Origin of the sequence: Streptomyces sp. ID05-26A, from assembly GCF_033794685.1 — a bacterium.
GTDB lineage: Bacteria > Actinomycetota > Actinomycetes > Mycobacteriales > Pseudonocardiaceae > Lentzea.
Genome location: NZ_JARAYZ010000007.1, coordinates 57,672 through 171,491, shown reverse-complemented (window position 1 = coordinate 171,491; position 113,820 = coordinate 57,672). Strand labels below are relative to the sequence as shown.

The 113,820-nt window shown below is 68.9% G+C and carries 110 protein-coding genes (2 of these 110 running past the window's edge); 67 read left to right on the top strand and 43 right to left on the bottom strand.

The window, feature by feature from the left end; all coding sequences use genetic code 11:
- The 5 genes from PV646_RS40495 to PV646_RS40475 form a co-directional block, all read left to right on the top strand.
- Positions 1–753, top strand: partial view of an SMP-30/gluconolactonase/LRE family protein gene (locus tag PV646_RS40495; protein WP_500347986.1) — the 3' portion only. The gene continues 147 nt to the left of window position 1, outside the view; only the last 753 of its 900 coding nucleotides appear in the window; its start codon lies off the left edge, out of view; the stop codon is at positions 751–753.
- Between the two features lie 224 nt (positions 754–977).
- A complete protein-coding gene (locus PV646_RS40490; protein ID WP_500347984.1) occupies positions 978–3,329 on the top strand; it encodes a sensor histidine kinase in 2,352 nt (783 codons plus the stop codon).
- Positions 3,326–3,760: a roadblock/LC7 domain-containing protein gene (locus PV646_RS40485; RefSeq protein ID WP_189155882.1), complete on the top strand. Its 435-nt coding sequence runs from the start codon at positions 3,326–3,328 to the stop codon at positions 3,758–3,760. The genes PV646_RS40490 and PV646_RS40485 overlap by 4 nt, the downstream gene beginning before the upstream one ends.
- A complete protein-coding gene (locus tag PV646_RS40480) occupies positions 3,760–4,125 on the top strand; it encodes a DUF742 domain-containing protein (RefSeq protein WP_500347982.1) in 366 nt (121 codons plus the stop codon). The genes PV646_RS40485 and PV646_RS40480 overlap by 1 nt, the downstream gene beginning before the upstream one ends.
- Positions 4,106–4,687 carry a GTP-binding protein gene (locus tag PV646_RS40475; protein ID WP_500347980.1) on the top strand — a complete coding sequence of 194 codons (582 nt, stop codon included), beginning with the start codon at positions 4,106–4,108 and terminating at the stop codon, positions 4,685–4,687. Before PV646_RS40480 ends, PV646_RS40475 begins: the two co-directional genes overlap by 20 nt.
- Before the next feature lie 48 nt (positions 4,688–4,735).
- Here PV646_RS40475 and PV646_RS40470 read toward each other — a convergent pair whose 3' ends face one another.
- The 4 genes from PV646_RS40470 to eat all read right to left on the bottom strand — a co-directional run bounded on the left by PV646_RS40470 (position 4,736) and on the right by eat (position 8,979).
- The gene (locus tag PV646_RS40470) at positions 4,736–5,599 is read right to left on the bottom strand and encodes a 3-hydroxybutyryl-CoA dehydrogenase (RefSeq protein ID WP_500347979.1); all 864 of its coding nucleotides are present in this window, start codon (positions 5,597–5,599) and stop codon (positions 4,736–4,738) included.
- On the bottom strand, positions 5,592–6,485 hold the full coding sequence (locus PV646_RS40465) for an NAD-dependent epimerase/dehydratase family protein (protein WP_500347978.1): 894 nt from the start codon (positions 6,483–6,485) through the stop codon (positions 5,592–5,594). The genes PV646_RS40470 and PV646_RS40465 overlap by 8 nt, the downstream gene beginning before the upstream one ends.
- A gap of 12 nt (positions 6,486–6,497) precedes the next feature.
- Positions 6,498–7,337, bottom strand: coding sequence for an IniB N-terminal domain-containing protein (locus PV646_RS40460; RefSeq protein ID WP_500347976.1), 840 nt, complete (start codon positions 7,335–7,337; stop codon positions 6,498–6,500).
- A 217-nt stretch (positions 7,338–7,554) separates the two neighbouring features.
- Positions 7,555–8,979 (bottom strand): ethanolamine permease, encoded by a 1,425-nt coding sequence (eat, locus tag PV646_RS40455; RefSeq protein ID WP_500347974.1) that lies wholly within the window; start codon positions 8,977–8,979, stop codon positions 7,555–7,557.
- A gap of 111 nt (positions 8,980–9,090) precedes the next feature.
- On the opposite strand from eat, the gene PV646_RS40450 reads away from it, so the two are divergent.
- The 6 genes from PV646_RS40450 (at position 9,091) to PV646_RS40425 (ending at position 15,792) form a co-directional block, all read left to right on the top strand.
- Positions 9,091–10,431 carry a glutamine synthetase family protein gene (locus PV646_RS40450; protein ID WP_500347973.1) on the top strand — a complete coding sequence of 447 codons (1,341 nt, stop codon included), beginning with the start codon at positions 9,091–9,093 and terminating at the stop codon, positions 10,429–10,431.
- On the top strand, positions 10,418–11,110 hold the full coding sequence (locus PV646_RS40445) for a gamma-glutamyl-gamma-aminobutyrate hydrolase family protein (protein WP_500347971.1): 693 nt from the start codon (positions 10,418–10,420) through the stop codon (positions 11,108–11,110). The genes PV646_RS40450 and PV646_RS40445 overlap by 14 nt, the downstream gene beginning before the upstream one ends.
- Positions 11,107–12,459, top strand: a complete 1,353-nt coding sequence (locus tag PV646_RS40440) for an aldehyde dehydrogenase family protein (RefSeq protein ID WP_500347970.1) — start codon at positions 11,107–11,109, stop codon at positions 12,457–12,459. The genes PV646_RS40445 and PV646_RS40440 overlap by 4 nt, the downstream gene beginning before the upstream one ends.
- Positions 12,460–12,494: 35 nt before the next feature.
- Positions 12,495–13,262, top strand: coding sequence for a 3-oxoacyl-ACP reductase (locus PV646_RS40435; RefSeq protein ID WP_500347968.1), 768 nt, complete (start codon positions 12,495–12,497; stop codon positions 13,260–13,262).
- A gap of 2 nt (positions 13,263–13,264) precedes the next feature.
- Positions 13,265–13,963, top strand: a complete 699-nt coding sequence (locus tag PV646_RS40430) for a FadR/GntR family transcriptional regulator (RefSeq protein WP_500347967.1) — start codon at positions 13,265–13,267, stop codon at positions 13,961–13,963.
- Positions 13,964–14,148: 185 nt separating this feature from the next.
- Positions 14,149–15,792, top strand: a complete 1,644-nt coding sequence (locus PV646_RS40425; RefSeq protein ID WP_500347966.1) for an AMP-binding protein — start codon at positions 14,149–14,151, stop codon at positions 15,790–15,792.
- A 138-nt stretch (positions 15,793–15,930) separates the two neighbouring features.
- Here the strand turns inward: PV646_RS40425 and PV646_RS40420 are convergent, their stop codons facing one another.
- Complete coding sequence (locus PV646_RS40420; RefSeq protein ID WP_500347964.1) at positions 15,931–16,482, bottom strand: hypothetical protein; 552 nt, start codon at positions 16,480–16,482, stop codon at positions 15,931–15,933.
- Positions 16,479–16,793 (bottom strand): hypothetical protein, encoded by a 315-nt coding sequence (locus PV646_RS40415; RefSeq protein WP_500347962.1) that lies wholly within the window; start codon positions 16,791–16,793, stop codon positions 16,479–16,481. Before PV646_RS40415 ends, PV646_RS40420 begins: the two co-directional genes overlap by 4 nt.
- A gap of 140 nt (positions 16,794–16,933) precedes the next feature.
- On the opposite strand from PV646_RS40415, the gene PV646_RS40410 reads away from it, so the two are divergent.
- From PV646_RS40410 to PV646_RS40370, 9 genes are all read left to right on the top strand, one after another.
- Positions 16,934–17,425 carry a GNAT family N-acetyltransferase gene (locus tag PV646_RS40410; protein ID WP_500347961.1) on the top strand — a complete coding sequence of 164 codons (492 nt, stop codon included), beginning with the start codon at positions 16,934–16,936 and terminating at the stop codon, positions 17,423–17,425.
- Positions 17,426–17,460: 35 nt separating this feature from the next.
- A complete protein-coding gene (thrS, locus tag PV646_RS40405) occupies positions 17,461–19,509 on the top strand; it encodes a threonine--tRNA ligase (protein WP_500347959.1) in 2,049 nt (682 codons plus the stop codon).
- Positions 19,506–20,054, top strand: a complete 549-nt coding sequence (locus PV646_RS40400) for an HIT family protein (protein ID WP_500347957.1) — start codon at positions 19,506–19,508, stop codon at positions 20,052–20,054. Before thrS ends, PV646_RS40400 begins: the two co-directional genes overlap by 4 nt.
- Before the next feature lie 56 nt (positions 20,055–20,110).
- Positions 20,111–20,290: a hypothetical protein gene (locus tag PV646_RS40395; RefSeq protein WP_500347955.1), complete on the top strand. Its 180-nt coding sequence runs from the start codon at positions 20,111–20,113 to the stop codon at positions 20,288–20,290.
- A 278-nt stretch (positions 20,291–20,568) separates the two neighbouring features.
- Positions 20,569–21,408, top strand: coding sequence for a helix-turn-helix domain-containing protein (locus tag PV646_RS40390; RefSeq protein WP_500347953.1), 840 nt, complete (start codon positions 20,569–20,571; stop codon positions 21,406–21,408).
- 454 nt (positions 21,409–21,862) lie between these two features.
- Positions 21,863–22,468: a phosphatidylinositol phosphate synthase gene (gene pgsA / locus PV646_RS40385; RefSeq protein WP_500347952.1), complete on the top strand. Its 606-nt coding sequence runs from the start codon at positions 21,863–21,865 to the stop codon at positions 22,466–22,468.
- Complete coding sequence (locus tag PV646_RS40380; protein ID WP_500347950.1) at positions 22,465–23,367, top strand: phosphatidylinositol mannoside acyltransferase; 903 nt, start codon at positions 22,465–22,467, stop codon at positions 23,365–23,367. The genes pgsA and PV646_RS40380 overlap by 4 nt, the downstream gene beginning before the upstream one ends.
- Positions 23,364–24,476 carry a glycosyltransferase family 4 protein gene (locus tag PV646_RS40375; protein ID WP_500347948.1) on the top strand — a complete coding sequence of 371 codons (1,113 nt, stop codon included), beginning with the start codon at positions 23,364–23,366 and terminating at the stop codon, positions 24,474–24,476. The genes PV646_RS40380 and PV646_RS40375 overlap by 4 nt, the downstream gene beginning before the upstream one ends.
- Positions 24,473–25,423, top strand: a complete 951-nt coding sequence (locus PV646_RS40370) for an NUDIX hydrolase (RefSeq protein WP_500347947.1) — start codon at positions 24,473–24,475, stop codon at positions 25,421–25,423. Before PV646_RS40375 ends, PV646_RS40370 begins: the two co-directional genes overlap by 4 nt.
- On the opposite strand, the gene PV646_RS40365 is transcribed toward PV646_RS40370, so the two are convergent.
- The 8 genes from PV646_RS40365 to PV646_RS40330 all read right to left on the bottom strand — a co-directional run bounded on the left by PV646_RS40365 (position 25,383) and on the right by PV646_RS40330 (position 34,351).
- Positions 25,383–27,428 (bottom strand): tetratricopeptide repeat protein, encoded by a 2,046-nt coding sequence (locus tag PV646_RS40365; RefSeq protein ID WP_500347945.1) that lies wholly within the window; start codon positions 27,426–27,428, stop codon positions 25,383–25,385. The genes PV646_RS40370 and PV646_RS40365 overlap by 41 nt on opposite strands.
- A gap of 18 nt (positions 27,429–27,446) precedes the next feature.
- Positions 27,447–28,439 (bottom strand): TIGR03842 family LLM class F420-dependent oxidoreductase, encoded by a 993-nt coding sequence (locus PV646_RS40360; RefSeq protein ID WP_500347943.1) that lies wholly within the window; start codon positions 28,437–28,439, stop codon positions 27,447–27,449.
- A gap of 15 nt (positions 28,440–28,454) precedes the next feature.
- Positions 28,455–29,840 carry a dihydropyrimidinase gene (gene hydA, locus PV646_RS40355; protein ID WP_500347942.1) on the bottom strand — a complete coding sequence of 462 codons (1,386 nt, stop codon included), beginning with the start codon at positions 29,838–29,840 and terminating at the stop codon, positions 28,455–28,457.
- On the bottom strand, positions 29,837–30,679 hold the full coding sequence (locus PV646_RS40350) for a nitrilase-related carbon-nitrogen hydrolase (protein WP_500347940.1): 843 nt from the start codon (positions 30,677–30,679) through the stop codon (positions 29,837–29,839). Before PV646_RS40350 ends, hydA begins: the two co-directional genes overlap by 4 nt.
- Positions 30,676–32,184: an NCS1 family nucleobase:cation symporter-1 gene (locus PV646_RS40345; RefSeq protein WP_500347939.1), complete on the bottom strand. Its 1,509-nt coding sequence runs from the start codon at positions 32,182–32,184 to the stop codon at positions 30,676–30,678. The genes PV646_RS40350 and PV646_RS40345 overlap by 4 nt, the downstream gene beginning before the upstream one ends.
- A gap of 287 nt (positions 32,185–32,471) precedes the next feature.
- Positions 32,472–32,966 (bottom strand): hypothetical protein, encoded by a 495-nt coding sequence (locus tag PV646_RS40340; protein ID WP_500347937.1) that lies wholly within the window; start codon positions 32,964–32,966, stop codon positions 32,472–32,474.
- A 36-nt stretch (positions 32,967–33,002) separates the two neighbouring features.
- The gene (locus PV646_RS40335; protein WP_500347935.1) at positions 33,003–33,626 is read right to left on the bottom strand and encodes a class I SAM-dependent methyltransferase; all 624 of its coding nucleotides are present in this window, start codon (positions 33,624–33,626) and stop codon (positions 33,003–33,005) included.
- Between the two features lie 17 nt (positions 33,627–33,643).
- Positions 33,644–34,351: a MerR family transcriptional regulator gene (locus PV646_RS40330; RefSeq protein ID WP_500347934.1), complete on the bottom strand. Its 708-nt coding sequence runs from the start codon at positions 34,349–34,351 to the stop codon at positions 33,644–33,646.
- Positions 34,352–34,478: 127 nt separating this feature from the next.
- Here PV646_RS40330 and PV646_RS40325 point away from each other — a divergent pair, with 127 nt between their 5' ends.
- Positions 34,479–34,928, top strand: a complete 450-nt coding sequence (locus PV646_RS40325; RefSeq protein WP_500347932.1) for a hypothetical protein — start codon at positions 34,479–34,481, stop codon at positions 34,926–34,928.
- A gap of 31 nt (positions 34,929–34,959) precedes the next feature.
- Here the strand turns inward: PV646_RS40325 and PV646_RS40320 are convergent, their stop codons facing one another.
- Positions 34,960–36,552 carry a PucR family transcriptional regulator gene (locus tag PV646_RS40320; protein WP_500347930.1) on the bottom strand — a complete coding sequence of 531 codons (1,593 nt, stop codon included), beginning with the start codon at positions 36,550–36,552 and terminating at the stop codon, positions 34,960–34,962.
- 107 nt (positions 36,553–36,659) lie between these two features.
- On the opposite strand from PV646_RS40320, the gene PV646_RS40315 reads away from it, so the two are divergent.
- Genes PV646_RS40315 through PV646_RS40305 form a run of 3 tightly spaced genes read left to right on the top strand, consistent with a single transcriptional unit; the run spans position 36,660 to position 39,989 of the window.
- A complete protein-coding gene (locus PV646_RS40315; RefSeq protein WP_500347928.1) occupies positions 36,660–37,943 on the top strand; it encodes an aspartate aminotransferase family protein in 1,284 nt (427 codons plus the stop codon).
- Complete coding sequence (locus PV646_RS40310; RefSeq protein WP_500347927.1) at positions 37,940–39,439, top strand: CoA-acylating methylmalonate-semialdehyde dehydrogenase; 1,500 nt, start codon at positions 37,940–37,942, stop codon at positions 39,437–39,439. The genes PV646_RS40315 and PV646_RS40310 overlap by 4 nt, the downstream gene beginning before the upstream one ends.
- Before the next feature lie 46 nt (positions 39,440–39,485).
- Entirely contained in the window at positions 39,486–39,989 is a 504-nt protein-coding gene (locus tag PV646_RS40305) for a DapH/DapD/GlmU-related protein (RefSeq protein WP_500347925.1), read from the top strand.
- Between the two features lies 1 nt (position 39,990).
- Here the strand turns inward: PV646_RS40305 and PV646_RS40300 are convergent, their stop codons facing one another.
- Positions 39,991–42,048 carry an elongation factor G-like protein EF-G2 gene (locus PV646_RS40300; RefSeq protein ID WP_500347923.1) on the bottom strand — a complete coding sequence of 686 codons (2,058 nt, stop codon included), beginning with the start codon at positions 42,046–42,048 and terminating at the stop codon, positions 39,991–39,993.
- 238 nt (positions 42,049–42,286) lie between these two features.
- On the opposite strand from PV646_RS40300, the gene pdxS reads away from it, so the two are divergent.
- A complete protein-coding gene (gene pdxS, locus PV646_RS40295; RefSeq protein WP_189155917.1) occupies positions 42,287–43,180 on the top strand; it encodes a pyridoxal 5'-phosphate synthase lyase subunit PdxS in 894 nt (297 codons plus the stop codon).
- Positions 43,181–43,247: 67 nt separating this feature from the next.
- Here the strand turns inward: pdxS and PV646_RS40290 are convergent, their stop codons facing one another.
- The 3 genes from PV646_RS40290 to helR all read right to left on the bottom strand — a co-directional run bounded on the left by PV646_RS40290 (position 43,248) and on the right by helR (position 47,229).
- Complete coding sequence (locus tag PV646_RS40290; RefSeq protein WP_500347921.1) at positions 43,248–44,018, bottom strand: LppU/SCO3897 family protein; 771 nt, start codon at positions 44,016–44,018, stop codon at positions 43,248–43,250.
- A 4-nt stretch (positions 44,019–44,022) separates the two neighbouring features.
- Entirely contained in the window at positions 44,023–44,940 is a 918-nt protein-coding gene (locus PV646_RS40285; protein WP_500347919.1) for an LppU/SCO3897 family protein, read from the bottom strand.
- Positions 44,941–45,057: 117 nt separating this feature from the next.
- On the bottom strand, positions 45,058–47,229 hold the full coding sequence (gene helR, locus PV646_RS40280) for an RNA polymerase recycling motor ATPase HelR (RefSeq protein WP_500347917.1): 2,172 nt from the start codon (positions 47,227–47,229) through the stop codon (positions 45,058–45,060).
- Between the two features lie 176 nt (positions 47,230–47,405).
- On the opposite strand from helR, the gene PV646_RS40275 reads away from it, so the two are divergent.
- Positions 47,406–48,224 carry a hypothetical protein gene (locus tag PV646_RS40275; protein WP_500347916.1) on the top strand — a complete coding sequence of 273 codons (819 nt, stop codon included), beginning with the start codon at positions 47,406–47,408 and terminating at the stop codon, positions 48,222–48,224.
- Here PV646_RS40275 and PV646_RS40270 read toward each other — a convergent pair.
- On the bottom strand, positions 48,221–48,775 hold the full coding sequence (locus PV646_RS40270) for a helix-turn-helix domain-containing protein (protein ID WP_500347914.1): 555 nt from the start codon (positions 48,773–48,775) through the stop codon (positions 48,221–48,223). The two genes, PV646_RS40275 and PV646_RS40270, sit on opposite strands and share 4 nt — an antisense overlap.
- A gap of 127 nt (positions 48,776–48,902) precedes the next feature.
- Here PV646_RS40270 and PV646_RS40265 point away from each other — a divergent pair, with 127 nt between their 5' ends.
- Together PV646_RS40265 and PV646_RS40260 are read left to right on the top strand one after the other, a co-directional pair.
- Positions 48,903–49,544, top strand: a complete 642-nt coding sequence (locus tag PV646_RS40265; RefSeq protein ID WP_500347912.1) for an AzlC family ABC transporter permease — start codon at positions 48,903–48,905, stop codon at positions 49,542–49,544.
- Entirely contained in the window at positions 49,523–49,831 is a 309-nt protein-coding gene (locus PV646_RS40260) for an AzlD domain-containing protein (protein ID WP_500347910.1), read from the top strand. The genes PV646_RS40265 and PV646_RS40260 overlap by 22 nt, the downstream gene beginning before the upstream one ends.
- Here PV646_RS40260 and PV646_RS40255 read toward each other — a convergent pair.
- Complete coding sequence (locus tag PV646_RS40255) at positions 49,828–50,268, bottom strand: Lrp/AsnC family transcriptional regulator (RefSeq protein ID WP_500347908.1); 441 nt, start codon at positions 50,266–50,268, stop codon at positions 49,828–49,830. The genes PV646_RS40260 and PV646_RS40255 overlap by 4 nt on opposite strands.
- Positions 50,269–50,342: 74 nt before the next feature.
- Here PV646_RS40255 and PV646_RS40250 point away from each other — a divergent pair, with 74 nt between their 5' ends.
- The 5 genes from PV646_RS40250 (at position 50,343) to PV646_RS40230 (ending at position 55,341) form a co-directional block, all read left to right on the top strand.
- Positions 50,343–51,530, top strand: a complete 1,188-nt coding sequence (locus tag PV646_RS40250) for a trans-sulfuration enzyme family protein (protein ID WP_500347906.1) — start codon at positions 50,343–50,345, stop codon at positions 51,528–51,530.
- A 77-nt stretch (positions 51,531–51,607) separates the two neighbouring features.
- Entirely contained in the window at positions 51,608–53,005 is a 1,398-nt protein-coding gene (locus tag PV646_RS40245; protein WP_500347904.1) for an amino acid permease, read from the top strand.
- Positions 53,006–53,074: 69 nt separating this feature from the next.
- Entirely contained in the window at positions 53,075–53,938 is an 864-nt protein-coding gene (locus tag PV646_RS40240; RefSeq protein ID WP_500347903.1) for a DUF1963 domain-containing protein, read from the top strand.
- Between the two features lie 24 nt (positions 53,939–53,962).
- Positions 53,963–54,595: a pyridoxal 5'-phosphate synthase glutaminase subunit PdxT gene (pdxT, locus tag PV646_RS40235; RefSeq protein ID WP_500347901.1), complete on the top strand. Its 633-nt coding sequence runs from the start codon at positions 53,963–53,965 to the stop codon at positions 54,593–54,595.
- Entirely contained in the window at positions 54,592–55,341 is a 750-nt protein-coding gene (locus PV646_RS40230; RefSeq protein WP_382435238.1) for a YebC/PmpR family DNA-binding transcriptional regulator, read from the top strand. The genes pdxT and PV646_RS40230 overlap by 4 nt, the downstream gene beginning before the upstream one ends.
- Before the next feature lie 53 nt (positions 55,342–55,394).
- Here PV646_RS40230 and PV646_RS40225 read toward each other — a convergent pair whose 3' ends face one another.
- Positions 55,395–56,276, bottom strand: coding sequence for an alpha/beta hydrolase family protein (locus PV646_RS40225; RefSeq protein WP_500347898.1), 882 nt, complete (start codon positions 56,274–56,276; stop codon positions 55,395–55,397).
- A 117-nt stretch (positions 56,277–56,393) separates the two neighbouring features.
- Between PV646_RS40225 and PV646_RS40220 the strand changes: the two genes are divergently transcribed.
- Complete coding sequence (locus PV646_RS40220; protein ID WP_500347896.1) at positions 56,394–56,972, top strand: TetR/AcrR family transcriptional regulator; 579 nt, start codon at positions 56,394–56,396, stop codon at positions 56,970–56,972.
- Here PV646_RS40220 and PV646_RS40215 read toward each other — a convergent pair.
- On the bottom strand, positions 56,940–57,119 hold the full coding sequence (locus PV646_RS40215) for a DUF397 domain-containing protein (protein WP_500347894.1): 180 nt from the start codon (positions 57,117–57,119) through the stop codon (positions 56,940–56,942). The genes PV646_RS40220 and PV646_RS40215 overlap by 33 nt on opposite strands.
- The gene (locus tag PV646_RS40210; RefSeq protein ID WP_500347892.1) at positions 57,116–57,952 is read right to left on the bottom strand and encodes a helix-turn-helix domain-containing protein; all 837 of its coding nucleotides are present in this window, start codon (positions 57,950–57,952) and stop codon (positions 57,116–57,118) included. The genes PV646_RS40215 and PV646_RS40210 overlap by 4 nt, the downstream gene beginning before the upstream one ends.
- A 127-nt stretch (positions 57,953–58,079) precedes the next feature.
- Here PV646_RS40210 and PV646_RS40205 point away from each other — a divergent pair, with 127 nt between their 5' ends.
- Together PV646_RS40205 and PV646_RS40200 are read left to right on the top strand one after the other, a co-directional pair.
- Positions 58,080–58,580, top strand: coding sequence for a DUF4262 domain-containing protein (locus tag PV646_RS40205; protein ID WP_500347890.1), 501 nt, complete (start codon positions 58,080–58,082; stop codon positions 58,578–58,580).
- Positions 58,577–59,071, top strand: coding sequence for a GNAT family N-acetyltransferase (locus PV646_RS40200; RefSeq protein WP_500347889.1), 495 nt, complete (start codon positions 58,577–58,579; stop codon positions 59,069–59,071). Before PV646_RS40205 ends, PV646_RS40200 begins: the two co-directional genes overlap by 4 nt.
- 160 nt (positions 59,072–59,231) lie before the next feature.
- Here the strand turns inward: PV646_RS40200 and PV646_RS40195 are convergent, their stop codons facing one another.
- Complete coding sequence (locus PV646_RS40195) at positions 59,232–59,795, bottom strand: TIGR03086 family metal-binding protein (protein WP_500347887.1); 564 nt, start codon at positions 59,793–59,795, stop codon at positions 59,232–59,234.
- Positions 59,796–59,944: 149 nt separating this feature from the next.
- Here PV646_RS40195 and PV646_RS40190 point away from each other — a divergent pair, with 149 nt between their 5' ends.
- Complete coding sequence (locus PV646_RS40190; protein ID WP_500347886.1) at positions 59,945–61,414, top strand: peptide MFS transporter; 1,470 nt, start codon at positions 59,945–59,947, stop codon at positions 61,412–61,414.
- A gap of 163 nt (positions 61,415–61,577) precedes the next feature.
- Here PV646_RS40190 and PV646_RS40185 read toward each other — a convergent pair whose 3' ends face one another.
- Positions 61,578–62,858, bottom strand: a complete 1,281-nt coding sequence (locus PV646_RS40185; RefSeq protein ID WP_500347884.1) for a cytochrome P450 — start codon at positions 62,856–62,858, stop codon at positions 61,578–61,580.
- A gap of 31 nt (positions 62,859–62,889) precedes the next feature.
- Positions 62,890–63,483, bottom strand: coding sequence for a TetR/AcrR family transcriptional regulator (locus tag PV646_RS40180; RefSeq protein WP_189155934.1), 594 nt, complete (start codon positions 63,481–63,483; stop codon positions 62,890–62,892).
- A gap of 154 nt (positions 63,484–63,637) precedes the next feature.
- On the opposite strand from PV646_RS40180, the gene PV646_RS40175 reads away from it, so the two are divergent.
- The 8 genes from PV646_RS40175 (at position 63,638) to PV646_RS40140 (ending at position 74,602) form a co-directional block, all read left to right on the top strand.
- The gene (locus PV646_RS40175; protein ID WP_500347883.1) at positions 63,638–63,790 is read left to right on the top strand and encodes a hypothetical protein; all 153 of its coding nucleotides are present in this window, start codon (positions 63,638–63,640) and stop codon (positions 63,788–63,790) included.
- A 198-nt stretch (positions 63,791–63,988) separates the two neighbouring features.
- Positions 63,989–66,934 (top strand): PQQ-dependent sugar dehydrogenase, encoded by a 2,946-nt coding sequence (locus tag PV646_RS40170; RefSeq protein ID WP_500347881.1) that lies wholly within the window; start codon positions 63,989–63,991, stop codon positions 66,932–66,934.
- Between the two features lie 139 nt (positions 66,935–67,073).
- A complete protein-coding gene (locus tag PV646_RS40165; protein ID WP_500347880.1) occupies positions 67,074–68,273 on the top strand; it encodes a glutamate-cysteine ligase family protein in 1,200 nt (399 codons plus the stop codon).
- Entirely contained in the window at positions 68,270–69,559 is a 1,290-nt protein-coding gene (egtB, locus tag PV646_RS40160) for an ergothioneine biosynthesis protein EgtB (protein WP_500347878.1), read from the top strand. Before PV646_RS40165 ends, egtB begins: the two co-directional genes overlap by 4 nt.
- 37 nt (positions 69,560–69,596) lie before the next feature.
- Positions 69,597–70,289 carry an ergothioneine biosynthesis protein EgtC gene (gene egtC / locus PV646_RS40155; protein WP_500347876.1) on the top strand — a complete coding sequence of 231 codons (693 nt, stop codon included), beginning with the start codon at positions 69,597–69,599 and terminating at the stop codon, positions 70,287–70,289.
- Positions 70,286–71,257: an L-histidine N(alpha)-methyltransferase gene (gene egtD / locus PV646_RS40150; protein ID WP_500347874.1), complete on the top strand. Its 972-nt coding sequence runs from the start codon at positions 70,286–70,288 to the stop codon at positions 71,255–71,257. Before egtC ends, egtD begins: the two co-directional genes overlap by 4 nt.
- 63 nt (positions 71,258–71,320) lie before the next feature.
- Positions 71,321–72,916 (top strand): alpha/beta fold hydrolase, encoded by a 1,596-nt coding sequence (locus tag PV646_RS40145; RefSeq protein ID WP_500347872.1) that lies wholly within the window; start codon positions 71,321–71,323, stop codon positions 72,914–72,916.
- Between the two features lie 84 nt (positions 72,917–73,000).
- Complete coding sequence (locus PV646_RS40140) at positions 73,001–74,602, top strand: alpha/beta fold hydrolase (RefSeq protein ID WP_500347870.1); 1,602 nt, start codon at positions 73,001–73,003, stop codon at positions 74,600–74,602.
- A gap of 58 nt (positions 74,603–74,660) precedes the next feature.
- Here the strand turns inward: PV646_RS40140 and PV646_RS40135 are convergent, their stop codons facing one another.
- Complete coding sequence (locus PV646_RS40135) at positions 74,661–75,380, bottom strand: sulfite exporter TauE/SafE family protein (protein ID WP_500347868.1); 720 nt, start codon at positions 75,378–75,380, stop codon at positions 74,661–74,663.
- A 63-nt stretch (positions 75,381–75,443) separates the two neighbouring features.
- Between PV646_RS40135 and PV646_RS40130 the strand changes: the two genes are divergently transcribed.
- Complete coding sequence (locus PV646_RS40130; RefSeq protein ID WP_500347866.1) at positions 75,444–77,207, top strand: LamG-like jellyroll fold domain-containing protein; 1,764 nt, start codon at positions 75,444–75,446, stop codon at positions 77,205–77,207.
- Here PV646_RS40130 and PV646_RS40125 read toward each other — a convergent pair.
- Positions 77,167–78,084 carry a sigma-70 family RNA polymerase sigma factor gene (locus PV646_RS40125; RefSeq protein WP_500347864.1) on the bottom strand — a complete coding sequence of 306 codons (918 nt, stop codon included), beginning with the start codon at positions 78,082–78,084 and terminating at the stop codon, positions 77,167–77,169. The genes PV646_RS40130 and PV646_RS40125 overlap by 41 nt on opposite strands.
- Positions 78,081–79,043: a helix-turn-helix transcriptional regulator gene (locus PV646_RS40120; protein ID WP_500347863.1), complete on the bottom strand. Its 963-nt coding sequence runs from the start codon at positions 79,041–79,043 to the stop codon at positions 78,081–78,083. Before PV646_RS40120 ends, PV646_RS40125 begins: the two co-directional genes overlap by 4 nt.
- Before the next feature lie 184 nt (positions 79,044–79,227).
- On the opposite strand from PV646_RS40120, the gene PV646_RS40115 reads away from it, so the two are divergent.
- Positions 79,228–79,419, top strand: coding sequence for a S1 RNA-binding domain-containing protein (locus PV646_RS40115; RefSeq protein ID WP_500347861.1), 192 nt, complete (start codon positions 79,228–79,230; stop codon positions 79,417–79,419).
- A gap of 39 nt (positions 79,420–79,458) precedes the next feature.
- Here PV646_RS40115 and PV646_RS40110 read toward each other — a convergent pair whose 3' ends face one another.
- The 4 genes from PV646_RS40110 to PV646_RS40095 all read right to left on the bottom strand — a co-directional run bounded on the left by PV646_RS40110 (position 79,459) and on the right by PV646_RS40095 (position 83,208).
- A complete protein-coding gene (locus PV646_RS40110) occupies positions 79,459–80,316 on the bottom strand; it encodes a hypothetical protein (protein WP_500347859.1) in 858 nt (285 codons plus the stop codon).
- Positions 80,313–80,774, bottom strand: coding sequence for a hypothetical protein (locus PV646_RS40105; protein ID WP_500347857.1), 462 nt, complete (start codon positions 80,772–80,774; stop codon positions 80,313–80,315). The genes PV646_RS40110 and PV646_RS40105 overlap by 4 nt, the downstream gene beginning before the upstream one ends.
- Before the next feature lie 542 nt (positions 80,775–81,316).
- The gene (locus PV646_RS40100) at positions 81,317–81,793 is read right to left on the bottom strand and encodes a hypothetical protein (RefSeq protein WP_500347856.1); all 477 of its coding nucleotides are present in this window, start codon (positions 81,791–81,793) and stop codon (positions 81,317–81,319) included.
- Positions 81,793–83,208, bottom strand: coding sequence for a helix-turn-helix domain-containing protein (locus PV646_RS40095; protein WP_500347855.1), 1,416 nt, complete (start codon positions 83,206–83,208; stop codon positions 81,793–81,795). Before PV646_RS40095 ends, PV646_RS40100 begins: the two co-directional genes overlap by 1 nt.
- Before the next feature lie 400 nt (positions 83,209–83,608).
- Here PV646_RS40095 and PV646_RS40090 point away from each other — a divergent pair, with 400 nt between their 5' ends.
- The 8 genes from PV646_RS40090 (at position 83,609) to whiA (ending at position 90,933) form a co-directional block, all read left to right on the top strand.
- On the top strand, positions 83,609–84,097 hold the full coding sequence (locus PV646_RS40090; RefSeq protein ID WP_500347854.1) for a hypothetical protein: 489 nt from the start codon (positions 83,609–83,611) through the stop codon (positions 84,095–84,097).
- Positions 84,098–84,106: 9 nt separating this feature from the next.
- Entirely contained in the window at positions 84,107–84,505 is a 399-nt protein-coding gene (locus PV646_RS40085; RefSeq protein WP_500347852.1) for a QcrA and Rieske domain-containing protein, read from the top strand.
- A gap of 111 nt (positions 84,506–84,616) precedes the next feature.
- Positions 84,617–85,084, top strand: a complete 468-nt coding sequence (locus PV646_RS40080; RefSeq protein WP_500347850.1) for a Rieske (2Fe-2S) protein — start codon at positions 84,617–84,619, stop codon at positions 85,082–85,084.
- 42 nt (positions 85,085–85,126) lie between these two features.
- Positions 85,127–87,025 carry an excinuclease ABC subunit UvrC gene (gene uvrC, locus PV646_RS40075; protein ID WP_500347849.1) on the top strand — a complete coding sequence of 633 codons (1,899 nt, stop codon included), beginning with the start codon at positions 85,127–85,129 and terminating at the stop codon, positions 87,023–87,025.
- Positions 87,025–87,585 carry an HD domain-containing protein gene (locus PV646_RS40070; RefSeq protein WP_500347848.1) on the top strand — a complete coding sequence of 187 codons (561 nt, stop codon included), beginning with the start codon at positions 87,025–87,027 and terminating at the stop codon, positions 87,583–87,585. Before uvrC ends, PV646_RS40070 begins: the two co-directional genes overlap by 1 nt.
- Before the next feature lie 518 nt (positions 87,586–88,103).
- Positions 88,104–88,982 carry an RNase adapter RapZ gene (gene rapZ / locus PV646_RS40065; RefSeq protein ID WP_500347846.1) on the top strand — a complete coding sequence of 293 codons (879 nt, stop codon included), beginning with the start codon at positions 88,104–88,106 and terminating at the stop codon, positions 88,980–88,982.
- On the top strand, positions 88,979–89,956 hold the full coding sequence (locus PV646_RS40060; protein ID WP_500347844.1) for a gluconeogenesis factor YvcK family protein: 978 nt from the start codon (positions 88,979–88,981) through the stop codon (positions 89,954–89,956). The genes rapZ and PV646_RS40060 overlap by 4 nt, the downstream gene beginning before the upstream one ends.
- Positions 89,947–90,933, top strand: a complete 987-nt coding sequence (gene whiA, locus PV646_RS40055; RefSeq protein WP_452251582.1) for a DNA-binding protein WhiA — start codon at positions 89,947–89,949, stop codon at positions 90,931–90,933. The genes PV646_RS40060 and whiA overlap by 10 nt, the downstream gene beginning before the upstream one ends.
- Before the next feature lie 73 nt (positions 90,934–91,006).
- Here whiA and PV646_RS40050 read toward each other — a convergent pair whose 3' ends face one another.
- Positions 91,007–93,073 (bottom strand): acyltransferase family protein, encoded by a 2,067-nt coding sequence (locus PV646_RS40050; RefSeq protein WP_500348286.1) that lies wholly within the window; start codon positions 93,071–93,073, stop codon positions 91,007–91,009.
- Positions 93,074–93,213: 140 nt separating this feature from the next.
- A complete protein-coding gene (locus PV646_RS40045; protein WP_500347842.1) occupies positions 93,214–95,568 on the bottom strand; it encodes an ATP-binding protein in 2,355 nt (784 codons plus the stop codon).
- Positions 95,569–95,659: 91 nt separating this feature from the next.
- On the opposite strand from PV646_RS40045, the gene PV646_RS40040 reads away from it, so the two are divergent.
- The 6 genes from PV646_RS40040 (at position 95,660) to PV646_RS40015 (ending at position 99,732) form a co-directional block, all read left to right on the top strand.
- A complete protein-coding gene (locus PV646_RS40040; RefSeq protein ID WP_500347841.1) occupies positions 95,660–95,866 on the top strand; it encodes a hypothetical protein in 207 nt (68 codons plus the stop codon).
- A gap of 115 nt (positions 95,867–95,981) precedes the next feature.
- Positions 95,982–96,986 (top strand): type I glyceraldehyde-3-phosphate dehydrogenase, encoded by a 1,005-nt coding sequence (gap, locus tag PV646_RS40035; protein WP_189155963.1) that lies wholly within the window; start codon positions 95,982–95,984, stop codon positions 96,984–96,986.
- Positions 96,987–97,002: 16 nt separating this feature from the next.
- Positions 97,003–98,196 (top strand): phosphoglycerate kinase, encoded by a 1,194-nt coding sequence (locus PV646_RS40030; protein ID WP_500347839.1) that lies wholly within the window; start codon positions 97,003–97,005, stop codon positions 98,194–98,196.
- Entirely contained in the window at positions 98,196–98,984 is a 789-nt protein-coding gene (gene tpiA, locus PV646_RS40025) for a triose-phosphate isomerase (RefSeq protein WP_500347837.1), read from the top strand. Before PV646_RS40030 ends, tpiA begins: the two co-directional genes overlap by 1 nt.
- 94 nt (positions 98,985–99,078) lie before the next feature.
- Entirely contained in the window at positions 99,079–99,321 is a 243-nt protein-coding gene (secG, locus tag PV646_RS40020; protein WP_166054607.1) for a preprotein translocase subunit SecG, read from the top strand.
- A 66-nt stretch (positions 99,322–99,387) separates the two neighbouring features.
- A complete protein-coding gene (locus PV646_RS40015; RefSeq protein WP_090067021.1) occupies positions 99,388–99,732 on the top strand; it encodes an RNA polymerase-binding protein RbpA in 345 nt (114 codons plus the stop codon).
- Positions 99,733–99,803: 71 nt separating this feature from the next.
- Here the strand turns inward: PV646_RS40015 and PV646_RS40010 are convergent, their stop codons facing one another.
- On the bottom strand, positions 99,804–100,538 hold the full coding sequence (locus PV646_RS40010; RefSeq protein WP_500347835.1) for a hypothetical protein: 735 nt from the start codon (positions 100,536–100,538) through the stop codon (positions 99,804–99,806).
- Positions 100,539–100,737: 199 nt separating this feature from the next.
- Here PV646_RS40010 and PV646_RS40005 point away from each other — a divergent pair, with 199 nt between their 5' ends.
- Positions 100,738–101,505, top strand: a complete 768-nt coding sequence (locus tag PV646_RS40005; protein WP_500347833.1) for a hypothetical protein — start codon at positions 100,738–100,740, stop codon at positions 101,503–101,505.
- On the top strand, positions 101,502–103,109 hold the full coding sequence (locus tag PV646_RS40000; RefSeq protein WP_500347830.1) for a serine/threonine-protein kinase: 1,608 nt from the start codon (positions 101,502–101,504) through the stop codon (positions 103,107–103,109). Before PV646_RS40005 ends, PV646_RS40000 begins: the two co-directional genes overlap by 4 nt.
- Here PV646_RS40000 and PV646_RS39995 read toward each other — a convergent pair.
- Entirely contained in the window at positions 103,096–103,716 is a 621-nt protein-coding gene (locus PV646_RS39995) for a TetR/AcrR family transcriptional regulator (protein WP_500347828.1), read from the bottom strand. The genes PV646_RS40000 and PV646_RS39995 overlap by 14 nt on opposite strands.
- Before the next feature lie 39 nt (positions 103,717–103,755).
- Between PV646_RS39995 and PV646_RS39990 the strand changes: the two genes are divergently transcribed.
- Positions 103,756–104,850 (top strand): glycoside hydrolase family 113 protein, encoded by a 1,095-nt coding sequence (locus PV646_RS39990; RefSeq protein WP_500347826.1) that lies wholly within the window; start codon positions 103,756–103,758, stop codon positions 104,848–104,850.
- Here PV646_RS39990 and PV646_RS39985 read toward each other — a convergent pair.
- The 3 genes from PV646_RS39985 to PV646_RS39975 form a co-directional block, all read right to left on the bottom strand.
- Positions 104,840–106,096: a sensor histidine kinase gene (locus PV646_RS39985; RefSeq protein WP_500347825.1), complete on the bottom strand. Its 1,257-nt coding sequence runs from the start codon at positions 106,094–106,096 to the stop codon at positions 104,840–104,842. The genes PV646_RS39990 and PV646_RS39985 overlap by 11 nt on opposite strands.
- Positions 106,097–106,228: 132 nt before the next feature.
- Positions 106,229–106,858, bottom strand: a complete 630-nt coding sequence (locus PV646_RS39980) for a DUF4360 domain-containing protein (RefSeq protein ID WP_500347824.1) — start codon at positions 106,856–106,858, stop codon at positions 106,229–106,231.
- A gap of 78 nt (positions 106,859–106,936) precedes the next feature.
- The gene (locus PV646_RS39975; RefSeq protein WP_500347822.1) at positions 106,937–107,473 is read right to left on the bottom strand and encodes a DUF4360 domain-containing protein; all 537 of its coding nucleotides are present in this window, start codon (positions 107,471–107,473) and stop codon (positions 106,937–106,939) included.
- A 284-nt stretch (positions 107,474–107,757) separates the two neighbouring features.
- Between PV646_RS39975 and PV646_RS39970 the strand changes: the two genes are divergently transcribed.
- The gene (locus PV646_RS39970) at positions 107,758–108,147 is read left to right on the top strand and encodes a response regulator (protein WP_500347820.1); all 390 of its coding nucleotides are present in this window, start codon (positions 107,758–107,760) and stop codon (positions 108,145–108,147) included.
- Here the strand turns inward: PV646_RS39970 and PV646_RS39965 are convergent.
- The gene (locus PV646_RS39965; protein ID WP_500347819.1) at positions 108,135–111,020 is read right to left on the bottom strand and encodes a substrate-binding domain-containing protein; all 2,886 of its coding nucleotides are present in this window, start codon (positions 111,018–111,020) and stop codon (positions 108,135–108,137) included. The two genes, PV646_RS39970 and PV646_RS39965, sit on opposite strands and share 13 nt — an antisense overlap.
- A gap of 117 nt (positions 111,021–111,137) precedes the next feature.
- Here PV646_RS39965 and PV646_RS39960 point away from each other — a divergent pair, with 117 nt between their 5' ends.
- Positions 111,138–112,496: a hypothetical protein gene (locus PV646_RS39960; protein WP_500347817.1), complete on the top strand. Its 1,359-nt coding sequence runs from the start codon at positions 111,138–111,140 to the stop codon at positions 112,494–112,496.
- On the opposite strand, the gene PV646_RS39955 is transcribed toward PV646_RS39960, so the two are convergent.
- Positions 112,480–112,938, bottom strand: a complete 459-nt coding sequence (locus tag PV646_RS39955; protein ID WP_500347816.1) for a GNAT family N-acetyltransferase — start codon at positions 112,936–112,938, stop codon at positions 112,480–112,482. The two genes, PV646_RS39960 and PV646_RS39955, sit on opposite strands and share 17 nt — an antisense overlap.
- A gap of 82 nt (positions 112,939–113,020) precedes the next feature.
- Here PV646_RS39955 and PV646_RS39950 point away from each other — a divergent pair, with 82 nt between their 5' ends.
- On the top strand, positions 113,021–113,820 hold the 5' portion of the coding sequence (locus tag PV646_RS39950; protein ID WP_500347814.1) for a M48 family metalloprotease. It continues 70 nt past the right edge of the window; 800 of the gene's 870 nt are visible here — the first part of the coding sequence; it begins with the start codon at positions 113,021–113,023; its stop codon lies beyond the right edge, outside the window.

Below are 113,820 nucleotides of genomic sequence, written 5' to 3'. Positions count from 1 at the left end.
GGCACGAAGGCCTACTTCGGGTCCCGGGCCGACGGGTCGATCTACGCGGCGGACCTGCGCACCGGCAAGGGCAAGGTGCTCGCCAAGGGGCCCGGCACGCCGTCGCTCGGTCTGAAGGTCGACGACCGCAAGCGGCTGTGGGTCGCCGGTGGTGTCGGTGGCGACGCACGGGTCTACGACACGCGGTCGGGCAAGTTGCTGGCGACGTTCCAGTTCGCGACCGCGGACACGTTCGTCAACGACGTCGTGCTGACCGAGAAGTCGGCGTGGTTCACCGACTCGCGCAAGGCGGTGCTCTACGAAGTGCCGCTGAACCTCAAACCGCACCGCACGCTCGCGCTCACCGGCGACCTCGTCGTCACCCCCGGCGCGACGAACCTCAACGGCATCGTCACCGGGCTCGACGGCGGCCTGATCGTCGTGCAGAGCAACACCGGAAAGCTGTTCCGGGCCGATCCCCGGAGCGGGAAAACAGCCGAGATCAATTTGAGCGGTCAAACACTCACCAATGGCGACGGTCTGTTGCGTGAGGGGCGGCAGTTGTACGTGGTGCAAAACCGCCTGAACAAAGTCGCGCGCTACACACTCAGCCGTGACGGCGCGACGCTCGCGGCGGAACGCACGGACGCGCGGTTCGACGTTCCCACGACGGTGGCCGCGTTCGGCAAGCGCCTCTACCTGCCGAATGCCCGGTTCAGCACGCCTCCGACACCCGAGACGACTTACAACGTTGTCGCGGTGGAGCGGCCGTAGAACGGAACGACGGAACTAGCCCGTACGGGGGTTCTCACTAGGCAAGAACCCCCGTACCGGGTGTTGCTGGACTCACTCGACTGGGTAGCCTGCGCAACGCGTAGTGCGTGTGATCGCTGTCATTGAGTAACGATGATCTCCGGCCGTAACCTGATTACAGCCGAAGGAGTTACTCAGGTAACCCGCAGCGCTAGCCGTGGGACACAGGAGACCGTGAGAGCGCTGTGAACGAGAAGAGCGGGTACACACCGACCAACTACCGGACCATTAGGTCGCGGCTGGCCGGTGTCGTGGTCGTTCCCAGCGTGGTGCTGCTGGTCATGTGGGCCGTTTTCTCCTCTTACACCCTTTTCGACGGTTTTTACATGCGGTCGGTCGCGACCGGGGTGAAGGGCGCGACGATCCCGTCCGTCGAGGCGCTCGCGGGCCTGCAGAAGGAACGCCAGCTGACCTTGGAGGTCCTCAGCAAGGCCGAGGGCGTCGACAAGGCCGGTCTGAAGCGCCAGCAGGGCGTCACGGACGAAGCGGTGCGCAAGATGAAGGACGCGCTCGCCGACCTCTCCGAGCCGCAGGACACCGTCGACCGGATCAACGCGCTGAACTCCGTGCTGGGCGAACTGCCGCAGCAGCGCGCGGGCGTCGACTCGGGGTCGGCGAACCCGCAGGCGGTCTACGACTACTACAACAGCCTCCTCGACTCGGGCGTCGCGCTGCTGTCCCGGCAGGCGCGGCTCGTGCCCGACGCGGAGGCGAGCCAGGCTGGCGTCCAGGCCATCACGATCTTCCAGACCGCGGACTGGCTCTCGCGCGCCGCCACGATCGGGTCGCGCGGGCTGCTCAACGGCACGTTCACCGCGCCCGAACGCGTCGAGTTCGCCCGGCTGACCGGCGCCTACCACTCGGGCCTCGACACCACGATCCCGTTCGCGCTGGAGCAGCCGCGCTCGCAGTACGACGCGTTGCGCGGCAGCACCGAGTACCGGACGCTGCTCGACCTCGAGGGCAAGATCGTCAACGGGGACACGGCGGTCACCGACGCGCAGTGGCGCGGGGTGGCGAGCCCCGTGCACGACAACCTCGTCGGACTCGCCGTCACGCAGGCCCGCGACGCCGCCGACCTCGGTCTCGACAAGGCCGACAGCCGCGTCGCCGCGGTGCTGATCGGCAGCCTCATCGCGCTGCTCGCGGTCGTCGTCGGCATCGTGCTGGCGTTGCGCATCTCGAACCGGCTCGTGTCGAAGGCCCTCGTCATGCGGCTGGCGTCGCTGCGGGAGGACACGCTGCGGCTCGCGCAGGAACGGCTGCCGCACATCGTGGCGCGCCTGCGCGGCGGTGAGCAGGTGGACGTGCACCGCGACATGCCGCCGCTCGACTACGGCAACGACGAGATCGGCCAGGTCGCCGACGCGTTCAACGCGGCCCAGTACACGGCCGTCGCGGCGGCGGTGAAGGAGACGCAGGCGCGCGAGGGCGTGAACCGGGTCTTCCTCGACATCGCGCACCGCAACCAGGGGCTCGTGCACCGGCAGCTCAAGATCCTCGACAAGCTGGAACGGGAAGAGGAGCACCCCGAGCAGCTCGACTCGCTCTTCCAGCTCGACCACCTGGCGACCCGCGCCCGCCGCAACGCGGAGAACCTGATCATCCTCGCCGGCGAGCAGCCCGGCAGGCAGTGGCGCAAGCCCGTGCGGCTGAGCGACGTCATCCGCTCCGCCGTCGCCGAGACCGAGCAGTACGTCCGGGTCAGGGTCAACCCGGTGCCCGACCGCGCACTGGTGGGCGTGGCCGTCGCCGACACCATCCACCTGCTCGCCGAGCTCGTCGACAACGCGACGGCGTTCTCGTCGCCCCGCTCGGAAGTGACCATCCACTCGAGCGCAGCCCAGCACGGCCTCGTCGTGGAGATCGAGGACCACGGCCTCGGCATGACGCAGGAAGAACGTCTCCAGGCCAACGCGAAGCTCTCCAACCCACCCGACTTCGAGACGATGGCGTTCCGCGGCGAGTCCCGCCTCGGGCTGTTCGTCGTCGCCCGGCTGGCCGCACGGCGGGGCATCAAGGTGGAGCTGCGCGACTCGCCCTACGGCGGCACGGTCGCGTTGTGCGTGCTTCCTCCGAACATCGTCGCCCCGCACAACACCGCGGGCGACATCACCGAGACCACGCAGATGCCGGTGCGGTCGTTCCACGACACGTACCACGGGCACACCGAGGACCACCCGAGCTTTCCCGTGAAGGTGAATCCCGAAGTGCAAGCGGCACTGAACGCGGGGCTGAACGCGCTCGTAGAACCTGGTATGAGCGCACTCGCACCCGCAGCAGACGCGTCGGTGGAGGAATCGACCCCCGCGGCACCTCCGGCCCAGGACGGGAAGGCACCCCTTCCCCGCAGGAAGAAGCGGCAGAACCTCGCGCCGCAGCTCATGCAGTCCTCGGAGGAACCGCCCCACGCCGAGCCGGTGATCGGCGACAGGTCGGCCGAGCGCACCCGTGACGGGTTCGCCGCGTTCCAGCGGGGTACCCGTGACGCCCGGCTGACCGACGACTGGAGATCAGAAGGAGCCCCCTCGTCATGAAGGACACTGCAAGCCAGCACGGCGAACTGAACTGGTTGCTGGAGGACCTGATCCAGCGAGTGGTCGGCGCCCGCCACGCGGTCGTGCTGTCGGCGGACGGACTCCTGCTCGGCCGCTCGGCCGGGCTGTCCCGCGACGACTCGGAGCACCTGTCCGCGATGGCGTCGGCGTTCCAGTCGCTCGCCCGCGGTACCGGCCGCCATTTCGGTGGTGGCGCCGTTCGGCAGACCATCGTGGAGATGGAGCACGCATACTTGTTCGTGACCGCTGCCGGTCACGGCGCCTGCCTGGCCGTGCTGGGTGAGGAGGACGCGGACATGGGCATGATCGCGTACGAGATGAACATGCTGGTCAAGCGCGTGGGAACGTACCTCTCGTCGGCTCCTCGCGCGGAGACCGCGACCGTGCCCTCGGCGCGTGAGTCTCGCTGATGACCTCGCGCGAGGACTGGTGGTACGACGAGGCCGCGGGGCCGCTGGTGCGGCCCTACGCGATGGTGCGTGGCCGCACCCGGCCGAACGCGCCTGACCTCCACCTCGTGACGCAGGTTCGCGCCTCCTCGTTTGCGTCCGACCAGACGTCGCTGACGGTCGAACATCGCGAGATCATGGCCCTGTGCGCACGCCCCCTCTCGGTCGCCGAGGTCGCTGCCTACCTCGACGTGCCGCTCGTCGTGGTGAAGGTCCTGCTGTCGGACCTCATCGAGCGGGGTGACGTGCTCGTGCAGACTTCCACCCCCAATGTTCCCGACAGGGATCTCCTGCAGGCCGTACTGGATGGTGTTCGTGGGATCTGATGGCCAGCTGATCGTGCCGACCGCGGTCAAGATCGTCATCGCGGGCGGGTTCGGCACCGGCAAGACCACGATGGTCGCGTCGGTGTCCGAGATCCCGCCGCTGCGGACCGAGGAACTGCTCACCGAGGCCGGCGTGCACGTCGACGACCTCGCGGGCATCGAGGGCAAGGACACCACCACCGTCGCCCTCGACTTCGGTCGCATCACCATCAACACCAAGGTGGTGCTGTACCTGTTCGGCACGCCCGGCCAGAACAGGTTCTGGTTCATGTGGGACGAACTGGCGACCGGCGCGATCGGCGCCGTGGTCCTGGTGGACACGCGCCGGCTCGACTCGTCGTTCCCCTCGATCGACTTCTTCGAGCACCGGCAGATCCCGTTCATCGTCGCCGTGAACTGCTTCGACGGGTCGCAGCTGTACACGGTGGACGAGGTCCGGCACGCCCTGGACCTCGACGAGCAGATCCCGGTGATCCTGTGCGACGCACGGAACCGTGAGTCGTCGAAGGCGGTGCTGGTCGAGTTGATCCAGCACTCGATGAACCGGCTGGCAGCCGTTTAGCTCAGAAACGCGGAAGGCCCGCTCCAGGGAGCGGGCCTTGTTGTCGTACTACTTCGCGTAGTTGTGGAACCCGCGCCCGGACTTCTTGCCCAGCAGGCCCGCGTCCACCATGCGCAGCAGCAACGGCGGCGGCGAGAAGAGCGGCTCCTTGAACTCGTCGTACATCGACTCGGCGATGGCCTTCGTGGTGTCGAGGCCGATCAGGTCGGTGAGGCGCAGCGGGCCCATCGGGTGCGCGCAGCCGAGCACCATGCCGTTGTCGATGTCGTCGGCCGAGGCGAAGCCGGACTCGAGCATGCGGATCGAGGAGAGCAGGTAGGGGATCAGCAGCGCGTTGACCACGAAGCCGGCGCGGTCCTGCGAGCGGATGACCTCCTTGTGCAGGGTCTGGGTCACGAACGCCTCGGCGCGGTCCTGCGTGGTGGCGCCGGTCAGCAGGGACGGCACGATCTCCACGAGCTTGAGGACGGGCACCGGGTTGAAGAAGTGCACGCCGATGACCTGCTCTGGCCGGTTCGTGGCCATGCCGAGCTTCATGATCGGGATGGACGACGTGTTGGACGCGAAGATGGCGTCCTCGTCCTTCACGACCTTGTCGAGCGTGGTGAAGACGTCGGTCTTGACCTGTTCGTTCTCGGCGACCGCCTCGACCACGAACTGCCGGTCGGCGAACTCGCCCATGTCGGTGGTGAACCGGATGCGCTTCAGCGCGCCGTCGCGGTCCTCCTCGCTGAGCTTGCCGGACTTGACGCCCCTGGCGAGCGAGGTGGCGATCCGCCCCTGCGCTGCCTCGGCCGCGCCCGCGTTGACCTCGACGACGATGACGTCGAGGCCGGCGCGTGCGCTCACTTCGGCGATTCCGGAGCCCATGAGGCCGGAACCGACGACTCCCACACGTTGAATGTCACTCACTCGACCGATCCTGCCACGAGTGGCTCGAAACGAGGTCGCGGAGCGTCTCCTGCACGGTGAACGCGTAGTCACCGACCGGCCGGTAGCCGAGACGCACGGCGGCGGACGTGTCCAGGACGAAGCCGCGGTGCCACGGGTGGAGGCCCGCTTCGGCGTGGTCCAGCAGGATCTCGTGCCACGTCCACCCGAGCGAGCGCGCGATGATCCGCGAGATCTCCAGGCCGTTCGGGGCGTCCGGGTCGGCGGCGTTCAGCACCCGTGCGCCGGGGTTCGACGCAGCCGTCTCGATCAACGCGGCCAGGTTCGCGGTGGCGGTCGGGTGGTCGACGCCCTCGCCGCGCGACGCCAGCACGACGACGCGGTTCCCGGCGAGGATCCGTTCCACGAAGTACCGCTCCAGCGGGCGTTTGTTGCCCGGACCGTGCACTTTGGACGGTCGCAGCACGGTGACCGGCAGGCCGCTGTCGAGCAGCGTCCGTTCCGCCGCGACCTTGTTCGGCCCGTATCCCTCGCGGGTGAACGGGTCCGAGTCGAGGGGCGCGAGCGTCGGCTGGTCCTCGGTGACCGGGCCGTCGAAGCGCGGCGGCTCGGAGGAGTTCGCGTGGCGGCCGTGAGAATCCGCGTACACGGCCTTGGCGGAGATCATCACGGTCGAGACGGCCTTGCGCGCCAACGGAATCAGTGTGCGCGCGTCGGCGGCCGAGTAGCAGAGGGTGTCGACGAGGAGGTCCGCGCCGTCGCCCATCGCGGCGGCCAGGGCCTCGGGATCGCCGCGGTCGACCTCACGGCCGGGGGCGTCCACGGTCCAGCCCGCCTGCCTCAGACGCCGAGCGGCGGCACGGCCGATGAGGCCCGTGCCGCCGAGGATCAACGCTCGTCTGGTCATCCGACCATCAGATCAGAGACCGAGGCCGAGGCCTTCGGTCAGGCCGCCGACGCCGTCGAGCACGTCGAGGTCGGTGACGTTGCCCAGAACGTTGCCACCCAGAACGTTGCCACCCAGAACGTCGCCGCCGAGCACGTTGCCGACGGTGCCGTCGACGACGCCGTGGACGGTGTCGTGCACGCCGCTGATCGGCGCGACGTCCGGGACGACCTCGTGGACGACGTCGGTGACGGTCGTGACGTCGGTGGTGACGGCGCCGAGCACGCCGGGCACGCCGTCGACAGAGACGACGTCGGTCACGCCGGTGACGGTGCCGAGGACGCCGTCGACGTCCGCCAGGCCGGTCGCGGTGCCGAGCACGTCGCCGGTGCCGGCGAGGCCCGTGACGCCGCCCAGGTCGGTGACGTTGCCGAGGTCGGTGACGCCACCCAGGTCGCCGAGGCCGGGGACGAGGCCGGTGATGCCGTCGAGGGTGCCCGACACGTCGCCGTGGCCGGACAGGTCGCCGACGAGGCCGTTGACGGCGCCGAGGTTCGCCAGGCCGGTGAGGGCGCTGTAGGAGGAGAGACCGTTGACGTCCGCGACCGAGACGGCGTCGAGCACCAGCGGCAGGATCTCCTGGACGTCACCGGGAGTGATGTCGCTCAGGCCGCAGGAGCCCAGGACGCCCTCGGGGTCGAGGTCGAACGCGGAGAGGGCCGCCGGGTCGTTCAGGAGGTTCAGGGCGAACTCCTGCAGCGTGGCCGGCTGGGCCTCCAGCGGCACGGCGGCCGGGGTGACCGGGGCGGTGACCTCGGGCGTGACGGGCGCGGCGGGCTGAACGGGCTGCTGCGGGGTGGCCTGCTGGATCATGGGAGTGAAGCTCCTACGGCGGGTCGGGGGATGTCTCCCGGAACGGTATTGAGATCAACATCCCCCGGCATCGGGTGCGATCCCTAGACTTCGGGCGGCCGAGGTCCTTAGGGGCCGAAGGTCACCCGTTAGGGGGAGGGGTCACTCGTTAGGGGAACCCCGCAGGCACAGAACGGCGGCACGGCCGACGAGGCCCGTGCCGCCGTTCCGAGTCCGCTCAGTCGAGCTCGGCCTCCGCCTTCGCGATCGCCGCGAACTCCTCCTCCGGAGCGTTCGCGACCAGGTGGTGCCGACTGTAGAACCAGTAGTACGCCACCGCGACGAGCACGATGCCCGCTGTCACGGCAGCGGCGACCTCGTCCACGAAGAACGTCGCGATCACGGCCGCGACGGCGAGAACGAGAGCCACGCTCGTGGTCACCACACCGCCCGGAGTCCGGTACGGCCGCGGCAGGTCCGGCGCGGTTTTGCGCAACACGATGTGCGACACCATCATCAGCACGTAGGACAGGGCGGCGCCGAACACGGCGATGTTGATGAGCCGGGCGCCACCGGTCACCGGGTCGATCGTCTTCATCGTCGTCGCGAGGACGAACCCGATCGTGCCGGGCACGATCAACGCCAGGTACGGCGTCTTGCGCTTGCCGGTCTTCGACAGCCAGCGCGGCAGGTATCCCGCGCGAGACAACGCGAACAGCTGCCGCGAGTACGCGTAGATGATCGAGAAGAACGACGCCACCAGACCCGCGAGACCGACGTAGTTCACGAGCTGCGCCAGGAACGTGTCGCCGCCGTAGGCCGCGCGAACCGCCTCGGGCAACGGGTTTCCGGACGCCTCCAGCACCTTCGAGCCCGCACCGCCGGGCGCCACGAGCAGGATCGCCGCGGCGAACACCAGCAGCACCACCATCGCGCCGATGATGCCGCGAGGCATGTCCCGCTTGGGGTCCCGCGCTTCCTCGGCGGCCAGCGGCACGCCCTCCACCGCGAGGAAGAACCAGATCGCGAACACGATCGCGCCCCACGCCCCGGTCACACCCATCGGCAGGAACGAGCCGTCGCCGATGTCGAACAGCTTGGCGGAGTCGAACTTCGGGATCATGCCCGCCACGAACGCGACCAGCGCGACGACCGCGACACCGGTGATCACGAACATCACCCGCAGCGCCTCGCCGACGCCGTAGAGGTGGATGCCGACGAACACGATGTAACAAGCGAGGTACACCGGCCAAGTGGCGTCCAGCAGACCGAGAGCCTTGACGTAGTCGCCGATGAACACCGAGATCGCCGCGGGAGCGATGGCGTACTCGATCAAGATGGCGATACCTGTCGCGTACCCGCCCAACGGGCCGAGCGCGCGCCTCGCGAAACCGTAGCCAGCACCCGCGACGGGCAGTGCTGAGGCCAGTTCGGCGAGACCGAACACCATGCACGTGTACATCGTCGCCATCAGGATCGTGGCGACCAGCATCCCGCCCCAGCCGCCCTGGGCGAGGCCGAAGTTCCACCCGGCGAAGTCGCCGGAGATCACGTACGAGACTCCCAGCCCGGCCAGCAGGACCCACCCCGCCGCGCCACGTTTGAGCTGTCGGTGCTCCAGGTAGTCGCTGCTCACCTTCTCGTACTCGACGTGCTTGGCCATATGGACTCCTAATAGTCCTTTAAGCAGTGGTTGAGGGTGGCGCTCGGCACCAGGCGGTGTCAAGATGGTGCGGCCAATGGCTCGCTGACATACCTTTGGAGGAACGCGGAGATGCTGACCGTCGAGGAGTTGCGCGAGGCCGTGGACGCCGGTGAGATCGACACCGTCCTGGTCGCGATCGTGGACATGCAGGGCCGCCTGCAGGGCAAGCGGTGCGCTGCGCAGTACTTCCTCGACGACGTTCTCGGGCACTCCGCGGAGGGCTGCAACTACCTGCTCGCCGTCGACGTCGAGATGAACCCGGTCAGCGGCTTCGAGATGTCGAGCTGGGACCGCGGGTACGGCGACTTCGTGATGAAGCCGGACATGGAGACGCTGCGTCGCGTGCCGTGGCAGGAGGGCACCGCGCTCGTCATGTGCGACGTCGTCTGGGAGAACGGCGACCCGGTCGTCGCCTCGCCGCGCCAGGTCCTGCGCAAGCAGCTCGACCGGCTCGCCGCGCTCGGACTGGACTGCTACGTCGGCACCGAGCTGGAGTTCATCCTCTTCGACGACAGCTACGAGCAGGCGTGGAACGCCGGCTACCGCAACCTCACGCCGTCCAACCAGTACAACGTCGACTACTCGTTGCTCGGTACCGCGCGCGTGGAACCGTTGCTGCGCGCCATTCGCAACGGCATGACGGGTGCCGGCCTGACCGTGGAGTCGGCCAAGGGCGAGTGCAACCCCGGCCAGCACGAGATCGCGTTCAAGTACACGACGGCGTTGCGCACGTGCGACCAGCACGCGATCTACAAGAACGGTTCCAAGGAGATCGCGTCACAGCAGGGCAAGGCGCTCACGTTCATGGCGAAGTACAACGAACGCGAGGGCAACTCCTGCCACATCCACCTCTCCTTGCGCGCCAAGGACGGTGAGCCGGTTTTCGCCGAGGGCCACGGCATGTCGAAGCTGATGAAGCACTTCCTCGCGGGCCAGCTGGCCGCGCTGCGGGAGTTCACCTACTTCCTCGCCCCGAACATCAACTCCTACAAGCGCTTCGTGCAGGGCTCGTTCGCGCCGACCGCCGTCGCGTGGGGCCGGGACAACCGCACGTGCGCGCTGCGCGTCGTCGGCCACGGGCACTCCCTGAGGTTCGAGAACCGGGTACCCGGCGGGGACGTCAACCCGTACCTCGCGGTGGCGGCGCTGATCGCGGCCGGTCTGCACGGCGTCGAGCAGGAGCTGGAACTGGAGGACGAGTTCGTCGGCAACGCCTACGCCTCGGACCGTCCGACGGTGCCGACGACGCTGCGCGAGGCCGCGGACCTGTTCGCGGCCAGCGAGATCGCGCGGTCGGCGTTCGGCAAGGACGTCGTCGACCACTACCTGAACGCGGCCAGGGTCGAGCTCGCCGCGTTCGAGGCGGCGGTCACGGACTGGGAGAAGGTACGTGGTTTTGAGCGCCTCTAGGCCACTCATCGGCATCAGCACCTACCTGGAGCGCACGCGCTTCGGGCATTGGGACGTGGAGGCCGCGGTGCTCTACCGCGGCTACCTCGACTGCGTGGTCCAGGCGGGCGGCAACCCCGTCATGCTGCCGCCGGTCGGCATCTGGAACGCCGAGACCATCGCGTTCCTGGACGGCCTGGTGATCGCCGGAGGCGCGGACATCGACCCCTCGACCTACGGCGCCGACAGGCACGAGAAGACCGGCGAGCCACGCCGTGACCGCGACGAGGCGGAGTTCGCACTCGTCGTGGCCGCGCTGAAGCTCGACCTGCCGGTGCTCGGCGTGTGCCGGGGCATGCAGGTCCTCAACGTGGCACTGGGCGGCACGCTGCACCAGCACGTCGAGGGCCACAACCCGGCGCCCGCGGTGTTCGAGCACACCGAGATCACCGTCGCGCAGGACACCGCGCTGCACCGGATCCTCGGCGGTCGAACGACCGTTCAATGTCATCACCACCAGTCGCTGGACCGGATCGCCGACGGGCTCAGGGTCACGGCGCAGGCGCCCGACGGCACGGTCGAGGCCGTCGAACTGGAGGGCGCGCGGTTCGTCGTCGGCGTGCAGTCGCACCCCGAGCAGGACATCGAGGACCTCAGGCTGTTCGAGGCACTCGTCGACGTTTCAAGGAGCGAAGCGTGACCTTCGACGTCATCAACCCGGCCACCGAGAAGGTCGTGCGGACCGTTGCGCACACCACCCTCGGCGACACGGACGCGGCGATCGGCCGGGCGCAGAAGGCGTTCGAGAGCTGGCGGGACGTCGCGCCCGGCGACCGCGCCCGGCTGCTGCGCCGGTTCGCGGAGATCGTCGACTCCCACGTCGAGGAGCTCGCGCTGCTGGAGGTCGAGAACTCCGGCCACACCATCGGCAACGCGCGGTGGGAGGCGGGCAACGTCCGCGACGTGCTGCAGTACTACTCGGCCGCACCGGAACGCCTGTTCGGCAAGCAGATCCCGGTCGCGGGCGGGCTCGACGTCACGTTCCACGAACCGCTCGGCGTCGTCGGCGTGATCGTGCCGTGGAACTTCCCGATGCCCATCGCGGGCTGGGGGTTCGCGCCCGCGCTCGCGGCCGGCAACACGGTCGTGCTCAAGCCCGCGGAGATCACGCCGCTGACCGCGATCCGGCTCGGTGAGCTCGCGCTGGAAGCGGGCCTCCCGGAGGGCGTCCTCCAGGTGCTGCCGGGCAAGGGCAGCGTCGTCGGCAACCGGTTCGTCACGCACCCGTTGGTGCGCAAGGTCGTCTTCACCGGCTCCACCGAGGTCGGCAAGCAGATCATGGCCGGCTGCGCGAACCAGGTGAAGCGGGTGACGCTGGAGCTGGGCGGCAAGTCGGCGAACATCGTCTTCGCGGACTCCGACCTGGAGAAGGCCGCCGCCACCGCGCCGTACGGGGTGTTCGACAACGCCGGGCAGGACTGCTGCGCGCGCTCGCGGATCCTCGTGCAGGCGAGCGTCTACGACCGGTTCATGGAGCTGCTGGAGCCCGCGGTCAAGGGCGTGAAGGTCGGCGAGCCCGGCGACGAGGCGACCGAGATGGGGCCGCTCATCAGCGCGGCGCACCTGCGCAAGGTCGCGTCTTACGTCCCAGACGATGCCCCGATCGCGTTCCAGGGCACCGCGCCGGACGGCCCCGGGTTCTGGTTCCCGCCGACGGTCCTCACGCCCGCCTACGACCACCCGGCGGTCACCGAGGAGATCTTCGGCCCGGTCGTCGTCGTGCTGCCGTTCACCGACGAGGCCGACGCGATCCGGATCGCCAACGACTCCGAGTACGGCCTGTCCGGTTCGATCTGGACGAACGACGTCGGCCGCGCGATCCGGGTGTCGCGGGCCGTCGAGGCCGGCAACCTCTCGGTGAACTCGCACTCGTCCGTCCGCTACTCGACGCCGTTCGGTGGCGTGAAGCAGTCCGGACTCGGCCGGGAACTCGGCCCGGACGCGCTCGACTCGTTCACCGAGGTCAAGAACGTCTTCATCGCCACCTGATTCCGGACAGACCTGAGCAACGAGGAGAACAAGAGATGGTGCAGCGACTCGAGGGCCGGGTGGCCGTCGTGACGGGTGGCGGCAGCGGGATCGGACTCGCGACCGCGCGCAGGTTCGCCGACGAGGGCGCGAAGGTCGTCATCGCCGATCTCGACCCGGCGTCGGGCAAGGCCGCCGCGGACGAGGTCGGCGGGCTGTTCGTCCAGGTCGACGTGACCGACGAGGAACAGGTCAAAGCCCTCTTCCAGACCACTGTGGACACTTACGGCAAGCTGGACATCGCGTTCAACAACGCCGGTATCTCGCCGCCCGACGACGACTCGATCCTCACCACGGGCCTCGAGGCGTGGGAACGCGTGCAGAAGGTGAACCTCACGTCGGTTTATTTGTGTTGCAAGTACGCCATTCCGCACATGCAGGCGAACGGCAAGGGTTCCATCATCAACACGGCGTCGTTCGTGGCGACCATGGGCGCGGCGACGTCGCAGATCTCCTACACGGCGTCGAAGGGTGGCGTGCTCGCGATGTCGCGTGAGCTCGGCGTGCAGTTCGCGCGTGAGGGCATCCGCGTCAACGCCCTGTCTCCCGGCCCGGTCAACACGCCGCTGTTGCAGGAGCTGTTCGCGAAGGACCCGGAGCGGGCCGCACGGCGTCTCGTCCACGTACCGCTCGGTCGGTTCGCCGAACCTGAGGAAATCGCCGCGGCGGTCGCGTTCCTGGCGTCCGACGACTCGTCGTTCATGACCGCGTCGAACTTCCTCGTGGACGGCGGCATCGCCGGCGCGTACGTGACACCGCTCTAGTCGTGACGGAGCACGCGCAGGACGCGTTGTTCCGCCCGGTGCGGGCGGGCAACGCGTTCGAGGAGACCGTCGAACGGCTCATGCAGTCCATCCGGCTCGGCGTCGTCGCGCCGGGTGAGCGGCTGCCGTCCGAACGGGAACTGGCCACCCGGCTCGGCGTGAGCCGGGTGACCGTGCGCGAGGCCATCAGGTCGTTGCAGGAGAACCATTTCGTGGAGTCCCGAAGGGGACGGTACGGCGGCACGTTCGTCAACGAGGTGCTGCCGAAGTCCGCGCCCGCCAAGGAGTTCGGCGACCTCCACGACGTGCTCACGCTGCGCAGGGTGCTCGAGACCGGTGCGGCGGAGACGGCGGCGGGACGGTCGCTGGGGCCCGCCGAACGGCGTGGGCTGCGCGCTCGCCTGGAGGAAGCGTCCACTTCAACACTCGCGGAATACCGGCGCAAGGACTCACGGCTGCACCTCGCGATCGCCGAGGCCACCGGGTCCGCGGCGCTGACCGCCGCCGTCGCCGAATCGCGGATGCGCGCCAACGAGCTGCTGGACCACATCCCGCTGCTCGAACCGAACCTCGCGCACTCCAACGCCCAGCACGAGCGCGTCATCGCCTCCATTTTGGACGGAGACCCGGCCGCGGCGCGCCGGGCGATGGCCGAACACCTCGACGGCACCGCGTCGTTGTTGCGGGGTTTCTTGGTCTGACCGGTCAGACTCCTGCGGTTGCAGCAGTGGGAGCGCTACCAGAAACAGTGCGGGCGATGTGAAAACGTTTACAGGTTCAAATGTCCCGTTGTCATGCGAATTCCGCATGACACAAGGCTTGGCCTGAGCCTTGCGGACAGTTACCGTCCGAATACCTCGGGGACTTGCAGCGCGAGGAGCTGTTGATGCCAGGGTTGCGCAAGGTGTTTCGCGACGCCATGGGCCGGGTGCACTCACTCCGTGTTCTGTCCGCCGCGGGCATGGTGAGTCTCACGAACTTCAAGATGTCCGTGGAGGCGCTGAGAGAGGTCAAGGTCTGGGGGCCGAACGTCACGGCGCTGCGCCGTTCCGTCCGGCTGAATCCCGACGGCGTCGCGATCGTCGACGACCGCGGCTCGGTGACGTACCGGCAACTCGACCGTCGTTCCAACGCGATCGCCCAGGGCCTGCGCTCGCTCGGTGTGCAGCACATGCACGTCGTCGCGCTGATGTGCCGCAACCACCGCGGCATGGTCGAGTCCCTGCTGGCGTGCGCGAAGCTCGGCGTGCGCGTGCTGCTGGTGAACACCGGCTTCGGCGCGCCGGTCGTCATGGACCTCCTGCAACGTGAACGCGCGTCCCTCGTCATTCACGACGAGGAGTTCACGCCGCTGTTCCACCAACTGCCGCCGTCGATCCCGCGCTGGCTCTCGTGGTCGCGCGACGGACTGGACCGTCGCACGCCGACACTCGACCAACTGGTCGCCAAGGCGCCGCGCGGCGAACTGGAACCGCCGCGCGAACCGGGTGTCGTGATCCAGCTGACGTCCGGCACGACCGGCACGCCCAAGGGCACGGCCCGCGAGATCAAGTCGGTGCTCACCGCGTCGGACTTCCTCGACCGCATCCCGATGCGCTCGGGCGAGTCGACGTTCATCGCCGCGCCGATCTTCCACTCCGTCGGCTACTCGCACCTGACGCTCGCGATGTCGCTCGGGTCGCGTGCGGTGCTGCACCGCCGGTTCGACCCGCGCAAGACGCTGTGGTCGGTGCAGGGCCAGCGCTGCACCACGCTCGTGCTCGTGCCGACGATGCTGCAGCGGATCATGGAACTCGACCGGCACGTGCTCGACTCGTTCGACCTGTCGCACCTGAGCATCGTGTTCTCCTCCGGCGCGCCGATCTCGCCCGACCTGGTGGAGCGCACCCAGGCCGTCCTGGGCCCGGTTCTCTACAACCTCTACGGCTCAACGGAAGTCGCCGTCGCCACCGTCGCCACGCCGGAGGACCTCGAGGCCGCTCCGTCCAGCGTCGGACTGCCGCCGCACAACTGCGTGGTGCGCGTCTACGACGAGCAGGGCAACCGGGTCACGCGGTCGTTCGTGACGGGCAAGATCTACGTGCGCGGCTCGCTGACCGTCGACCTGTACACCGACGGCTCGCAGAAGGAGTCCATCGACGGGCTCGTCGCGACCGGCGACCTCGGGCACTTCGATCCCAGCGGCCGGCTGTACTTCGACGGCCGCGAGGACGACATGATCGTGTCCGGCGGCGAGAACGTGTACCCGGTCGAGGTCGAGAACCTGCTCATGACGCACTACCGGGTGCGCGACGCGGCGGTGCTCGGCGTGCCCGATCCCGAGTACGGGCAACGGTTGCGCGCGTTCGTGGTGCCGGTGGCGGGGACGCGGATCGACGTGCGGGAGCTGCGCGAGTTCGTGCGCACCCGGCTGGCGCGGCACAAGGTGCCGCGTGAGGTCGTGGTCGTGCCGCAGCTGCCGCGCAACGCGACCGGGAAGGTGTTGCGGCGTCAGCTGCTGGCGATCCGGCTCGGGCCGCAGCCCCACTAGGGCACGAGGGCGGAACGCACGCCACAGCAGAACGAGGGGGATTATTCAGGCTGTGGCGCGCGTTCCTGGTCTTGGGGAGCGCCCGGCCCGCGCCGATCGTCGGGGATTCGGTTCGGCACGGCCCGGGCGCTCGGTCGGTCACCGCTCGAAGCGGTCGCCCCGGTCGCCCCGGTCGCCGAACGGACCGCGCTGGTCGAAGCGGTCGTTGCCGCGGTCCCCGCGGTCGGGTCCGCGCTCACCCCGGTCGTACATCCGCACGTGGCCAGGGCCGCCGCGGTCGTCGAAGCGGTTGGCCGCCACGGCTCCCACGATGCAGCCGCCGAGGACGAGCCCCAGCAGGCCCACCGCGACCAGCTGGGTGGCGCGGTGGCGCACGAAACGCCTGCCGCGGCCAGGGGCCGCCGGTACCGCGGTCACCGGCACGGCGGCGGGAGGTGGTGGTGGTCCCGCTGGTGCCTCCGCGGACGTGGCCGACGCCTGCGCCGCGGGTTCCGCCGGTGCTGCCGCCGGCTCGGCCGGTGCCGGGGCCGGCAGTTCGGCGGTCGGGTGCTGACCGGGCGTGGCCGGTGCTTCGGCCGGCAGCGGGGTCGTCGCCTGGTCCGGTGCAGGCTGATCTGGTGGAGGCTGGGCGGCCTGCGGTTCGTCGCGTGACGGCTCCCGAGGTGGAGGCGTCTGTCCCTGCTCGCTCATGTCCTCAACGATGCGCCGCTCGACTGAGCTGGGGCTGACAGCCACCTGTTCGTTTCCTGAAGGCCGGAAGGATCGCGCCGGGAGTTCATCACGGGCCTGGAACCAGCGAAAACGTGCCGCTGGTCGGCGAAGGTCGCGCCGAAGTGCTCGTCGTCGAGGACACCGCTCCACAGGAAGTGCAGCGTCGTGCGCGTGCCGTTGCGGGCATCGCGGCGGGCGTAGTGGTCGCGCAGATCGGCGTAGAGCAGGCGCAGTTCGTCCCGGTTGGACTCGGTGAGGCGGACCGGGCATTCGACGACCAGGTCGGACATGTCGGTGCTCCATTCGGCGGGCCGGGAGACAACAGAGTGCTCGCCCCGGGTCCTTGGTCGCATCCGAAAAAACACTCAGAAGCGTGTACGTAGGTGTCGCGCCGAGAATCCGCTTGCACGGACCGGCTTCAATCGGAGGCATGGAACTCGTACCTCTGCGCAAGGAGTTCGCCGCCGCGATGGCCGCGGCCCGGCCGAACGACGACGAGGTCGACCGGTTCACCGGTACCCACCAGACGTTCACGCTGGAGGATTACGAGGCGTACATCGAGCGCACGCTGAACGATCCGAACCGCTACACCCGCGCGATAACCGAGGACGGCGAGTTCCTCGGCGAGGTCGTTCTCACCATCAATCCGCACAACCGGTCGGCGGGCCTCCGGATCGCGATGTGGGACGGCTTCGGCAAGGGATACGGCACCGCCGCTCTCCGGCACGTCCTGGACCACGCGTTCGGCGAGCGGAACCTCCACCGGGTCGATCTGGAGGTGTACGACTTCAACGACCGGGCCATCCACGTGTACGAGAAACTGGGCTTCCGCGAGGAGGGCCGGTTGAGGGACGCCCTGCTCTGGGACGGCGTCTTCCACGACGCGATCGTCATGTCCATCTTGAGCACCGATAACATCTGATCCGAACACCCCAATACATCGAACTAGGAGTCACCGTGTCCGAGTCGCGCCCAGCAGTCGCCCAGAACCCGCCGCGCGTGGTGGTTCCGGCTGGGACGACGGCGGGCACGGCCGTGCGCGAAGCCGGCCTGCCGGGCAAGGGGTCCGACGCGATCGTCGTCGTGCGCGACGCCGAGGGCCACCTGCGCGACCTGTCGTGGACCCCGCAGGTCGACGTCGAGGTCGAGGCCGTAGCCGCCGACACCGAGGACGGCCGCAGCGTCGTCCGCCACTCCGCCGCGCACGTGCTGGCGCAGGCCGTGCAGCAGCAGTTCCCCGACGCCAAGCTCGGCATCGGCCCGCCCGTGAAGGACGGCTTCTACTACGACTTCCAGGTCGAGAAGCCCTTCACGCCCGAGGACCTGCAGGCGCTCGAGAAGCGCATGAAGCAGATCATCAAGTCCTCGCAGCGGTTCTCGCGCCGGGTCGTCGAGTCGATCGACTCCGCGAAGGCCGAGCTCGCGTCGGAGCCGTTCAAGCTGGAGCTCGTCGACATCAAGAGCGACGTCGACACCAGTGAGGTCATGGAGGTCGGCGGCGGCGAGCTGACGATCTACGACAACGTCGACCCGCGTTCGGGTGAGCAGGTCTGGGGCGACCTGTGCCGCGGCCCGCACGTGCCGACCACCAAGCACATCCCGGCGTTCAAGCTGACCCGCGTGGCCGCCGCGTACTGGCGCGGCAACGAGAACAACCCGCAGCTGCAGCGCATCTACGGCACCGCGTGGGAGTCGCAGGAGGCTCAGGACGCGTACCTGGAGCGCCTGGCCGAGGCCGAGCGCCGCGACCACCGCAAGCTCGGTGTGGAGCTCGACCTGTTCTCGTTCCCGGACGAGATCGGTTCCGGCCTCGCGGTGTTCCACCCCAAGGGCGGCATCATCCGCAAGGCGATGGAGGACTACTCCCGCCAGCGGCACACCGAGGCGGGGTACGAGTTCGTCTACTCGCCCCACATCACCAAGGGCAAGCTGTTCGAGGTCTCCGGTCACCTGGACTGGTACAAGGACGGCATGTACCCGGCGATGCACCTCGACGCCGAGTTCAACGAGGACGGCACGGTTCGCAAGCCCGGCCAGGACTACTACCTGAAGCCGATGAACTGCCCGTTCCACGACCTGATCTTCAAGTCGCGCGGCCGTTCCTACCGCGAGTTGCCGCTGCGCATGTTCGAGTTCGGCTCGGTGTACCGCTACGAGAAGTCCGGTGTGGTGCACGGCCTGACCCGCGTGCGCGGCATGACGCAGGACGACGCGCACATCTTCTGCGCGCGCGACCAGGTCCGCGACGAGCTGAAGTCGCTGCTGACGTTCGTGCTGGACCTGCTGCGCGACTACGGCCTCGACGACTTCTACCTCGAGCTGTCGACCAAGAACCCGGAGAAGTTCGTCGGCCCGGACGACATCTGGGAGGAGGCGACGGCGACGCTCGCCTCCGTGGCCGAGGAGTCCGGCCTGGAGCTCGTGCCCGACCCCGGCGGCGCCGCGTTCTACGGCCCGAAGATCTCCGTGCAGGCGCGCGACGCCCTGGGCCGCACCTGGCAGATGTCGACGATCCAGCTCGACTTCATGCTGCCGGAGAAGTTCGAACTGGAGTACACCGGCCCGGACGGCTCGCGCCAGCGCCCGGTCATGATCCACCGCGCCCTGTTCGGCACGGTCGAGCGCTTCTTCGGCGTGCTGACCGAGCACTACGCGGGCGCGTTCCCGGCGTGGCTCGCGCCGGTGCAGGTCATGGGCATCCCGGTGACGGCGGAGAACGCCGACCACCTGTTCGCGGTGCGCGAGGTCCTCAAGAAGCAGGGCATCCGGGTCGACGTCGACGCCTCGGACGACCGCATGCAGAAGAAGATCCGCAACCACACCATGCAGAAGGTGCCGTTCATGCTCCTGGCCGGCGCCAAGGACGTGGAGGCGAACGCGGTGTCGTTCCGGTTCCGCGACGGCACGCAGATCAACGGCGTGCCGGTGGAGCGGGCCGTCGAGCAGATCGTCGAGTGGGTGCAGCGCCGTGAGAACGCCTCGCCCACGGCGGAACTGCTCTCGTGACGCCTGAGTACTCCTCACAGGACGGTGTGGGGGTCCCGGACGCGTTGCAGCGTCTGTGGACCCCGCACCGCCTGTCGTACGTGCAGGGCGCGGGCAAGGCCGACGGCGACGAGCCCGCCGGCTGCCCGTTCTGCCGCGTGGTCGAACTGTCCGACGAGGACGGTCTGATCATCGCGCGCGGGGCGGAGGTCTTCGCGCTGCTGAACCTGTACCCGTACAACCCCGGCCACCTGATGGTGCTGCCGTACCGGCACGTGGCGGACTACACCGAGCTGACGGCGCCGGAGGTGGCCGAGCTGGCCGCGTTCACGCAGAGGGCCATGAAGGTCGCGCGGCACGTGGCGTCGCCGCACGGGTTCAACATCGGCATGAACCAGGGTGTCGTCGCCGGCGCCGGGATCGCCGCCCACCTGCACCAGCACGTGGTGCCGCGGTGGGGCGGGGACGCGAACTTCATGCCGGTCATCGGGCACACCAAGGTGCTGCCGCAGCTGCTGGGGGAGACCCGTCAGCTGCTGGCGGACGGCTGGAAGGCCGTCGGCTGATCGTTTAACGGTGCTTATCTGTTGACTTTCGATAGGTCACAGGCGACAGTACAGCCATGCCTCGACTGTTGCTGCCCTTGATCGGTTGTGTCCTGCTCGCCGCGCTCGGCGTCGGCGCACTCCTCTACGCCCAGCACGACGACGCTCCCGGTCTCGGGCTCATCGCGTTCGTGCTGATTTTCGGTGCCATCGGTCTGGGTGTTCGCGCGGTATTGCGCGCTAAACGGGGCGTTTAGTCGGCGTGCCCATGATTGAAAGCCGTACTAATTCTTGGACAAAAGAGTGACAAAAACCACTCGCGTTGTCCGAGTCGGACAATCAAGCGTGTTTCCACGCCGTGAGGAATAGCTTTCGGTTACGTCTTTCGGGTGCATTTCTCCAGTCGAACGAGACGTAACACCAGCACAAAGCGATTCCAGGTAGGTGAGATCACCCACCTGGAGGTGTCAACTGCGAGTCAAGTCCCCGCCTATGGCCGATCGTCTCACCGTGTGCGAATGGTTACGGTGCGAACATGACCGCACCTGAGCGTTCGCGATTAGCGAGAGAGCGGCTTTCGCGTGAACTACGCCGGTTGCGCACCGAGGCGAAGATGACCGGCACGGCCACCGCCCGTGCCACCGGGATGAGCCAGTCAAAGCTGTCGAAGATCGAGAACGGCATGCTGCTCCCGTCCGTGACGGACGTGGAGCGTCTCGTGGCGGAACTGGCCGCCGCGAGAGAGACGCGCATCGAACTGGTCGAACTCGCCAAGTCGCTGCACGCGGAGGCGGAAACCCGTCGTGTCGTGCTGCACCGAGGAGCGCACCGCCACCAGCAGACGATAAGCCGCGTGGAGGCGCGGGCCGCGACGTCGAGGTTCTTCCAGGTCAACCTGGTGCCCGCGCTGTTGCAGTCCGAGCCCTACCTGCGGACCGTGCTGGGGACGATGCCGCACTCCGAGCAGGAGGCCGCGGTGGCCGCCCTGCGCACCCGCCGTTCCCGGATGGACGACCTGGCGAAGCAGTTCGTGTTCGTGCTCTCCGAAGCCGCACTCCGGTGGCGGATGGGCTCGGCCGAGCTGATGGCGGAACAGGTGGAACACCTGGCCGCGATCCAGCGCCGCCCGAACGTCCGCCTCGGCGTGGTGCCGTGGTCGGCCGACGCGAACGTCGTCGCCCTGCACGGGTTCCACATCTACGACGAGCGAGTGGTGACGGTCAGCGTGCTGACCGGCAACGCCACCATCACCGACCCGTTGGACGTGAGGGAGTACCTCGCGTTGTTCGGGCGGCTGGAGCGGCTGGCGGTGCGAGGGGAGGAGTTGCAGGGGTTGCTCAAGCGCATCGCCGAGGACCACCGCCGGCTCGGGTAGTTCGCCGCAGCCGGGAGAGGGGTTCTGGGGAGGATCCGAGGAGAGGGGTTGGGCGGGCTGTTCGCGGGTGCCGGGTGCACCTGCCGGTCCGCCTCCCGGCTTCGCTGGAAGCGGGGCTTGGGCGGGTTGCTGTCTCGCGGCTTCGCCGCAAGCGGGGTTTGTACGGGCTGCCGCCTACCGGCCGTCGCAAGCAGGGCTCCCGCAGGCTGCGCCTCCCGGCTTCACCGCAAGCAGGGGCTCGCACGGGGTGCCGCCCACCGGCTTCACCGGAAGCAGGGCTCGCACGGCTGCCGCCTCCCGGCCGCCGCCATCTCAGCTCTCACGCCCGCCCGCACGCGCAACTCCCGGACGTCCCACCCGGCCGAGTCCGCACCGCGGCTCTCCACCCGCCCGCACCGCCCCGCCTCACCCGCGAGCGGTGCGTTTCACCAGTCCAGCTAGGCTGCGAACTGCCATGCTGAACATCTTCGCTCGCGCGTCCGTCTCGCGCGTCACCGATCCGATCGGGGCGTGGCTGCTGGCGCGTGGCCTCACGCCCAACGCCGTGACCGTGGTCGGCACGATCGGTGCCGTCGCGAGTGCGCTGTGGTTCATCCCCCGCGGGCAGCTGTTCCTGGGCTGTGCGCTGGTGACGTTCTTCGTGCTCCTCGACCTCATCGACGGCGCCATGGCGAGAGCGCAGGGGCCGACGAGGTTCGGGGCCGTGCTCGACGCCACCTGTGACCGCATCGCGGACGGGGCGTTGTTCGCGGCGCTCACCTGGTACGCCTTCGACACCGGCAACCGGTGGACGGCGGCGGCCGGGTTCATCTGCCTGGTGGCCTCGCAGGTCATCTCCTACGTCAAGGCTCGTGCCGACGCTTCCGGGCTCAACGCGGACGGTGGCCTGGCCGAGCGGGCCGAGCGGTTCATCGTCGCGTTGATCGGGGCCGGGGTGCAGGGGCTGGGTGTGCCGTACCTGATGGACATCTCCCTGTGGCTGCTCGCGGCGATGACGGTCGTGACGGTGCTGCAGCGCATCCTCGCCGTCGCGAAGTCGGCGCGGGAAGAGGCCGCGTGAACCTCGCGACCCTCGGGTACAGCGCCGGGTGGCGGCTGATCCGCCTGCTGCCGGAGTCGTGGGCGCGCGGGTTGTTCCAGGCCGGCGCCGACTACGCGGTCAAGCGCGGGGGCGCGAGCATCGAGCAGTTGCGCACGAACCTGAAGCGGGTCGTGCCGCGGGCCGGTGAGGACGAGCTCGACGAACTGGTGCGCGACTCGCTGCGGTCGTACGCGCGGTACTGGTGCGAGGCGTTCCGCCTGCCGTCGATGGATCTCGAAGCGGCGTACGAGAAGTGCGACTCGCAGGTGTCCGGCGTGGAGAACCTGGACGCGGCGCTCGCGAACGGCACCGGCGCGGTCGTCGCCCTGCCGCACAGCGGCAACTGGGACATGGCGGGCGTCTGGCTGGTCGGCCACTCCGGCACCTTCACGACGGTCGCCGAGCGGCTCAAGCCCGAGTCGCTGTACCGCAAGTTCGTGGAGTTCCGCGAGACGCTCGGCTTCGAGGTGCTGCCGCTCAACGGCGGCGACCGTCCACCGGCGACTGTGCTGGCCGAACGCCTGCGCGCCAACAAGGTCGTGTGCCTGCTGGCGGACCGGGACCTGACGTCGTCGGGTGTGCCCGTGACGTTCTTCGGCGAGCAGACCCTGATGCCCGCGGGTCCCGCGCACCTGGCGTCGACGACGGGCGCCGCGCTGCTGCCGGTCGGCTGCTGGTTCACCGCGGACGGCTGGCACTTCCGCATCCACCCGCCGATCAAGGTGAGCACCGTCCAGGCCGCCACGCAGGCCGTCGCGGACGTGTTCGCCGCCGACATCGCCGCGCACCCGGCCGACTGGCACATGCTGCAGAAGCTCTGGCTCGCCGACCTGCCGGAGAGCCGCCGCGCCGCCCTGGCCAGGAGGCTCGCGCGGTGAAGATCGGCATCGTCTGCCCGTACTCGCTCGACGTGCCGGGGGGAGTGCAGGCGCACGTCGTGGACCTCGCGCGCGCCCTCATCGGCCTCGGGCACGACGTGAACGTCTTCGCGCCGGCCGACGACGACCAGGCGCTGCCGTCGTTCGTCACGTCCGCGGGCCGCGCCGTCGCCATTCCCTACAACGGTTCCGTGGCACGCCTGAGCTTCGGCCCCGTCTCGTACGCGCGGGTCCGCCGCTGGACCGACGAGCACCAGTTCGACGTCCTGCACCTGCACGAACCGACGGCGCCCTCCCTGTCGTTCCTGGCCCTGGTGGTCGCGGACGGCCCGATCGTCGTCACCTTCCACACCTCGACGCCGCGCTCCAAGATCCTCTCGGCGTTCCAGCCCGTGCTGCAGCCGTTCCTGGAGAAGGTCACCGCCCGCATCGCCGTCTCCGCGCTCGCGCGGCGCGTCCAGGTCGAGCACCTCGGCGGTGACGCGGTGGAGATCCCGAACGGCGTCGACGTCGACTTCTTCGCCTCCGCGTCCACTTTGGACGGCTACCCGCGCGCGGGCGGCACGATCGGGTTCGTCGGCCGCTACGACGAACCGCGCAAGGGCATGCCGATCCTGTGGGAGGCGTTCGGCCTGATCGCCGACGAGTTCCCGGACGTGCGCCTGCTCGTCGTGGGCCGCGGCGAGACCCCGTTCGAGGGCCCCCACGCCGACCGCGTCGACCTGCTGGGCCAGGTCAGCGACGAGGACAAGGCCCGGATGCTGCGCTCGCTCGACGTCTACGTCGCCCCGAACACCGGCGGCGAGTCGTTCGGCATCATCCTGACCGAGGCCATGTCCGCCGGCACCGCCGTGGTGGCGAGCGACCTCGACGCGTTCCGCCGCGTGCTGGACGACGGCAAGGCGGGCGCGCTGTTCCCGGTCGGCGACGCTGCCGCCCTGGCTGACGCGTTGCGTTCGGTGCTGCGCGACTCGGCCCTGCGCGCCGAGTACGTCGACATCGGCTCCCAGCGGGTGCAGGCCTTCGACTGGTCCGTCGTCGCGAGCCAGGTGCTGCGCGTCTACGAGACCGCCATCGCCGCCGACCCGCGCCGGGTGACCGAGGCATGACCACCGCGCTCGTCATCTTCGTCCTGGCTTTCCTGCTGTCCGCCTGGGTCCTCTCGATCGCGAACCGCCTGGACCGCCTGCACGTCCGCACCGACGCGGCCTGGGCGGCGCTCGACGCCGCACTGGCGCGCCGGGCCGTCGTGGTCCGCGCCCTGCTGGACCCCGCGCTCTCCGCCGCCGCGTCCCGCGCCGAGTCCGCCTCCCGCGCCGACCGCGAACAGGCCGAGAACGAACTCTCCGGCCTGCTCGGCGCCCTGGACCGCTCGGCCGTGGCCCAGGCACTGGCTTTCGAGCTCGCCGACGCCGAGGAACGCGTGGTGCTCGCCCGCCGCGTCCACAACGACGCCGTCCGCGACACGCTCCTCCTGCGCCGCCGCAGGGTCGTCCGCTGGCTCCGCCTGGCCGGCACCGCCCCGCAGCCGTCGTACTTCGAGATCGCCGAACCCGCGGCCCCGTCCGACGCGGTGATGCTCAAGCCCCGCCCGTCCGCACGGGTCGTCCTCACCGACGCCGAGGGCCGCGTGCTGCTGTTCCACGGCTTCGACCCCGCCCGCCCCCAGGAATCCTTCTGGTTCACCGTCGGCGGCGGCGTCGAGGAGGGCGAGGAACTGCGCGACGCGGCCGTCCGCGAGGCGTTCGAGGAGACCGGCCTCAAGCTCGCGCCGGAGCAGCTGGTCGGCCCGATCTGGCGCCGCCGCGCGGTGTTCAGCTTCGACGGCGAGACGTTCGACGCGGAGGAGTGGTTCTTCTACGCCTCCGTCGACGGCGACCTGACCATCGACACCTCGGGGTTCAACGACGTCGAGGAGACCAGCATCTCGGGCCACCGCTGGTGGAGCGCCGAGGAGCTGGAGTCCACAGAGGACACGGTGTACCCGGTGCAGCTGGCCGAACTCCTGCCCGCGCTCACCCAGGACTGGGACGGTCGGACTCGGCCTGTGCGCTGACCTCGCGCCAGTGTTCGAGCTTCGCACGGGTGGAGCGCACGTCGGGGTGGTGCTCGCCGAGGACCCGGAGCTGGTCTGCCAGCAGGGCCTCGAACGCGTCCACGGCAGCCGCGTGGCGGCCTGAGAGTCCCAGGTGCTGGGCGAGGCTCCACCGGTTCAGCAGCGTGCGCTGGTGGTCCGGGCCCAGTACCCGGATCTGGTCCTCCAGCAACGTCTTCAGCCGGTCCGCCGCGCTGTCGGCGTCGCCGGCGGCGGCCAGGACGGCGGCGAGGCCGTAACGCGCGTCCAGGGTCCGTTCGTCCTCGGGACCCGCGGTGCGTTCCAGGTCCCGCACCAGCAGCTCGAACGACTCCGCCGCGCGGCCGTGGTCCCCTGTTTTCGCCTGTGCGTAAGCGAGGTTGTGCCGGGTGGTCAACGTGACCGCGTCGTCCGGGCCGAGCACCCGCACCTGGTAGAAGCAGAGGTCCCGCAACGCCTCGGCCGCGCCGGCCCGGTCACCCGACTCGCCGATCCAGTGGGCCAGGTTGTTGCGGACCCTCAGCGTTTCGCGGTGGTCCGGCCCGAACACCCGCGTCACGTCCACGAGCAGGCTCTCGTACGCCCGGAGCGCTCCGGCCGCGTCGCCTCCCTCACCACGCCAGGCGGCGGCGTTGTTGCGGCTGAGCAAGGTGTCGAGGTGATCGGGCCCCAGGCTCGCCGACGCGGTGGCCCGGAGCGCGTCGAAGTACCGCGCGGCCTCCGCGTGGTGGCCGGACTCGCCGAGGCTCCGCCCCGCGCGGAACAGCAGGAAATGAGCGCCCGGGCTCCACAGGTGGGCGCCACCGGCATCGGCGAGCGCCTGGGCGTTGGCCCGCAACACCTGACCCCGCAACGGATCCGTGACGCCGTCCGGCCACGCCTGCGCCAGTGCGTCCGCCGCGGCCCTGACCACCACCCCGACCCGTTCGCCGGACAAGGCCTCACGGGTGGCGCGCTGCACGAGCGAATGCACCCGCACCTCGCGTGAACCCTCGCTGAAGCTGACCAGGCTCAGCCGGTGCAGGCAGCTCAGCCCGTCGCGCGCCCCGAACTCGTCCACGCCGAGGAAGTCGAGCATCACCCGCGTGGTGAAGACCGCGAGCGGGATTCCGTTGGGGTCCAGCAGGCTCGCCACGTCGAGCAGCGGCCGCACCACCCCGGTCCGCGCGAGCCGGTCGGCCTGCTCGACCGCCAGCGACCAGGTCGCGGCACTGGGATCGCGCCGCTGCGGCAGAAGAGCGCGGTACTCCGCGCAGGACATGTGGTCGTCCAGCATGTTCGCCGCGGCCTGGGCCAGCGCCACCGGCAGCCCGCCGAGCTCACGCACCAGGCCGTCGTCGTCGAGCAGTTCGGGGCGGTCGGCCAGAGCCGTGCGCAGGTAGGCGATTCCCTCGGCCTCGGTGAACGTCTCGACGTCGACCAACGTCCGCTGGTGCCCGCGCAGCACGGCGTCGCGGCGCAACGTCGTCACCACGACCTGGCCGGTGGACGGCGGCCACAGTTCGTCGAGGTCGGCGGGCGCCCTCAGGTCGTCCAGCACCACGAGCCACGGTTCGTGCCTGCCCGCCAGCCATTCCAGCAACGCCCGTGCGCCTCGCTCGGGATCCTCGATGCCGAACAGCTTCGCGGCCACGTCGGCGTACCCGGCGACGATCGCTTCACGCGAGCTGGCCGTCACCCACACCAGCAGGTCGACCTCACCGGCGGCCCACCGCTGTTCGGCGTGGTCGGCGGCGAGCTGGCTCTTGCCCACCCCGGGCAGCCCGGACAGCACCGTCACCGGTGCGGTGAGGTCGACGGACCGGCGCTGGAACGCGGCCGCGCGCGGAGGTACCAGACCGCACCGCAGCGGAAGGTTCGCCCGCTGCGGTGCGGCGTGGTGGTGGAAGTCGCCGGTGAAGGCGCCGACCTGCAGAACCATCCCGCTCACGGCGCCGTGCACGGTGTTCTCCACGGACTGCGTGGACAGGTCGGCGTCGTCAGGCATCAAGAACCATTATCACCACTACACAGCGGAGATGATCGAAGACCCGTAGGCGTCCCGCGTCTTGTCCTTCTCGTCGTGCATCAGGTAGAGCGCGAAGTTGTCGACACCGATCTCCTTGAGCTCCTGCAACCGCTCGACGTGCGCCGACTCCGGTCCGACGAGGCAGAACCGGTCCACGATCGCGTCCGGCACGAAGTCCGTGGAACGGTTGCCCGCCTTGCCGTGGTGGGCGTAGTCGTAGCCCTCGCGGTCCTTGATGTAGTCGGTCAGGGTCTTGGGCACCGCGCCCGAGTCCCCGTACCGCGCCACGAGGTCCGCGACGTGGTTGCCGACCATGCCGCCGAACCACCGCAGCTGGTCGCGCTGGTGCGTCAGGTCCGTGCCGACGTAGGCCGGTGCCGCCACGCACATCGTGATCGCCGACGGGTCACGTCCGGCGGCCACCGCGGCCTCGCGGACCGAGCCGATCGTCCAGCGGGCGATGTCCGGGTCGGCGGTCTGCAGTATGAAGCCGTCGGCCTGCTCGCCGACCATCTTCAACGCCTTGGGACCGTACGCGGCCATCCACATCTCGAGCTTTCCGTTGCGCACCCACGGGATCTGCACCGCCGTGCCGTGGTGCTCGACCTCCCGTCCCTCCGCCAGCTCCTTGATGACGTGCATCGCTTCGCCCAAAGTCGCCAGGGAGGCGGGCTTCTGGCCGATCACGCGCCGGGCCGAGTCGCCCCGGCCGATGCCGCAGACCGTGCGGTTGCCGAACATGTCGTTCAGCGTCGCGAACAGCGAGGCGGTCACGGACCAGTCGCGGGTGGACGGGTTCGTGACCATCGGGCCGATGACCAGGTCGCGGGTGGCGGCCAGCACCTGCGAGTAGATGACGAACGGCTCCTGCCACAGCACGCAGGAGTCGAACGTCCAGCCGTAGCGGAAGCCGCAGTCCTCGGCGGCGCGGAGGCCCTCCACCACGTCCCGCGCCGGCGGGTCGGTCTGCAGCACTACACCGAAGTCCACGGGTGACCGCCTTTCTCAGACGAGGTACTGGTTGAGGTCGCGGGACACGAAACGGCCGTGGCCCGTCGAACCGTGGTACGCGCCGTCCGCGATCACCTTGCGGCCGCGGGAGAACACGGTGTCGACCTTGCCGGTGACCTCGAAGCCCTCGTAGGCCGAGTAGTCCACGGCCATGTGGTGGGTCTCCGCGGAGATCGTCTGCGTGGCCGACGGGTCGTAGACCACCACGTCCGCGTCGGCTCCCGGTGCGATCACGCCCTTGCGCGGGTACATGCCGAACATCCGCGCGGGAGTCGTGGAGACGATCTCGACCCAGCGTTCGCGGGTGATCTCGCCCTTCACGACGCCCTGGTGCAGCAGGTCGACGCGGTGCTCGACGCCGGGCATGCCGTTGGGGATCTTGGAGAAGTCGCCGACGCCGAGCTGCTTCTGGTCCTTGAAGCAGAACGGGCAGTGGTCGGTGCTCACGACCGAGAGGTCGTTGGTCCGCAGACCTCGCCACAGCGACGACTGGTGTTCCTTGGGCCGCAACGGAGGCGAGGCCACGTACTTGGCGCCCTCGAAGCCGGGCTTGGCCAGGTCCTCCAGCGACAGGTAGAGGTACTGCGGGCACGTCTCGGCGAACACGTTCTGGCCCGTGTCCCGCGCGGCCGTCACGGCGTCGAGTGCCTGCGATGCCGACAGGTGCACGATGTAGAGCGGCGAACCGGTCACCTTCGCGAGCTGGATCGCGCGCGAGGTCGCCTCGCCCTCCAGCTCCGGCGGCCGGGTCAGGCCGTGCTGCACCGGGTCGCCCAGGCCCGAGGCCAGCGCCTGCGCGACGAGTTGGTCGATCGCGATGCCGTTCTCCGCGTGCATCATGATCGTGGCGCCGGTCTCGCGCGCCTTCTGCATGGCGCGCAGGATCTCGCCGTCCGTCGCGTAGAAGACGCCGGGGTAGGCCATGAACATCTTGAAGCTGTTCACGCCCGCCGCGATGCACGAGTCCATCTCCTTGAGCGACTCGTCGGTCACGTCGGAGATGATCATGTGGAAGCCGTAGTCGACGGCGCAGTTGCCGTCGGCCTTGGTGTGCCACTTGTCCAGAGTGGACAGGAGTGAGGAGCCCTTGGGCTGCACGGCGAAGTCGACGATCGTGGTGGTGCCGCCCCACGCCGCCGCGGTCGTGCCCGTCTCGAACGTGTCGGCGGACTGGGTGCCGCCGAACGGCATCTCCATGTGCGTGTGCGCGTCGATGCCGCCCGGGATCACGTACTTCCCGGCCGCGTCGATCACCTCGTCGGCCTGCACCTCGAACCCCGGCGTCACCAGGGCGGCGATGTGCTCGCCCTGGATCAGCACGTCGGCGGCGTGCGAACCGGTCGCGTTGATGACCAGGCCGTTGCGGATCAGAGTGCTCACGGGGTCACCAGGCCCTCGTAGGTGTCGGGGCGGCGGTCGCGGTAGAACGCCCACGTGTCGCGGACCTCGGTCAGCAGGTCGAGGTCGAGGTCGCGCACGACGAGCTCCTCCTCGGTGTCCGAGGCCGCGTCACCGACGAGCTGGCCGCGCGGCGAGACGAAGTACGTCTGGCCGTAGAAGTCGTTGTCACCCAACGGTTCCACGCCGACCCGGTTGATCGCGCCGACGAAGTACTCGTTCGCGACGGCCGCGGCGGGCTGCTCCAGCTTCCACAGGTACTCGCTCAACGACCTGCTGGTCGCCGACGGGTTGAACACGATCTTCGCACCGGCCAGTCCGAGAGCACGCCAGCCCTCGGGGAAGTGGCGCTCATAGCAGATGTAGACGCCGATCCGGCCGACCGCGGTGTCGAAGACGGGATAACCGAGGTTGCCGGGCTTGAAGTAGAACTTCTCCCAGAACCCCTTCACCTGCGGGATGTGGTTCTTGCGGTACTTGCCGAGGTACGTGCCGTCCGCGTCGATCACGGCCGCGGTGTTGTAGTAGACGCCGGGCTGTTCGACCTCGTACATCGGCACGATCAGCACGATGTTGTTCTGCGCGGCCACTTCCTGCATCAGCGCCGTCGTCGGGCCGTCCGGGATCGCCTCGGTGTAGGAGTAGTAGTCCGCGTCCTGGATCTGGCAGAAGTACGGGCCGTAGAAGAGTTCCTGGAGGCAGAGCACCTGTGCGCCCTGGGATGCGGCAGCGCGGATGTGCTCGACCGCGTTCGCGATCATCGACTCCTTGTCGCCCGTCCACTTCTGCTGGACGAGCGCCGCCCGGATGATGTTGCTCACCTGGTCGTCTCCTTTGCCGAGTTGTCCTTCAGAGCCAGGAAGACCAGGAAGCCGGCCGCGAAGCCGACGACCCAGTTGTAGTCGTAGAGGGGCTTGAGGAACGGGATCAGTCCGCCCTCGGGGAACGGCCCGCCGTGGGCGCCGCCGACCGCGAGCACCGAACCCACGAGCGTCGCCAGGACGGCGCGCCAGTTCCAGCCGCCGTTGAACCAGTACGCGCCCTTGCCGTCCATGTAGAGGTCGGCGAGTTCCAGCCGGGTCTTCTTGATGACCCAGTACCCGGCGACGAAGACGCCGGCCACCGAGGCCAGCAGGCCGCCGTAGAACCCGAGCCACGCGAAGATGTAGATGTTCGGGTCGGAGATCAGCCGCCACGGCTGGATCACGATGCCGATGACACCGGTGATCAGGCCGCCGACCGCGAACGTGATCTTGCGCGGGAAGGCGTTCGAGAAGTCGTAGGACGGGCTGACGACGTTCGCCGCGAGGTTCGCCGAGATCGTGGCCAGCACCAGCGAGACCAGCGCGATGACCACCAGGAACGTGTTGTCGAAGCGCGACGCGAGTTCCGCCGGGTCCCAGATCGGCTCGCCGTACAACGCCTGTGCGCCCGACGTCGTCAGGATCGCCACGATCGCGATGAACGACATCGTGGTCGGCAGGCCGAGGATCTGTCCGGTGACCTGTTTCTTCTGACTACCGCCGAACCGCGTGAAGTCCGGCATGTTGAGGCTGAGCGTCGACCAGAACGCGATCATGCCCATCAGCGCGGGGAAGAAGACCTTCCAGAAGTCCGGGCCCCAGCCCAGCGTGCTGCCCTGGTCGAGGATCGGCCCGAAACCGCCCGCCTTCACCAGCACGTAGCCCAGCAGGATCAGGAACCCGACGCTCACCAGCGGCGCCGTCCAGTTCTCGAACCGCCGGATCGCCTCCATGCCACGCCAGATCACCAGCATCTGCACGACCCAGAAACCGAAGAAGCACAACCACAACGTCCACGGCTGGCCGCCGATCGACGACGCCTTGGTCCACCCGTCACCGGTCAGCCGGCCGATGATCACGTGCAGCGCCTTGCCGCCGACCCACGTCTGGATGCCGAACCAGGCGCAGGCGATGAACGCGCGCAGCAACGCCACCAGGTTCGCGCCGCGGATGCCGTAGAAAGCCCGGGCGAACACCGGGAACGGGATGCCGTACTTCGTGCCCGCGTGACTGTTGAGGAGCATGGGGACCAGCACGATCAGGTTGCCGAGCGTGATCGTCAGGAACGCCTGCACCCAGTCCATGCCGATCGCGATCAACGACGCCGCGAGCGTGTAACTGGGGATGTTGTGCGCCATGCCCATCCACAGCGCGAAGAAGTTGTAGGTCGACCATGTCCGCTTCTCGACGGGCACGGGGGCGAGTTCGGGGTTGAAGAACCTGCTGTTCTCGATGGGACCTGTGTCGCTCAGTTCGACGCGGCCATCAGGTGTGACCTGGGGCGGTGAGGACTCGACTGCCATCGTTCAACCCCCTGTTACGCTGCTGAAACAACGCCAACCCGGTCGGATTCCATCCCGGAATCCTGGGTCCGCCGCCGCAGGTGTGGCAGTGTCAGAGTGTCCACTCTTGTCATGATCGGCGCACATTGTGTTCCGCCGGGGCCAGGGGGATGTCACGGCGGGCCTTGCGAGCGGCGGGTGCGGGCCTGGTGGGAGCGCCGGGAACGCACGGCGCGGTGGCGACGACTACCGGGTGAACCTCGACCCGCCGGTGCCGTGCGGGACCGATCGGCGGGTGCTGCCGGAGTTCATCGGGCAGCGACCTTGAGCCGCACCACGGCCGTGCCCGCCTTGCGGTCGTGCCACGTCCGCGTGCCGCGCAGGTCCAGAGCCTCCACCACCGACAGCACCAGCAACACGAATCCGCCCACCAGCAGGAACGAGCCCACGGACGCGGTGCCGATGTGCTCGCCGACGACCACCCACGGCTGCTGCCAGCCGAGGCCCGCCATCAACGCGGGCTCCCGCCAGCCCAGACCGGTCAGCACGAGCACGACACCCGTGCCGGGCAGTGCGGTCGTGATGAGCGTGCGGGCCAGGACCCGTCTGAGGTTCAGGCCGGACGCGGGGCCCACGACCCGCAGCCCCGTGAGGGCCTTGCCGAGGGTGTTCAGCCGGAGCAGCAGAGCGTCGTACACCACCGCGCAGAGCACCACCAGCACGGGCTCGTGGACCAACGGCCACGCCACGACCAGCACCAGGAGCCAGTCGAGCACACGGGCGATCAGCCGACGAACGAGCATGATTCACGCTAAGCGGCGGAAGTGCGTCATAAGTGGTCAGTTCATGGTCAGTTGACGGGCGAACTCCGCGACCCACCTGCCGTTGTCGCGCCTGACCGAACGCGAGGTCAGCCCGTCGCCCGCGAACGCCTCGATCTCGGTGGGCGTGAGCGGCCACGGTGGACCGTCCGGATCGGGCCCTTCGTCCCGCGCCACGGCGAGGACCAGCAGCGTCGAGCCGGTCAGTGACGAGACCCTCTTGGTCGCCTCGGCGTGCAGGCCCACGGGCAGCGCCTGCACCGTCATGTTCTCCACGACGAGGTCGAACGCGCGGTGCCACTCGGCGGGCGGGTCCAGCAGGTCGGCGACGACGTAGGAGACGGAGGACGACGGGTGGCGCTGCTGAACGGACCTGACCGCGGTGGGGGAGATGTCGAACGCGGTCACGTCGTATCCCAGCGAGGCCAGGAACTCCGCGTCGCGGCCGTAGCCGCAGCCCACGACGAGCGCGCGCTGACCGGTGCCGTCGACGCCTTCGGCCCACTCGACGAGGTGTGGTTGCGGATGGGGAACGTCCCAGGGGACGGACGCGGTGCCGGCGACCGCCGCCGCGTAGAGGTTCTCGAACCATCCGGTCGGATTGGCCGCCTGCATGCGGCGAGCGTCGTCATCAGCGGACATGACGACAGCCTTTCAGGTCACCGCGCGGCGCGCGCCTGAGTTGCGTATTCCACCAGGCCGTCGTCCGCGGGCCAGCCGATCTGTGCGCTGATCGCCGTCTTGTTCTCGCTCCAGGACCTCTGCGCCGCCGCCTGGACGGCCGGGTCGCCGCCGGTGAACTTCGCCCCCAGCTCGTCCCACTGCCGCGCGAGGTCGACGACGCGCGGGTCGGTCGGGGGAGTGCCGTCGGCCAGGTGCTGACGCAGTTGCCTGACCAGTTCCAGCCAGGACGCCTTCAACGCCTCCACGGCCTGCGGGCCCATCACCGCCGCACGCGATCGGAGGTCACCCAACTGGTCGGCGGTGAAGTAGCTCTCGTGCACGGACATCAGCTCCGAAGTGGACAGAAGGGACTCGGTGGTGTGCCCGTCGAGCAACGCGGTGAGCCGCGAACGCAGTGCTTCGACCCGTTTTGCTTGCGCGGTCAAGGAAGCCGGCTGGGCCTCGAAGAGCGGGCGCAGTGAGTCCGAACGGGACAGTGCCGATCGGACCTCTTCCAGGGAAAGACCGAGCTGGCGCAACGATCTCACCTGATAGAGGCGGCGGACGTCGTCCGGTGTGTACCGACGGTGACCGGACGGCGTGCGCTCGGAGGCGGCGACCAGTCCGATCTCGTCGTGGTGGTGCAGTGTGCGGACCGTCAGTCCACTCGCTTTGGCCAGGTCACCGATGCTCCAGCGGGTCACACCACGACCGCAGGACCTCCCGTGGCGTGAGGTTCAAGCCCTGAACACCCGATCGAGCGGGTTAATTCGCGAACCGAATGCGCCGATGAAATCGAAGATCGGTCCCCAAACCAGATTGAGGAAAACTGTGTCTCGTTCCGGACTGTTCCGTGCCGCCGCTCTGCTCGCCGCCAGCGCCGCCCCGCTCCTCGCGGGTTCCGCCAGCGCCGCGGAGCTCCCCCAGCTGGGCGCCGGCGTTCCCGAGGTCGGCGCGGACAAGCTGATCAGCGACGCCACCCAGCACGCCAACCCGCTCGAGCAGGCCGGCGGCGTCCAGCTGCCGCACGTCGGCGCGCCCGTCGCCTCCGACCTGCCGGTTCCCGCGCTTCCGGCCGTCCCGGGCGCGCAGGAGCGCACCATCCCGGCGCCCGTCGTCCCGCAGCTCGGCACCCTCCCGACCCTGCCGCACACCCAGGACCTGACCGGCAACGCGCACGTCGGCGACCTGCAGGCCCCGGCTCTGCAGGACCTGCCGACCAACGGCGTCGTGCCGAACCCGGCCGTTCTCTCGGGCGTTCACCCGACGATCAACGGCTGAGTTCCCACGTCGAAAATGGGCCCGTGCGCGCTCACGGGCCCATTTCGTGCACCAGCAGGGCGACGTACAGCGAGAGCACGGACTCCGGGTCCTCCAGCGAGACGCCGAGCACCTGTTCGATTCGCCCCAGCTGCTGGTAGTAGGCGGTGCGCGAGAGGTGGGCCGCCGCGGCCGCCGCCGACTTGTTGCCGCCGTTCTCGCACAGGCCCCGCAGCAGTTCGACCAGCCGGGAGCCCTGCGCCGAGTCCCGCGCCAGCAACGGCCCGAGCTCGCGGTCCGCGAACGCCCGCACCCGTTCGTCCTCGCGCAGCAGGTGCAGCAGGCCGCGCAGCCGCACGTCGTCGAGCCGGTGGTAGAGCTGGGATCCCGGTGCCCGCAACGCCGCCCCGGCCACGTGCGCGGCCTCGCCGAGTGAGCGCCGAACGTCCGTTGTGGACGTCACGGTCGTGCCGACGGCGATGACGACGGAGGACGCCGCCGTCCGGTGGACCTCGCGCGCGACCTTGCGCAGAACCCCTTCCACGCCGATGGTGATCGGCACTGACAGCAGCGCACGGACCGAGGTGTCGTCCACGACGCCGACCAGCGCCGCGACCGTGACCCGCCGGGCCGCCAGTGCCGTCGCTTCGGCGAGATCACGCAGAACCTCCTGCGTGGCCAGCGTCTGTCCCTGCAGCACGGACACCGGCCGGACCGCCACGCCTATCAGCTGCCGTCGTTCCAGCGGCACCCCCAGCGCGGCCGCCCGCGCGCCCAGGTCCGGCGACTGCGGCGACTGACCGAGCAGCTGGGCCAGCAACGTCCGGTGCGTCTGCCGTTCCAGCGACTCCCGGTCGCGCGCCACGAGCCGGTGCACGGCCAACGCCGACGCGGCGCGTTCGGCCACCACGACGTGCCGGTGCGGTGGTGGTTCGGGGGAGACCAGCACGAGTCGGCCCCAGTCCGCGCCGCGCGCCCCGACGATCGTGATCAACCAGCCGGACGCGGTGTCGTAGGCGGTCCGCTCGGACACCGTGACCGCGCGGGAGCGGGCGGCCCAGTCGTCCAGCAGCGCCGCGGGATCGTGCCCGGCCGCGTCGTAGGCGAGCACGTCGTGGCCGAGCGTCTCCAGCACGACCGCGAGGCCGGACGTCCGTGCCACCTCGCGCAGCACCTCGGACGGTTCGGCGCCCGCGACCGTGAGCGCCGTGAACGTCTCGTGCACCTGCTCGGCGGCCCGCAGCTCGGCGAGCTGGGCGTCCACGATCAGCCCCACGACCGCCTCGGTCACGGCGACGTACTTGGTCTCCTCGGAAAGCGTGACCAGTGGCAACCCGTGCCGTTCGGCCTCGGTGACCAGCGCGGCGGGCACGTCGTCGCGCCACCTCCGGCCGAGCTCGACGATCAGCCCGGCACACCCCACGGCGGCCAGTTCCTCGACGTAGCGGGCCAGACCGGACTCGGGCAGCATCACGCCGGTCGTGAGCACCAGCTCGCCTCCGCGCAGCAACGGCGCGATGTCTGCGATCTCCGCCACATGCACCCATCGCACGCGTCGGGACAGACCGGCGGACCCCGCCACCAAACGGGGTCGTCCCTGCCTGATCACAGGCAGAGCGACGACTTCGGCGACCGTCGGATACATGGACACAACGTAATGCCAACCAGCCGATCCGGGTACAGGTTGTGCATGGCGGCGAACCCAAGACCCCACCAGACTCCGAGGTCAGGCATAGACCCCTGGAGGACGTGATGGCCCACAAGGAGCTGCTGGCACGACACCGCGCGGTGATGCCGAAGTGGCTGGCTCTTTACTACGACGAGCCCATCGAGATCGCGAGCGCGAGCGGGCGTCGCGTGACCGACGCCGAGGGCACGACCTACCTGGACTTCTTCGCTGGCATCCTGACCAACGCCATCGGCTACGACGTCGCGGAGATCAGCGACGCGATCCGGTCGCAGGTCGACACGGGCGTGTTCCACAGCTCGACGCTGTACCTGATCAAGAACCAGATCGAGCTCGCGGAGAAGATCGCCGAGCTGTCCGGCATCCCGGACGCCAAGGTCTTCTTCACCAACTCCGGCACCGAGGCCAACGAGACCGCGCTGATGCTCGCCACCCAGGCGCGCCGCAGTGAGCAGGTCCTGGCCCTGCGCAACAGCTACCACGGCCGTGCGTTCGCCACGATCGCCATCACGGGCAACCGCGGCTGGTCGGCGTCCGCGCTGTCGCCGATCAAGGTCAGCTGGGTGCACGGCGGCTACCGCTACCGCAGCCCGTTCAAGGCGCTGGACGACAAGGACTACATCAAGGCGTGCGTCGAGGACCTGCGCGAGATCATCGAGACCACCACGTCCGGTGACGTCGCGTGCATGATCGCCGAGCCGATCCAGGGCGTCGGCGGCTTCACCTCGCCTCCCGACGGCCTGTTCCGCGCGTTCAAGGACGTGCTGGACGAGTACGGCATCCTCTTCATCTCCGACGAGGTGCAGACCGGCTGGGGTCGCACCGGCGAGCACTTCTGGGGCATCCAGGCGCACGACGTCGTGCCGGACGCGATGACGTTCGCCAAGGGCCTCGGCAACGGTCTGGCGATCGGCGGCGTGGTGGCGCGCGGCGACCTGATGGACACGATCAACGCGAACTCGATCTCGACGTTCGGCGGCAACCCGATCTCCACGGCCGGCGCGCTCGCCACCCTCGACTACCTGCTCGGCCACGACCTGCAGGCCAACGCGGCCAAGCTCGGTTCGCGGCTGCTCGGGGGCCTGCGCGAACTCGCCGAGAAGCACCCGGTGATCGGGGACGTGCGCGGCAAGGGCCTGATGGTCGGCGTCGAGTTCGTCGGTCCGGAGGGTGAGCCGAACGCCGGTGCCGCGGCGACCGTGCTGGCCGAGTCGAAGGCGCTCGGGCTGCTCGTCGGCAAGGGCGGCCTGTACGGCAACGTGATCCGGCTGGCCCCGCCGATGACCGTGACCGAGGACGAACTCGAAGAGGCTCTGGGAATTCTGGCGCAGGCGGTGCAGCGAGCATGATCAACGCCCGGAGTTGGATCAAACACCGCATCAACGGCAAGCCCTGGGACGACGCCCCGGAACGGCTCGGCGACGTCTACGACCCGACGACCGGCAAGGTCGCGCAACAGGTCGCCCTGGCCTCGGTGTCCGAAGTGGACTCCGCCGTGAACGCCGCCGCGGAAGCGTTTGCGTCCTGGCGCAACGCGTCCCTGGCCCAGCGCTCGACGGTGCTGTTCAAGTTCCGCGAGCTGTTCAACGAACGCAAGGACGACCTCGCGAAGATCGTCTCGGCGGAGCACGGCAAGGTCGTGTCCGACGCGGGCGGTGAGATCCAGCGCGCGCTGGAGTCCGTCGAGTACGCGTGCGGCATCCCGACCCTGCTCAAGGGCGGCTTCAGCGAGAACGCGTCGACCCGCGTCGACGTCTACTCGATCCAGCAGCCGGTGGGCGTGGTCGGCGTGATCTCGCCGTTCAACTTCCCTGCCATGGTCCCGCTGTGGTTCGTGCCCACCGCAATCGCTTGCGGCAACACCGTGGTGCTGAAACCGTCCGAAAAGGACCCGTCGGCGTCGAACTTCATCGCCGAGCTGTTCGCCGAGGCCGGACTCCCGGACGGCGTCCTGAACGTCGTGCACGGCGACAAGGTGGCCGTCGACCGGCTCCTGGAACACCCGGCGGTGAAGGCGATCTCGTTCGTCGGCTCCACCCCGATCGCCCGCTACGTCTACGAGACCGGCACCGCGCACGGCAAGCGGGTGCAGGCGCTCGGCGGCGCCAAGAACCACATGGTCGTCCTCCCCGACGCCGACCTCGACCTGGCCGCGGACGCCGCGGTGTCCGCCGGGTTCGGCTCGGCGGGCGAGCGGTGCATGGCGATCTCGGTCGTCGTCGCGGTCGGCGAGGTCGGTGACTCCCTGGTCGACCGGATCAAGTCGCGGATCGCCGACGTGAAGGTCGGTTCCAGCTCGTCGTGCGAGATGGGACCACTCGTCACCGGCGTGCACCGCGACAAGGTCACGTCCTATTTGGACGCCGGGGTGACCGCGGGTGCCGTGCTCGCGGTCGACGGCCGCGACCACCCGATCGACGGCGACGACGGCGGGTTCTGGCTCGGCCCGACGCTGTTCGACCACGTCGGCACGGACATGACGATCTACACCGACGAGATCTTCGGCCCGGTCCTCTCGGTCGTCCGCTGCGGCACGTACGAGGAAGCCGTCGAGATGGTGAACTCGAACCGGTACGGCAACGGCACCGCGATCTTCACCAACGACGGCGGCGCGGCCCGCCGGTTCCAGAACGAGATCGAGGTCGGCATGGTCGGCGTGAACGTGCCGATCCCCGTGCCGGTGGCCTACTACTCGTTCGGTGGCTGGAAGGAATCGCTGTTCGGTGACGCGCATGCGTACGGGCCGCACGGCGTGCACTTCTTCACCCGCTCGAAGGTCGTCACCTCGCGCTGGCTCGACCCGTCGCACGGTGGCGTGAACCTCGGGTTCCCGCAGAACACGTAGAGGCCTGCTCGCTCATCGGTCCGTCTTCGCAAGCGAAGATGGACCGATGAGTTTTGTGGAGAGGGTCCAGCGGGCGATCCGGCTGACCGAGGAGCTCAACCTGCTGCGGTACGCCGACCAGGAGGCGATCCGCGCGGCGTGGAGCGAGCTCACGGGCCAGGCCGTCGACGAGAAGTTCCACCTCATCCCGCCCGTCTACTCCGACCACGGCGTCAACATCCGGGTGGGACGCAACGTCTTCGTCAACCAGGGCTGCCGCTTCAACGACATCGGCGGGATCGAGATCGGTGACGACGTGATGCTCGGTCCGAACGTCAGCCTGATCAGCTCCGGCCACCCGGTCGAGCCGGAGAGGCGCCGCACCGGCATCACCGCGGCGCCGATCCGGATCGGGCGCAACGTCTGGATCGGCGCCTCCGCGCTCGTCGTGCAGGGCGTGACGATCGGCGAGGACGCCGTCGTCGCGGCCGGAGCCGTGGTCACCCGCGACGTCCCCGCACGGACCCTCGTGGCCGGCGTACCGGCGGCGGTCATCCGGGAGATCGGCTGAGTCACCTCCCCGCGCGTGCCGCCAACGCCTCCGGCAGCGGGTCGTACCGGGAGAAGTGGCGCGTGAACGTGCCCGTGCCCGACGTCAGCGACCGCAGCTCGATCGCGTACCGCAGCAGCTCCGACGACGGCACCTCGGCGCGGATCACCGTGCGCCCGCCCTCGTCCGCCTCGGTCCCGAGCACCCGCCCGCGCCGTCCGGACAGATCACCGAGCACCGTGCCCAGGTGCTCGTCGGGCAGCCGGATCAAGACCTCGTCCATCGGCTCCAGCAGCTGGGTGCGCGCGGTCGAGGCGGCCTCCTTCAACGCCAGCGCGCCCGCGGTCTGGAACGCCGCGTCCGACGAGTCGACGGAGTGCGCCTTGCCGTCGACGAGCGTCACGCGGACGTCCACCACCGGGGTGCCGTCGTTGAGGCCTCGTTCCAGCTGCGCGCGGACGCCCTTCTCCACGGACGGGATGAACTGGTGGGGGATCGAGCCGCCGACGATCTTGTCCACGAACTCGAAGCCGGAGCCGCGGGGGAGCGGTTCGACCACGATGTCGCACACGGCGTACTGGCCGTGACCTCCAGATTGCTTGACGTGCCGGCCGTGGCCCTTCGCCGGTCCGGCAAAGGTTTCGCGGAACGGCACCCTCACCGGTTCGGTGTCGATCTCCGCGCCGCCTGCCCGCAGTCGGGCCAGCACGACGTCGGCGTGCGCCTCGCCCATGCACCACAGGACCATCTGGTGGGTCTCGGCGTTGCGGTCCAGGCGCAGGGTCGGGTCGCTCGCCACCAGGCGGTTCATGTTCCGCGCCAGGTTGTCCTCGTCGCTGCGTGTGCGGGGCACGACGGCGATGGGCAGCAACGGTTCCGGCATGTCCCACGGCGCCATGAGCAACGGTTGCTCGGGCGCGGACACGGTGTCACCGGTCTCGGCGGTGGTGAGCTTGGTGAGGGCGCACAGGTCACCGGCCACGCAGTACGGCACCTCGCGCAGGGTCGAACCCAGCGGCGAGTAGATGTGGGCGACGCGTTCGTCGGCGTCGTGGTCCTCGTGGCCGCGGTCGGCCATGCCGTGACCGGAGACGTGCACGGGGCGCTCGGGGCGCAGGGTGCCGGAGAAGACGCGGACCAGCGACACGCGGCCGACGTAGGAGTCCACGGCGGTGCGGACCACCTCGGCGACGAGTGGCCCGTCCGGGTCGGCGGCCATGCGGGGCTGCGGGATGCCCTCGACGGACGTCACGTCGGGAACCTGGTGCTCCAGCGGTGACGGGAACGCGCGCGCGATGCCGTCCATCAACTCCGTGAGTCCCATGCCGGTCGCGGCGCACACGGGCATCACGGGGTGGAACGAACCGCGCGAGACGGCGGTCTCCAGGTCGGCGATCAGGGTGTCCTGGTCGATCTCCTCGCCGGACAGGTAGCGGTCCATGAGGGTCTCGTCCTCGCTCTCGGCGATGATCCCCTCGATCAACGCCGCGCGCTCGTCCGGGTAGTCGTCACCGGACGTCAGCAGCCCGACGAGAGAGTCGCCCTCCTGCATGTACAACGGCACGACGCCCGCGCCGAACGCCGCCTGGCACTCGATGACCTCGTTGCCGAAGTTCGCACGGTGGTGGTCGGTGCGTGTGATGACCACGGCGCGAGGCATGCCGACGACGGCGCACTCCTCCCACAACGCGATGGTGGCCGCGTCGACGCCCTCGAAGGCGTTGACAACAAAAAGGGCCGCGTCCGCGGCCCGTAAACCTGCCCTGAGCTCACCCACGAAGTCGACGTAACCGGGGGTGTCGATCAGGTTGATCTTGATGTCCCCGTGCTGGATCGGGGCCACCGCCAGGCCGACCGATCGTTGTTGTCGCACGGCGGCAGGGTCGTGGTCGCAGACCGTGGTGCCCTCGGTGACCGATCCCGCGCGGGTCAGGACACCGGTGGCGGCGAGCAGGGCTTCGGTGAGCGTCGTCTTGCCCGCGCCGGACGGGCCCACGAGCACGACGTTGCGGACCTTGGCCGGGTCGTCCACAGCGACCGCGCCTGCCGATGTGCCGTTGTCGGAGTGCTTGCTTCCCATGGCGACCTCCGTCAAGTCGTAGTGTTCGATCTCACACCCGTTGACGTCCCGGGACAACCCCCGGTCGCCCGATCGGCATGCGAAGACGATTCACGACCTGGGTGGAGTGACACGTGTCACGACCTGCGGTTGATCGGAAAGTGGCCTTCTGAATCGCGGCGTCAGTGGCTTAGGGGAAGGGGCCACACCGGTCGTACCGTGAATTCACCAAGACTTCCCCTCTCGAAAGGGTGCCCCGGTGAGCACTGATCAGGTCACGGGCACTGCCCGCGTCAAGCGCGGCATGGCCGAGATGCTCAAGGGCGGCGTGATCATGGACGTGGTCGACGCCACCCAGGCGAAGATCGCGGAGGACGCGGGCGCCGTCGCCGTCATGGCCCTCGAGCGCGTGCCCGCCGACATCCGCTCCCAGGGCGGCGTCGCGCGCATGAGCGACCCCGACCTGATCGACGGGATCATCGACGCCGTCTCCATCCCGGTCATGGCGAAGGCCCGCATCGGCCACTTCGTCGAGGCCCAGGTCCTCGCGTCGCTCGGTGTCGACTACATCGACGAGTCCGAGGTGCTGACCCCGGCCGACTACGCGAACCACATCGACAAGTGGGCCTTCACGGTCCCCTTCGTCTGCGGTGCCACGAACCTGGGCGAGGCCCTGCGCCGCATCACCGAGGGCGCGGCCATGATCCGCTCCAAGGGCGAGGCCGGCACCGGTGACGTCTCGAACGCCACCACGCACATGCGCAAGATCCGCCAGGAGATCCGCCGCCTGCAGAACCTCCCCGAGGACGAGCTCTACGTTGCCGCCAAGGAGCTCCAGGCGCCGTACGAGCTGGTCAAGGAGATCGCGCAGAACGGCAAGCTCCCCGTCGTGCTGTTCACCGCCGGTGGCATCGCGACCCCGGCCGACGCCGCGATGATGATGCAGCTCGGCGCCGAGGGCGTGTTCGTCGGTTCCGGCATCTTCAAGTCCGGCAACCCGGCCCAGCGCGCCGAGGCCATCGTGAAGGCCACCACCTTCCACGACGACCCCGACGTCATCGCCAAGGTCTCGCGCGGCCTGGGCGAGGCCATGGTCGGCATCAACGTGGACGAGATCCCGGAGCCGCACCGCCTGGCCGAGCGCGGCTGGTAAGCCTGAACTGCGCGAAGTCCCCCTGCCGGAACGCCTGCGGCAGGGGGACTTCGTCGTCGTGCCGGGCTCAGATCGAGAACGTGTGGGTCAGGCAGTAGGTCGTGGAGGTCTCCGGGTACGCCAGCGCGAGCGCGAGCCGCTCGTCCTGCCCGCACGCCGCCTTGTCCGCGGTGCCGGTGAGCACCTTCGCCTTGACGACCATGTACCCGCCGCACGGCTTCTTCGGGAACTGCGCCTGGAGCGAGGCGAGCGCGAAGTCGTAGCACTCGCCGTCCGCGAACACCGGGATCAGGCACACGTTCATGCCATAACCCTTGGTGTACTTGACGTAGGCGTCCTCTTCCGCGCCGCACTTCTCGTTCGTCGGCATCGTCTTGACGACCGTGTAGTTGTGCTTGTTCTCGGAGCACTCGGCCTTCGTGTACGTGGCGTCGAACGAGCCGCCCTGGAGCACCACGCAGTCGCCGACGAGCGCGAACGGTGGCGGCTTGCTGGTGGTGGTCGTCGCCGGTGCGGTGGTCGTGTTCTGCAGGCCGCTCCGGAACTTCGGGGCGTCCTTGGTCACGAACCAGATCAGCCCGGAGCCGACAGCCACGACGAGCACGAGCAGCCCGAGGCCGATGAGCAGGCCGGCGCGCGCGGAACGCTGGGGCGCGACGTCCAGCAGCGGGCGCGGCACGTCCGGGCCGGTCGTCGGGTGCTGCGGTGCGGCACCCGAGTACGCGCCGAACGGGTCCGGGTCGATCGGGCCGTACATGTCGTCACGCGGCTCGGGTGGCCTGCGGACCGGGCCCTGTGGCGCGGCCCAGGGGTTCCGCGGCTCTTCGGGAGTGGTCACGTGATCAGCCCGCCTGTGCGAAGCAGTAGGTCGTCCTGATCTCGGGGTACGCCAGGGCGAGCGGGGGGTTGGGGCCGCACGCGGCCTTGTCCACCGTGCCGGTCAGGACCTTCGCCCGCACGACCAGGAAGCTGCATTCGATCGTCTGGAACTCGGCGTTGAGACCCGCGGTCGAGAAGTTGTAGCACTGGCCGTCGACGAAGATCGGGATCAGGCACACGGCCGTGGTCTTGCGGCCGTCGTAGGCGCTGTACTTGACGTACGCGTCGGGATCGTCGCCGCACTTCTCGCCGTGGCCGCGGAGCACCTTGCTCACCACGTAGTTGTGCTGGCCGGTCTCGCAGACGACCTTCCCGTAGTCGGGCTTGAACGACGGCCCCGACAGCTTCACGCAGTCGCCGACCTGGGCGACGGGCGTCGCCGGGGTGCTGGTGGTCGGGAGAGCGGGGATCGTGGTCGTCGCGACCTCGTGGTTGCGGCCGACGGTCACGAGGAAGACCGTGGCCACCGTCAACGCCAGCAGGACGCTCAAGACGATCCCGACCACCAGGGCCGCGCCGGACGTCTTGCGCGGAGGGACCTGGGCCGGGTGCGGGGACCCGGGGTAGGCGCCGGGCGGGTACTGGACGGAGTGGGTCGGTGCCGCCCACGGGTTGTACGGCGGGGCAGGAACGGGCGGCGGCACGCCCGGACCGGTGGGGTCGGCGGGCACGCCCGGGCCGGTGGGGTGGGCGGGCAGGACGGCGATGGACTCGCTGGGCAGCACGACGGGTTCACCCGGCGCGGCCACAGTTCCGGGTTCGTTCGGCGCGGCCACGGTTCCGGGTTCGTCCGGCGTGGCGAACTCACTCGCTCTCGCCGGGGGAGCCTCGGCTCGGCCGGGTTCCTCGGATGAGGCGGGCGGGATGGGCGGAGTCGTCATGGAATGCCCCCAGTGCGGCTCGGACGTGAAAATGATCGTCTGGCCGACGCGAGCAGTCCCCCCAGACTTCCGCCCATCCTAAGACCTGGTCCGCCCTTCACGGCCCCTGTTGAGGAGTCATGTGCCCACGGTCACCACGAGGCCGGACAACTCGCTCGGCAACGGCCCGTGGTGCAGCACGCCGAGCCGTTGCGTGGCACGGGTGAGCGCCACGTAGAGCTCCGCCGCGCCGCGCGGGCCGTCGGCCAGGATCCGTTCCGGCGCGACGACGAGCACCGAGTCGTACTCCAGGCCCTTGGTCTCCGAGGCGGGCACGGTGCCGGGCACGCCGGGCGGGCCGATCACGACGCTCGTGCCCTCGAACTCCGCCTCCAGCTTGGCGAACTCCTCGATGGCGGCGGGCAGTTCCTCGGCGGTCACCTGCCGCGACCACGGTTCAACACCGTTGGCGCGCACCGACTCCGGCGCCTTCACGTCCGGCGCGAAGCTCGCCAGCACCTGCGCTGCGACGGCCATGATCTCCGCCGGCGTGCGGTAGTTGACCGTCAGCGACCGGTACTCCCAGCGGCCCGGCACGTACGGGTCGAGCATCTGGCCCCACGACGTGGCACCCGCCGCCGCGCGTCGCTGCGCCAGGTCGCCCACGACCGTGAAGGAACGGCCGGGACAGCGGCGCATCAGGACTCGCCAGTCCATTTCGGACAGTTCCTGCGCCTCGTCCACGACCACGTGCCGGTAGGTCCAGGCGCGGTCCGCGAGCGCGCGTTCGGCGAGCGTGCGCTGGTCGTGGTCCTCGAAGCGCTCGGCCAGGTCCTCGGCGAACAACATGTCCGACGCGAAGAGGTGGTCCTCGTCGTCCATGTGGTCGAAACGGCCGACCATGCCGTCGAGCACCTCGGCGGCGTAGCGGGCCTCGGCGGCGCGTTCGGCCGACGCGGCCTGGTCCTCGGACTGCTCGGTGCCGTCCTTGCCCAGCAGGTCGTGCAGCTCGTCGAGCAGCGGCACGTCCGAGATCGTCCACGGCTCGCCCTCGGCGCGGAACAACGACGGGTCCGCGCCCGCCGCCGCAAGCTCCTCCGCCGAGGCGTAGAGCGAGCCGAGCAGCTCGAACGGCGTCATGATCGGCCACAGGAAGTCGAGCGCGGCGACGAACGAGTCGTCGTCTGCGAGGTCCTTGACCAGGCCGGAGCGCATGTCCTCCCAGGCCTGCTTGTCGGACCGGGACATCCAGCCCTTGCCGATCTTGCCGATCGCCCGCTCCGTCAGCACGTACGTGACGATCTCCCGGAACACCGCGCGGGCCTCGTTGTGCGGGAGGCCGCTGTCGCGCGCCTCCTGCCTGGCCCACTCGGCGACGTCCGCGCCGATGCCGATGACGACGTCCTTCATGCCGATCGGGATCGGCTCCTCGGGCACGCGCTGCCGGGCCGCGACGGCCGCCTTCAGCACGTCCACCATCCGTCGCGAACCCTTGACCTTCGCGACCTCCGGAGCGTCCTCGGCGGTCGCGAGCAGCCCGGGCAGCAGGCTGCCGGCGGTCGAGAACACGACGTCGGACTCACCGAGCGACGGCAGCACCCGGCCGATGTGGTTGAGGAACGCCGGGTTCGGGCCCACGACGAGCACACCGTGCCGTTCCATGCGCTCGCGCTGCGTGTACATCAGGTACGCGACGCGGTGCAGCGCCACGACCGTCTTGCCGGTGCCGGGACCACCCTCGATCACCAGCACGCCGGGGTGGTCGAGCCGGATGATCGCGTCCTGTTCGGACTGGATGGTCGCGACGATGTCGCGCATGCCCGTGCCGCGCGGCGCGTTCAACGCCTCCAGCAGGGCCACGTCGCCCCGCTCCTCGCCGAGCTTGCCGAACACCTCGTCGGTGAACCCGGCCACCGAGCGGCGGCGGGTGAGGAACTGACGACGCCGGCTCATGCCCTCGGGCGTGGCCCCGGTCGCGGTGTAGAACGGCCGCGCCGCCGGTGCGCGCCAGTCGAGCAGCAACGGCTCGAAGTCGTCGAACTCGTCGAACAGACCGATCCTGCCGATGTAGGAGATGTTCCCGTCGGCATGGTCGAGCCGGCCGAAGCACAGCCCGTAGTCGGCCACGTTCAGACGCTTCATCTCGCGGTGCCGGGCGCGCACCTCGTTGTCACGGTCCATCGCGGTCTCGCCGGTGCCACCCAGCGCTGACTGGTACGCCGCCTTCACGCGCGCACGTTCGCCATCAAGCCGTGCGTAGAGACCGGCCACGTAGTCGCGTTCGGACTGCAGTTCTTCTTCGTAACCCACGTGCTCCCCAGTGCCCCTGGTTTGTTGCTTGAGGCGATGAGTGTGAACGATGGACGGGGTCTTGTGGCAAGGCCCCCTCTCTGCTATACGTTTAAATGGAAGAACGGGCCGGTCGCACACGCGACCGGCCCGTTTTTCGTTGGCGCGGTGGACGCGTCGCTGGTCATCATGGCCGCGTGAACCTGCCGCTCCGCTGGGACCTCGTGACACCTGACCAGCTCGGGTCGATGCTCGACGACGTCGAGGCGCCCGAGGTCTGGTACCTCGACGACCTCGCGGAGTGCGCGGGCAAGGTCCTGGCCCGCAGCGGCAACGGCGACCTGGTGTTCGTCGGCCGCTCACTCGACTCGATGTTCGACCTGCTCGGCGGCGCGCTGGACGGCGGCAGGGCACTGCACCGGCTGCCGGTGTCGTTCGCTCACGGCCCGGTCTTCCGGCCGGAGGTCCGGCGCGTCCGCGAGATGCTCGCCGAGGCCGGTGTCACGCCCGCCTCACTGGCCCGGCGCGACCGGCCGCTCACCTTCGTCGACGTCGTGGCGTCGGGCGGGTCGTTCGGCAAGCTGTTCGGCCTGCTGGACGACTGGATCGCCGAGGAACGCGAGACCTGGCCCGCGATCCGCCGAAAGCTGCGGTTCGTCGGTGTGACGATCCGCTGGCGGACCAGCCCGAACGTCGAACGCTGGCAGCAGCACGCCGAGTGGACGCGCCGCCTGCCCGCCTCCTCGGTGGTCAACGTGTCGCTCGACGAGGATGTCTGGTGCTACCTCGGCAACGCGCAGACCAAGCTGACCTGGCCCTATCAGCTGCACCGCTGGCGCGAGTACCTGCGCGAAGCCAAGCGCGACGAGAAGACCCGTGAGGCGTTGGCGGAGGCCGTGCACCTGGTCGCGCTCGGCCGCACCAAGGAGGTGCGCCGGATGATCGCCCGCGGCATGGACGGCGAGCCCGCGCTCAGCGAGTCGTGGCTGCGCACCCTTCAGAGCCGCCTGAGCTAGACCGTGTGCTCCATGACCATCATGGCCGTCGTTCCCGGCTCCAGCGCCTTGCAGATGTGCGGCACGTCGCCGGGATACACGATGTAGTCACCGGGCCCGAGCTCGATCGGGTCCTCGGCCAGGCCCGCCAGGCACCGGCCGGTCGCCACGATCATGTGCTCGATGCTGCCCGGCACGTGTGGCAGCGACTCGCGGGCGCCGCCCGGTTCGAGGGCCAGCCAGTAGATGTCGTGCTTGGTGCCCGGACGGCACGCGGCCAGCAGGGTCGCCGAGTAGTGCGCGCGCTCGGAGTGGATGACCGGGCCCTCGCCCGCGCGGATGACCTGCACGCGCGGGACGGCGGGTTCGACGAGCCGGCTGAACGGGACGCCCAGCGCCACGCCGAGTGCCCACAGGGTCTCCACGCTGGGATTTCCGGCGCCGGACTCCAGTTGGGAGAGCGTCGACTTCGCCACACCGGCCTTCTTCGCGACCTCGCTCAGCGACATGCCCGTGCGGTCGCGCTCACGCCGGAGGTTGGCCGCGATGAGGTCGAGTGGTGCGTTCGACACAGAAGTCCATCCGTTCGTCTTGACGAACACCGATCCCAGGTGTTCATCTTAATGGGTGGTGCGTTCGATTTGGCGAACTCTTGATCGAGATTCATTTGACTCTGGGCTCCTGCGTGATGTCGCCGCAGTGGCCCTCGGTGCCGCGGTGACCGGTGCGTCGTTCGGTGCGATCTCGGTCGGCTCCGGCCTGCCGTGGTGGATGCCGGTGCTGATGTCGCTGCTGATCTTCGCGGGCGGCTCGCAGTTCATGGCGGTGGGGATCGTCGCCGCCGGTGGCAGCCCTGCCGCCGCGGTGCTGGCCGGGCTCGTGCTCAACGCGCGGCACCTGCCGTTCGGGCTCGCGATCGGGGACGTGCTGGGCAAGAGCCCGCTCGCCCGGATCGTCGGCAGCCACCTGCTGATCGACGAGTCGACGGCGTTCGCGATGTCGCAGAAGGATCCCGCGAGAGCGCGCGCGGCCTACTGGGCGTGCGGCGTCGCGTTGTTCTTCAGCTGGAACACCGGTGTGCTCGTCGGTGCCCTTGTGGGGCAGGCGATCGGCGACCCGATGACGTTCGGACTGGACGCGGCGTTCCCGGCGGCACTTCTCGCGCTCACGTTGCCCGCGCTCAAGGACAAGGCGACGCGCAATGCGGCGCTCACGGGCGGTGCGATCGCTTTGGCGACCACGCCGTTCCTGCCCGCAGGGGTGCCCGTGCTGCTCGCGCTCGCTGGTCTGTTCGTGTTCAAGACGAAGAAGGAGGAGCCGTGCCCGTCACCGCAGTCCTGATCCTGGCCGCCGGCACCTTCGCGATCCGGCTCGCCGGACCGTTGCTGCGCGACCGCGTCACCCTGCCCGAGAAAGTCCGCGAACTGATGTCGGCCAGCGCCACCGTGTTGCTGTTCGCATTGGTGGCGGTGTCGGCGCTGACGAGCGGCAAGCAGTTCGGTGGGTGGGCGCTCGCCGTCGGAGTCGCGGTCGGCGGTCTCGCGGCGTGGCGGAAACTGCCTTTTGTCGCAGTGATTGTTCTGGCTGCGGCGACGACCGCGGGACTGAGGCTTCTCGGCGTCGCCTAGTGCTTTCTGACGTGCGAGAAAAGCAGGTTCGTGTGCACCTCCGTCACCTCTCGCCGGCTCGTGAACTTGTCGAGCACGAGCCGTTGCAGATGACCGACGTCGGAAACCGCGACGTGCACCAGGAAATCCTCCGGGCCCGTCACGTGTGAGAGCGCGACCGTTTCCGGGAGCGAGAGCACGTACGCCATGAACGGGTCGACGATCTCCTTGGTGTGCGGCCGGATCTTCACCGCGAGCATCGCCTGGACGTGCTGTCCGACGGCCTTCGGATCGATCTCCGCGTGGTAGCCGGTGATCACGCCGCGCTCCCGCAACGCCCGGTGCCGCACGACCGCCGTGGACTGCGCGACGTTGACGCGTTCGGCCAGGTCCTTGTTCTGCAGGCGCGCGTCCTTCCGCAGCTCCCGCACGATGGCCTCGTCGATCGAATCCAGCACGGCTCTTCTCCGTTCCACCGAATCGCCTGCGGTAGTTCGCCCGCTCTTCCGAGGAAGTCTCCACCATTCGGGCCATGACGCGCATCGAGACCATCGCAGTGCACGGCGGCCGCGACGACCTCGCGGAGCTCGGCGTGCACGCTCCTCCCATCGACCTGTCCACCACCTACCCCGTGCCCGACCAGGCGCTCGGCGGGGAAGCGCTGGGGGAGTGGGCCACCGGGGCCGCGCGGGCGGCGTCGCCCGTCTACGCGCGGCTGCACAACCCGACCGTGGCCCGGTTCGAACAGGCGCTCGCGGCTCTCGAGCACACCGAGACGTCCGTGGCGTTCGGCAGCGGCATGGCAGCGGTCACCGCCGTGATCCAGGCCGCCTGCGTGATGGCGGGGAAACCGCACGTCGTAGCCGTGCGACCGTTGTACGGCGGCACCGACCACCTGCTGTCGTCCGGTCTGCTGGGCGTCACGACCACGTACGTGGAAGCGGGTCTGGTGTCCTCCGCGATCCGGCCGGACACCGGGCTCGTGGTCGTCGAGACCCCGGCCAACCCGAACCTCGACCTCGTCGACATCGAGCACGTCGTGCGCCAGGCCGGCTCCGTGCCGGTCATGGTCGACAACACCTTCGCGACCCCGATCCTGCAGAACCCGGCGCTGCACGGCGCCTCCTACGTGCTGCACTCCGGCACCAAGTACCTGGGCGGGCACGGTGACGTGCTCGGCGGCGTCGTGGCCTGCTCCGAAGAGCGCGCGGCGGCGTTGCGGCAGGTCAGGATCATCACGGGCGCCGTGCTGCACCCGCTGGGCGGCTACCTGCTGCACCGCGGGCTCGCCACGCTGCCGTTGCGGGTCCAGGCGGCTTCGAAGTCCGCCGCCCTCCTCGCACTGCGACTGGCCGAGCACGACGCCGTGGAGTTCGTGCGCTACCCGTCCGCGTCACTGCAGATGCGCGGAACGGGCGCCATGATCGCGTTCGGCGTGCACGGCGATCCCGTCGAGGTCGTACGTCGGCTCAAGCTCATCACCCCGGCCGTCTCCTTGGGTTCGGTCGACACGTTGATCGAGCATCCCTCGGCTTTGACGCATCGACTCGTGCCTGGCGAAGAACTGCGGGCATCCGGCGTTCCGGACAATTTGCTGCGCATTTCCGTGGGGCTGGAGCACGTCGAGGACATTTGGTCCGATCTAAACGCAGCACTCTGTGACGTCGCTTACGTTAAGTCTTCCCCAGGTGATTTCTTGGTGATGGCCGCCACTCGCTAGGGTTCCCCGCAATCGGCGCGTCGGGGCGCGGGAGGTTCCGACGCGAGCATTTTTCCGTTTTCGGAAGGAACCTCCTCGTGAGTTCTGTGGAAACTGATGCGGACGGCTACACCAAGGCGCTGAGCAAGCGTCAGGTGCAGATGATCGCAATCGGTGGCGCGATCGGCGTCGGCCTTTTCCTGGGTGCGGGCGGACGCCTCGCCACAGCAGGGCCGTCGCTGATCCTGTCTTATGCGGTGTGCGGCCTCGCGGCGTTCTTCGTCATGCGCGCGCTGGGCGAACTGGTGCTCCATCGGCCCGTGTCGGGCAGCTTCGTCGAGTACGCCCGCGAGTTCATCGGCCCGTGGGCCGGCTTCACGTCGGGCTGGCTCTACTGGCTCAACTGGGCGATGACCGGCATCGCCGAGATCACCGCCATCGCGATCTACATGCACAAGTGGTTCCCGGACCTCCCGCAGTGGATCACCGCTCTCGTCGCACTGGTGGTCCTGGTGGCCATCAACCTGCTGTCGGTGAAGCTCTTCGGTGAACTGGAGTTCTGGTTCTCCGTCATCAAGGTCACCGCCATCATCGTCTTCCTGGTGGTGGGCGCGGGCCTGGTCATCGGCAACGCGGACATCGGCGGGACGACGGCGTCGGTCTCGAACACCCTCGGCCACGGCGGCCTGTTCCCGGCGGGCGTCGGCATCGCCCTCATGACGTTGCAGGCCGTCGTCTTCGCCTACGCGGCCATCGAACTCGTCGGCATCGCCGCCGGTGAGACCAAGGACCCCGAGAAGGTCATGCCCCGCGCCATCAACGGCGTGGTCTACCGGATCGCGATCTTCTACGTCGGTTCGGTGCTCCTGCTGACGATGTTGTTGCCGTGGGACCACTTCACCGGCACCGAGTCACCGTTCGTCACGGTCTTCTCGGCGCTCGGCATCCCGGTGGTCGGCGACATCATGAACGCCGTCGTGCTCACCGCCGCGCTGTCCTCGTGCAACTCCGGTCTCTACTCGACCGGCCGCATCCTGAGGTCGTTGGCGCAGAAGGGAGAAGCGCCCGCGATCACCGGTCGCATGAACTCCCGGCACGTGCCCTACGGCGGCATCCTCTTCACCGGTGTCGCGTACCTCTTCGGCGTGGTGCTCAACTACATCGTGCCGAAGGAGGCCTTCGACATCGCGATCGCCGTCGCCTCACTGGGTGTCGTCTCGACGTGGGCCACGCTCATCATCTGCCAGCTGCGGTTGCGCAAGAAGGCACTGGCGGGCGAGATCGAACGGCCCTCCTATCGGATGCCCGGCGCGCCTTACACCTCGTACGGAACGCTGGCGTTCCTCGCACTGGTGATCGGGCAGATGGCCTTTGCCGGAACAGCCGAGAAGATCGCGTTCTGGTCCATTCCGGTGCTGGCACTGGTGTTGTTCCTCGGATGGCGCTTCGTGAAGTCGCGCGAGACGCAGCAGAAGGAACTGGTCGGCATCGACTGACCTGTCCGTCTCGAATGGCCTCCTCGTCCCAGGACGAGGAGGCCTTTTCGTACCCCCTATTGTTCCTCCATGACTTTCGACTTCGGCGACCGGATGACCCCCTTTCGCGACAAGGCGATCGAGCGGGGAATCCCCACGGAAGACGTGGACAACTGGTTAACGCTCACCCGCCCCTGCGCCACGCTGTCGCCGAACGGGGAAGGGCCGGTCGTGGGCCGGTTCGGCGGCCCGCTCCTGCTCCCGGCGGACGTCCCGGTGCCGCCCCACCCGTTCGTCGCCTCCCTCGACCTCGCGGCTCTGCCCGCCGGCTTCACGGACCTGGACCTGCCCGCCGACGGCCACCTGCTCCTGTTCGCCTTCCCCGAGGACGAGGGCGATCCCGTGAGCATGGGCAGCGTGGTCTACGTCCCCGCCGGTGCGGACGTGACGGAACAGGACCTCAACGCCTGGAACGAGTGGGACATCGACGACTACGACACGATGTTCAAGGAGTTCCCGCAGGGGCCGGTGCGGGCGACGGCCGACGTGTCCCTGCCCAACCATCACGCGTTCGAGGTCCGAGGGGAGCGCAGGGCCGGCCCGATCCCCGGACACCCGCGGGCCGAGGCCCTGGTCGACGCCTGGCAGGACACCCGCGAAGGCATCATCAACGCCGACGCGACGCTCCAGATCGGTGGTTACGCCGACGAGGAGGCCGTCTACACCGATCCGCTCGGCGCCGTCGTGAGCCGCGCCCGGTGGGCGGTGGAGAAGGGCAAGTGGGACGGGCCGGTGTCCGACGACGTCTCCGACTGGGTGCTCCTGGCCGACTGGTACGCCGGAGCGGACGTCAGCGGCTGGGAGAGCGCCACCGTCCACTGGGGGATCCAGCGCGAGGACCTGGCCGCGCGACGCTTCGACCGCGCCTTCGCCCAGGTCTTCTACAACCCCTGATCCGGCTCGAATATGCTGGTGAGCATGGTTGTCGCTGCTCCTCCCGTCATCGGCGTGCTCGCCCTCCAAGGCGATGTACAGGAACACCTCGTGTCGCTCGCGAAGTGCGATGTGACCGCACGGCCCGTGCGCCGCGTCGAAGAGTTGGACGAGCTGGACGGGATCGTCATCCCCGGCGGCGAGTCGACGACCATGAGCAAGCTGCTCGACAACTTCGAGCTGCTGGAGCCCCTGCGCGCGAAGATCAAGGCGGGCTTCCCCGCGTACGGGTCGTGCGCGGGGATGATCCTGCTGGCCAACGACGTGCTCGACGGCCGCGAGGACCAGCACCAGCTCGGTGGCCTCGACATCACCGTGCGCCGCAACGCGTTCGGAAGGCAGATCGACTCGTTCGAGACGGACCTCGACCTGGCCGGGGAGACCGTGCACGCCGTGTTCATCCGCGCACCGTGGGTGGAGGCGGTGAGCGGGGACGTCGAGGTTCTCGCTACGGTGCCCATTACGGCTGAGGCGGGCGATGCCGCCGGTAGGATCGTCGCGGTCAGGCAGGGCAACGTGCTGGCCACGGCGTTTCATCCGGAGCTCACGGGGGATGAGCGCGTCCATCGCCTGTTCGTGGACATGGTTCGTGGTTTGACTGGTTCGGAGGAGAAATGAGCGGCCACTCCAAGTGGGCGACCACCAAGCACAAGAAGGCCGCCATCGACGCCAAGCGCGGCAAGCTCTTCGCGCGGCTGATCAAGAACATCGAGGTGGCGGCCCGCACCGGTGGTGGTGACCCGGACGGCAACCCGACGCTGTTCGACGCCATCCAGAAGGCCCGCAAGAACTCGGTGCCGCTGGACAACATCGAGCGCGCCCGCAAGCGCGGCGGCGGTGAAGAAGCAGGCGGCGCCGACTGGCAGACCATCATGTACGAGGGCTACGGCCCCAACGGTGTCGCGGTGCTCATCGAGTGCCTCACGGACAACCGCAACCGCGCCGCCACGGAAGTCCGCACGGCGATGACGCGCAACGGCGGTTCGATGGCCGACCCGGGCTCCGTGTCGTACATGTTCAGCCGCAAGGGCGTCGTGATCGTGCCGAAGCAGGGCACGACCGAGGACGACGTGATGATGTCGGTGCTCGAAGCCGGTGCCGAAGAGGTCAACGACCTGGGCGAGGCCTTCGAGGTCGTGTCCGAGGCGGGCGACCTGATCCCGGTCCGCAAGGCGCTGCAGGAGGCCGGCATCGACTACGAGTCGGCCGAGTCGAGCTTCCTGCCGTCGGTCTCGGTGCAGCTCGAGGCCGAGGGCGCGAAGAAGATCTTCAAGCTGATCGACGCGCTGGAGGACTGCGACGACGTGCAGAACGTCTTCGCCAACTTCGACGTGTCGGACGAGGTCATGGCCGAGGTCGGCTGACGACTTCCACGAAGAACGCCGGTCACGCAGCACGCGTGACCGGCGTTTTTCGTCTAGTCGACGTCGAGGCGGCCGACCGGGCCGAGGTCCTCGGCCCGCACCTGCTTCCACGCGAGGTCGTCGACTCCGAGGGCGTCGCGCAGGAACGCCCACGCCACCCGCCGGATCAGCGCGACGCGTTCCGGGCTCTCGTCGGTCGTGTCCGCGGCGTTGTAGGAGTGGATGCCGCCGAGCGAGTGCTCGCCGCCGGACAGGGTGAGCAGCGCGCGGGCGCCGGGGCTGTGGTGGAACACGTCGGTGAACCAGTCCGGGCCGCGCTTGCCGAGCAACGACTGGTCCTGGTCACCCGCGACCGTGAGGAACGGCGTGGTCTGCCGGGAGAAGTCCGGCGACATGAACGAGCCGAAGTTCTCCTGCGCGAACGGCGTGAGGTTGTCGCCGCCGAGGCCGGTCGCCGCGAACAGCACGCCTGCCTTCACCCTGGGGTCGGGCCCCGGTCCGTCCTCGCCGAGAACCCGCGCGCCCAGCAGCAGGCCGACGGTCTGCGCGCCCCACGAGTGACCTGCGACGGCGATGCGGTCGAGGGAGGCGCGGCCGGTGAGTCCCGGCACGGCGGCCAGTAGGGTGTCCAGTTCGTCGAGCACCCGCTGGACGTCCTGCACCCGGAACCGCGAGATGTCCGGGTAACGGGGGTCCGCGTGCGTGAGGCCCAGTGAGCGCGAGTCGAGGAACGTCGGCTGGACGACCACGAAACCGTTGGCGGCCCAGTGGTCCACCAACGGGTCGTAGTACGTCATCGACCCGCCGAAGCCGTGTGCCAGAACGACGATCGGGAGGTCGGTGCCGGTGACCGGAGCGGACACGCGGACCTGCAGGTCGTCGCCGCGGTCCGGTGCGGGCAGGACGACCGGCTTGACGCTGATGATTCCGGGCATGACAAATATCCCCTAGGTGATGAGGAGAGGCTGTTAAGCTCCTAACCGGAGCGCGGTTCCGAATATACGGAGCAGCGTTCCGCTTTGGCAAGTGCCGTGGTGGAGAGGAGTGCCCGAGTGGGTGCAGGGGAGTCGGCGACCGCGAAGCGGGCGGACGCGCGGCGCAACGAGAAAGCGCTGCTCGACGCCGCCGCGGCGGTGTTCGTCACGGACGGGGTGGACGCGCCGGTGCGCCGCATCGCCGCCGAGGCCGGGGTCGGCATGGGGACGATCTACCGGCACTTCCCGACGCGGGCGGACCTGGTCGTGGCCGTCTACCGGCACCAGATCGACGCGTGCGCCGAGGCGGGACCCGCGCTGCTCGCGTCGGCGGAGTCGCCGTTCGTGGCGCTGCGGGACTGGGTGGACCTCTTCGTGAACTTCCTGGTGACCAAGCACGGCCTGGCCGCCGCGAGCCGCAACGACCCCGACGGCTTCAGCGCCCTGCACGGCCTGTTCCTCGACCGGCTCGTGCCGGTGCTCACCGACATCCTCGACGCGGCGCGCGAAGCCGGTGAGATCAGGACGGGCATCCCGCCCCTGCACCTGCTCCGCGCGATCGGCGACATCTGCGCCGGGGCCGAAGGCGCCGGCCCCGACTACGACGCGCGGATGGCCATCGGACTACTGCTCGACGGGTGCCGGTACCTCGGCTGACGCCATCGACAGGAACGCCGACCAGGCGTTCGCACTCACCGGCAGGAAGGTGGACGGCGCCTTGCTGTCCCGGATGCCGACGCCGTGGCCGACCTCGACGCAGTTGTTGCTGTCGCCGCTGTAGCTGCTCTTGCGCCAGTTGGTCATTGGAGACCCTCCAAGATGCTGTTGATCACCGCCCTCGATTCTTCCTCATCCAGGGCGACACCTGCGAGGTCCTTCAGGATGTTCTCGTAGGTGTCGACGGTCTCCTTGTCGTCGAAGAACAAGCTGCACCTGACGCTGTCGATGTAGACGACCGGCGGGTACTTCGCGAACTTCATCAGCCGGAAGTCACCCGTGATGCCCGCGTGCACACCGGCTGATCGTGGGACGATCCGGATGCTGATGTACTTGCGCACCGACAGTCGCAGCAGGTGCGCGAGCTGCTCACGCCACACCTCGGTGCCACCGACCGGAAGCCACAGCGCCTGCTCGTGGATGTAGAAGGTGAACGACCGGCTGTATTCGAGGATCTCCGCCCTGGCCGCCCGTGCGGCAACGGTCTTCGGGATGTTCTCCTCCGAGACCGTCTGGGCCTTCGCGGTGACGGCCTGGATGTATTCGAAGATCTGGAGCAGACCGGGTACGAGGATCATCGACCAGTCGAGGATCTCGATGGCCTCCTGCTCCTGGTTGATCAGCGTGCGCACCTGGTCCGGCACGCCATCGTCGGTGAACTGCGCGTAGAAGCTCCCCGACTCGCGGAACAGGGCGAGCAGGCGCTCGCGTTCGGCGAGCGGTGTGCGGCAGTAGGCGAGCAGGGTGGCGACTTCCATCTCGTTGACACCACCCTTGCCGGCGAGCATGTCGGACAGTTTGGCCTCTTGCCAGCCGAGCAACTCGGCGAGCCTGCGCTGGATGAGTCCGGTGCTCTCGACGGCAGCGCGGACACCGTTGCCGAACTCGCGGCCCACCACGCTGGACGATCTCTTGGGCATGGACGGACGGTAGGGGCAGCGACCGCGAATCCTCTATCGTTTCCGGCCAAATCTGCCTGAAGGTGGGAGCGTTGGAACAGCTCCAAGCAGGCATAAGGCGCCGGGAGGGTGCCGTAGGCTGGGTGCCGTGCTTTCCGACGAAGACATCGAACTGCGGGCGCGGCTGCTGTCCGCGGCCGACCGGTTCGGCCACACGAACATCGTTGTGAACCCGGACGCCGAGGGGCCCGGGTACGTGTTCTCGGTGGGTGCCTGGCGGCGGTTCGGCGTGGCCGAGGCGGTGGTGATCGGGCTGCCGCAGGGCATGGGCGAGAACCTGATCAACATGTACGTGCGGCGGGCCAGCGAGGGTGAGCGGTTCCAGCCCGGCAAGCTCTACGACGACTTCTTCGACGGGGTGCCGGTCGCGTTCGAGCGGGTCTACAAGGGGTTCTACCCCGAGTTCTTCGGGAGCGCGTACCTGCTCTACGACGGGTCGGACTTCGCGGCCGTGCAGATCATCGTGCCCACGCCGCAGGGGCAGTGGCCGTGGCAGCCGGACGCGCCGCAGGGGTTCGGGGACCACCAGATGATCCTCACCGAGAGCGGTCTGCCGGAGAGCTGGACGCCGGGGGTCACCGGACCGTGAGCGTCCACATCGGAGGGTTGACGCCGGAGCACGCCGGTGAGGTCATGACGATCCAGCGGGCCGCGTACCTCCAGGAGGCCAGGAGGTACGGCGCGTGGGACCTGCCGCCGCTGGTCGAGACGATCGAGGAGATCCGGCGCCACCTCCGGGACGGCACGCCCGCGTTCGGGGCGTTCGACGGGGCGCGGCTGGTCGGGTCGGTGCGCAGCCGGGTCGACGGCGACCGGATGGAGGTCGCCCGGTTGTCGGTCGCCCCCGACGTCCAGGGTGGCGGGGTCGGCCGCCTGCTGCTGCGGGCGATCAGCGAGCGGACGCCGGAAGAGGTGCAGGTCGTCTGGCTGTTCACCGGGGCCGAGAGCGACGGGAACATCAGGTTCTACGAGAGCGCCGGGTTCGTCCGGGTGAGCGAGCACCTCGACGCCGTCGGAATCAGGTGCGTGACCCTGGAGCAAAAGCTCCAGAAACGTTGTCCGGAAGTCGTTGTCCGCTGATTCGGCTACGACACCGGACAACGATCTACCTGTAGAAATGCGGTGCGATCAACGGTCCGGGGGGATCCGGGGGTCGCGGCCGGGGGAGGAACGCCCCGCCTCGCAGGAGCAGCAGGGGGATGCGAAGCGGGGCGTTTCGGCAGGCCCGGTCGGAGAACCGTCAGGGCTTACGTCCCAGGAGTCCGATCAGTCGTGTTTGGTCGTCCGCGTCCGGCGCCACCGGCACGGCCGAGTCGAACATCGACGAGCCACTCCACTCGTCGGCGTTGCGCTCGACGTAGGCCAGCACCGCCGACACGAGTCCGGGGTCGATCCGCTCGTCCGCGCCGATCGAGCGCGCCAGGTCCCAGGCGTGGACCGCGAGATCCGTGGTCATCTGCCAGCAGTACTCCTCGGCGTCGAGCTTCCCGGACGACACCGTCACGGGTTTCGCCAGCGCGTGCGGCCCGAGCCAGGCCTCGCGCGCCGCCGCGGCCGCCACGACCCAGGACACGAGCGGGTCGTCGCCCAGGTTGTCGTGGTCGAAGCGGTCGCCGACCTGTGCCGCCGTGCAACCGGCGAGCAGTTCCGGTGCCCAGAGCTGTTCGTGGACCAGGTGCCCGACGAGGTCTCTGACCGACCACTCCCGGCAGGGTGTGCCGAGTGACCACTGATCGGGTGCGATCTCCCGCACCCGCCGGTCGAACTCCGTCATCGCCATGCCGTGCGCCTGGATCAAGTCCATCCCAGCAGTGCATCAAATCTCGGCGGGGAGCGCACCCTGAGGTGAGAGTTGGGCCACTCGGACGCAACCCTGATTTCAAACCGTACGAGCGTTCGGCGTAATCTCGACCAGATCCGCCGTGACATCGTTGACACGAAGGGACGATGACTGTGAGCGCTCCTAGCGCCAGCATCTCCACGCAGGACAAGGGATTCTTCGGGCATCCCCGAGGCCTGTCCACGCTGTTCTTCACCGAACTCTGGGAACGGTTCTCGTTCTACGGGATGAAGGCCATCCTCGGCCTCTACCTGTGGACAGCCGTGTCCGAGGGCGGCCTCGGCGTCGACAAGGCACTCGCCCTGTCGATCGTCGCCATCTACGGCACGGCCGTCTACATGTCCGGTGTCGCGGGCGGCTGGCTCGCCGACCGCGTCTGGGGCGGGCAGCGCGCGACGTTCAACGGCGGCGTGCTGATCATGTGCGGTCACATCGCACTGGCCCTGCCGATCGGCATCACGGGCGTGTACCTCGGCCTGATCTTCATCGTCTTCGGCACGGGCCTGCTCAAGCCGAACATCTCGACCGTCGTCGGCGGCCTCTACGACCGCGACGACTCGCGCCGTGACGCCGGCTTCACGGTCTTCTACATGGCGATCAACATCGGCGGCTTCGTCTCGCCGTTGATCACCGGCGCGCTCGCGGACGGCATCGGCTTCCACGCCGGGTTCGCCGTCGCGGCGGTCGGCATGGCGGCCGGCCTGATCCAGTACCGGATGGGCCGCAAGCACCTGCGCGGTTCGGCCGCCGTGGCGCCGAACCCGTTGCACCCGCAGGAGAAGGGCCGCGTCTACGGCCTCATCGCCCTGATCGCGGTCGTGGTCGCCGGGCTCGGCGTCGTCTCGTACCTGCTCGGTGGGGTCGAGGGCGTCATCCTGATGATCAGCATCATGTCGATCGTCCTGCCGATCACGTACTTCACCGTCATGTACCGCAGCAAGAAGACGCTGCCGGAGGAGAAGCCGCGGGTCCTCGCGTACATCCCGCTGTTCGTCGCGGCGGCGATGTTCTGGCTGATCTTCGAGCAGAGCGCGTCGGTGATCGCGGAGTTCGCCGACTCGCACGTCGACAACCACGTGTTCGGCTGGGAGTTCCCGGTCGCCTGGTTCCAGTCGATCAACCCGATCATGATCATCGCGCTGGCGCCGGTGTTCGCGTGGCTGTGGCTGAAGCTCAAGGACCGCGCGCCGTCCACGCCGCGCAAGTTCGCGGGCGCTCTCGTGCTCGTCGGCCTGTCGTTCGTGCTCATGTACTTCGCGAGCAACTCGGCCGCCGACGGCAAGGTGACGCCGCTGTGGCTCGTGGCGATGTTCCTGATCATGACCGCGGGCGAGCTCATGCTCTCGCCGGTCGGCCTGTCGGTCACGACGAAGCTGGCGCCCAAGGCGTTCGCGTCGCAGACGATGAGCCTGTGGTTCCTCGCGGTCTCGGCCGGTACCGGTGTGGCCGCGCAGCTCGTGAAGTTCTACACGACGAGCCCCTCGGCGTACTTCTTCACGCTGGGCGGCGCGGCGATCGTGCTCGGTGTCGCCCTGGCCGTCGCTGCCCCGGCGATCAAGAAGCTGATGGCCGGCGTCGAGTAAGGCCTGAGACGAGGTGAGAGGGAGGCCCGTCGCGGCGGCGGTGCGGCGGGTCTCCCTCTCGCTTCTAAGAATGCCTTACGCAGATGTGTCATTGGGGCACGAACATTGCTCCACGCGGGTGAAGTCGAGCACTGGCCGCAACAAATTTCGCCCCAGGTCAGCGTCAGTTCACTGCGAGTGACCGTTCGGTTTCGTTCGCTCGTACCGGAAGTCGCAACGCGCCGCGGATGAGCTTCGACTTCCTGCGCGTCACCGGGCCGTCCGCCGCGAGGTTCGGGAAGCGCTTGAAGAGCTCGTGCAGCGCCAGCGTTCCCTCGATGCGGCTCAGCCCCGCGCCGATGCAGTAGTGGATGCCCGCGCTGAACGCGAGGTGCTCACGCGCGTTGGACCGCGTCGGGTCGAACTCCAGCGGGTTGTCGAAGACGCGCGGGTCGCGGTTCGCCGCCGCCAGCATCAGCATCACCGGCATGCCCTTCGGCAGGCTCACCCCGGCGAGTTCGAGGCGTTCCTTGGGCCAGCGGATCGTGTACTGCACGGGCGGGTCGAGGCGCAGCACCTCCTCGACGAACCCCTCGGCGTACTCGGGGCTCTGCGCGAGCGGCGCGATGGTGTGCGGGTTCTCGAACGCCTTCAGCACGCCGTTGCTGATCAGGTTGACGGTCGTCTCGAAGCCCGCGAAGAGCAACAACCCCGTGGTGGCAACGAGATCCTCGCGGCTGAGGTCGTGGTGCTCCTTGACCAGGTGGCTGACGATGTCGTCCTGGGGGTTGCGGCGGCGTTCGTCGATCAGCACGTCGATGAAGTCGTTGTACTCGATGATCGTGGCGTGCAGGTCCTTCAGTTGCCGGTGCGACCACACGCCGTCGAGCGTCTCGGCCAGTGAGCTTCCCCAGCGCGCGAACAGGTCCTTGTTCTCGTCCGGCACGCCCAGCAGGTCCGCGATGACCTGGATCGGCACCTGCGACGCGAACTCGCTGACGACGTCGAACCGGTCGCCGAGCCGGTCGAGGTGGTCGGTCACGATCTTCTGGATGGACGCGGTGCGATCCTTCAGCGCCCGTGGCGTGAAGAAGGGCTGGACGAGCTTGCGCAGCCTCGTGTGGTCCGGCGGGTTCTTCATGAGGAACGAGTCCTGCACCGGGTTGACGATCTTCTCGCCGTCCTTGACCAGCGTGATCGGCACCATCGACGCCTCGTCGAAGGTCGCGGTGATGAACCTGTTGTCCCGCAGCACCGAATCGCAGATCTCGCGGCTCGGCGTGACGTACGCGCCCATGCGGCTGCGCACCATGTCGCCCTTCGCGCGCACCTTCTCGTACAGCGGGTACGGATCACGGTTCGGCGGCGAGGCCATGACGCCCGCGTACGGGTCGCCGAGCAGCGCGTAGCCGCGAACGAGCGTGCGCAGCGCGAAGAACTGGGCGGCGGTCTTCAGCGTGGACATGTGTCCACAGTGAGGTTTGTGCCTGGAACTCTCAAGAGCTGCGACGGTGTCGCCGCACGGTTTCCTCTACTAGATCGAGTACCGGCTCCATGTCGTCGGCCGGAAGTCCCATCGCGAGGTGCGAGACGAGACCTTCGAGGACGAGTTCGAGGAAGTTGGTCAGCACCGTCACGTCGACGTCGTCGCGCAGGTTGCCGGCCTCGCGCTGACGGATGAGTCGCTGCCGGGTCGCGGCCGTGAGCTGTTCGCTGCGTTCGGCCCACCTCGCCCGGAAGTCGGGGTCGGTGCGGAGCCTTCTCGACACTTCGAGTCGCGTGCCGAGCCAGTCGGCGGCGTGCTCCTCGGTCCGCTTCTCGGGTTCGTCGAGGAGGTCGCGCATGACCTGGACGAGACCCTGCTCGGCGACCACGTCCGCCATTCGGAGCGCGTCGTCCTCGGCCAGCGCGAGGAAGAGCGACTCCTTGTCGCGGAAGTGGTGGAAAATCGCACCCCGAGAGAGGCTCGTGGCCTCTTCGAGACGGCGTACCGTGGCACCCTCGTAGCCGTGTCGCGCGAAACAGGCACGCGCACCGTCGAGGATCTGACGGCGGCGGGCGTCGAGGTGGTCCTGGCTCACCCTGGGCACCGGTAGATGGTCGCAGGGAGAGGGTGGGAAATCCAATCCGTACGTACGGATTGGACAGGTCCATCTGTGTGATCTTCGACCTTGATCCCTTTCGTGTGGATCATCGGGCGGGCCTGCGCTGACGGGTGGGTTCGTGGCCATATCCTCTGCCGCCATGGACACGCAGGAGATCATCAAGCTGTCGACGCTCGCTGAGCGCCTGGGGTGGCAGCGGCGTGAGTCCACAGGCGTGCACATCGTGGATCTGCTGCTCGGGCGGACTGTGTCGGATCTGATCGCGGCGCTGGCGGAGAACCGGGACCGATGAGCCGGGTTCGTGCCCATGGGGACCGGGATAGGTGCCGGGTTCCTGGTAAGCGCTTTCCAGGCCTTCTGAGACGGGGTTGACTCAGCTGCCGCGTGGTGGTGTGATCTGCGCGACAGTCAAGAAAGTTTCTTGTCTAATAACTGAATCCGCCGCCGCTCCGTCGTGATCCCCCTACCCCGTCTTGTGGGAGGCACAACAGTGGCACCGAGTAGAAGCCGGGCGTTGCGCACGTTCGGCGCGATGGGTGTTGCCTGCACAACAGCCATCGCGGTGATGTCGGTACCGGAGTCGGCCCTCGCGGCGCCGGTGCGGTACGAAGCGGAGAACGCGACCCTCTCGCAGGGCGTGGTGGAGTCGAACCACGCCGGGTTCTCCGGGGCCGGGTTCGTGAACGTCGACAACGTGGTGGGCTCGTCGGTCGAGTTCACCGTCACCGCGTCGAAGGCGGGCCAGGCCAAGCTGGTCTTCCGGTACGCCAACGGGACCGCGGACAACCGGCCGGCCGATGTGAGCGTCAACGGTGCTCTCGCCGTCGACGAGCGCGCCTTCGCCGGTACCGGTGCGTGGACGACGTGGGTGTCGGCCGAGAACACGGTGAGCCTGAACGCGGGCTCCAACAAGATCAAGGTCACGTCCACCGGTGCCACTGGTGGCCCCAACCTCGACTACCTGGAGGTCGAGGAGATCGCGTCGGTCCCGGCTCTGGAGCAGGAAGCCGAGGACGCGACCATCTCGCAGGGTGTCGTGGAGTCGAATTGGGCCGGGTTCTCCGGTCGCGGGTTCGTCAACTACGACAACGTCATCGGTTCGTCGGTCGAGTACGTGATCAACGCCGAGTCCGGTGGTGAGCACGACCTGACGTTCCGCTACGCCAACGGGACGACGACCGACCGTCCCGTCTCGGTGACGGTGGACGGTGCCAACGCGCAGGCCGTGTCGTTCCCCGGCACGGGCGCGTGGACCACGTGGCAGACGCGGACCCTCAAGGTCGTGCTGCACGCCGGTGCCAACCGGATCAAGGCGACCTCGACGACCGTGAACGGCGGTCCGAACGCGGACAAGCTGACCGCCGTGCTGGTCGGCCCGCCGGACGACGAGGCGCCGACGCCGCCGCGCAACCTGCAGTTCGTCAGCTCCACCCACAACTCCGTGACGCTGAAGTGGGAGGCGGCCACCGACAACGTGGGCGTCACCGGCTACGACGTCTACCAGCACGGACAGCTCGTCACGAGCGTCGGCAACGTGCTGGAGGCGACCGCGACCGGGCTGCGTCCCGACGTGGAGTACGACTGGACCGTGTTCGCGAAGGACCGCGCGGGCAACGTCTCGCAGGCCTCGAACAACGTGCCGGGCCGCACCAAGCCCGCGCCCGTGGACAACCAGGCGCCCACCACCCCGGGCACGCTGCGCTCGACCGGTGCCACCTCGACCAGCGTCTCCGTCGCTTGGGGTGCATCGAGCGACAACGTGGCCGTCACCGGCTACGAGATCCACTTCGACGGTGCGCTGAAGCAGACCGCGGACGGTTCGGCCACGGCCGCCACCATCGCGGGCCTGGTCACCGGCCAGACGTACGCGGTGAAGGTGCGGGCCAAGGACGCGGCGGGCAACCTCTCGGGGTTCTCGAACGAGATCTCCGTCAAGCCGACCGCGGGTGGTGGCACGGGCGTGCCGAACCCCGGCACGGTCAAGCAGATCGCGTCCGGTGTCGACGTGGCGTGGGGGCTCGCGTTCCTGCCCGACGGCTCGGCGCTGGTGACCGAGCGCGAGACGTTCAACGTCCTGCGCGTGACCGAGGCCGGTGCCAAGACCGTCGTCGGCAAGGTGCCCGGCGCGGTGGGCACGAACGGTGAGGGCGGCGCGCTCGGCATCGAGGTGTCGCGCAACTTCGCCAGCGACCGGTTCATCTACGTCTACCACACCTACGCCGACGGAAACCGCCTGGTCAGGGCGCAGTTCGACGGCACGGGACTCTCCGGCTGGACGACGCTTCTGAGTGGTGTGCCGAAGAACCGGTACCACAACGGCGGGCGCCTGCGGTTCAGCCCGGACGGCCGGTACCTGTTCATCTCGACCGGTGACGCGCAGAACGGCAACAACGCGCAGAACCTCAACACCAACGCCGGCAAGATCCTGCGCCTCAACGCGGACGGCTCCATCCCGTCCGACAACCCGTTCCCCGGCAAGGCGATCTGGAGCTACGGCCACCGCAACGTGCAGGGCCTCGACTTCGACTCGCAGGGACGGCTCTGGGCCTCGGAGTTCGGCAACTCGCAGCAGGACGAGGTCAACCTCGTCACCAAGGGCGGCAACTACGGCTGGGAGCCCTGCGAGGGCACGATCGGCAACTGCGTCGGCACCGTCGCGCCGAAGAAGACCTGGTCGACCTCGCAGGCCTCACCCTCGGGCCTGACGATCATCAACGACTACGTCTTCGTGGCCACCACCGTCGGCCAGCGCATCTACCGGATGCGCATCGACGCCAACGGCAACCTGGTCGACCAGCAGATCTACTTCCAGGGCACCTACAACCGCCTCCGGACGGTCGAGGTGGACGCCGAGGGCGACATCTGGCTGACGACCACGACCGACAAGGACGGGTCGGCGGGCAACGACCGGATCCTGCACATCGACATCGTCTACGAAGGCGGCAGCGCTTTTAAGCTTTCGTCCACAGCCTTTGCAGACGACGCGATGATTCCGGCCAAGCACACCTGTGCCGGTGACGGTGCCGCCGGGCAGGACCCGTCGCCGCCGTTCGCGTGGGGTGAGTCCGCCGGGGCCACCGCCTACGCGATCGTGTTCGCGGACCGCGTGAACAACGGCAACAAGCTGCATTGGGCGATCTGGGACATTCCGGGTGCTTCGCGGTCTTTGCCGGAGAACCTCGGGTCCGGGTTCAGCGTGCCGGGCCAGGGCGGTGCCAAGCAGAAGGCGATGGAGTCGGGCGCCAATTCCCTGAAGTACTTCGGGCTTTGCCCCGGTGGCTCGACGAACCCGTACACGTTCACGTTGTACGCGTTGAACACCGCGACGGTGCCGGGAATCACCTCCGGTTCGTCGATGGCGCAGATCGAGACGGCCATCAAGAACGCGTCAACCGCCAACACGGTGTTGCGCGGCCGTTCGAATGCCAGGACGTAACTCCACCCTGTGAGACAAGTGCCCGTGTGCACGCGTGCACACGGGCACTTGTCTTGTTTCGTAAGGATTCGAGGGCTGCGAGTGTCAGACCCCGCGTGTAGCGTCGAACGGGCCAGACGATCACGGGGAGTGTGGCAGCGTGACTGCGTTGCGTAATCAACCGGCGCCGGCGAGGTTCGCCGACCGCGCCGAGGCCGAGGCTTATGTGGCCTCGGTCTGTTTCAAGCACGGGCCTCCGAGGCTGTTCGGCGTGGAGCTCGAATGGACCGTCCACCACGCCGAAGACCCTGCGAAGGTCCTCGATCGACACCGGCTCGCCACAGCGCTCGGCGAGCACGCACCACCCACGCTAGTACCGGACAGCCCCCAGCGGCCGCTTCCCAGCGGCACCCCGCTGACCGTCGAACCCGGCGGGCAGGTCGAGATCTCCACTCCTCCCTGCACCAGCCTCCCGGACCTCTTCCGGACGGTCTCCCAGGACATCACCCAGCTCACCGCCATGCTGGCGGAGCACGGCCTCGTGCTCGGCGACAAGGGCGCTGACCAGCACCGACGTCCCACGCGTCTGCTGCAGGTGCCTCGGTACGCCGCGATGGAGCACGCGTTCGGCGCGCTCGGCGACGACGGCATCTCGATGATGTGCAACACCGCGGGGCTGCAGGTGTGCCTCGACTTCGGTGAGGCCAAGCACCTGCAGGACAGATGGGCGGCCGTGCACCAGCTCGGGCCGGTGATGATCGCGTTGTTCGCGAACTCGCCGAGCATCGGTGGCATGCACCAGGGCTGGGAGTCCGCCCGCATGCGCGCCCTGTACGGCTGTGATCCCGTGCGCACCAGACCGAGTGCTGTGTGCGCCGATCCGGCCCAGGCCTACGCGCGAAGAGTCGTCGACACACCCGTGATCGTCGTGCGCGGTCCGAGTTCCAACTGGATTCCGGACCGCCGCTTCACGTTTGCCGAGTGGATGAACGGGGCACACGGTCGTGCTCCCACGAGCGACGACCTGGACTACCACATGTCCTTGATGTTCCCGCCGGTCAGGCCGCGCGGGTACATCGAGGTCAGATACCTCGACACACCCGCGCCGGGCGGGTGGATCGCGCCGAGTGCGCTGCTCGTCGCGCTGTTCAGCGATCCGTCCGTTGTGGACGGTGTGCTGGCGGCGACGGAACGGGCTGCCGGGCGGTGGCTGGTGGCCGCACGGCACGGGTTGGCGGACGAACGCATCGCGCGTGCCGCGAAAGACGTTGTGGCGCTGGGCATCGAAGCCCTGCCCCGCACGGGTCTTTCTCACGATCAGATCAGCGCCATCGGCCGTGAGCTTGAGGGGAAGCTGTGACCGAAGAACTCCGCGAGCGAGTGGCGGAGGAACTGTTGCGTTCGCGCGCGCGTTCCACCGCTCTGACCGACGCCGTCGACGAGCACGACCTCGTCCGGCAACACTCGAAACTGATGTCGCCGCTGGTCTGGGACCTGGCGCACATCGGCAACCAGGAAGAGCTGTGGCTCGTTCGCGACGTCGGCGGACGCGAACCGGTGCGCAGCGACATCGACGAGTACTACGACGCGTTCAAGTTCTCCCGCAGCGTGCGGCCCGAGTTGCCGCTGCTCAACCCGCGCGAGACCCGGCGGTACGTCGGGGACGTGCGCGGCAAGGTGTTCGACGTGCTGGAGAAGGTGCCGCTGGAAGGCCGCCGGCTGGTCGAGAACGGGTTCGCGTTCGGCATGATCGTGCAGCACGAGCAGCAGCACGACGAGACGATGCTCGCGACGCACCAGTTGCGCACGGGTGAGCCGGTGCTGCACGCGCCCGCGCCGCCGCCGGGAAGCCTTGTGCCGGCGACGGAAGTGTTCATTCCGGGCGGACCGTTCGAAATGGGCACCTCGGACGAACCGTGGGCATTGGACAACGAACGGCCCGCGCACGCCGTGCACGTCGACTCGTTCTTCATCGACACGACGCCGGTCACGAACGGCGAGTACGCCCAGTTCATCCTCGCCGGCGGGTACGACGATCGTCGCTTGTGGACGGACGAGGGCTGGGAGCACCGGACGACGGCGAAGCTGGTCGCGCCCCGGTTCTGGCAGCGCGAGGAGAACTCGTTCGTGCGCAACGCGTTCGGCGTGGTCGAGCCGATCGTGCCGGACGAGCCCGTGGTGCACGTGTGCTTCCACGAGGCTCAGGCGTACGCGACGTGGGCGAAGAAGCGCCTGCCGACGGAAGCCGAGTGGGAGAAGGCGGCCCGCTTCGACACCGCGGCCGGCCAGACCCGCCGGTACCCGTGGGGCGACGAGGATCCGTCGGAGGAGCATGCGAACCTCGGTCAGCGCCACCTGCGCCCGGCCCCGGTCGGAGCCTATCCGGCGGGAGCGTCACCCGCCGGTGTGCACCAGCTGATCGGTGACGTGTGGGAGTGGACGTCGAGCGACTTCGGGCCGTACCCGGGCTTCGAGGTGTTCCCGTACAGGGAGTACTCCGAGGTCTTCTTCGGACCGGACTACAAGGTGCTGCGCGGAGGCTCGTTCGGCACCGACAAGTCGGCGGTCCGTTCGACGTTCCGCAACTGGGACTACCCGATCAGACGGCAGATCTTCGCCGGCTTCCGCTGCGCCAGGGACGCCTAGGCCGATGTGCCGCCATCTGGCTTACCTGGGCAGAGCCATGCCCATCGCGAGCCTGCTCTACGACGCGCCGCACTCGCTGGAGCACCAGTCGTACGCTCCCGGCGACATGCGGGCCGGGGGAACCGTGAACGTCGACGGCTACGGCGTCGGCTGGTTTCCCGGCCCGGTGCGGTACCGGCGGGCGGGCACGTTGTGGAGCGACCCGAACCTGCGTCAGCTCGCTTCGGCGGAGTCGACGGCGTTCCTGGCTGCGGTCCGCTCGGCGACCACGGGCATGCCGGTGAGTGATGCCGCCTGCGCGCCGTTCACCGACGGCACGTGGTTGTTCAGTCACAACGGACGCGTCGACGGCTGGCCGGACACCGTTGCGGGACTGGCGAAAACCCTCGACGTGACCGACCTGCTCACGATGGACGCGCCGACCGACTCCGCGCTGTTGTGGACGGTCCTCCGACGTCGCCTGGAGACGGGGAAGAGCCCGGATCAGGCGCTTGTTGAACTCGTGCGAGAGGTGGCGAACGCGGCTCCGAGGTCGCGCCTGAACTTCTTGCTGACCAACGGAGAAGTGCTCGTGGGGACGACGTGGACACACGCCCTGTGGGTGCTTCAACGGGGCGAGGGCGTGACACTCGCGTCCGAACCGCTCGACGACGACCCGGGCTGGCGGGAGATCCCCGACCGGCACGTGGTCACCGCCGTTCCATCCACTGTGGAGGTTCGACCACTATGACCGAGCCGGTGCTGGACGTTCATCTCACTCCGGAGGACGCCGCACACGCGCTACGTGCCGACGTGCGGGCCGGACTGACCGCGAGCCCCAAGTGGGTCTCGCCGAAGTGGTTCTACGACGCCGTCGGCAGCGCGTTGTTCGAGGACATCACGAGGTTGCCCGAGTACTACCCGACCCGTGCCGAACGGGAGGTGCTCGCGGAACGCGCGGGCGAGATCGCGGCGGCGACGGGCGCGCATTCGCTGGTGGAGCTGGGTTCCGGCTCGTCGGAGAAGACGCGGCTGCTGCTCAGTGCGCTGAGGGAACACGGCACGTTGCGGGAGTTCGTGCCGCAGGACGTGTCGGTGTCCGCCCTGACCGAGGCCGCGCACGCGATCATGGCGGACTACCCGGGGTTGCGGGTGCACGGTGTGGTCGGCGACTTCACGCAGCACCTGTCGTTGCTTCCGGGTGAGTCGCCGCGCCTGGTGGCGTTCCTGGGCGGCACGATCGGCAACCTGATCCCGGAGGAGCGGGAGAAGTTCCTGCGCACGGTCAGGGACGTGCTGGAGCCGGGGGAGTGGCTGCTGCTCGGCACGGACCTGGTCAAGGATCCGGGCACGCTGGTGCGCGCGTACGACGACGCTCAGGGCGTGACGGCGGAGTTCAACCGCAACGTGCTGAACGTGCTGAACCGCGAGGTCGGCGGAGACTTCGACATCGACGCGTTCGAGCACGTGGCGTTGTGGAACGCCGAGCAGGAGTGGATCGAGATGCGCCTGCGGGCCAGGCGGGCGATGACCGTGACGCTCGCCGAGCTCGGGCTGACCGTGGAGTTCCGCGAGGGTGAGGAACTGCGGACCGAGGTCTCGGCCAAGTTCCGCGAGGAGGGCGTGAAGGGGGAGCTGGAGGACGCCGGATTTTCGCTGCACCGCTGGTGGACGGACGCCGAGGGGCGGTTCGCGGTCTCGCTAGCCCAAGCGGTGTAACCCAGGTCACAACCCGACGATAGGCGGGTACTGGCGGCTCACCTTCGGTGGTGGGCTGGTTCGATGATTCCTGCGTCAACGCGTGCCGTGCGCGTGGCGCTCGTCAGTGCCCTCGCGCTCGGCACCGTCATCACCGGCCTGGGCAGCGCGTCAGCCCAGCCCGAAGCCACTTCCGCCGTCAGACCCGCCGCCTGGGGCCCGTGCGCGGCCGACGTGCTCGCCGAGATCCCCGCCGCCGAACGCACGAAGGTCAGCTGTGCGGTCCAGGCGGTGCCCGTCGACCACTCGCGGCCGCGCGGGGACTCGACCGGCGTCGTCATGATGAAGCGCCCCGCCGGCGACCCGGCGAAGAAGATCGGCTCGCTGTTCATCAACCCCGGTGGCCCCGGTGGCGCCGGCCTGATCTACAGCGCGTACGGCTCCAGCTTCTTCACGCCGGAGATCCTCGAGAAGTTCGACCTCATCGGCTTCGACCCGCGCGGTGTCGGCCGCAGCGCGCCGCTGCGCTGCTTCCGCACGCAGGAAGAGGCCGACGCGGTGAACGAGGGCTGGTACGCGCTCCCGATCACCCGTGACGAGATCGCCAGCTCGATCCGGCAGTCCAAGGTCTACACGGACTACTGCGGGATCAACGCCGGCCCGCTGCTCAACCACATGTCGACGGAAGCGGTCGCACGCGACCTCGACGTGATGCGCGAAGCCGTGGGGGACAGGCAGCTCACGTACGTCGGCTTCTCGTACGGCACGCTGCTCGGCGCGACCTACGCCAACATCTTCCCGTCGAAGTCGCGTGCTCTGGTGCTCGACGGCAACGTCGACCCGCAGCTGCGCCTCACCAACGGCGCGCAGTACGACCGTGAACGCGCCCGCGGGTTCGAGATCGCCCTCGACGCCATGCTGAAGCGCTGCGACTCCGTCGGTGTCGAGCGGTGTGCGTTCGCCGGTGGTGCGCGCAAGAAGTTCGACGACATCCGCGAGTCGCTGCGCAAGGCCCCGACCACGTTGCCCGGCGGCGCCGTCGTCACGCTGACCGGTCTCGTCGGCCGCACGGCGAGCAACCTGTACAGCCCGACGACGTTCAAGGCGCTGGCCACGTGGCTGCAGTCGATCCACGCCGCCCAGAACCCCTCGGCTGTCCTGACGGCTCAGTCCGTTGTGGACGTTCCGATGCTGAACAACCTGGGTGGCAGGGCTGACGTCCGGGTGCTGCCGGAGACGCCGTACACCAGTGACGACTCGTACTACGCCGTCAACTGCATCGACAAGCCGTTCTCCCGCACGAACCGCAACTGGGCGCAGACCGCGGACAGGTGGGAGCGGGAGTCGAGGACGTTCGGCCGCTACCAGGCCGCGTCCGACCTGCTCACGTGCCCGACGTGGCCGGCGCGCCACCCGGACCGCTGGATCGGGCCGTGGAACAAGCGCACCAAGAACCCGATCGTCGTGGTGGGCAACTACTACGACCCGGCGACGCAGTACCTGTTCTCGGAGCGGATGGCCAAGCAGCTCGGCAACGCACGGCTGATCAGCGTCGACGCGTTCGGTCACTGCATCCTCGGTGACTCGGCCGGTGCCGACGCGGCGGTGACGCGGTATCTCGTCGACCTGGTGGCACCGGCCAACGGTCAGGTGTTCCAGCCGAACGCACAGCCGTTCTGATTCCCGGCCCGCCCGCCTGTCGCCGGGACACAACCCGACGATAGGCGGGTACAAACGGTGCACGGTCGGTGATGGGGTGCATCCGTGACGTCATCATCTCCAGTGCGTGTCGTGCTCGCGAGCGCGCTCGTGCTCGGCACCATCGCGTCCGGCCTGGGCGTGTCCTCCGCCCAGGCCGAGACTTCTGTCAGTCCCGCTGCCTGGGGGCAGTGCGCGGCGGACGTTCTCGCCACCCTTCCCGCGTCCGTGACGCCCGAGGAGCGCGCCAAGCTCACCTGCGCCGTCCAGGAAGTGCCCGTCGACCACTCGCGCCCGCGCGGGGAGAAGACCGGCATCGCCATGATGAAGCGCCCGGCCAACGACCCGTCGCGCAAGATCGGTTCGATCTTCCTCAACCCCGGTGGCCCCGGCGGTTCCGGCCTGATCCGCGGCGCCGTCTCGAAGAACTACTTCCAGCCCTCCGTGCTGGACCGGTTCGACGTCATCGGCTTCGACCCGCGTGGTGTGGCCCGCAGCGCCCCGATGCGTTGCTTCCGCACCCAGGAGGAGGCCGACGCGGTCAACGAGGGCTGGTACTCGCTGCCCATCACCCGCGACGAGATCGCGAGCTCGATCCGGCAGTCCAAGGCCTACACGGACTACTGCAAGATCAACGCCGGTCCGCTGCTCAACCACATGTCGACCGAGGCCGTCGCCCGTGACCTCGACATCATGCGTGAGTCGGTGGGCGACAAGCAGCTCAACTTCGTCGGCTTCTCGTACGGCACGCTGATCGGCTCGACGTACGCGAACATCTTCCCCTCCAAGACGCGCGCGATGGTGATCGACGGCAACGTCGACCCGCAGCTCCGCCTGACCAACGGCGCCGAGTACGACCGCCAGCGCGCCGACGGCTTCGAGATCGCGCTGGACGCGATGCTGAAGCGCTGCGACTCGGTCGGCGTCGAGAAGTGCGCGTTCGCCGGTGACGCCCGAGGCAAGTTCGAGGCCATGAAGGCCGCACTGGCCAAGGGCCCGGCGACGTTGCCGAACGGCACCAAGGTGACGCTGTCCGACGTGGTGGGCCGGGTCGCCGGTGACCTGTACTCGATCGCCCGCATCGCACCGCTGGCCGCCTGGTTGCAGAGCATCCACACCGCTCTGAACCCGTCGCTCGCCTTCAGCGTCCAGTCCACTGTGGAGCTCGCCGCGCCGCTGAACAACGCCGCCGGCCGCATGGACGTCGACCCGCTGCCGGACACCCCGTACACGGCGGACGACTCGTACTTCGGCGTCAACTGCATCGACAAGCCGTTCTCCCGCACGAACCGCAACTGGGAGCGGACCGCGGCGAAGTGGGAGAAGGAGTCGCCGACGTTCGGCCGCTACCAGGCCGCGGCGGACCTGCTGACCTGCGCGACGTGGCCGGCGCGCCACCCGGACCGCTGGATCGGGCCGTGGAACAAGCGCACCAAGAACCCGATCGTCGTGGTGGGCAACTACTACGACCCCGCCACGCAGTACCTGTTCTCGCAGCGGATGGCCAAGCAGCTCGGCAACGCGCGGCTGATCAGCGTGGACGCGTTCGGGCACTGCATCCTCGGCCGCTCGGCGGGCACGGACGCGGCGGTCGCGAAGTACCTGGTCGACCTGGTCGCACCGGAGAACGGCCAGGTGTTCCAGCCGAACGTTCAGCCGTTCGCCTGATCCGGTTTTCGCAGGAAGCGGTGGCGGTGCTCGTGCAGCACCGCCACCGCGGGGACCTTCACAGCAGTGCGCTTCTCACGATCAGCACGACAGCGCTCGTTCCCGCGACGACCAGCATGGGCGTCCGGATGCCCTTGGCGTCGAACCTCTTGCGCAACGGCCCCGAAAGCAGGAACCCGGCCACCAGGAACGGGATCAGCAGCACCCCGCTCCACAGCTGGTGCGCCGTCACGTTGCCGGTCGCGGTCAGGCCGATGATCGACGCGCCGGAGCCCAGCACGAAGAACGCCCCGAGCGTCGCCCTGACCTGCGGTCCCGCCTGGTTCTGGTAGAGCAACGCGACCATCGGCCCGCCCACCGCCGTCGCCGTGCCGAACGAGCCGCTCGCGAACCCGGCCGTGACCAGCGACTTCGGGTGAGGCTCCGGACGCCAGGCCGTGATCGAGAGCAGCACGCAGGCCAGCACCGAGCCACCGACCACGAGGCCGAAGCCCTTCGGGTCGAGCGCGTCGACGATCAGGATGCCGACGACGGTGCCGGGCAGGCGGCCGAGCATCGCCCAGCCGACGCCGCGCCAGTCGACGTGCGTGAACTCCCTCGCGAGCGACAGCGACGCGTGCGCGGCGGCGATCATCAGGACCGGCACCGGCAGCAGCGCCGGATCCAGCAGCGCGAGCAGCGGCACGGCGACGAGCGCCAGGCCGAAGCCGATCAGTCCTTGCAGCAGCCCTCCGAACGCGACGACCACACCCGCAGCGAGCAACAACCCCCAGGACATAGTTCGCGATGCTATCCACCGTTGTTCGCCTGGTGTTCGCAGAGCGCACCTACGCTCCGCGCCATGACCGCGTCCCGCCGTTCCTTCCTGCTCGGCACCGGTGCCACCGCTGCCGCTGCCGCCCTGGTCACGCCTGGTTCCGCGGCTGCGGACAACGTTGTCGGCGGCCGTCCGGACCCCGAGTCGCGGCGGTTCACGCTCGCCGTGATCCCGGACACGCAGTACATGTTCGACCTCGACCGCGGCGACTCGACGCCGTTGAAGGCCACGCTGCAGTACCTCGTCGACCGCCGGAAGTCCGAGAACATCGTCTTCGTCAGCCACCTCGGCGACCTGGTCGAGAACGGGCGCAAGAGCGAGATCGACGACATCAGCGAGCGCTTCGAGGTGCTCGACCGGCGCCGGATCGGGTACAGCGTGCTCGCGGGCAACCACGACCTGCCGGACTCGCGCCTGGACGACCAGCGCGGGCGCACGCCGTACCTCGACAGGTTCGGGCCGCGGCGGTTCCGCGACTCGCCGACGTATCGCGGATCGAGCGCCGACGGCTACAACTCGTTCCACGTCTTCCGCGCCGGTGGCAAGGAGTGGCTGGTCCTGGCGCTCGACTGGCGCATGTCCGCCAAGGGGTTCGAGTGGGCGCGCTCGGTGCTGGCTTCGCACGCCGAGTTGCCGGTCATCCTCACCACGCACGAGCTCGTCCACGACGGCGGTGACGGGGTGGCGGCGATGTCCGACTACGGGCGCCGGTTGTGGAATGAGCTGATCAAGGACAACGACCAGATCTTCCTGACGTTGAACGGGCACTTCTGGCCGCCCGCGCGCACGACGTTGCAGAACGCCTTCGGCAACGACGTGCACGTGCACATCACGAACTACCAGGACCGCTACTACGGTGGCGGCGCCATGATCCGGCTCTACCACTTCGACCTGGACCGCGGTGTTGTCGACGTGCGCACCGTCTCACCGTGGCTGCTCGGGAAGAAGTCGCTCAACCCGTTGGAGCGCAAGGAGACCGAGCTGACCGGACCGGCCGACCGGTTCAGCGTACCGATCGACTTCGAGCAGCGGTTCTCCCGGTTCGACCCGCCGGTGCTGCCCGCTCCGCAGCCCGTCCGTGACGTGCTGGTGCGCGGCACGGTCGCGTACTGGCGGCTCGGCGAAGGGCTGAAGGACCTGTCGGGCAACGGGAACGACCTGCGGCAGGTCGGCTCGTTGACGGCCTCGGACGACCACAGCCGGCTCGCGCCGTCGCACCGTTCGCTGTACTTCGGCAAGGACGGCTATCTGTCCACCGTGGACTCGGCGCCGGTGAACAGGGAGACGTTCGAGCGCGGGTACACGGTCGAGGTGTTCCTGAAGCTGCCCAACGGGTTCAACCATCCGTGGTGCGGTCTGCTCACGAAGCTCGCGCCCGGATCGGCCGCCGGCAAGACCGGAGACGACCCGAGTGAGCCGATCGCGACCCTGAACGTCGCCGGGGGCGGTCAGCTGCAGTGGGCGGTGTTCCCGCGCAACCTGCCGGGCATCTCCACCAACTGGGGCCACGAGATGGCCTACGAGACGTGGTGGCACATCGCCGTGGTCAACGACGGCGTGCACACGACGCTGTACGTGGACGGGTCTCCGTTGCTGCGCAACCCGTCCACGCCCGCGCGCGGCATCTCGACCGCCGGTGATCCGTGGCTCGTCGGTGCCTACGCGTACAACAGGGTCGTCGAGAAGTCGTTGCACGGCTGGGTCGGTGACGTGCGGATCGTCGGCCGGGCGTTGGACCGCTCGGAGTTCATGCGGTCGAAGGCAGCCCGAACTTCGGGAACAGACTGAGGTCGAAGAACGACGAGACGCGCGTGATCCGGTCGGTCACCTCCAGGACCTGGAGGTTGAACGGCCGGAACACGCCGTCCTCCGCTCGCAGGTACAGGCCGAAGGCGGGCTGGCCGTTCGCCTCCGTGGCGATCATCCTGGCGCCGTGCGGAACGGCCGGGCACTGGTTCGTGAGGTGCCACGCGACCATCTCGGGGCCCCGGTAGAACTGCGGGTACGGCGGCATCTCCCAGATGACGTCCTCGGCGAACATGCCGATGATCGCCGGAACGTCCTTGGCCACGAAGGCCTTCACCCACCGGTCGAGCAACGGCTTGGCGTCCGCCGGTTCGACGACCTCGTCCTCGGTGAGGTCCTTGAGCTGTGCGTGGGCCCGTTGCAACGCGCTGTTCACGGCCGCGACCGTCATCTCCAGTTCGTCGGCGGCCTCCGCGGCGCTCAGCTTCAGGACGTCGCGCAGGACGAGCACCGCGCGTTGCCTCGGCGGGAGGTGTTGCAGGGCCGCGACGAACGCCAGCCGGGTGGACTCGCGTTCGCTCACGATCGCGGCCGGATCGGTCGGGAACGGCTCCAGCCACGGGATCTCGTGGTCCTGCGTGAGCGGGTCGTTCTCCGTGCTGCCCTGCGTGCCGAGCCCGAACGGCAGCGGGCGCCTCGTGCGGCCGTCGAGGGCGGTGAGGCAGGCGTTCGTGGCGATCCGGTACAGCCAGGTGCGCACCGACGAGCGGCCCTCGAACCGGTCGTACGACTTCCACGCGCGCAGGTACGTCTCCTGCACCAGGTCTTCGGCGTCGTGCAGCGAGCCGAGCATCCGGTAGCAGTGCGCGAGAAGCTCCCGTCTGAACGGGTCCGCGGCGGTCGCGAAGTCCACTGTCACTCCCGCAGCCTAACCGCGTTTCCCAGTCTGCCGACGAGGATCTCGATGTAGTCCTTGAGTTCCTCCGGTTCGTGCACGTCGAACTCGAAGCCCAGGAACAGCAGGTGCCACACGATCCGTTCGAGCGCGTCGGCGCCCGTGCGCATGAGGCACGAGTTGTCGTCGATCGGTTCCAGGGCCGCGGACATCGGCGTGGTGCGTTCCGCGACTGCCTGCATGGGTGCGTGGATCGTGAGCACGGCCTGGTAGGTGTAGACGCTGGACGCGACCTGCCGCGACACGAACTCGCCCAGGGACTCCGCGGGCGGCGGCCGTGGCGTGAACCGTGCGGCCGGGGTGGGCTCCTCGCTGATCCGGTCCACCCGGAACGTTCGCCAGTCCTCTTTGGACACGTCCCACGCGACCAGGTACCACCGGCGGCCGGTGTGCACGAGCCCCTGAGGTTCCGCGAGCCGCTTCGAGGGCTCGCCCCGCGTCGGGGCGTAGGTGAACCGCAACTGCTGGTGGTCGCGGCAGGCGGCGGCGATGATCGTCAGCGTCTCCGGGTCGACGGTCGGGCCCGCGGCCGGCAGGGGAGTGGTGTGCGTCTGGAGCGCCTGCACGCGCCTGCGCAACCTCGTCGGCAGCACCTGTTCGAGCTTGGTGAGAGCACGGATCGACGTCTCCTCGATGCCCGCGATCGACCCGTTCGCCGCCGTCCTGAGCCCGACCGCGACGGCGACCGCCTCGTCGTCGTCGAGCAGCAGCGGCGGAAGTTCCGCGCCCGCCCCGAGCTGGTACCCACCGGCCGCGCCCGGCAGTGACGTGACGGGGTAACCGAGGCTGCGCAACTTGTCGACGTCACGACGGATCGTGCGCACGTCGACGCTGAGCCGCCCGGCGAGCTCCGGGCCCGTCCAGTCGCGCCGCACCTGCAACAGCGAGAGGAGCTTCAGCAGCCGTGCGGACGTCTCCAGCATGTGATGGATTCTAGATTCCATTGCGGACAACGGCCTGCGGTGGCTAGGGTTTGCGTCATGACTGCCGGGTCGGCCTTGTGCCGTGAGCGGAACGGTTGCCCGGCCCTGACTTGATCAGGGCCCCTCCAGCCCCCGCGCTTGTTCGTTCGTTGGACACGCGCACTGGGAGAGGAGGTGATGCGCAATGCTTCCCAACGTTGGTGATGTCTTTTCGGGGAAGGTCGTCTCGACCGTTCCCTTCGGTTCGTTCATCGAGCACCCCGCCGGTGCACATGGGCTCCTGCACGGCCGGCAGGCCAAGGTCGGTGCCTCCGTGCAGGTGAAGGTGCTCGCGGTGGACGCCGAGCAGCAGCGGTTCAGCCTGGAGCTGGCGTGACGTGAGTGCTCGGGCAGAGGCGCCCTGCCCGGGCTTTCGTCACGGTCTCCGGTAGTCCGCGCATTCACCGGTCAAGCGGTCGTGCAGGGTCTTGCGGTGCCCTTCTTCGAGGGGTGCCGGCCCGAGCGCGTCCGCTGGACTGGTGACCTCGTGCAGCAACCTGTAGAGCACCACATCCGTTGCTGTGTAAAGCCAATCGTCCGCCTTGCCGGGCGGCGCGGCCGGTCCGAGCATGTTCTCGAACCACGCCGGGAACAGCAGATCCCTCGCCACCGCGTCCTCGATGCGGGTGCGGATCTGGTGCCGCGTGTGCTTGATGGCCTCGTTGCCGGCCGACTTGGCGACGGTGTCCTTGGCGTGCGTGTCGTCGCCCGGCGGCTCCGGGCGTTCCTTGTTCGTGATGGCTCGCCACTGCTTGTAGTGCTTGCGCCACAACGCTTCTGCTGCTGGCGGGAGGTGGGTGAGGGCCTCGGCCGCGTCGATGGCTTCCGCGGCCTGCCTGTCGTACTCGGCGATGGCCTTGCGGGTGTCCTTGGCTTCCTGCGGGGTGAAAGTCCTGCGGGCGTACGCTTCCTGGCCCTTGAGGATCTTGGCCAGGTCCGGCTGGTCTATCTCCGGCCAGTGGTCGAAGTCCGCCTTCTGGGTTTCGCCCGCTCGCACCTTTCTGTTGAGCGCCACCAGCAGGCGTTCCAGGCGGTGCACGCTCTCCGCCAGCTCCGTCACGCGGTCGTTGGTCTTGGTGAGCTTGCGGGTGTTGTCCTTGAGCTGGTTGGTGTGAGCCAGTTGTGCGTTGGCCGCCTCCGACTGGGTGTTGTCGAGGCGCGTTTCCAGGGACTTGAGCTCTTTCTTGAGGCGCTCGGTCTTGTCTTCCAGGGCCTTGAGCGGATCTATGTTCATTTGAGCGTCCTCCAGGCCCACCAGGCGATCCCCGCGGCGGTGATGAGTGTTGCCCAGCCGTTGAGGAGTGGGGTCAGGAGGGTGGCTGTCAGGGCCGCTGTGATCGCCGCTGTTCTGGCCCTGGGTTCCCAGATCTTTTGTCCTGTGGGGTCCACCAGGACTGCTGCCGCTGTGGCTGTCGCGGTGAGGAGGGAGAGCAGGGACCAGGCGTCGAACCAGGCTATGGAGATGATCAGGGCTGCTGCTGTGGTCGCGATGGCCGTCGCACGGTTCGGGGTGGTCAGCCTGGCGGCTTCGACGTCTCTCCTGGCCTGCATCACGGCTTCGACTTCGTCGTTCGCGGTGGTCAGGAGGGTGCGGAAGTCCGGGGTGCCTGGGCTCGCCGAGTGGAGGGCTTTGAGGGCTGTTCGCAGGGAGTGCTGGCGGTCGGCCAGGCGAGCGAACGGATCGGCTGCCATGCCCTGAAATCGTGATCAAGCGGGGTGGGTGGGGCTAGGGCTGGGAGGGGAGTTGGTCCGGTTGCCGACGAACTTCCCTCGCCCGGCCTAGTGGGTGGGTGGTCAGCTTTGCGATCCGCGACCTTGTCTCGTGGTCGCCTTGCGATCCGCGACTTGGCGGGTGGTCGCCTTGCGTTCCGCGACCTTGCGGGTGGTCGCCTTGCGAGTGGCGGGTCGCTGCTGCGTGCGTCCCCTGGGGGCGCTGCCCCCAGACCCCCGGCAATCTGATCAGGGGGCCCGCGCCACCCGTAGGTAGATGGCACGCCTGTTGCTCAGGGCGGCTGCCTGTTGCTTAGTTTGGTTGCGTTGGCGGCGGGGTCCCATCACGAGTCACACCAAGAGCGGGCCACATGTCTGAAGGGGTGTCAAGCAGGCGAAAAGCGTGCCTGCTTGACACCCCTTCAGGCATGCAGCAAGTGCTATGGCGCGACTCGTGATGGGACCCCACCGCCTGGACCGCCTGCTAAGGACGGCTCGCCTTCGGCTTCGCTGGCAGCGTTCGGCTACGACTTGCGGCGGGCTTCTGGGGGCCAGACGACCTCGATCGGTACGCCGGACGCTCGTGCTTGTTCCACCACGTCCGCTGTGCCGCCCTTGCCCTGTGCTGGGATGCCGTCCCAGACCGCGACCAGGACTTCTACCGAGGCGAGCATTCGTTCGTTCGCTGCCACGTAGGCCAGGCGTCCGCTCGACATGTGCGGGAGGACGCTAACCACGGTGGCCGCTGCTCGTAGTTCGTCGTAGTCGGCCACCTGGTGTGGTTTCAGGCGGTCGCGGTAGTCAAGGGCCGGGAGGACTACCTCCACCTCTCCACCCAGGGCGAGGACTGCTCTGGCGAAGACCTGGTCTGCGCCTGGAGCCAGGCAGGTCACGCCCACCAGGGTCGTGCCCAGCTTGGTCAGGGCCTCCGTGATGGCGGCCTGGACGGCTGGGACGCACTCCGGGACCAGGTTGCTGTGGCCGGTGATGCCTACTCGCATCAAGCTGTCCGGATCGCTCTGATCGCGTCCCTGGTGTCCTGCACGGCGGGGATGTGGCGGTGCCGTGCCGCTTCCTTGGCGAAGTCCTCCAGTTTGCGGAGAACGCGCCCCGAGGAGAGCTTCGCCGCTGTCGGCAGGACCTCGTTGATCAACCCGCACGCTGCCTCCGGGTCTCCCGCGACCATTTTGGTGCGCGCCAGTCCGATCACGTCGAATGCGCGGTTGCGCACCTTCGACGGGTCCCGTAGTGCCAGGGCTCGCCGGATGTGTTGTTCGGCGAAGACTGCCTGGGCCGGGTCGTGCATGGCGAGGTCGCGGCAGCGGGCGCCGATGACGCCCTCCAGCTCGGCCTCGTCGAAACTGTGCAGGTAGCGCGGTTCGTTGTCCGCGTTCCGTTGCGCGAAGCTGTCCTGCGCCATGCCCACTGCCTGGTGGAACTCGCGGGTCTTGCCCATCTGGGCGTAGGCCCAGGCCTCGCGGGTCAGCAGGAGCGCCTTGAGCGTGGGTGTGCCCGTGCGGCGGGTGCCGTACTGGCCCAACTGGACCAGTTCCAGGCCGTCCTCGGGGCGGCCCAGGTCGAACATCTGCCTCGCCATGGCGGCCAGGCAGAGGGCCGCGAAGCCGTCGTTGTGGCCGGCCTTGGCCATGCGGATGGCCAGCACGTAGTAGCGCTGCGCCGCGTTGTGCAGGCCCGCGTCGAACGACATGCTCGCCGCCACCTTCGACAGTTCGGCGCCGATGAAGAACGCGCGTTCCGTCGTCGGGCCGGACGGTGCCCTGCCCAGGCGTTCGGCCAGTTCGTCGAGCTGACCCAGGACCGCCTTGCGGGCCAGGCCGTAACCGCCTCTGCCGCCCCAGCCGCGCAGGCCGTCGGCCACGCGTTGCAACGCGTACAACTCCTCCTCGCTGATCGCCGAGTGCGACGACCACTTCGACAGGTTCTGCAGGGGGTGCAACCACCGCTGCAGCGGCTCGACCAGTGCGGACCCCACCGTCACCGCGGCGGCTCCGGTGAGCGCCGCTCGTCTGCTGATCGCCAAGTCGCTCCTCGCCGTCTCCTCGACCGAACGGGCAATGCTCGTCGCCTCCCAGGGGGCGGCGAGCACGTCTGGTGGGCCCACCAGGAGGGAGCCCACCTGAGCTGGGATGACGACTCGGTCGAACCACAGTCGTTCGCCCGGTACACCGAGCACTTGTGCGAAATGGCGCAGCCGGTCGAGGCGGTCGATCTGGTTCTCGCCCGACTCGTAACGCGAGAGCTGCGCCTGGCTGATCCCGAGCCACGCCGCCATGCGGTCCTGCGTGACCCGGCTCAGGTGCTGGGGGTGGTGCCGGTACGCGGAGATCAGCGCACCCATGTCGCGGTCGATGCACGCTGCCGCGATCGCCGGGTGGTCCCAGAAGTCGTTCGGCACTTCAGGTGCTCCGTGCACGTCCGCACGAGCGTTGCGGCGGCACCGGTGACACAGCCGATCGGAGTTGTCGGCGGCGATGAACGCCCCACAAGGGCAAGCGCGTCTGGATGTGGGTCTCGCTGCATCCATCGGCCTCGCCCCCGTCACTGAGCGTTTCCCCAGTGTACGGAGGTGTGATCGTCAGTCCATCCATCTCATGCATAAGACGTAATGGATTCGCGTGTCGCAGTCCTGGTGCCCCCGCCTGGCGGATGAGCTTCATACGTCCGCTGCATGAGCCGCATGCAGCGGGCGAGTGGTGTTGGCGGGAACCGAGAAGCACCCTGCACAACGTCAGGCTGCGGGTCGATCCCCGTGGCGTGGCCAGTGCCTGACCCACCTACGGGGAGGACAACCGCCGATGAGCCTCACGACCGCGGAGACCGGTACCGCCGGGATCCCACAGAACAGGGGACACGCACGTGCGATCGGGGAGGCCGTCGCCGGCTACCGGTTGCTCGGCTGGCAGGTGACCATCACCGAGCAGGGTGTGTTCCTGCCACTGGGCCCCGCCACGACAGCTTTGGCGATGCCGGCGAGGATCGGGTCGAGGGTGCTGGCCGACCTGAAGTCCCGGATGCTCGCCGGACCGGTCACGGTGATCCCCGGCCCCCGCGAACACTGGATCTTCCTGGCCGAACTGGTGGCGTTGCTGCCGACGCACCTCAAGGCGCCACCGGAGGTCCAGTTCGTGCGATCGCCGCACCGGATCGCCCTGCCACCGACGATGACCAGGTACGGGTCGCTGCGCTGGGCGAACCCGCCGTCGCACTCGCGGCACTGGTTCCCGCCGTTCACGGCCGTGCTGGCACTGGCCCGGACGGCCGCCGCGGAGGACCAGCGCCGATAATCGGTGCTCGTGGATCGACGAACTGTGTTGTTGTGTGGGCTCGCTGCCGCTCTGAGCGCCTGTGGCGAGCCCGCTCCTCGCAAGACGGGTGGTGCCGGGACCGCCCGGCCCGGTGATCGGGTCGTGGCCGTCTCCGCGGTGCCCTCCGGCTCCGGCTTGCTGGTGGACATGCCCGGCAACGCCCAGCTGTTGGTCGTGCAACCTCGATCGGGTGAATTCCGGGCGTTCAACCCGGCCTGTCCGCACGTCGGTTCCCTCGTGAACCCCCCTGCCGCCGGAGTGATCACCTGCCCGTTGCACGGGAGCACGTTCGACCCCTCTTCGGGTGCCGTCCGCAAAGGACCTGCGACTTCGGGACTGACCGAGGTCGCTCTCGTGCGTTCCGGAGACGATCTGGTGCTTGGCTGAGACCTGTGCATTTGCTGTGCATCGGTGCTCTCGCTGAACTCTCGCCGACCGATTCGCGTAATGCTGTGGTGTAACCCCGAACACCCTCACCACCACCACGGAGGATCGGTCGTGAACACCGATAGCCCGGTCAGCAGGCGCGCGGCACTGTGCGGAATCGCAGTCGCCCTCGCAGTGCCCAGCGGACTCGTGACGGCGTGCAGTTCCCCGAGTCCTTCCGGCTCTGCTCCTACCCAGGGCGGCTCGACCCCGACAGGTTCCACCGGTTCCGCCGGGACCAGCGGCACGAAGCTGGTCGCGCTCGCCGACGTGCCCGAAGGCGGCGGTGCGGTCGTCGACACCGCCGGCGGCAAGAAGATCGTCGTGGCGCGCATCTCCGCCACCGAGGTCAAGGCGTACGACGCGACGTGCCCGCACCAGGGGTCGATGGTCGCCGAGCCTTCCGGCGGCACCATCACCTGCCCCTCGCACGGCAGCCAGTTCGGTGCCTCCGACGGCGCGGTGAAGAAGGGGCCGGCGACGACCGGCCTGAAAGCGGTCGGCGTGAAGATCGACGGTGACCAGGTGGTCCTGACCTGACCCTTTCTGTTTTTGTCAGACCGCGTCGATAGTCTGGACGGCGTGGCAGATCCCTCGACGTACCGCCCCGCCGTGGGCACGATTCCCGAGGCTCCCGGCGTCTACAAGTTCCGCGACGCCGGTGGCCGGGTCGTGTACGTCGGCAAGGCGAAGAGCTTGCGCAGCAGGCTGAACTCGTACTTCGCGGATCTGGCCGGGCTGCACCCGCGCACCCGCCAGATGGTGACGACGGCGGCCTCCGTCGAGTGGACGGTCGTCACCACCGAGGTCGAGGCGCTGCAGCTCGAGTACAACTGGATCAAGGAGTACGACCCGCGCTTCAACGTCCGGTACCGCGACGACAAGTCGTACCCGGTGCTGGCCGTCACGCTGCACGAGGACTACCCCCGTCTGCACGTGTACCGGGGGCCGCGCAAGAAGGGCGTGCGCTACTTCGGGCCGTTCGCCCACGCCTGGGCGATCCGCGAGACGCTCGACCTGCTGCTGCGCGTGTTCCCCGCGCGCACGTGCTCGGCGGGAGTTTTCAAGCGGCACAACCAGATCGGCCGCCCGTGCCTGCTCGGGTACATCGACAAGTGCTCGGCGCCGTGCGTGGGCAAGGTGTCGGCGGACGAGCACCGCGACATCGTGCTCGACTTCTGCGACTTCCTGGCGGGCAAGACGGACAACATGGTCCGCCGCCTCGAACGCGAGATGCTGCAGGCGTCGGAGGAGCTGGAGTTCGAACGAGCGGCCCGCCTGCGCGACGACCTGGGCGCGTTGCGCCGCGCGATGGAGAAGCAGGCCGTCGTCCTGGGCGACGGCACGGACGCCGACGTGATGGCGTTCGCGCAGGACGAGCTGGAGGTCTCGGTCCAGGTCTTCCACGTGCGCGGCGGTCGTGTGCGCGGCCAGCGCGGCTGGGTGCTCGACAAGGTGGAGGAGCTCGACGACGGAGGGCTCGTCGACCAGTTCATCATGCAGTTCTACGGCGACGACACGGAGAACACCCCGCGCGAGGTACTGGTGCCGGTGCTGCCGGACGACGCGGCCGCGCTGGAAGACCTGCTGTCCGAGCAACGCGGTTCCCGTGTGGTGCTGCGGGTCCCGCAACGAGGCGACAAGCGCGCGTTGATGGAAACGGTGGCGCGCAACGCCTCCGAGGCCTTCGCCCAGCACAAGCTCCGCCGGGCGGGCGACCTCACGGCGCGTTCCGCCGCATTGCAGGAGATCCAGGACGCGCTGGCACTCGACACCGCGCCGTTGCGCATCGAGTGCATCGACATCAGCCACGTCCAGGGCACGGACGTGGTGGCGTCCCTGGTGGTGTTCGAGGACGGCCTGGCCCGCAAGTCGGAGTACCGCCGCTTCGCCCTCCGCGAAGCCGCCACCGAGGGCGACGTGGCCTCGATCGCCGAGGTGGTCCGCCGCCGCTTCCAGGCCATGCTGCGCGAAACGGCGTCCGGCGGCCCCAACCCGGGCATCGACCCGGACACGGGCAAACCCCGCAAGTTCGCCTACCCGCCCAACCTCCTGGTGGTCGACGGCGCGGGCCCCCAGGCGGCGGCGGCCTCCGACGTCCTGGCCGAACTGGGCATCACCGACGTGGCCGTGGTCGGCCTGGCCAAGCGCCTGGAGGAGGTCTGGGTTCCGGGCGAGGCGGACCCGGTGATCCTGCCGCGGTCGAGCGACGGGCTGTACCTGCTGCAACGAGTCCGCGACGAGGCCCACCGCTTCGCCATCGCCTACCACCGCCAGAAGCGCTCGAAGCGCATGACCACCTCGGAGCTCGACGAGGTGCCGGGCCTCGGCGAAACCCGCAAAGCCGCGCTGCTCAAGCACTTCGGCTCGGTGCGCAAGCTGCGACAGGCCACAGTGGACGAGATCAGCGACGTGCCGGGCGTCGGCCGGCGCACCGCGGAGGCCGTGGTGGCGACACTGGCCTCAGGCGGGAAGGCCTGATGGATCCGGACTTGGCACTGCGCCCGCTCCCCGCCGCCGCCGAGACGGTGCTGTCCGACCTGCACGCGCCACCACGTCTGGTGGCGCACCTGCGGGCCGTGCACGACGTGGCGTGCGAACTGGTCGAGTGGGTGTCGCGGCACCACCCGTCGGTGTCCGTCGATCGTGAGGCGGTGCTCTACGGCGCGGCCACCCACGACATCGGGAAGGTGTTGCACCCCAACGAGTTGTCCGGCCCGGGGTCCGCGCACGAGCCGGCGGGACACGCGCTGCTGCTGGAGCGCGGGATCTCGGAGCGGCTGGCGCGCTTCGCGCGGACGCACGCGTCGTGGACTGAGCCTGGGATCAGCTTGGAGGAGTTGCTCGTCAGCCTCGCGGACAAGGTGTGGAAGGCCAAGCGCGTGCCGGAGCTGGAGCAGCTCGTCACCGAGCGGCTGGCCGAGGCCGTGGGGCAGGAGCCGTGGGAGGTGTTCATGGCGCTGGACGACGAGTTGGACCGGATCGCGTCGGGCGCCGACGCGCGGCTGGCGTTCCAGTCGAGTTGTCCGGTCGCGATGTGAGGGCGATGCCATACCAGCCGAATCGCGAACGCGCTGTGCCGCACCTGGTTCGCTCGCCGAGGTGCCGAGTGCCCGCGAACGCGCTGTGCCGCACGTGGCTCGCTTTCCGCGGTGCCGAGTGCCCGCGAACGCGCTGTGCCGCACGTGGCTCGCTTTCCGCGGTGCCGAGTGCCCGCGAACCCGCCGGGCCGCACGTGTGCCGCTTGGCCGCGCCGGTCGTGGATGTCCGGATCGGCTGCCGCGTTCGTCCCACCCCACCGCCGCCCGCGATCGCCTGCCGCACTCACCCCACCCGCCGCAGCGGCCACACTCGCCCTGCGAACGACCCGGACACGGGGCCAGGATCGTGATCGCGGCCACGACGCGCCCGTCCCAATCGCCGAACCTGCCGCACGTGAGGGCCGTTCCAGTGGAGACTCACCCTGGGCGCGCCCGGTCGTGGCGTGGCCCAGCATCGAGTTTGCCCAAACGAGAGTGCGGTAGAAGCGCGCTCATGAACAGGTAACGGAGTCGTAGTCGTGAACGCGGAGAAGTCCGGCATCGAAGTCGCCGTGGTGACCGGGCTGTCCGGTGCGGGCCGCAGCACCGCGGCCAAGTGCCTGGAGGACCTCGGCTGGTTCGTCGTGGACAACCTGCCCCCGGAACTCATCGCCACCATGGTCGAGCTCGGCGCCCAGGCGCGCGGGGCGATCACCAGGGTCGCCGTCGTCATGGACGTGCGCAGCCGCGCGTTCACCGAGGACCTGGCCTCCATCATCAAGGACCTGGACGCGCGTGGGTACAAGCCGCGCGTGCTGTTCCTCGAAGCCACCGACGACGTGCTGATCCGGCGGTTCGAGGCGGTGCGCCGCGGTCACCCGATGCAGGGGGACGGGCGGCTGCACGACGGCATCGAGGCCGAGCGGATCCTGCTGACGCCGCTCAAGCAGGAAGCCGACCTCGTGCTCGACACGTCGGCGCTGAGCATCCACCAGCTGCGGGCCAAGATCGAGGACTCGTTCGGCTCCGAGGCCGCCAGCAGGACGCGGGTCACCGTGCTGAGCTTCGGCTACAAGTACGGGCTGCCGATGGACGCCGACCTCGTCATGGACGTGCGGTTCCTGCCCAACCCGTTCTGGATCCCGGAACTGCGGGAGCAGACGGGTCTCGATGGTGAGGTGCGCAACTACGTGCTGTCCCAGGAGGGGGCGGACGAGTTCCTTGATCGGTACCACGAGCTCCTGAGGCTCATCGGTGCCGGTTATCGGCGTGAGGGCAAGCGCTACCTGACGCTCGCGATCGGGTGCACTGGCGGCAAGCACCGCAGTGTCGCCCTGAGCGAAGAGCTGGCCACGCGGCTGGCGAGCGAGGACGGCATGGCCGTGAAGGTCGTGCACAGGGATCTGGGACGTGAGTGACGAAGTTGAAAGCTGTTGCTTTGGGTGGCGGGCACGGGCTGCACGCGACGCTGACCGCGCTGAGGCGGGTCACCGACGACGTGACGGCCGTGGTGACCGTCGCGGACGACGGCGGATCGTCGGGACGGTTGCGGCGGGAGCTCGCTGACCTGTTGCCGCCGGGTGACCTGCGCAAGGCCATGGCGGCGCTGGCGGGGGAGGACGAGGCCAGCCAGCGCTGGACGTCGCTGTTCAAGCACCGGTTCGGTGGCACGGGGGCGCTCGCGGGGCACGCGGTCGGCAACCTGGTGATCGCCGGGCTGCTCGAACAGCTCGGCGATCCGGTCGCGGTGCTCGACCTGACGGGCAGACTGCTCGGCGTCCGGGGGCGGGTGCTGCCGATGTCGAACGACCCGCTCGACATCGAGGCGGACGTCGTCGGGCTGGACGAGGACGAGACGGACGTGCGGCGCATCCGGGGGCAGGTCGCCATCGCGACCACGCCGGGGCTCGTGCAGCGCATCCGGCTGACTGCCCCGAACGGGCGACCTGCCGGCTGTCCGGAAGCAGTACAGGCTGTACTTGACGCCGATGTCGTGGTACTCGGGCCCGGATCGTGGTTCACCAGCGTCTTGCCGCATCTGCTGGTGCCCGATCTGCTCGACGCGCTGGTGCGCACGCGTGCCAAGAAGGTGCTCGTGCTCAATCTCGTCCCCCAACCGGGTGAAACTGCTGGTTTCTCTCCGGAGCGGCATTTGGACGTAGTCTGCGAACACGCACCCGAGCTGAAGGTGGACGCGGTGATCGCCGACGTCGACTCGGTCCCGACCCCGGACCGGCTGACGCGAGCCGCCTCGGCACTGGGTGCGCGTACGCATCTGGCGAAGATCGCCGCACCGGAGGCCGCAGAACGGCATGATCCGGAGGCGCTTGCCGGTTGCCTGAGGCAAGTGGTCGAGGAGACCGGAGTGGGAGGGACGAGCCCGTGGCGATGACGTCGGCGGTCAAGGACGAGCTGAGCAGGCTCGCGGTATCCAAGACCTGTTGCCGCCGCGCGGAGGTGTCCTCCCTGCTCAGGTTCGCCGGCGGCCTGCACATCGTGTCCGGCAGGGTCGTCGTCGAGGCCGAGCTCGACCTGGGTTCCGCGGCCCGCAGGCTGCTCAAGGAGATCCAGGCGCTCTACGGCCACCACGCCGAGGTCTTCACGATCCAGTCCAACGGCCTGCGCAAGGGCACCCGGTACGTCGTCCGCGTGGTCAAGGACGGCGAGGGTCTCGCCCGGCAGACCGGTCTGCTCGACCCGCGCGGCCGCCCGGTTCGCGGCCTGCCCGCGCCGGTCGTGTCCGGCGGTGTGTGCGACGCCGAAGCCGCGTGGCGTGGCGCCTTCCTGGCGCACGGCTCGCTGACCGAACCGGGCCGCAGCTCGTCGCTGGAGATCACCTGCCCCGGCCCCGAGGCGGCGCTGGCACTGGTCGGCGCGGCGCGCAGGATGGGCATCTCGTCCAAGTCGCGCGAGGTCCGCGGGGCCGAGCGAGTGGTGATAAGGGACGGCGACGCCATCGGCGCGATGCTGACCAAGCTCGGCGCGCACGACAGCGTCATGGCGTGGGAAGAGCGCCGGATGAGGCGCGAGGTCCGCGCCACCGCGAACAGGCTGGCGAACTTCGACGACGCGAACCTGCGCCGCTCGGCCCGCGCGGCCGTCGCGGCGGCCGCACGGGTCGCACGCGCGCTGGAGATCCTCGGCCCGGAGGCGCCGGACCACCTGGCCGCCGCCGGCGCGCTGCGCCTCGCGCACCGCCAGGCCTCGCTGGAGGAACTGGGCCAGCTGTCCGATCCGCAGATGACCAAGGACGCGGTGGCAGGCCGTATAAGGCGTCTTCTGGCCATGGCGGACAAGCGGGCCAAGGACCTGGGGCTGCCGGACACCGAGTCCGCGGTCACGGCGGAGATGCTCGAAGCAGAGGTCTAGAGCGCCGCTGCTCAGCCAGCCGGGGGTGGATCATCCCGAACCGGCTGAGCACCGGCACGCCGAACCAGGCCGCTCAGATCATCCCGAGCTGGCTGAGCAGTGGCGTGGCGAGCGTGCGCGAGTACGTGTTCGTCACGTGGTTGTTGCGGTACACCACGACGTTGCCCACGACGGCCGGGCACAGGTCGTCGCGGCAGTACCACGGCGTCAGGTCGACGATCTTGGTGCTGGGATGGGCGGCCGCCGCCTCCACGAGCGGGTCGCCCTCCCCGGCGAACGCCTCCGCACGCGGGGTTCCGCACGCCGCCGCGTCGCCGCGGTTGCGTTCGAGGCAGCGCGGGACCTGGCCGTTCGGCCTGGGCAGATCCTTGATCACCGCGGTCGGGATGTTCGCCGCCGAGAAAGCTCCCAGCACGTCCCGGTAGCCGCGCAGCATGTCCTCGCGGGAGTCCCAGGTCCACTTCAGGTCCTCGGCGTAGGACTCACGGCTCATCCCCGAGAGCACGACGAGATCGGGCTTGAGCGCCTTCACCTGGTCGAGCACCGCGTTGTTCTGGTCGGAGCAGACGGTGAGCGGCCAGCCCGCCTCGGACGGCGGCACCGTGGTGAACGGGCAGCCGTTGCGGGTCATGGCCTTGACCTTCCACTGGCCGCGGCCGGGCCCCTGGACGAAGTCGATCAGCGGGGTGCTGTACTGCGCCGCGTGCGAGTCGCCCAGCAGCACGACGGTCTTCTGAGCTGACGCGTCGCCCCAGGAACAGGAGTCCTCCGCGAACGTCGGTTGGTAGACGTGGCAGTCGTCGCCGACGCTGTTCCGGTAAGGGCCGTCCTCATTCGCCACGGCGGGGTCCGGCACCAGCGGCACACCGGGCGGGGCCGGCTGCGGATCGCGCGGGTCGATCGCCATCGCGCCGGGGTGGGTGTTGCCGGCCGCCGCGTTGCTCGCCAGCCGGTCCAGCTCGCGCTGGGCGGCGAACCAGGGCACCGAGGCCGCGACCACGGAGACGACCACGAGCACCGCGCCGAACGCGTAGGTGCCACGGCGGCGGCCGAACCTGTTGCGGCGGAACGGATCCTCGACGAACCGCTTGGACACCGCGGCGAGCACGAGGCTCAGCACGGCGGCGACGAGCATCTCCTCAGTGGACAGTTGCTCGTTGTCGCTCAGTTCGAGCATCACGACGATGACGGGCCAGTGCCACAGGTAGAGGCTGTAGGAGATGTCGCCGAGGTAGCGCACCGGCCGGACGCTCAGCAGCCGCCCCAGCAGCGTGTCCGTGGCGACGAGCATCGCCGCCGTGCCGAGCACCGGCACCGCCGCCACCCAGCCGGGGAACTGCAGGTCGGTCGTGTAGTAGACGGCGCTGAACGCGACGGCGGCGAACCCCAGCCAGCCGAGCAGTTCCCGTGCCGTGCGGCCGAGTGACACGCGGTGCAGCACCATCGCGGCCAGACCACCGACGCCGAGCTCCCACATGCGGGTCGGGGTCACGAAGTACGCGGCACCGTGGTCGAGGCGGGTGTAGACGACCGAGAACACGAACGACGCGACGGTCACCACGGCGATGGCCACCACCGCGTACCGCATCGTGCGGCCGTCGAGCCGGCGGGCGAGCGCGGCCGCGGCGATCAGCAGCAGCGGGATGACCAGGTAGAACTGCTCCTCGACCGCCAGCGACCAGTAGTGCTGCACCGGTGAGGCGCCGGCGGTGGCGTGCCCGTAGTCGTTGGACAGGAACGCGAGCAGCCAGTTCTGCGCGTTCAGCGCGGAGCCGACGACCTCGCGCATGATCTTGGGCCACTGCGACTGGGGGAGCAGCAGCACGACGGCGGCGACGGTGGCGAGCAGCGTCACGGTCGCGGCGGGCAGCAGGCGGCGGATGCGGCGCGCGTAGAAGTCGCGCAGGACCACGGTGCCGGAGCGGCGTACCTCGCCGGTGAGCGTGCCGATGATCAGGAAGCCCGAGATGACGAAGAAGACGTCGACGCCGACGAAGCCGCCCGGCAGCCACGACGGTCTGAGGTGGTAGAGCAGGACGATGCCGACGGCGAGCGCGCGCAGCCCCTGGATGTCGCCTCTCAGCGCGTGCTGAGGGCGCGGTGCCGGATCGAGCGCCGGGACCGGGCGCTCGGCGGACATGGTCGCCACGGTGACTCCTTGCAGGGAGAACTGCGGCACGTGTCCGCGTCGTGGGCGGGATGCTAACCCGATCGTGGAAACTGTGGCCTCAGTTGATGACCTATTGTGATCGAGGTGACCTGACCAGGGGGTTTAGTCGATCATGGAGTCTGGCGGCCCGCCCACACGGCCAACTGCGCCCGCGACCTCAGCCCCAGTTTCGAGCGCGCGTGGGTGACGTGCCGGGCGACCGTGTGCGGTGAGATGCCGAGCCGCTGGCCGATCTGCCGGTTCGTCAGCCCCTCCGCCACCAGTGTCGCCACGTGCAGTTCGCGGGCGGAGACCAGTCCGTCGGGGTCCTCGGCGAGCGGCTGCGCGGTCAGGGCGTAGGAAATGGCCTGCGCCAACGACATCCGCTCGCCGGTCGACTCGGCGGCGCGGAGCCGGCCGGGCGTGATCCGGTCGCGGCAGACGGCCCTCGCCCCGTCCAGCAGTGCTTGCCAGTAGGGCTCGGCGCGGAAGTCGTAGCGGGTGCGGACCACGGACGCCGCTACCAGCAGCGAGAGCGCGCGTTCGTCGTCGGAGCCCTCGCCGACCAGGCCCAGGGCCAGGCCTTCCAGGTCGTAGTACTGGTCCATCGGGTGTTCGGCGCCCACGTCGAGGCTCTCGCGGAACAGGTCTACGGCCTCGGCGTGGTTCTTGCGCGCCAACGCGATCGCGCCCGCGGTGTGCAGGACCGGGTTCAGCATGTGCGGCAGGCCGATCAGCCTTGTCAGCGTCAGTGACTCACGGACCAATGGCGCCGCACGGTCTGCGAAGCCGTGTTGCAGCAACGTCCAGCCGTAGGAGTTCAGCAGGATGGCGCGCGCGAGTTTGTCGTCCGAGTCGCGCAGCAACGTGGCTGCCTCGTCGAACAGGTGCCAGGCCAGTTCGGGATCGCCGGTGTGGGCCTCGGCGGAGGCGAGCACCTCCAGCGCGCGGGCCGTCGTGCCGGGGCGGCGGGCGTCGGCGCGTTCGATGGCCAGTGACTCCTCGGCGAACCGGCGGGTCACGTGCCAGCCGCCGCGCACGCGGTGGTGCATCGCCGCCAGCACCGCCAGGACGCTGCGGTACGGCTGGGGCATCGGGCGGGACAGTGCCTGGTGCAGCAGTTCGGTGGGGGCGCCGCGCGGGCCCCGCGGGGTCGAGGTCCAGGCCGTCGCGACGATCGTGAGCGCGTGCCGCGGCCAGTCGCCGGTCTCCGCGGTGCGTTTCGCCGCCAGGCCGAGCAGGCCCACGTTGCGGTCCAGGCGCAGCACGACCTGCGGTGACGGGAAGAACGACGAGATCTCCGGCTCCACAGTCGAACACACCCACTCGACGACACGATCGGCCACAAGAGAGAGGTCGCCGTAAGCGATAGCGCGTTCGTAGCAGTAGAGACGGACCGATTCGAGCTGCCGGAACGTTGTGTGGCCGCCGATCCGGTCGACCACGAGCAACGACTTCCGCTCGAGACCGGTCAGCAGCTCCAGGGCGTCGGGAACACCGCAGACCGTGCTCGCCACCCCGAGGTCGAACGGCACGCCGAGCACCGCGAGCCGCCGCGACGCCGCCTGCTCCTGCCCGGACAGCAGGTCGTAGCTCCAGCCGATCGCGGTCCGCAGCGTGCGGTGCCTGTCCTCGGCGGCGCGCGGCCCGCCGGTCAGCAACGCGAGGCGGTCGCCCAGACGGGCGAGGATGTCGGCGGGGGACAGCACGGTGATGCGGCGCGCGGCCAGTTCGATCGCCAGCGGCATGCCGTCCAGGGAACGGCACACCGCGACGATGTCGGCGACGTTCGCGGAGTCCACCTCGAACGAGCGGTCCACCGAGACGGCGCGGTCGCGGAACAGGGCCACGGCGTCGTGCCGCAGCGCCTCGGTGACGTCGGCCCCGGCAGGCGGGAGCTCCAGCTCGCCGACCGCGAAGACCTGTTCTCCCGCAAGGCGAAGCGGTTCCCGTGAGGTGACGAGGACGCGCAGCCTCGGGCAGCGGGCCAGCAGCTCCGCCACCACGGCGGCGACGTCGGCCAGCAGGTGCTCGCAGTTGTCCAGCACGAGCAGCGGCCGCCGGTGCTGCTCGACCTCGGCGACCACCGCGTCGCGCACCGAGCCGTTCGGCAACGGGTGCGCGCCGACCGCGGTGTAGACGGCTCGCACGGCGTCCGACGCGGAAGCCAGCGCCGCCCACCACGTCTGATCGGCGCGTTTGCTCACGTGCTGGATCGCCAGCCTGGTCTTGCCGGCGCCTGCCGGGCCCACCAGCGAGACGAGACGTCTCGTCTCGGTTTGGGCCAGCGCCGCCAGCTCGTCACGACGGCCGACGAAGCTGTCCAAAGGCGCTGGCAGTGACGAGACGAGACGGTCCGTCTCGTCACGGGTGGAGGTGCGGTCGCGGTACGCGCGCTGACGGCAGGCGTTCGAGCAGTAGCGTCGGCCCGCGGCCGCCTCGGGAAGAGGATCTCCACACGTCACGCAGGCGGCAGTGGCCGTCATGACCCTGACCGTACCGGGTGCGTAACGGTCCGTAACACCCGCTGTTTCGGGGTATTGAAGGGTGCCGCCGGAGGTGGACACGATCGTCGCCATGACAGCCCAGACCAGATCCGAAGGCCCGCTCGTGCCGCTCCAGGACCGGCCCGTCGTCGACGAGTGGCTCGCGCGCATCGCGGCCGTCGTGGGACAGGGGTCGGAGGACACCGGTCCGGAGGCTTGCCGCTCCGCCGCGGAGGCCGCGGAGGAGCTGAGCGCCTACCTCTGGATGCTCCGCGCGCTCCGCCGCCGAACGGCCTAATCAGGACACCTTTTTCTGGTTCGATCCAGAGATACTCACTATCCCTGTGACCAGGGACGCAGTTCGGCAGATAGGGTGGGCTTGTTCCTACCAAGCTGAACGCAAGGAGTCAGTCGTGACGGTTCGTGTAGGTGTCAATGGTTTCGGTCGCATCGGGCGCAACTTCTTCCGCGCCGTGAGGGCCGGCGGCCACGACATCGAGATCGTCGCGTTCAACGACCTCGGTGACGTCGCCACGATGGCGCACCTGCTGAAGTACGACAGCATCCTCGGTCGTCTGGACGCCGACGTGCAGGTCACCGACGAGGGCATCTCCGTCGACGGCAAGGTCATCAAGGCCCTGGCCGAGCGCGACCCGGGCAAGCTGCCCTGGAAGGACCTCGGCGTCGACGTCGTGGTCGAGTCGACCGGTTTCTTCACCGACGCCACCAAGGCGCGCTCGCACGTGGACGAGGGCGGTGCCAAGAAGGTCATCATCTCCGCGCCCGCCAAGAACGAGGACCTCACCGTCGTCATCGGCGCGAACGAGGAGAAGTTCGACGGTTCGCAGACGATCATCTCGAACGCGTCCTGCACCACCAACTGCCTCGCGCCGCTGGCCAAGGTCCTCAACGACAGCTTCGGCATCGAGCAGGGCCTCATGACCACGATCCACGCGTACACGCAGGACCAGAACCTGCAGGACGCGCCGCACAGCGACCTCCGCCGTGCCCGCGCCGCCGCGCTGAACATCGTCCCGACCTCCACGGGCGCCGCGAAGGCCATCGGCCTCGTGCTGCCGGAGCTCAAGGGCAAGCTCGACGGTTACGCGCTGCGCGTGCCGATCCCCACGGGCTCGGCCACCGACCTGACCGTCACGCTCAAGCGCGAGGTCACCGTCGACGAGGTCAACGCCGCGTACAAGGCCGCCGCCGAGGGCCCCCTGGCCGGCATCCTCAAGTACTCGACGGACCCGATCGTGTCGGCCGACATCGTCACCGACCCGCACTCGTGCATCTACGACGCGCCGCTGACCAAGGTCATCGGCAACCAGGTCAAGGTCGTCGGCTGGTACGACAACGAGTGGGGCTACTCCAACCGCCTCGCGGACCTGGTCAAGCTCGTCGCCTCCAAGATCTGAGTTCGGGAGCAGAACGTTGAAGACTCTCAGCGACCTGCTCGCCGAGGGTGTCGCGGGTCGGCGCGTACTCGTGCGCGCCGACCTGAACGTCCCCCTCGACGGAGACAAGATCACCGACGACGGCCGCGTGCGCGCGTCGGTGCCGACGATCAAGGCACTCGCCGACGCGGGTGCCCGCGTGATCGTCACCGCTCACCTCGGCCGCCCCAAGGGCGAGCCGGACCCCAAGTTCTCCCTGGCGCCCGCCGCCGCTCGCCTCGGTGAGCTGCTCGGCACCGAGGTCGCGCTCGCGAGCGACCTGGTCGGCCCGTCCGCGACCTCCGTGGTCGGCGCGCTGACCGACGGTGGCGTCGTGATGCTGGAGAACGTCCGCTTCGACGCACGGGAAACCTCGAAGGTCGACGCGGAGCGCGCGGAGCTCGCGGACGAGCTCGCCTCGTTCGCGGACGCGTTCGTGTCCGACGGCTTCGGTGTCGTGCACCGCAAGCAGGCCTCGGTCTACGACGTGGCGCAGAAGCTGCCCGCGTACGTCGGCGGTCTCGTCGAGGCCGAGCTCGGTGTGCTCAAGAAGCTCACCGACGACCTGGAGCGCCCGTACGTCGTGGCGCTCGGCGGGTCGAAGGTGTCCGACAAGCTCGGCGTCATCGCGAACCTGCTGTCCAAGGTCGACCGGCTGCTCATCGGCGGCGGCATGGCGTACACGTTCCTCAAGGCCCAGGGCCACGAGGTCGGCACGTCGCTGCTGCAGGAAGACCAGCTCGACCAGGTCAAGGGCTTCCTCGCGGAGGCCGAGAAGCGCGGCGTCGAGCTCGTGCTGCCGGTCGACGTGCTGGTCACGGCCGAGTTCGGCAACGTCGAGCACGACGTCGTCGGCATCGACTCGATCCCCGCGGACAAGATGGGCCTCGACATCGGCCCGAAGTCGCGCGAGCTGTTCGCGTCGAAGCTCGCCGACGCCAAGACCGTGTTCTGGAACGGCCCCATGGGCGTCTTCGAGATCGAGACCTACGCCGGTGGCACCCGTGCCGTCGCCGAGGCCCTCGTGAAGTCCGAGGCGTTCACCGTCGTCGGTGGCGGCGACTCGGCTGCCGCGGTGCGTGCGCTGGGTCTGCCCGAGGACGGCTTCTCGCACATCTCCACCGGTGGTGGCGCCTCCCTGGAGTTCCTCGAGGGCAAGGAACTCCCCGGCATCAGCGTTTTGGAGTCCTGATGGCAGCCCGGCTCCCGCTCATCGCGGGCAACTGGAAGATGAACCTCAACCACCTCGAGGCCATCGGCCTCGTGCAGAAGATCGCTTTCTCCCTCCCGGAGAAGTACTTCGCCAAGGTCGAGGTCGCGGTTCTTCCCCCGTTCGTCGACATCCGCAGCATCCAGACGCTGGTCGACGGCGACAAGCTGCTGATCAAGTACGGCGCGCAGGACATCTCGCAGCACGAGTCCGGCGCCTACACCGGCGAGATCTCCGGCAAGATGATCGCGAAGCTCGGCTGCCACTACGTGGTCGTCGGGCACTCCGAGCGCCGCGAGTACCACGGCGAGACGGACGCGATCATCAACGCCAAGGTCAAGGCGGCGCTGACGAACGAGGTCACCCCGATCTTCTGCTTCGGCGAGAAGCTCGACGTCCGCGAGGCCAAGGGTCACCTGGAGCTGGTGCGCCAGCAGCTGGAGGACGGCCTGAAGGGCTTCACGGCCGAGCAGGTCGCCAAGATCGTGTTCGCCTACGAGCCCGTGTGGGCCATCGGCACCGGTCGCACCGCATCCTCGGCCGACGCTCAGGAGGTGTGCTCGCTGGTCCGCTCGTTCGTGGCGGAGAAGTACGGCGAGGAGACCGCGGCGGTCGTGCGGGTGCTGTACGGCGGTTCGGTGAAGTCGTCGAACATCGGTGAGCTGATCGCGCAGAAGGACATCGACGGCGCTCTCGTCGGCGGTGCCAGCCTTCAGGCGGACGAATTCACCAAGCTGTGCGCATTGGCTGCCGGCGGGCCTCTACCCTAAGTTGATCTGGATAAACCACTAACCCCACTGGTTGCACACGTTCGGCAGTCGAACAGGTACTCTATGGCGTCGGCTGCCTGACAGCGAGGAAGAAATGATCCTGTTCCTGCAGATCCTGTTGATCGTCTCCAGCGTGCTGCTGGTGCTGCTCGTGCTGTTGCACCGCGGCCGTGGTGGCGGCCTTTCTTCGCTGTTCGGCGGCGGTATGCAGTCGAGTCTGTCCGGTTCCTCCGTCGTGGAGAAGAACCTCGACCGCCTGACGCTCTTCGTCGGTGCGATCTGGGTCATCGCCATCGTGGGCATCGGACTGCTGATCAAGCTGCCTCCGTCAGTTTGATCAACCGTTCAGCGGCAGAAGCCCTTCGGGGCTTGGGGTAACCACTTGGTGGGGGTGTAACGGTCGATGTCCGGTGGTAACGCGATTCGCGGTACCCGCGTCGGCGCAGGCCCGATGGGCGAATCGGAGCGCGGCGAGTCCGCGCCTCGTCGTCGGGTTTCGTACTGGTGCGCGAACGGTCACGAGTCCCGGCCTTCTTTCGCGATGGAAGCGGATGTGCCGGAGAACTGGGACTGTCCGCGCTGCGGCCTGCCGGCAGGTCGTGACGAGCAGACGCCACCCGCGCCTCCGCGCAACGAGCCGTACAAGACGCACCTTGCGTACGTGAAGGAGCGGCGCTCCGACGCGGACGGCGAGGCGATCCTCGAAGAGGCTCTCGCCAAGCTGCGCCGTCAGCGCGAAGAGCCGTAAGTCCGGCTCGCAGGTCCAACGCGAAAGGGCCCCCTCTACTGCGGAGAGGGGGCCCTTTCGCGTCTGGTCCTTTACCGCCTCAGGCCGGAGAACTGACGGCGCAACATCGCCGCTCCGATGAGCAGGAAGAACAGCAGCACCACGAGCGTGCTGGTCGAGCCGCCGGACGAGCTCATCAGCGTCACGTCCACGTTGCCCACGAGCACGATGCCGCACTCCGCGCGCACCTTGTGACGGCCGGGCTCGATGCTGGCGAACCGCACCGGGGAGCGGAACTCGCCCTTCTCGTCCGCCGTCGTCTGGCCGACGTCCTGGCCCAGCGACTTCAGCGTCACCTTCGCGCCCTGGGGGCAACCGGTGCCCGTGGCGGTCAGGTCGTCGCCGGGCTGGATGTTCTCCTTGTCCAGCACGAGGACGCCGTCACCGGGGCCGGTGAACGCGTCGGTCGTGGAGGTGGAGGGCGTCGACGAGTCCGTGGTCGTGGTGGTCGTCGTCGTGGTGACCGGCGGAGTCGTGGTGGTGATGACCGGCGGACGGGTCGTCACGGGCGGGTTCGTCACCGGCGGGTTGGTGACGGGAGGCCGCGTGGTGACGGGCGGCGGTGGCGTCGTCGTGGTGCGCGGAGGCGGCGGCAGGACGACGCGCAGCGCGGTGCCGGCGACGCCGCACTTCGTGTTCGACGACCTGGCTTCGAGCTTGTGACTACCCGCGCTGGTGCCCGCGGGAACGGTGGCGCCCACAGAGCCGCTGGAGGCCGAGGCCGCCGTCGCGATCTGGGCGCCGTCCAGCGTGAAACTGATGCTCACGGCACGACACGTCACGAAACCGCCCCAGGAAATGGTCACGGGGCCGCCCGCTGTGGCAGGCTGCGGCGCCGCACTCAATGAGGGCGGCTGTTGGGCCATGGCCGGTGTGGTGCTCAGCACCGTAACACCGGCCATGATGGCCACGAGTAAGCCTAAAGACCGCATTCCCTCTCCCCGGATCAGAACCTAAGGTGCGCTAGTGAGACGTCGCATGGCCGGTGCAGGTTTACTGCTGTTGTGCGGAATTATGCTGCTCCCGTCCACGGCCTCCGCACAGGACGGGTCCGTGATCCTCGAGGCCGATGTGGACGGTAGGCCGGTTGGAGTAGGGAATCTGGTGCTGGACCCGTCGCAGACCGCCAAGGTCTCGATCACGGTCCGCAACAACACGAACACCCTGCAGCGCGTGAAGACCGTGCGGATCAGCGGCACCGCGCTGGCGTTGACCTTCTTCGCTTACGACACAACGGTTCCGTTCGAGGTGCCGGCGAAGTCGTCGGAGACCCGGTCGTTCCCGCTGGAGCCGACCGATCTCGGCTCGCAGGCCATTGGTCTCCTTCCGGTCACGGTTGAGGTCATCGACACCCAACGCGAGAGCATCGCGTCCGTCGAGACGACCGGTGACGTCAAAGGGTCGCTCTGGTCGGTCTACGGCGCGTTCGGGTTGGGCGTGCTCGTGCTGACGGCGTTGTCGTGGGCGGGGGCGTTGATCGCACTGGCGCGCAGGCGGCTTCCCGCGAACCGGTGGCAGCGGGCCATGCGGTTCCTGCCCGCCGGGATCGGGACCGGACTGATCGCGGTGATCTCGTTGTCGGTGCTGCGGCTGGTGGCGCCGTCGCCCACGGCTGAGATCCCGTTCATCGTCGGGGCCGCGGCGGCCGCGTTTGTTCTTGGCTATGTGACACCGCATCCGGGCGAACGGCCACCGTCCTCAATGGATGCGGATACCGTGAGGATCCAACGGTGACTCTGTCCAGTGTGGTCGCCGCCCTGCCGCAGTACGCCGTCGGCGAGCAGATCGGCGAGGGCGGCATGGGGGTCGTCTACGGCGGTCTGCACCGTCAGCTCGGGCGTCCCGTGGCGATCAAACGGCTGCCCCACGCGGTGGCCGAGGACCCGAGGATGAGCGAGCGCTTCGAGCACGAGGCGCGGCTGCTGGCCCGGCTCGACCACCCGCACATCGTGCCGGTCTACGACTACGTCCGGCAGCAGGGCGAGCACCTGCTGGTGATGGAACGCCTCGACGGCGGCACCGTGTGGTCGCGGTTCTCCGGTGACGGGCTGACGGCGCAGCAGTCGTGCGGGATCGTGCTGGCGGCCTTGTCCGGGCTGCACGCGGCGCACGAGGCCGGGGTGCTGCACCTCGACGTGAAGCCGAAGAACCTGCTCTTCACCTCGAACGGTGTGGTGAAGGTGGCGGACTTCGGCATCTCGCAGGTGGTGTCGGAGGGCGCGACGCTCGTGACGCACGGTGGCGCGGTGCTCGGCACGCCCGCGTACATCGCGCCGGAGCAGGCGATGGGCAACGCGCTGTCGCCCGCGGCCGACGTCTACGCCACCGGCACGATGCTCTACGAACTGCTCTGCGGCGACCTGCCGTTCGAACGCGGCGGCGGCCCCATCGCGATGATCCAGAAGCGCGTGTTCCAGGACCCGAGGCCGTTGCCGAAGGTGCCGGAACCCCTGGCGGGCGTGGTGATGCGCAGCATCGCCCGGGAGCCCGACGCGCGATACCGCAACGCCGAGACGTTCGCGATCGACCTGGCCGCCGCGGCGGGCCACCTGTTCGGTCCGGACTGGCTCGTGCGGCTGGGCATGCCCGTGCACCTCGCACCGCAGGTGTCGTCGTCCTCCACGCGTCCGTCGCTGCGGCCCGTGCCCGAACGCGACACCGTGACGCTCACCGGCCAGCGGATCCGGGCCACGCTGGTCGACCCGATCCCGGCGGCACGGCTCAGCGGCAGCAGCACCCTGGTGCCGGCCGCGCAGGTGATCAAGCCGCCGTCGACGCCGTGGGCGTTGTGGCTGGTGGCGGCCCTCGCGTTGATCGCGATGGTCGTCGTGCCGTTCGTGGCGACGGCCAACACGCTCACGACCTCGGTCACGCAGGACCTCGCGGATCCGGTGATGGCCGAGGGCAAGCAGCTCGTCGTGACGGCGGCGGGGATCCCGATCGCGGACGTGGAGCGCACGCCGGCGGGGTTCGTGCTGCCCGGTGTCACGCGCTGGATCGTCGGTGGCGCCGTGCGGGCCCAGGTCGACGAGCAGCCGCCGTTCCTGCTGGTGTCGAGCCAGACGCCGTGGCTGAGCCTCATGGGTACCGGTTCCGTGCTGTTGCTGCTCTTCGCGTTCGCGTACCTGGAGTCGAACCTGCGGGCGTTGCGGCGGCGGCAGACCGGCGTGGCGGCGATCATCGCGTCGGTGCCGCTCGGCCTCGTGCTGGGGCTCGCCGTGTGGCTGCTGGTCTCGGTGCTGCTCACGCACGAGCCGACGATGTCGATCGCGCTCACGTGCGGGGTGCTCGGCGCGGCGGCCGCTCTGAGCGCGTCGCTCGCCTCTAAGCGCGCCTGACCGCTCGTTCGAACAGGTCCGCGAGTTCGCTCGCGTACGCGGAGACGTCGGTGTCCGGCCGGGCCATGAGCTCGGCCGGCGCCGCCTCCATCGCCGCCAGGACCGACACGGCCATCACGCGTGGCGAGAACGCCCGCATCGCGCCGATCTCCTGTCCCTCGCGGAACATGTCCTCCAACTCGTCCAGCGTGGCCGCGTTCTGCGCCTCCGCCCACGCCCTTGCGGCTTCGGCGTCGCGTGCGGCGGACGCGATCTGGGAGATCGCGATGAGTTCTGCGGGGTGCTCGGCGCAGTAGTGCACGAACCCCTTGATGAGCTGTCGTAGCGCCGTGACGTGGTCCGTGGCGGTCTCGGTGTACGCGGTCAGTGCCTGGTCCATCGAGTCGTGCACGGTCAGCATGACCTGCTTCATCAGTTCCCCGCGCTTCGCGAAGTGGTACGTGATGAGCCCCGGGCTGATGCCCGCACGCTGCGCGATCTGCACGAACGACGACTTCGCGTACCCGATCTCGGTGATCGTCGTGATGGTCGCGGCCACGATCTGACCGCGCCGGGCGTCCTCGATGAAGCTGCGCTTCTGGCCGCCCGGCCGATTTTCTGGTTGCATGACCAGTAGCCTAGTTGAGTAACTAGTCGAGGGGGAACGATGATCAGTCGAAAGGTGTTCCTGAAGTCCGTCGCGGGTGCCGTGGCACTGGCCGGAGTGGGCGGGACGGCCTCGGCGGCGCCGAAGAAGCGTGGCGGCGTCTGCTACGACACCGGCGTCCTGCACGCGGTGGGGGACCCGTTGAGCCGGGTGCGGTGGAGCCGTCAGCAGCTGGAACGGGAGATCCGGCTGATCGCCGACGACCTGCGCTGCCCGTCGATCACGGCGTTCGGCACCGACCTCGGGCGCCTCGCCGAGACGACGGACGTGGCGTTGCGGCGCGGCCTGAAGGTCTTCGTGCAGCCGAGGCTCTACGACCACCCGCAAGAACAGATCCTGGAGCACATGGCCGAGGCCGCGCGCACGGCCGAGCGCAAGCGGCGAGGCGACGAGATCACGTTCGTCACCGGCTGCGAGCACTTCCTGTTCACGCCGGGCATCATCCCGGGCGACACGTTCCTGGACCGGATCGCGAACATGCCGTCGATCACCGACTGGCCTGGGGTCGTCCGGCGCTTCCGCGAGTTCATGGTGAAGGCCGTCGAGGTGACGCGCCGGGAGTTCCGGGGCCGCATCACCTACGGCGCCGCGGCGGGGGCGGACGCCGAGTGGAACGACTGGTCGTTGTTCGACCTCGTCGGCCTGGACTACTACACGCACTTCGCGACCGACGCCGAGTACACGACCGATCTGGACAGGTACCGGCGCTGGGGCAGGCCGCTGATGGTCCTGGAGTACGGCTGCTGCACGTTCACGGGCGCCGCGGCGGCCGGCGGGATGGGCTGGGACATCGTCGACTACGAGGTCGTCCCGCCCGTGATCAAGCCCGGCTACGAGCGGAACGAGCGCGAGCAGGCCGACCACGTCGCCCGCATGCTGCGCGTGTTCGGCGCGCAGCCCGACGTCGAGGGATCGCACCTGTACTCGGTCATCTCACCGGACTCGCCGCACAACCCGACGTGCCGCGATCGCGACTACGACATGGCCTCGTACAGCCTGCTCCGCACGGTCCGTGAGAGGTTCGACGACGACAACTCGCCGTACCGCCTGGAGCCGAAGAAGTCGTTCCACGCCTTCCAGCGCTTCAATCGGTGATGACGCGTTCCCTCGGGAACGACGCCGACACCAGGAAGCCGCCGTCCTCGGTCGGCCCGGCGGAGAACTCGCCTCCGAGCAGCGTGGCGCGCTCGCGCAGGCCGACCAGGCCGTGACCTCCGCTGGGCAACGTCGACGACGGGCTGGACGCGGCGGTGTTGCGCACCTCGACCAGCACGTTGTCGTCGTACTGGGCGTCGATGAACACCGTCGCGCTCGCCCCCACGGCGTGCTTGCGGATGTTCGTCAGGGCCTCCTGCACCGTCCGGTAGACGGCGCCGGACACCGGTGCGGAGAGGTCCTCGACCGGGCCCTTGAGCTGGATGGTGACCTCGAAGCCCGCGTCGGCGGCCAGGTCGGGGAGTTCGTCGAGGCTCGGCTGGGTGTCGTCCGTCGTGCGTAGGACGGACACCAGCGTGCGGAGTTCATCGAGCGTGCGCGTCGACAACGTGCGGATGGTGCCGGCGACCTGCTTGTGCTCGGCGTCGGCCACGGCCATCCGGAGCGCGCCCGCTTGCATCGCGATGAGGCTGACCTGGTGCGACACGACGTCGTGCATCTCGCGGGCGAGCTTTGCCCGTTCGTCGGCACGGATGGCGTGCGCGTGCAGCACACGCTCTCTCTCACGGGACTCAGCGAGTTCGCGGATGCGGTCCGACAGTTCCTGCCGTGCGTGCACCAGCAGGCCGATCGCGATCGGCAGGCCCGCGACCAGGAAGCCGTAGATCGCCGAGTGGAAGTGACCCGACGCCGGGCGCTCGATCAGTTCCTCGAACGGCCAGGCGACGAACCGGCACAGCCAGACCAGCGCGGCCGCGAGGCCCGTCTGCCAGCCTCCGATGTAGCGGCGGGCGACCGTGTAGAGGGCGATCATCGCGGCGAGTTGTGACCAGCCGACGAAGAAGCCGGGAATGGTCAGCACGAGCGTGAGGAACGGGAACCGGCGGCGCAGGAGCAGCGCGCCGACCGCGAGCCAGTTGAGCCACAGCTGGTAGTTCTCGATGGGCGGGAGGTCCGTGATCGGGTCCGCCTCGAGCCACAACCCGTACAGCCAGACGTCGAGCGCGGCGAAGAAGATCAGCGCGATGTCGGCGAGCACCTGCCGGTAGTCGCCCCTGAACGGCCAGCGCGAGCCTGCTGTTGCCTCCGCCGGCCTTCTGGCCGGAAGCAGCGTCGTGGTCAGGATCCGACCTCCCCTGTGAGCCTTGCGATCCTCACCGTACTGCGCGTATGCGGCGGTTGGCATTGGCTGCCCCTTTACCCCGACCTGCCCCGTCATGGGGGTAAGACGCCCGCACACGCGAATCTGTACGTCTGTCGGCTCACATATGTGCTACCGCACACGCTCGTGTGAGCGCGTGCGGTAGTCACGGTGCTACTAAGGGCATGTCTTCCACGAGAACTGGTAGGTCGTGTCGATGGCACCGTCCGTGGAGTCCATCGAGACGAAACTGGTCGTCGTCGCCGTGTTGGACGAGCCGGGGTAGACGCGGAGCTCGGTGTTGATGTTGAAGTTCCGCTTCTCGCCGCACGGGGAGTAGACGATCGCGGCGACCTCGGTCTGGTCCGTGGCCTGCCAGTCGTCGCTGTGCGGGCCGTTGTAGCGGTGCTGCGCCGAGTCGTTCTGCGACATGCCCTGGAAGTAGTAGTTGGCCTTCTGGATGGCGTAGGCCCCTCTCTCCAGGTGCGCGAAGCCTCTGTAGTCGGCCTGGGCGATGCCGTAGGTGAAGCCCTGCGGGACGTTGACCCTCAGGTTGAGCTGGCAGTTCTTGCGGAAGTCCGTCGGCCGTGCGCCGACGCCGACCTGGGCCAGGTAGTCGCTGTAGGTGACGGTGAACGCCTTGTTGTCCTCGGACACCGCGACGGCCGCTGTGCCCGCCGGGCAGCCGGAGCCGTTGACCGTGACGATGTCGATCGTGATGTGGTCGGGCGGCGGCGTCTCGTCGGGCGCGCCGGGCGGGATGATGATGGCTGAGGCCAGCAGGGCAGCGGCAACCGCGTTGAGCATGGGGCACCTTTCCAAACGCGTCTCGCAGGGAGGGGTGGCGGCGGTTGGACTTCGGTGGCGGCGGCCTTTATCGGAAAATCAGCAGCGCTTCCACGAGAAGTGGTGCAGCGTGCGCACTTCTCCGCGCTGGTAGTCCATCGTCATGAAACTGTTTGTATTGGCGTCCGAGGTACCCTTGTCGACCCGCAGGGCGCTGTTGACGTTGAGATTCTTCTTCTCGCCGCACGGTGCCCAGACGATCTCGGAGAACTCGGTTCGATGGGTGATCGACCAGTTGTCGTCGAACGGCCCGTTGAACGTGTGCTTCCACGTCGTGGTGGCCGATTGACCCTGGAAGTAGTAATTCACCGACTGGTACCCCGTGGCGCCGGGTTTGAGGTACCCGTAGCCGCCGTAGGTCGCTTCCGCGATGCCGTAGGAGAAGCCCTGCGGCACGTTGACCTGCAGGGTCAGCTGGCAGTTCTTCCGGAAGTCGGTCGCAGCGGCACCCTTGCCCGCCTGGGCGAGGTAGTCGCTGTAGATCACCCAGAACGAGGTGTTGTCCGGTGAGACGATCACTTCGGCGGTGCCCTGCTTGCACCCGGACCCGTTCACCGTCACCACGTCGATCGTCACGCGCTCCGAAGGAATCGTCGCGGCGTGTGCGGGTGCTGACGACAATGTGAACAGCACGGCCAGAGCGGCTGCTGCCGTCGCTTTACGCATGAAGTTGGCCTTTCCTGGTGCCTCTTTCTCAGCGTGGTGCGGCGACGGTGCCGCGAAGGTTAGCGCAGAGGGTCAACCAATGGTGTGATCCAAATGGCCCAGGTCACACTGATGGAGCAGCTCGTGAAGGATTCCCAAAAATAGTCCGCGACCTGGTGCTGAGGCCACGAATAGTTTCCGGCATACTTGCCCGCATGTCGCTGGCTGGGCTGGTGCTCGTCGTCGAGGACGAGGACCCCGTGCGTAGGTACACCGTGAGCCTGCTCGAGGAGCTGGGCTTCACCGTTCTGCAGGCCATCGACGGCATCGAGGCGATCGAGGTCCTGCGCCACCGGTCCGGTGAGATCAGCCTGATGCTGCTCGACCACTCCATGCCGGGCCTGTCCGGCGAGGAGGTGCTGGCGGAGCTGGAGCGCGAGGGCCTGACGGTGCCGGTGGTGCTCACCAGCGGGTACGACCGCACGTCGCTGGAGCGGCGGTTCGCCGGGCACGAGATCGCCGACTACCTGCAGAAGCCGTTCCGGCTGGAGACGCTCGACGAGACGGTCCGGGCCGTGCTCGCGAACCGCGCTCAGGCCTCCTGAGACAGCACCTGCCGGATGCGTTCCAGCAGCACGGACTCCACGTACGGCTTGGTGATCAGCACCTCGTCGTCGAGGACCTCGTCGGTCGTGTAGCCCGACATGTAGATCACGGCCGGCGCCGCACCCGTCGAGCGCAGCAGCCGGACGAGCTCCGGGCCGCCCATCTTCGGCATCACGACGTCGGTGAGCACCAGGTCGATGGTGCTGCGGTGTGCGGTGGCGAGCTGCAGCGCCTCCTGGCCGTCGCCCGCCTCGATCACCGCGTAGCCCGCGATCTCCAGTGAGCGCCTGGTCATGATGCGCACCTGGGCGTCGTCCTCCACGAGCAGCACGGTGCCGACACCCTGGTGCGTGGTGGGGCGGCGCGCGCACGGTGCTTCGGGCGTGCCGTCTCGTTCGTGCGGCACGGGCAGGTAGACCTCCACGGTCGTGCCGCTGCCCGGCGCGCTGATCAGCTCGATCTGCCCGCCGGACTGCTGCACGATGCCGAACACCGTCGACAGGCCGAGGCCCGTGCCCTTGCCGACCGGTTTGGTCGTGAAGTACGGCTCGAACACCTGCGCCTGCACGTCCGGGGCCATGCCGCCGCCGGTGTCCTGGACGCGCATCACGACGTACTCGCCCGGCCGCACGCCGACGATCCGGCCGGTGTCGCCGCTGCCCAGCGTCCGGTCCGCGATCTCGATCCGCAGCGTGCCGCCGTCGGGCATGGCGTCGCGGGAGTTGACCGCGAGGTTGAACAGGATCTGCTCGACCTGGCCCGCGTCCGCCCACACCTGCGCGACGCCGTCCGGCAGGTGCATCTCCAGTTCGATGTGGTCACCGACGAGCGTGCGCAGCATCGAGTGGACCTTGGTGAGGTTGTGCCGCAGGTCCAGCGACTCCGGGTGCAGGACCTGCTGGCGGGTGAACGCGAGCAGCTGCCTCGTCAGGTTCGCGGCCCGTTCGCCCGCGTGCCTGATGTCCTCGATCGCCGTGCGCCGCGGATCGTCCTGAAGCGTGCGCCGCAGCAGCATCTCGCTGTTGCCGTTCACGACCGTGAGGATGTTGTTGAAGTCGTGCGCGATGCCACCGGTCAACCGGCCGATGGCCTCCATCTTCTGTGCGTGCCGTAGCTGCGCTTCGGTCTCGCCGACACGTTCTTCGAGCCGTGCGCGTGCGTCCTTCAGCTCCTGCATCAGCCTGATGCTGCGCAACGCGCTGCTGAGCTGCTGCTGTACCGCCTCGTAGATCCAGCCGGGCTCGGGGCCCTCCTCGAAGATCACGTACCCGAGGTTGTCCTCGTCGGTGTGCAGCGGCGCGATCAGCGCGTTGAACGGCGTGGCCCGGCGGAACGGGTACGGCGTCAGGTTGATGGTGGGGAACGGGGTGTCCGGCGGCGGCTTGAGCTCGCCGTTCTCGTAACGGATGAGGGTGCGCGCCGTGCCTGGCGTGTCGTACGCCATGACGTGGCAGCCCGGGATGGCGAGGCGGGGGAGTTCCTCGGCCAGTGCGCTCGTCAGCTCGTCCACGTCCCGTGACGCGATGAGCCGTTGACCTGCCTCACGCACCGTCTGGTCGTGACGCTCGTGCGACAGGTACTTGAACCGTGCGTCCGTGGCGAACGCATCGCCCAGAAGCAACTGCACGCGCAACCACAGGTCGTTGATGATGGTCGCGTCGCTGATACGGGCCGTCACGAACCGATGCAGGTCGAACAGCGGTGGCCACCACTGCGCCGGTTCGCTGCCGGCGCGCGCGCTCAAGCGGATGTACTCGGCCAGCAGCTTCAAGAACTCCGCGCCCTCGACCTCACCGCGGCCCGCCGCCATCAGCTCGACGACCAGCTGCTCGGCCCAGCCGTCCGGCAGCTGCGCGGAGGGTTGCCCGAGCGAGTCGCGCAGGTGGTCGGCCACCGTGGACGCGGTCGCGGACTCGTTGATCCCGATCCGGTCGTGCGCGGGCGCGTGGTCGCCGAGCCCTGACGGCAGGCAGCCGCACGACCGGCGCACGATCAGCTCGGTCGGCATGGTCTGCCGATGCCGCGTCGGCTCACCCCGCACCAGCGCCATGGCGAGTTCGGCGGCCCGGAAACCCATCTCGTGGAACGGCGCCCTGACGGTGGTGAACGCGGGTGCCGCCGCGTCGATGTCCACCTCGCGCTGCATCCTCGCCGCCGCGCTGTAGCCGAGGTCGTGCGTGCGGACGTTCGTGTGGTTGCCGTACCCGACGACGGCGACGTCCTCCGGCGTGCGGAAACCCAGTTCCTCCAGCGCGGACACGACCCCGATCGCGTAGTCGTCGTTCGCGGCGGCGACGGCGTCCGGCGGTTCGTCGATCCGCGCGAGCATCTTGCGCACGGCCTCGGCGGCGCGGTTGGGTTCCCAGATGAACGAACCCGGCATCGTGACGAGCGCGGGATCGAACGGGATTCCGTGGTTGCGCAACGAGTCCGCGTACCCCAGGAACCGCTCACGGGCGCCCGCATGCGTTTGCGGCCCGCGGACGAACGCGATCCGCCGCTTGCCGTGCACCTCGATGAGGTGGTCGACGGCCTGCTTCATGCCGTCGCGGTTGTCCATCAGGATGGTTGGCCACTGGGCAAGGCTCGTCTCAACACTCACGATGGGCATCGGCGCGTACCGCTTCACGTACTCCTGCATGCCATCGGAGCCGATGAGCTGCCCCACACGCGTAGTCCACACCACGAGCGCATCGATGCGGTTCGGCGAAATGAGGTCGTAGACCGTGTTCGCGCGACGCTTGAGCGGGTCCGGATGGTCCAGTTCGCTGCCCACGAAGCACACGAGGTCGCAGCCGAGCCGCTGAGCGCCGTCACTGACACCACGCCACTGCTCGCCCGCGAGCTCGATCAGCGGGCCAGCGGTGATCATCCCGATGGTGGGACGTCGCTTCGCACTGCCGTTTGCCACAAAACCCCCGCTACTCAACGCGATTGGGGATGATACGCGTTGTCGGGGGGAATGCCTGCCGTGTTACCAGGGAGATTGGTGAACGCTGTACTGGAGGGCCTGGCGTCGAACCCCGCACTGCCCGGTTTCCTGCTCGACCGCCTGGTCACGTCTGCCGAGCTCGCGCCGGTCCTCGCGGATCGCAACGATCTGACTCCGCAGCACGTGCGCGCGGTGCTCGCGCACGGCGACTCATTGGCCGTGCACACGCTGCTGGAGAAGGAGTTGGCCCGTCCGGAGGACGTACCGATCGCGAATGAATCGGTCGCCCTGGTCCTGACCGGACGAGCCGACGCGGATCCCGCACTGGCCCGCGCACTCGCGTTCCACCCGGACCCGTCCGTTCGGGCAAACCTCCCGGAGTGGGCCTGTGCGCTGCCCACGGACGTGATCGCGCTGCTGGCCCGTGACCCGTCTCCATCAGTCGTCGCCGAACTGGTGCTGTTCCACGAGTTGCCCCTGCCGCTCGCGTCGACGGTGAGCCGCCATCCGGACCCCGTCGTGCGGCGCGCGGTGGCCTCCAGTCCGCACACACCCGCGTCGGTGCTGGCGACGCTCGACCGGGGGGAGCTGGCCCGCGAACTGGCCGCCAACCCCACGACACCAGCGGCTCTGGCGGCAGACCTGCTGCCGCACCACGCGTCCCGCTACTTCCTGGCCGAACGTGTTGACCTGCCGTCCGGCGTCTACGAACAGCTCGCCTCGGAACTCGAACCCGGCATCCTGTCGCAACTGGCCGCGAACCCCGCCGTCCCGGTTCCGGTCCTGCGCCAGCTCTCCGGCACCCGCGCGTTGCGTCCGGTGGTGCTGCGCAACCCTTCGATCCCGCTGGACCTCCTGACCGAACTGGCTCCGGCCGCGCGCATCGGTCCCGATCCGGTGCCGCGCATCGCTTCCGCCTCCGCCACCGAACTCCGGGACCTGGCCGCGTCGCCGGTGGCACAGGTGCGGCTGATGGTCGCCTCGCGCACCGATCTGCCCGCAGACCTGTTCGCGCGTCTCGTGACCGACGCCGATCACGGTGTGGCTGCCGCGGCCGCTCCGCGGGCGACCGCCGCCGAGCTGTGGGAACTGGTGTCGCGGCACGGGGTGCCGGTGTTCGCCGGGGTGGCGCGGAACCCGTCGTGCCCGCCGGAGTTGTTGCACCACATGGCTTTGCGAGCCGAATCGACGGGCAAGGTGCGCCGGGCGGTCGCCGGGCACGCCGCCGCCCGGGGTGAGACTTTGCTGCTGTGCCTGGGAGATGCCCGCGCCCGGCACCTCGCGGCGGCGCATCCGCACCTGCCGGTGGGGACGATCCTGGAGTTGCTGGGCAGTGAGTTCACGGCGGGTGCCGCGGCGGCGAACCCGTCGTTGCCGGTGCGGGTGATGGAGGACCTGGTCAGTTCCACCACTTGATGAGGTTCGTCTGCTCCTTGCGAACCTCGTACCCGTTGGCCGCGTAGAACTCCCGCGCGTCCACGCGGTTGTGCCCCGTCACCAGCCGCACGCCGGAGGCTCCGTCCGCTCGTGCCCACTCCTCACCGGCGGTCAGCAGTGCCCGGCCGACGCCCCGGCGCTGGTGCCGGGGCGAGATGGCCAGCGTGATCAGGTTCTTCAACGGGCGGTGGTAGGTGTTCTCGTAGTCGCTGAGCTGGACGTAGCCGAGCACTTCGGTGCCGTCGACCGCCACGAGCAGCACCACGTTGGGCGCCTTGATGACGCGCTCCAGCTGCGCCAGCGTGTCCGGCAGCGGGAACTCGTAGCCCAGGGCTTCGCGGTTGATCTGACAGATCGCCGGCGCGTCTTCGGCCAGCACGTCCCGGATGTGCAACTCGACCCCCTCGGTTGACCCCTCCACCCAACCACACTGGGCGGTACGGGCGACTCGGCTGGACACAAACGGGAGTGCGCTGGAAGGCTCGTGCCGCGAGGTGATGACGGTGCGCGCTCCCCGACGACGCTTCGACATGTCCGCCGTGTTCGAGTTGCTGCTCGGGGTGCCGACGGTGCTCAGCAGCCTGCTGGTGGCCGCCCTCGTGAGCAAGGCCGTGGCGCCGGAGACCGTGTGGTTGCTCCCGGCCCTGTGGCTGGCCTCCGGGGCGATCGTGTTCGTGCCGGCGACCGACAAGCTGCTGGCCGCGCTGGCACATCGGCTGCGCAAGCCGACACGGACCGAGAACGCCGTGCTGGAGCCGTTGCTGGACGAGGTGTGCGGGGCGGCGGGGGTGGATCCGCGGCGGTACTGGTTGCGGGTCCAGAACTCCAAGGAGATCAACGCGATGGCGGTCGGCGGGCACGTCGTCGGGGTCTCCACGGCGGCGTTGCAGCTGCCCTCCCAGCAGCTCGAAGCGGTGCTGGCGCACGAGATCGGGCACCACCTGGCCGGGCACACCAAGATCTCGTTGTTGCGGTGGTGGTACGAGCTGCCGTCGCGGCTGGTGGTGCTGCTGGTCGTGGTCGTCGCGGTGGGGGTGCTCGCGGCGGGACGGGCGATCGGCACCAGAGGGGCGGTGATCACCAGCGTCGTGCTGGTCGTCGTGCTCGCCGCCGGGGCGGTCGTGGTGAGCCCGTGGTTGTTGCTGGTGCCGGTGATCGCGCCGCTGCTGGCCCTGTCGAGCCGGCGGGCCGAGCTGCACGCGGACCGGGTCGCGGCCGAGCTCGGGTACGGGCCGTTGCTGCTGGAAGTGTTGCAGCGGTGGGTGCGGGAGGGACACGACGAGCAACGGGCGCGGGCGGGCTT

What these genes read in the sequence shown, in the direction of transcription:
- PV646_RS40485 (WP_189155882.1), top strand. Translation starts at nt 3,326, where the DNA reads ATGAAGGACACTGCAAGCCAGCACGGCGAACTGAACTGGTTGCTGGAG.
- PV646_RS40480 (WP_500347982.1), top strand. Translation starts at nt 3,760, where the DNA reads ATGACCTCGCGCGAGGACTGGTGGTACGACGAGGCCGCGGGGCCGCTG.
- PV646_RS40475 (WP_500347980.1), top strand. Translation starts at nt 4,106, where the DNA reads ATGGTGTTCGTGGGATCTGATGGCCAGCTGATCGTGCCGACCGCGGTC.
- PV646_RS40465 (WP_500347978.1), bottom strand. Translation starts at nt 6,485, where the DNA reads ATGACCAGACGAGCGTTGATCCTCGGCGGCACGGGCCTCATCGGCCGT.
- PV646_RS40460 (WP_500347976.1), bottom strand. Translation starts at nt 7,337, where the DNA reads ATGATCCAGCAGGCCACCCCGCAGCAGCCCGTTCAGCCCGCCGCGCCC.
- eat (WP_500347974.1), bottom strand. Translation starts at nt 8,979, where the DNA reads ATGGCCAAGCACGTCGAGTACGAGAAGGTGAGCAGCGACTACCTGGAG.
- PV646_RS40450 (WP_500347973.1), top strand. Translation starts at nt 9,091, where the DNA reads ATGCTGACCGTCGAGGAGTTGCGCGAGGCCGTGGACGCCGGTGAGATC.
- PV646_RS40435 (WP_500347968.1), top strand. Translation starts at nt 12,495, where the DNA reads ATGGTGCAGCGACTCGAGGGCCGGGTGGCCGTCGTGACGGGTGGCGGC.
- PV646_RS40425 (WP_500347966.1), top strand. Translation starts at nt 14,149, where the DNA reads ATGCCAGGGTTGCGCAAGGTGTTTCGCGACGCCATGGGCCGGGTGCAC.
- PV646_RS40420 (WP_500347964.1), bottom strand. Translation starts at nt 16,482, where the DNA reads ATGAGCGAGCAGGGACAGACGCCTCCACCTCGGGAGCCGTCACGCGAC.
- PV646_RS40415 (WP_500347962.1), bottom strand. Translation starts at nt 16,793, where the DNA reads ATGTCCGACCTGGTCGTCGAATGCCCGGTCCGCCTCACCGAGTCCAAC.
- PV646_RS40410 (WP_500347961.1), top strand. Translation starts at nt 16,934, where the DNA reads ATGGAACTCGTACCTCTGCGCAAGGAGTTCGCCGCCGCGATGGCCGCG.
- PV646_RS40395 (WP_500347955.1), top strand. Translation starts at nt 20,111, where the DNA reads ATGCCTCGACTGTTGCTGCCCTTGATCGGTTGTGTCCTGCTCGCCGCG.
- PV646_RS40390 (WP_500347953.1), top strand. Translation starts at nt 20,569, where the DNA reads ATGACCGCACCTGAGCGTTCGCGATTAGCGAGAGAGCGGCTTTCGCGT.
- pgsA (WP_500347952.1), top strand. Translation starts at nt 21,863, where the DNA reads ATGCTGAACATCTTCGCTCGCGCGTCCGTCTCGCGCGTCACCGATCCG.
- PV646_RS40370 (WP_500347947.1), top strand. Translation starts at nt 24,473, where the DNA reads ATGACCACCGCGCTCGTCATCTTCGTCCTGGCTTTCCTGCTGTCCGCC.
- PV646_RS40365 (WP_500347945.1), bottom strand. Translation starts at nt 27,428, where the DNA reads ATGCCTGACGACGCCGACCTGTCCACGCAGTCCGTGGAGAACACCGTG.
- PV646_RS40345 (WP_500347939.1), bottom strand. Translation starts at nt 32,184, where the DNA reads ATGGCAGTCGAGTCCTCACCGCCCCAGGTCACACCTGATGGCCGCGTC.
- PV646_RS40340 (WP_500347937.1), bottom strand. Translation starts at nt 32,966, where the DNA reads ATGCTCGTTCGTCGGCTGATCGCCCGTGTGCTCGACTGGCTCCTGGTG.
- PV646_RS40335 (WP_500347935.1), bottom strand. Translation starts at nt 33,626, where the DNA reads ATGTCCGCTGATGACGACGCTCGCCGCATGCAGGCGGCCAATCCGACC.
- PV646_RS40320 (WP_500347930.1), bottom strand. Translation starts at nt 36,552, where the DNA reads ATGTATCCGACGGTCGCCGAAGTCGTCGCTCTGCCTGTGATCAGGCAG.
- PV646_RS40315 (WP_500347928.1), top strand. Translation starts at nt 36,660, where the DNA reads ATGGCCCACAAGGAGCTGCTGGCACGACACCGCGCGGTGATGCCGAAG.
- PV646_RS40310 (WP_500347927.1), top strand. Translation starts at nt 37,940, where the DNA reads ATGATCAACGCCCGGAGTTGGATCAAACACCGCATCAACGGCAAGCCC.
- PV646_RS40305 (WP_500347925.1), top strand. Translation starts at nt 39,486, where the DNA reads ATGAGTTTTGTGGAGAGGGTCCAGCGGGCGATCCGGCTGACCGAGGAG.
- PV646_RS40300 (WP_500347923.1), bottom strand. Translation starts at nt 42,048, where the DNA reads ATGGGAAGCAAGCACTCCGACAACGGCACATCGGCAGGCGCGGTCGCT.
- PV646_RS40285 (WP_500347919.1), bottom strand. Translation starts at nt 44,940, where the DNA reads ATGACGACTCCGCCCATCCCGCCCGCCTCATCCGAGGAACCCGGCCGA.
- PV646_RS40250 (WP_500347906.1), top strand. Translation starts at nt 50,343, where the DNA reads ATGACGCGCATCGAGACCATCGCAGTGCACGGCGGCCGCGACGACCTC.
- PV646_RS40240 (WP_500347903.1), top strand. Translation starts at nt 53,075, where the DNA reads ATGACTTTCGACTTCGGCGACCGGATGACCCCCTTTCGCGACAAGGCG.
- pdxT (WP_500347901.1), top strand. Translation starts at nt 53,963, where the DNA reads ATGGTTGTCGCTGCTCCTCCCGTCATCGGCGTGCTCGCCCTCCAAGGC.
- PV646_RS40230 (WP_382435238.1), top strand. Translation starts at nt 54,592, where the DNA reads ATGAGCGGCCACTCCAAGTGGGCGACCACCAAGCACAAGAAGGCCGCC.
- PV646_RS40225 (WP_500347898.1), bottom strand. Translation starts at nt 56,276, where the DNA reads ATGCCCGGAATCATCAGCGTCAAGCCGGTCGTCCTGCCCGCACCGGAC.
- PV646_RS40215 (WP_500347894.1), bottom strand. Translation starts at nt 57,119, where the DNA reads ATGACCAACTGGCGCAAGAGCAGCTACAGCGGCGACAGCAACAACTGC.
- PV646_RS40210 (WP_500347892.1), bottom strand. Translation starts at nt 57,952, where the DNA reads ATGCCCAAGAGATCGTCCAGCGTGGTGGGCCGCGAGTTCGGCAACGGT.
- PV646_RS40195 (WP_500347887.1), bottom strand. Translation starts at nt 59,795, where the DNA reads ATGGACTTGATCCAGGCGCACGGCATGGCGATGACGGAGTTCGACCGG.
- PV646_RS40185 (WP_500347884.1), bottom strand. Translation starts at nt 62,858, where the DNA reads ATGTCCACGCTGAAGACCGCCGCCCAGTTCTTCGCGCTGCGCACGCTC.
- PV646_RS40175 (WP_500347883.1), top strand. Translation starts at nt 63,638, where the DNA reads ATGGACACGCAGGAGATCATCAAGCTGTCGACGCTCGCTGAGCGCCTG.
- egtC (WP_500347876.1), top strand. Translation starts at nt 69,597, where the DNA reads ATGCCCATCGCGAGCCTGCTCTACGACGCGCCGCACTCGCTGGAGCAC.
- egtD (WP_500347874.1), top strand. Translation starts at nt 70,286, where the DNA reads ATGACCGAGCCGGTGCTGGACGTTCATCTCACTCCGGAGGACGCCGCA.
- PV646_RS40145 (WP_500347872.1), top strand. Translation starts at nt 71,321, where the DNA reads ATGATTCCTGCGTCAACGCGTGCCGTGCGCGTGGCGCTCGTCAGTGCC.
- PV646_RS40135 (WP_500347868.1), bottom strand. Translation starts at nt 75,380, where the DNA reads ATGTCCTGGGGGTTGTTGCTCGCTGCGGGTGTGGTCGTCGCGTTCGGA.
- PV646_RS40130 (WP_500347866.1), top strand. Translation starts at nt 75,444, where the DNA reads ATGACCGCGTCCCGCCGTTCCTTCCTGCTCGGCACCGGTGCCACCGCT.
- PV646_RS40120 (WP_500347863.1), bottom strand. Translation starts at nt 79,043, where the DNA reads ATGCTGGAGACGTCCGCACGGCTGCTGAAGCTCCTCTCGCTGTTGCAG.
- PV646_RS40115 (WP_500347861.1), top strand. Translation starts at nt 79,228, where the DNA reads ATGCTTCCCAACGTTGGTGATGTCTTTTCGGGGAAGGTCGTCTCGACC.
- PV646_RS40110 (WP_500347859.1), bottom strand. Translation starts at nt 80,316, where the DNA reads ATGAACATAGATCCGCTCAAGGCCCTGGAAGACAAGACCGAGCGCCTC.
- PV646_RS40105 (WP_500347857.1), bottom strand. Translation starts at nt 80,774, where the DNA reads ATGGCAGCCGATCCGTTCGCTCGCCTGGCCGACCGCCAGCACTCCCTG.
- PV646_RS40100 (WP_500347856.1), bottom strand. Translation starts at nt 81,793, where the DNA reads ATGCGAGTAGGCATCACCGGCCACAGCAACCTGGTCCCGGAGTGCGTC.
- PV646_RS40090 (WP_500347854.1), top strand. Translation starts at nt 83,609, where the DNA reads ATGAGCCTCACGACCGCGGAGACCGGTACCGCCGGGATCCCACAGAAC.
- PV646_RS40070 (WP_500347848.1), top strand. Translation starts at nt 87,025, where the DNA reads ATGGATCCGGACTTGGCACTGCGCCCGCTCCCCGCCGCCGCCGAGACG.
- PV646_RS40050 (WP_500348286.1), bottom strand. Translation starts at nt 93,073, where the DNA reads ATGTCCGCCGAGCGCCCGGTCCCGGCGCTCGATCCGGCACCGCGCCCT.
- PV646_RS40045 (WP_500347842.1), bottom strand. Translation starts at nt 95,568, where the DNA reads ATGACGGCCACTGCCGCCTGCGTGACGTGTGGAGATCCTCTTCCCGAG.
- PV646_RS40040 (WP_500347841.1), top strand. Translation starts at nt 95,660, where the DNA reads ATGACAGCCCAGACCAGATCCGAAGGCCCGCTCGTGCCGCTCCAGGAC.
- tpiA (WP_500347837.1), top strand. Translation starts at nt 98,196, where the DNA reads ATGGCAGCCCGGCTCCCGCTCATCGCGGGCAACTGGAAGATGAACCTC.
- secG (WP_166054607.1), top strand. Translation starts at nt 99,079, where the DNA reads ATGATCCTGTTCCTGCAGATCCTGTTGATCGTCTCCAGCGTGCTGCTG.
- PV646_RS40015 (WP_090067021.1), top strand. Translation starts at nt 99,388, where the DNA reads ATGTCCGGTGGTAACGCGATTCGCGGTACCCGCGTCGGCGCAGGCCCG.
- PV646_RS39995 (WP_500347828.1), bottom strand. Translation starts at nt 103,716, where the DNA reads ATGCAACCAGAAAATCGGCCGGGCGGCCAGAAGCGCAGCTTCATCGAG.
- PV646_RS39990 (WP_500347826.1), top strand. Translation starts at nt 103,756, where the DNA reads ATGATCAGTCGAAAGGTGTTCCTGAAGTCCGTCGCGGGTGCCGTGGCA.
- PV646_RS39985 (WP_500347825.1), bottom strand. Translation starts at nt 106,096, where the DNA reads ATGCCAACCGCCGCATACGCGCAGTACGGTGAGGATCGCAAGGCTCAC.
- PV646_RS39980 (WP_500347824.1), bottom strand. Translation starts at nt 106,858, where the DNA reads ATGCTCAACGCGGTTGCCGCTGCCCTGCTGGCCTCAGCCATCATCATC.
- PV646_RS39970 (WP_500347820.1), top strand. Translation starts at nt 107,758, where the DNA reads ATGTCGCTGGCTGGGCTGGTGCTCGTCGTCGAGGACGAGGACCCCGTG.
- PV646_RS39965 (WP_500347819.1), bottom strand. Translation starts at nt 111,020, where the DNA reads ATGATCACCGCTGGCCCGCTGATCGAGCTCGCGGGCGAGCAGTGGCGT.